Genomic DNA, 115343 nt, shown 5'->3' on the forward strand with positions numbered 1-115343 from the left:
GCATTTCCGTGGTCAACGCCCTGTCGACCCAGGTGCGGGTCCGGGTCAAGCGTGATGGCAACGAATACCAGATGACCTTCGCCGACGGCTTCAAGGCCACCGAGCTGGAAGTGGTCGGCACCGTGGGTAAGCGCAATACCGGTACCAGCGTGTATTTCGCGCCGGACCCGAAGTATTTCGACTCGCCGAAGTTCTCCGTCAGCCGCCTCAAGCATGTGCTCAAGGCCAAGGCGGTGCTCTGCCCGGGGTTGCTGGTCAGCTTCGAGGACAAGGCCACCGGCGAGAAGGTCGAGTGGCATTACGAAGATGGCCTGCGTTCCTATCTGGTGGACGCGGTCAGCGGCTTCGAACGCCTGCCGGACGAGCCGTTCTGCGGCAGCCTGGCCGGCAACAAGGAGGCGGTGGACTGGGCCCTGCTGTGGCTACCCGAAGGCGGCGACAGCGTCCAGGAAAGCTATGTCAACCTGATCCCCACGGCCCAGGGCGGCACCCACGTCAACGGCTTGCGCCAGGGCCTGCTCGATGCCATGCGCGAGTTCTGTGAATTCCGCAGCCTGTTGCCGCGTGGCGTGAAGCTGGCGCCGGAAGACGTCTGGGAACGGATCGCCTTTGTCCTGTCGATGAAGATGCAGGAGCCGCAGTTCTCCGGGCAGACCAAGGAACGCCTGTCGTCCCGCGAAGCCGCGGCGTTTGTCTCCGGGGTGGTCAAGGACGCCTTCAGCCTGTGGCTCAACGCCAACCCCGAGCTGGGCATGCAACTGGCCGAGCTGGCGATCAACAACGCCGGCCGCCGCCTGAAGGCCAGCAAGAAGGTCGAACGCAAGCGTATTACCCAGGGACCGGCCTTGCCGGGCAAGCTGGCCGACTGCGCCGGCCAGGACCCGATGCGCTCCGAACTGTTCCTGGTGGAGGGTGATTCCGCCGGCGGTTCGGCCAAGCAGGCGCGGGACAAGGAATTCCAGGCGATCCTGCCGTTGCGCGGCAAGATCCTCAATACCTGGGAAGTCGACGGCAGCGAAGTGCTCGCCAGCCAGGAAGTGCACAATATCGCCGTGGCCATCGGTGTCGATCCGGGTGCGGCGGACATGAGCCAGCTGCGCTACGGCAAGATCTGCATCCTCGCCGACGCCGACTCCGACGGCCTGCACATCGCCACCTTGCTCTGTGCCTTGTTCGTCCAGCATTTCCGGCCGCTGGTGGATGCCGGTCACGTCTACGTGGCGATGCCACCGCTGTACCGGATCGACCTCGGCAAGGAAATCTTCTATGCCCTGGATGAGGCCGAGCGCGACGGTATTCTCGATCGCCTGGTGGCCGAGAAGAAACGTGGCAAGCCGCAGGTCACCCGATTCAAGGGCCTGGGCGAAATGAACCCGCCGCAACTGCGCGAAACCACCATGGATCCGAACACCCGGCGCTTGGTGCAGTTGACCCTGGACGATTTCGAGGCGACCTCGGAAATGATGGACATGCTGCTGGCGAAAAAACGCGCCGGTGACCGCAAGAGCTGGCTGGAATCCAAGGGCGACCTGGCAGAGGTGCTGGCCTGATGCGCAGAGCCCTTGCGGCGCTGTTGCTGCTCGTCGCCTGGCCGGCGTTCGCCGATTCGAGCGCGGCCCCCGGGTTTCCCGAGCTGAAGTTGCTGTCCGAGCACCCGGTCGAAGGCATGCGCGGCGGCAACCTGTCCGGGCTGGCGCTGTGTGGCAAGACGTTGTGGACGGTCTCGGATCGCGACGACGATCTGCTCTACCGGCTGGATACCGCGAACCGGGTCTGGCAGGCCGAGGGCGTGCACCTGGAAGTGCCGCCGGTGCCGGACAGCGGCTTGCCCTGGGGCTTGCAGGTGCGCACCTGGGCGGCCTCGTTCGTCCGGGGTGGCGAGCTGGATTTCGAGGGGGTGAGCTGTGATGACGCGGGTAACCGCTATATCGTCAGCGAAGCCCACGCCGCGGTCCTCAAAGTACCCGCGAACGGCGCGCCGGAGTGGCTGAAGATCACCCCGAACCTGGTACGCCAGGCGCGGGGCAGTGGCATGTTGCTGCATTTCAATGCGATCTTCGAAGGCCTGGCCGTCAGCCCGGAAGGTGACCGTCTCTGGCTGGCTGCCGAGCGCGAGCGTCGGGGCCTGTTGCTGGTCAAGCGCCAGCAGACGGTGTGGGATTGCGAGGGCGCCTGCGTGCTGCTCAGCGAAGGGGCGCGCGAGATGCAGCCGCCGCAGTTTCCCAAGGCCAAGGCGGCCACCCGGGACTTTGCCGATCTGTCGCTGTTCGATGGCAAGCTGTTCACCCTGGAACGCAATGCCTACCGGATCTGTCGCCGCGATGCGCGCAGCGGGCAGGTCGAGCGCTGCTGGTCGTTTGCCGCCGAAGCGCTCACCGCCCCGCGTATCTATCCGCAGAACTACGGCCTGGCCGAAGCCCTGGTGGTCGACGCCGAGGGGGCATGGATCGGCCTGGATAACAACAACGGGGCCCGCGCCGATGGCGAGGCCCGGCCGATCGTCTGGCGTTTTGCCGCGCCGGAAGGTGGCTGGAGCGCCGGATCATGAGCCGGTGCTTGCCTGGCAAGCGCGCCGGCCTTGTGTCGAGTGCTTTGAACAAACCTGAATTCACCCAGCGTGGCGGCACTTTGCCGTTGCGCCAGACTACGAACTGATGAGGCCCGCATGAGCGATTCCCTTGATCTCAGCCTGGATGGCGTAGAACGCCGGTCATTGGCTGACTTCACCGAACAGGCCTACCTCAACTACTCCATGTACGTGATCATGGACCGTGCACTGCCGCATATCGGCGACGGCCTGAAACCGGTACAGCGGCGGATCGTCTACGCCATGAGTGAGCTGGGGCTGGACGCCGACGCCAAGCACAAGAAGTCCGCGCGGACCGTCGGTGACGTGCTCGGTAAATTCCACCCCCACGGCGATTCGGCCTGCTACGAAGCCATGGTGCTGATGGCGCAGCCGTTCAGCTATCGCTACACCCTGGTGGACGGCCAGGGCAACTGGGGTGCGCCGGATGATCCGAAGTCCTTCGCTGCCATGCGTTATACCGAGTCGCGGTTGTCGCGCTATTCCGAAGTGCTGCTCAGCGAACTGGGTCAGGGCACCGCGGACTGGGTGCCGAACTTCGACGGTACCCTCGACGAACCCGCCGTATTGCCGGCACGTTTGCCGAATATCCTCCTCAACGGCACCACCGGCATCGCCGTGGGCATGGCCACCGACGTGCCGCCGCACAACCTGCGGGAAGTGGCCAACGCCTGTGTGCACCTGCTGGATGAGCCCAAGGCCACGGTAGAGGATTTGTGCAAGTTCATTCCCGGCCCGGATTACCCCACCGAAGCGGAGATCATCACCCCGCAGGCCGACCTGCTGAAGATCTATGAAACCGGTCGTGGCTCGGTACGCATGCGCGCGGTCTATCGCATCGAAGACGGCGATATCGTGGTGCATGCCCTGCCGCATCAGGTCTCCGGGGCCAAGGTGCTGGAACAGATCGCCGCGCAGATGCAGGCCAAGAAGCTGCCGATGGTCGCCGACCTGCGGGACGAATCCGATCACGAGCATCCCTGCCGGATCGTGATCATCCCGCGCTCCAACCGCATCGACCTCGACGAGCTGATGCAGCATCTGTTCGCCACCACCGACCTGGAGTCCAGCTACCGGGTCAACATCAATATCATCGGCCTGGACGGCAAGCCGCAGTTGAAGAACCTGCGCACCTTGCTGGTGGAATGGCTGGAATTCCGGGTCAACACCGTCCGTCGCCGCCTGAAGTTCCGCCTGGACAAGGTCGAGAAGCGCCTGCACCTGTTGGACGGCTTGCTGATCGCCTACCTCAACCTGGATGAAGTGATCCATATCATCCGTACCGAGGAACACCCGCGGGCCAGGCTGATCGAGCGTTTCGCCCTCAGCGAGATCCAGGCGGACTACATCCTCGATACCCGCCTGCGTCAGTTGGCGCGGCTGGAAGAGATGAAGTTGCGCTCCGAGCAGGATGAACTGCTCAAGGAGCAGGCCAAGCTGCAAGCGCTGCTGGCCAGCGAGACCAAGCTGAAGAAACTGGTGCGTACCGAGCTGCTCGCCGATGCGCAAACCTATGGCGATGACCGTCGTTCGCCGATCGTTTCCCGTGCCGAGGCCAAGGCGCTGTCGGAAAACGAATTGATGCCCACCGAGCCGGTAACAGTCGTTTTGTCGGAAAAAGGTTGGGTTCGCTGTGCAAAAGGCCATGATATTGACGCCACTGGACTGTCTTACAAGGCCGGTGATGGCTTCAAGACCTCGGCAGCGGGGCGTTCCAACCAGTTTGCGGTGTTTGTCGACTCCACCGGGCGCAGTTATTCGGTGGCGGCCCACACGTTGCCGTCGGCGCGTGGCCAGGGCGAACCGCTGACCGGTCGCCTGACGCCGCCGCCGGGTGCGAGCTTCGAATGTGTGCTGTTGCCGGAAGACGAGGCCTTGTATGTCATCGCTTCCGATGCCGGGTATGGTTTCGTGGTCAAGGGTGAGGACCTGCAGGCCAAGAACAAGGCGGGCAAGACCCTGCTGAGTCTGCCCAACGGTTCCAAGGTGATGCCGCCCAAGCCGGTGACCGACCGCGAGCAGAACTGGCTGGCGGCGGTGACCACCGAGGGTCGCCTGCTGATCTTCAAGATCAGCGACCTGCCGCAACTGGGCAAGGGCAAGGGCAACAAGATCATCGGTATTCCCGGTGAGCGGGTCGCCAGCCGGGAAGAGTACGTCACCGACCTGGCGGTGATCCCGGATGGCGCGACGCTGGTGCTGCAGGCCGGCAAACGTACCTTGTCGCTCAAGGCCGATGACCTGGAGCACTACAAGGGCGAGCGTGGGCGGCGTGGCAATAAACTGCCGCGGGGCTTCCAGCGGGTCGATGCGTTATTGGTAGAAGCTGGCAATTAAGCCGGTTTAGAGCGTTTGTCCTAGCTTTTTAGCGCAGGATCGACGCTGCAACACTGGAGTCATGGCGCATATTCACGGATGATATGCGCCTCTTGGGTGCCCGCGTGGCGGAGTGCCCAAACGAATTTTCTGGATCAGACTGTGGCATGCCTTGTGGTGGCCACCTGGATGGGATGATGACTGTTCTGCGCCTTCCTCTTATGTTGCTGCTCACCGGTGTGCTCGGTTTGGCCGGCTGCAGCGTTCACCAACCGGTTTCTTTGTATCAATTGGACAGTGGCACGCCGGGCCAACCTCAACAAAGCGCGGGCATGTCCGTGGTCCTGGGACCTGTGTCCCTGGCCGATTACCTGCAACGCGAAACCCTGTTGCAACGCCAGCCGGATGGCAGCCTGACGGCGGCGACCGATGGCCGCTGGGCTGGCAGCCTGTCTTCGGACATCAATCAACTGCTGGTCCGGCAACTGGCCTGGCGCCTGGACAGCCAGCGCGTGGTGCTGTCGCCGGCGACTCCGGGCACGACGCCGGATGTGCAGGTATTGCTGTCGATCACCCGCCTGGACTCCGGTGCCAAGCAGCCGGCGATCCTGGACGCGCAATGGCGTTTGCTCGATCGTCGTGGGCAGGTGCGCGACAACCGTATCGTCCACCTCGAGCAGCAGCATGCCGGCACCTCGGCAGCGCAGGTCCAGGCTCAGGGCGAGCTGTTGCAGCGCCTGGCCGAACAGATGAGCGTGGCACTCAAGCCGCTGGCCAATCAGCCGCCATTGGTGGAAGTGCGCAAGCCGGCGGCGGCGCCGGCTCCGGTCAAACAGGCCGAGCCGGAGAAACCGAAGATTCCGATGGCTTCGCCGATCCGTACGGACATGGAAGTGTTTCGTTTCTGAGGCCTGTATTCGAGACAACAAAAAGCCCGCGTCGAAGCGGGCTTTTTGTTGTCCTGCATTGACCGGGGGCCGGTTACTTGCCGCTGTTCTCGTGCATCCGCGCCAGTTGCCGTTCGAGCATCGACGGGTAGGGTTCCATCAGGCGTTCCACGCAGCAGGCGCCTTCAGGGCTGGCAATCGGACGGATACGGGCGCGCTGGCGGATCAGCGCATCGTCGCTGATCTGTCGCTCCACCAGCAGCAGGTTGCGGCTGTGCTGCGACAGCGCCAGGGCATCCTGGGCGGTTTCGGTCAGCAGCAGGTCGATCTGGCTCATGCCGAACAGCTCGTCACCCAGGGTCAGGCCCAGTTGCAGTTGCAGGGTGATGCCGCTGTCGGCGACTTCGATCTGCAACTGGTGGCCCAGCGCCCTGAGCAATTCGCCGCAGCAGATGGCGTTGGTCAGGTAGTCGTCGCCACTGTCCTCGGTATGGAACAGCATCAGCGTGCTGCCGTCGTTCAAGGTGTGCAGTTCGCTCTGGTACAGCGAGGCGGCCTGGTCCAGGCAGTCGCGATACCGTTCCAGCAGTTCGGTCAGGCGGGCCCGGGGCAGGCGACGCAACTGATCCTGGGCGCCCAGCTGGACCGCGAGCACGGCACTGTGCTGGGGCTGCGCAGGCACCACCGGCGCTGGTCTTGGCGCCACGGCGGTGGCGCTGCGCGGGGTTTCCCGCAGGTCGGCGAACGGGTCTTCCTCGTCCAGGTCGAGATCGTCTTCGGCGGTGCTGACGATATGCCGCGGCGCCGGCTTGGGCGTCGGGACTGCCGCGCTTTCGTCGAAGCTGGGGTCACGCAGGTTGCGCACCTGGAAGCTCGGCTCGGCGGGCTCTTCCTCGTAGTCGGTCTCGTCGTAGTCGATTTCCGGCTCGGGCTCGGGTTCCGGCTTGACCGGGGCAAAGCGCGAATGCAACTGGCGGGCGAGGTCGCCGATTTCGTCCTGGCGCTGGGTGGCCGGGGTGTGCTCGTCCATGTCCCGCAACCAGACCCGCAGTTGCAGCAACGGCGTGGAGATATGCCGTCCCAGACGCAGGCTCAAGGCCAGGGCCAATGCCAGCAGGATCGCACTGAGAATGCCCATGCTTTGCAGGCTGATGGTCATCGGCTGCTGGAACTGGGCCATGTCCAGGCTGATCCGCAGGTTGCCGGCGGTCACGTCCTGGAAAGTGATCTTGGTCTGGTAGACCCCTTCGGTTTCCCCCAGCAGGCCGCTTTTCGGACGCTGGCCGGCCTCGGCGAGGATCCGGTTGTCGACGCTGTAGATCGCCGCGTGGGCCACCAACGGGTTTTTCGTCAGGTTGTTGAGCAGCACGTTGAGGCTGAGGATGTCGTTGGACACCAGCAACTCGGTCGCGGACGTGGCGGTCTGGGTGGTCAGGCTCTGGCCAAGGGCATCGGCCTGCTGATGCATGGCTTCCTTGAACTGCAATCCCATCACGCAGGCGTAGATGACCAGCGCCAGCGCGACGAGAATCACGTTGTGGCTGGCGATACGCAATGCAAGCGGTACACGGCGGTGACGCAATGCCCGGAAGATCAGCAGGAAGAAGTTATCGGTTTTGACTGGCGTGGGCCGGTTCACTGAGCGCGGCTCTTTTGTCCGTGAAGTTGACGCGCAGTATAGCGAGAGGCCCTAGACCGGCAAAGCGCTGGCGGTGCCGATGGTCACTGAAAGTGAGTAGAATGCGACTTTTTTAACGAACGGGGGTGCGCTTTGCGCGAAATCGTCCTGATTAACATCACCGGTGAGGACCGTCCGGGTCTCACCGCGGCCATTACCGGCGTGCTGGCACAAGGTGGTGTGAACATTCTCGACATCGGTCAGGCGGTTATCCACGACACCCTGTCGTTTGGCATCCTGGTTGAAATCCCGAGCACCGAGCAGGCCTCGTCGGTGCTCAAGGATATTCTGTTCACCGCCTACAAGCTCGACCAGCAGGTCCGCTTCACCCCGGTGTCGGAAGCCGATTACCAGCATTGGGTCGACGGCCAGGGCAAGAAGCGCCATATCGTCACCCTGCTGACCCGCAAGGTCACGGCCGAGCAGTTGCAGCGGGTGAGTTCGATCACCGCGCAGTACGGCCTGAACATCGATCATATCGACCGCCTGTCGGGGCGCATGCCGCTGGACACCCCGGTCGACCAGGGCAAGGGTTGCATCGAGTTCTCGGTCCGCGGCGAACCGGCCGATCCGCAGGCGCTGCGTGCCGAGTTCCTCAGCGTGGCCCAGGAACTGAACGTCGATATCGCCTTCCAGGAAGACTCGCTGTTCCGGCGCAATCGGCGCCTGGCGGTGTTCGACATGGACTCGACACTGATCGAGGCCGAAGTCATCGACGAACTGGCCAAGGCGGCTGGCGTCGGCGAGCAGGTGTCGGCGATCACCGAGCGGGCGATGGCCGGTGAACTGGACTTCCGCGCCAGCTTCAAGGAGCGCCTGGCGTTGCTCAAGGGGCTGGACGTCAGCGTGCTGGATTCGATCGGCGCCTCGCTGCGCCTGACCGAAGGGGCCGAGACCCTGTTCGCCGAGTTGAAGCGCCTGGGCTACAAGACCGCGATCCTGTCGGGCGGCTTTACCTATTTCGCCCGGCAGTTGCAGGCGAAGCTGGGCATCGACTACGTGTTTGCCAACGAACTGGAAGTGGTCGACGGCAAGTGCACCGGTGTCGCCATCGAGCCGATCGTCGACGCCCAGCGCAAGGCTGACCTGCTGCGCGAACTGGCCCACAAGGAAGGCTTGCGCCTGGAGCAGACCATCGCCGTCGGCGACGGCGCCAACGACCTGCCGATGCTGGCGATTGCCGGGTTGGGCGTGGCGTTCCGCGCCAAGCCGCTGGTCAGGCAGTCGGCCAAGCAGGCGATTTCCACCCTGGGACTGGATGGCGTCCTGTACCTGCTGGGGTTCCGCGATCGCGAAGGGCAGAACTGAGGAAGGGCACCGGCTTGCCGGCGATGAGCGTTTAGAGTCTTGTGGTGTCCGTCCGGACGCCATCGCTGGCAAGCCAGCTCCTATAAGGGGTTGGCTTGGCTCCTACAGGGTTTTCCATAGCGAGCCGAAATCTTCTTCGTGTCCCGCCGCGCCACCCGCGGCCGATTCGCTCTTGATCGCTACCGGCTGCTCGAACAACCGATATTCGAACTGATTGAAGCTGCCGGTGCTGGCCAGGCGTTTGTTCAGCCCGCCGCGGCGTTCGTCGCCATTGGTGTTGATCACCACCTTGTGGCCTTCCTGGAAGGGCAGGCGCGGTGCCAGCAGCGTGGCGGGCACCCCGATGGCGCTGATTTCCGGCAACAGCAGGGCGCGCAGGTACTGGCTGCTCTCTTCGCTGCCGCGCACCAGTTGCAGGCCGCAGGGCTGGGCATGGGGTGCGACCAGCTCGATGCCCATCTGCGTGCCGCCGCTGCGGACCTGGCGGATCCAGCGCACCACCGCGACGCTCCAGCCCTGGGCCGTCGAATCCTGGATGCCCACCAGTTCTCCCGCCTGCAACTGGCCGGGGACCTCCCTGGGCCACGCCAGGCAATAGCCGCCGGGACTGTGGTTGATGATCTGCAGGCCGAAGGTCGGGAAGTCCTCGGCGCTGTTGGCGGCCGCCTGGCTGACCTCGGCCTCCGTGGGGTGATACTGGATTTCCTCGTAGGGCAGCAGGGTATCGGCACTGCCGTGGCGCTCGGCGTCGAAGGCGAGCGTCCAGCTGTCCTTTTCCGCGCTGTTGGCCATTTGCGCGGTGAAATGCGCCGCGCGGCTGGCGACCGGGCGCTTGAGGATTTCGCTGAAGGAGCGTTGCCCGCCGAGGTAGTAGTGCAGGGCACTCATGCCGATACACAGCGTCAGTTCGCCTTGTCCCGGCGTGCGCTGGAAGGTCCGCTCGGCCGCTTCGCCCCAGGCCGCGCAAAGGTGTTGCAGGGTGTCCAGGCTGAAGCCGGAGGGCACCAGCAGGCGCGACTGGCCGCGCTGGTCGGCGGGCAGTTCGAGGTAATCCTTCATGGCCGCGACCAGCGGCAGGGTGTTGATGCCCATCAGCCCCGGCAATTGCTCGTCGAGGAACAGCGAGGTGTAGCGCGGTGGCGCATCGGCCGCGGGGGCGATGGCGAAGAGACTCGACGGCAGGCCGGCACTCTGCAGCGTGACCAGCGCGCTCCAGGGCTCGAGGACTTCCGCCAGGCGGGCGATATTGTTCTGGCGCATCTGGTTGCTGCGTGAACAGCCCAGCAGCAGCGCGACGATGTAGGTCTGCTCGATGGTCAGGGACTGGGTCTGGCTCGCCAGTTCATCCCGTACCGGGTTGCCCTGCACCTGATGGACGATGGCCAGCTGGTACAACTGGTGGACTTCGAACCACAGGCTTTCCGGCACGGGGCAATACAGCTGGCTGGCGCGGATCAGCGGACCGTTCAGGCAATGCAGGGCCCGCTGGATGCCGATGGTCATCAGGGCCGTGCGGTCCTTGCTGAAGCGCGAGGCGACGCGCATCGCGATCTGCTTGTAACCGATGGCCAGGTGATTCTGCAGGGCCTGGCAGAGGTTGGCGACCTTGCGCGGGCGCTCATCGAGGACGATGGACTGATTGAGGAAGTGCCGCTCCAGGTGCTTGCAGACGTAATACACCTCGGGGCGCATCAGTTCGAGCAACTGCAGGCGGTTTTCGCTGGGGGTGAGCAACTGGTTGAGTTCGCCCAGGCCCTGATACAGCAGGCGCGCGGTTTCTCCGAGATTGGCTTTCGGCAGTTCGGCGATCCAACGCTTCAGATCGCGCGGTGTTCCATCGCAGAAGGACAAGCTCAACTGCGTGGGCGTTGGCGCGCGCAACAACAGGTGAGGACTCGGATTACTCATGTAGCGGGCCAGCTCCAGCAAAGAAACAACAGGCGCCATCCATGGGCGGGGTGACAAAAAATTGATGGCAATATAATGCCACGACTCTAGCAGCTATACGGAAAGGGCGCAGCCCTGTCGGTCGGATCAGGCTGCGACTCTTTGTCCGGCGGGTGAAGTCTCAGGATAGCCCGCGACTCAGGCTTCCCGGGGCAGGCCCAAACCCTGGCCCATGGTCACCGGTGAACCGGCCACCAGGCCTTCAGCCCATTTTACCTGCTCGGGACCAAACAGCACGATGGCCGTGGAACCCAATTTGAAACGGCCCAACTCGGCGCCTTTTTCCAGGTGGATCGGCGCGCGGGCGGCTTCGTCGTAACGCACGCTCTTCAGCTCGCGCTTGGGCGGCGTCACCAGCCCGGCCCAGACGGTTTCGATCGAGGCGACGATCATCGCCCCGACCAGCACCACGGCCATCGGGCCGCGCTCGGTGTCGAACAGGCAGACCACGCGCTCGTTGCGGGCGAACAGCTCCGGGACGTTTTCGGCGGTGGTCTGGTTGACCGAGAAGATCCGCCCTGGCACGTAGACCATTTCCCGCAGGGTGCCGGCCAGCGGCATGTGCACCCGGTGGTAGTCCTTGGGCGACAGGTAGATCGTCGCGAAGTCACCGCCCATGAACGGCGCGGCGACCGCCGCATCTCCACCCAGCAGTTCGAGGACGCTGTAGCTGTGGCCCTTGGCCTGGAACACGCGGCCATGCTCGATAGGACCGAGCTGGCTGACGGCACCGTCGGCCGGGCAGAGGATTGCCCCCGGCGTCTGGTCCAGGGGGCGTGCGCCTTCTTTCAGGGCGCGGGTGAAGAAGGCATTGAAGTGCTCGTAGGCGGTCAGGTCTTCGACCAGCGCCTGGGACATGTCCACCTGGTAGCGCCTGGCGAACCAGGCGGTGAAGGCATTCTTGAACCAGCGCACGCGGCATTCGGCGATGCAGCCGGCCAGGCGCGACAGCAGGTGATGGGGCAGCAGGTACTGGCTGAGGATGAACAAACGCTTTTTCATCAAGGGTCCTTGGAAATCTCAAATCTCTACGGGGGTGTCGGGGTGGTTGCCCCATTCGCCCCAGGAGCCGGCATAACCTTTGACGCGCGGGTAACCGAGCGCCTTGGCCACCAGGTAGGTGAAGCCGGAGCGGTGATGGGTCTGGCAGTGGGTGATGACTTCTTTGTCCGGGGTGATGCCCAGGCTGTCGAGAATCTCCGGCATGTCCTTGCGGATCCGCAGGCTGCGGGCCTGGTCCATGCCGGCGGTCCATTCGAAATTCACGGCGCCGGGGATATGTCCGCCCTTGGCGGCGAGGACTTTTTCACCGGAGTACTCCAGCGGGCCACGGGCGTCCCAGATCGCCAGGTCGGCGGCGCCCAGGCGCGACTGCAGGTAGTCGCGGGTGGCGGTCGGTTCGTCGTGCAGCGTCAGGGCCACCGGGCCGCCGGCGGCCACCGGGGTCTCGGTGGACACCGGCAGGCTTTCGGCCAGCCATGACAGGAGGCCGCCGTCGAGGTAGTGGTAACGGCCGTGGCCGATGACATCCAGCAGCCAGATAAAGCGTCCGGCCCACCCGCCGCCTTCATCGTCATAGACCACGTAGACCGCATCCGGGTTGTGGCCCAGTTCGCCGAACAGCGCTTCGAGCGCGGCCTTCGGTGGCATCAATCCGGGCGCTGGCGGCTGGCCCAGCTGGGTGCGCTTGGGGTCGACGAAACGCGCGCCGGGAATATGCCCGGTGGCATAGCGGGCGCTGCTGGTCAGGTCCACCAGGATCAGCCCGGGCGTTTCGAGGCGCGGCAGCAGGTCGCTGGGCTCGATCACCAGCGGCAAGCCAGAGAAGTCAGGCATGTGAGGTCTCCTGGACGCAAAAGGGAGGATTGTAGCGCAAGCTTCAGGCGCTGCGGTTGGTAAAGGCTTGCAGCGCTTTCTCGATGCAGTGCGCGGTCTTGCCGAAGGCCTGCACGGTCATTTCCGAGAGCGGCCCGCCTTCCTGGTCGGCCATGATCAGCATGATCACCCGGCCATTGTTGCTCAACGAACGCAGCAGCAAGTGCTCGCCGGGGAACTGGGCCCGCAGGTTGCCGGGCAGGAGAGCGGAGAACTGGGCATTGTTGGCCGGCGTCAGGCGGATCTGCGCCGGCTGGCTCAGCAGGCGCTGCAAGACGGTGCTCTGGGCAACCTGGAAGATCAGGTTGGCGGCTTCCCTGGGCAGGCCGGCGATCTGGTTGACCCGCAATGCGCTATGGCTGCGGTCGGCCATCAGGATCATCACGCGGCGCATGCCGCAGGCCACCAGGGCGTCGCGAGCGACGGTGGTCAGGTGCATGGCATTGGTGAAGCGACCGGGCTCGGCCAGCAGCTGTGCGCAGTGTTTGCGCCAGGTGCCCAGCGCCTCGGCGGTGGGGGCCGGGGCCGGCAGCAGTCCGGCATGCACGCGGCGGACATGCCAGGGCCAGATCAGGGCTTCGGCCGGGTGCCAGAGGTCTTCCATCGAATGCTGGTTGGCACTCTGGGCCGCCTGCTGGTGGATCTGTTGCTGCAACTCATCCATCGGCTGTTGCAGGTAGAGGCTCGACAGCAGTTGCCAGCGCAGGCAGTGCGGGCTGTCCCAGGCCTGTTGCGCGGCCAGGGCCAGGCCGTTGGCCAGCAGCACGGTATTGGCGGGCTGGTTCAGCCAGCGGCGCAGAGCCGGATCGGCATCCAGCCGCTGTTGCTGGTGCAGCCGGTCATCGCTGTCGCGGGCGATATGCAGCACCCTGGCGAGGGTGCGCTGTTCGGTGAGCAGCAGTTGATAACCCTGGGTCACCCACACCGGCAGGCGCCAGACATCGGCCAGCCCCTGGCACAGCTCCAGCAGGCGGATGCCGAACAGTTCCCGTTCGACGGCGGCGGCCGGTTCGTGCTTGTGCAGCACCCGCAGCTCCCAGTTTTCGAGGAGCTTCGGATGGGTCAGTGCCAGAGGCCACAAGGGCGAGAGAAACAGCAGGCTGCCCCAGTGGATGTCCTGCCAGAGTCGCGCCAGGCGCGCGGCGAACAGGCCGTTGGCCTGCTGGCTGGCGTGCTGGCTGATCAACTGCAACTGTCGCAGGGCCACCGGGATTTCTTCCGGTGGTCGCGCCGGCAGGCGTTCGAGCAGTTCTTCGGTGCGCTTGAGGCCCAGGCGATTGATCGCCACCTCGAGGTTCTCGGCCGGCTCGGTCATGCTGCCGTGAGTGTGGTGGTTGGCTTCGCAGATCACGCTCAGCGCCAGCGCGGGGCTGTCCTGCATCAGCTCGGCGATATCGCGCAGCGAGCTGCGGTTGTCGCGGATGGCCCGGCAGACGCGGTCGTGACTGTCCTGGGGGACGGGTAAACGCACGCCTTGCAGCAGCTTGATCCAGCCCTGCAGCGTGTCGGGTTTCTGCGTGGAGACAGTCGTTTCGTTAGCCATATTCGAGCGCGGTCATCATCACTGTTAACAGGCCCGTAAAGGGCTGGGCAGGCGCTGCGCAATCGACCGGAGTTGCTGGCACATGGCCGGTTTTCTGGCTTTTCGCCTGAACTGGCTATAGTCTGGCGCAGATTCGCCGATAAGGAGAAGAAGAGATTTATTAACTTCCGAATATGACCTTGAACCCGACTCAGTAAGTGCTCTCTACCTATGGCTAAAATTATCGGCATCATCGTCGTATTCGCGAGCGTGCTCGGCGGGTACGTGCTTTCCCACGGCAAGATTGCCGCCCTGATCCAGCCCTTCGAGGTGATGATCATCGGTGGCGCGGCCTTCGGTGCGTTCCTGCAGGCCAACCCCGGCTACATGACCATGCACGTGGTCAAGAAATCCCTGGGCATGTTCAGTTCGCGCTTTACCCACACTTTCTATCTCGAGGTGCTGGGCCTGATCTACGAGATCCTCAACAAGAGCCGCCGCGAAGGCATGATGGCGATTGAAGGGGATATCGAAGACGCCGCCGCCAGCCCGATCTTCGCCAAGTACCCGGCCGTGCTCAAAGACGAGCGCATGACCGCCTACATCTGCGATTACCTGCGCATCATGTCCTCCGGCAACATGGCTCCCCATGAGCTGGAAGGCCTGTTCGACATGGAGCTGTTCTCCATGAAGGAAGAGCTGGAGCATCCGGCCCATGCGGTGACCGGCATCGCCGACGCCATGCCCGGCTTCGGTATCGTCGCGGCGGTACTGGGGATCGTGGTGACCATGGCTTCCCTGGGCGAAGGCGACCAGAAGTCCATCGGCCTGCACGTGGGGGCGGCCCTGGTAGGTACCTTCTTCGGTATTCTCGCCGCCTACGGTTTCTTCGGTCCCCTGGCGACTTCCCTGACCCACGACGCCAAGGAAGAGCTGAATATCTACGAAGCGATCAAGGCCTCCCTGGTGGCCTCGGCTTCGGGCATGCCGCCTTCGCTGGCGGTGGAGTTCGGGCGCAAGGTCCTGTATCCGAAGCACCGTCCCAGCTTCGCCGAGCTGGAACAAGCGGTTCGCGGTCGCTGAGTCATGGAAAACAATCAGCCGATCATTATCAAGCGCGTCAAGCGCTTTGCCGGCGGGCATCATGGTGGCGCCTGGAAAATCGCCTTCGCCGACTTCGCGACGGCGATGATGGCGTTCTTCCTGGTGCTGTGGTTGCTGTCTACGGCGACCCCGGAACAGAAGATCGCCATCGCCGGCTATTTCAAGGACCCGATCGGCTTCTCCGAGAGCGGCACGCCCTACATCATCGACCTGGGCGGTTCGCCGGTGCTGGCGCCGGACAAGACCCTCAATCCGGAAGTCAAATCCCAGCCGCAACCGGACAAGGTCACGGTCGACACCGACCAGGTCGAGAGCATGGCCGAACAGGTCGAGAAAGAGCGCCTGGAGTTGCTGCTGCAGGAGTTGCACAAGAAGGTCGACGAGAGCCCTGAGCTGCAGAAGTTCAAGGATCAGATCCAGTTCGAGATCACCCCGGACGGCCTGCGTATCCAGATCATGGACGCGGAAAACCGGCCGATGTTCGACTCCGGCAGTGCGCGCCTGAAGCCTTACTTCGAAGACATCCTGCTGGCCATGGCCGACACCATCAAGGCGGTGCCGAACAAGATCAGTATCAGCGGTCATACCGATGCCAAGCCGTACGCAGGCTCCGGTGACTTCGGTAACTGGGAACTGTCGGCCAACCGCGCCAACGCGGCCCGTCGGGCACTGGTGGCGGGGACCTATCCGGACACGCAAGTGGCGCGGGTGGTGGGTTATGCTTCGTCGTCGCTGTTCGACAAAGCCAACCCGTTCAACCCGGTCAACCGTCGCATCGATATCGTCGTGCTGACCAAGAAGGCGCAGAAGGCCATCGAGGGCGAACAGGGTGCCGATGACGACAAGCCCGCCCCGGTCCCGACTCCGGGCCAGGGCGCGCCGGGCGAAGTGCCGGCCGACCCGAATGCGTTGCCGGCGGACAAGCAGCCGCTGCCCGCCCATGAGGTGCGACAGCGCTTGAACATCTTCGAGGACGGTGTCTTGAAGATGGACGAACCGGGCAAGCCGAAGACCGGCTCATGAGCCGATAAACAACAAGGCCGCGATTATCGCGGCCTTGTTGTTTGGGTGGTGTTTCAGTCATTTGGGGCGACAGAGGTCAATAGCTGTCCTGCGGCAGGCTGGCGATGATCGAGCGGTAGCTGTTCATCCGCTGTTGCTGCACGCGGCCGTCTTCCAGGGCCTTGAGCAGCGCGCAGCCGGGCTCGCGATCATGCTTGCAGTCGCGGAAGCGGCAGGTGCCGATCAGGTCGTTGAACTCGATAAAACCCGCCTCGACGTCGGCACGGCTGACGTGTCCCAGGCCGAATTCGCGGATCCCCGGGGAGTCGATCAGTTCACCGCCGCCGGGGAAGTGGAACAGCCGCGCGGTGGTGGTGGTATGGGTGCCCTGACCGGACAGTTCGGAGAGCGGGCCGACGCGGGTGTCCACTTCGGGCAGCAGGCTGTTGACCAGCGAGGACTTGCCGACCCCGGACTGGCCGACAAACACGCTGATGCGCCCGTCCAGTTGTTGTTGCAACTGCTCCATGCCGTTGCCGTGATGGGCCGAGACTTCCAGCACCGGATAACCCAGCGTGCGATACACCGCCAGCAGTGCGTTCAGGGCCGGGGCATTCTGCTCGTCGATCAGGTCGAACTTGTTCAGCAGCAGCAACGGCCGGATGCCAGCATGCTCGGCCGCCACCAGGTAGCGGTCGATCAGGTTGGCATGGGGTTCGGGCAGCGGTGCGAAGACGATCACGATCATGTCGACGTTGGCGGCCACCGGCTTGAGCTGGCCACGGCTGTCCGGGCGCTTCAGTTCGGTGGTGCGCGGCAGTTGCGCGACGATCACGCCAATACCCTGGTTGCCGGCACGCCAGACCACCCGGTCGCCGGTCACCAGCGCCGGCAGGTTGGCCCGCAGATGGCAGCGGAATACCTGGCCCTTGAGCTCGCCTTCCAGTGCCTCGACTTCGACCTGCACGCCGAAGTGGGCGATCACCAGGCCCGTCTGCTCGGCGCCCAGGTCGCCGCCTTCCAGTGCCTCGACGGCCTGGGATTCGCGTTTGGCGGCGCGTGCGGCGCGTTCGCCCTGGATCTTTTCGATGCGCCAGTTCTGGCGGCGGTTGAGCTGGCGTTTGGCCATGGGTGTTCCGTGTCGTTGAATCGGCGGGGAGGGGCAAGCGGTCGCGAGTTTAGCACGCCCGGCAAGCGCGGCCTGCGCTAAACTGTGCGGCTACGCCGAGGAGCCAACCCATGCAAAACCCACAGAATCTGATCTGGATTGACCTGGAGATGACCGGCCTGAACCCGGACACCGACGTCATCATCGAAATGGCGACCATCGTCACCGACAGCAACCTCAACACCCTGGCCGAAGGCCCGGTGATCGCGATCCATCACAGCGATGAAGTGCTGGCCGGCATGGACGAGTGGAACACCCGTCAGCACGGCGGTTCGGGCCTGACCCAGCGCGTGCGCGAGAGCCGCATCAGCATGGCCGAGGCCGAGGCGCAGACCATCGCCTTCCTGGAACAGTGGGTGCCCAGGGGCAAGTCGCCGATCTGCGGCAACAGTATCTGCCAGGATCGCCGCTTTCTCGCCCGCCATATGAAGGCACTGGAAAACTATTTCCACTACCGCAACCTGGACGTGTCGACCCTCAAGGAACTGGCCGCGCGCTGGGCGCCGCACGTGCGTGACAGTTTCCAGAAGGGCAGCACGCACCTGGCGCTGGACGATATCCGTGAGTCGATCGCCGAGCTGCAGCACTACCGCAAGCATTTCATCAAGTTCTGATCCGCAGCGGTGCCTGCCGCGCTGCGCTCTTTTGGGGCGCGGCGCAAGTCAGTAGACTGCGGGCCTTCTCCTGCCCGGATCGCCATCATGCTGCTGATGCTCTACCTCGTCGCCATTACCGCTGAAGCCATGACCGGCGCATTGTCTGCCGGACGGCGTGGCATGGACTGGTTCGGCGTGGTGCTGATCGCCTGCGTCACCGCGCTTGGCGGCGGTTCGGTGCGCGACGTCCTGCTGGGGCATTACCCGCTGACCTGGGTCAAGCATCCGGAGTACCTGGTACTGACTTCGGTCGCGGCCCTGGTGACGGTGTTCATCGCGCCGCTGATGCGTCACTTGCGCTCGCTGTTCCTGGTGCTCGACGCCCTGGGCCTGGTGGCCTTCACCCTGATCGGGTGCATGACCGCCCTGGAAATGGGCCAGGGCATGATGGTGGCTTCGGTCAGCGGAGTGATCACCGGGGTGTTTGGCGGGGTGCTGCGGGATATCTTCTGCAACGATATTCCCCTGGTCTTTCGCCGCGAGCTCTATGCCAGCGTCTCGTTCGCCGCCGCCTGGTGTTTCCTCGGTTGTACTTATTGGCAACTGCCCAATGAACAGGCGATTCTGATCACGCTTTTTGGTGGCTTTCTGCTACGCCTGTTGGCAATTCGCTTTCACTGGGAAATGCCGAAGTTCGTCTATAACGACGAAGCCTAGTGGGCCTATATATCTATAGTTTGAAACCTTATTGTTGATCCGATCGGACAGGGTCCGATCAACAAATTGCGTTTTTCTTTTGAAAAGGACAACGAGTAGCCTTGTGACTCATAAGTAGTAATAAGGATATTACGATGTCTGAGTCTTTTCTGTCCGCTTGTCTCCCTCCGTGCCTGATCGGGCGGGATGGGGTTCTTGTATGAACAGACTGTTGTTCGATTATGGCTCGAATCGCTACGAAATATCGGGTGACGCATTGAGCCAGGATGACCTGGCGTACCTCGCTGAAACTCAACGTGTCCTGGAAAAATATAAAGTCTGTTTTCCCGAGCTGTATCTGCAAGGCAAGGAAATACATGCCACGCAAGGTGGCAAGAGCTATCTCCTGGGAACAATCCATACCCAGGGAGCGGATGAACAACGAATTATCTATCCCTGCTTTCGGGAAGAGTTCGTATTTGATTTTCTTCGCGATATGTCGTCCTTTTCTTTGTGGCGTGACCTGGATGGCGAGTTGGCGGCTTCTTACCCTCTGCTCAAGTCGGCGTTGATAAGGGAGGGGGTTGCCGAAGAGCATCGGATCAACTGGGTATTGACCCGGGACTTTATCGCGATGGTCACTCCGGCGGGCGAGAACTCCAGCGTTAAAAAACAAGAGCTGGATTTTTTGAACGGGCTGCTTTCTCTCCAGCAGGTCGGGGCCGCACAGGCGAAGATGCGACGCTTGCAAGGTGTGAACCTGGCGAATCCGCCGGCAACGGATAGCGCATCGGGTCCGGGAAGTCGTCGCAAGCGTGCCATTGAGCACACATTGAATCTGCTGGTGGGTGACGATGTTGCCGATGTCAGACTCTATCAGGTGGTCGCGGCGCAAAGTCCGGATTCCGCTGCCAGTATGCGTCTTGTTTCGAAGTACTACACACAATGGAAAGGGCGTATCAATACCCGGCAGGAATTTGCCAATTTCCTCCTGGCGATCAATCTCGGCTCAATGCCACCTTCGCTGTTTACCGGGTTCCATCAATTAGGCGCCTTGAGACAGCGACGCGTGACACAGGTCCTGCTCACGCTACCCAACGAAGGCTCTCCGGAGTGGCGGAGGATGCTGCTCAATATTCATGGCGAGTTCGATCAGTTCAGGCAGCGGGCGCTGGGTCGCATACTCAAGCCGGGGGGCCGCAGTTACCTCGAGTTGGGGGCCGACTATTCAATCAGCAATAACGACCTGGTCATAAAATATTCCGCGGCGGCGGCGCCAGGTGTCGAATTTGACGGAGTCGTCAATGTCATCGCCCACGGTCAGGATATAGAGCGACGCGTGTCCGGTTATCCGGAAAAGGTTGCGGGCTGGCTGCACGACAACCTGCTCGCCAATTATGGCGCGACAGGGTTCAGGAAATTGAAGGTGATCAATTTTCAGTCCTGCCATATTCCTGATGTGCTGGCGAAGCACATTACCTGTCTTTTCCTGGAAAGGTCGTCGGTGTTTTTTGAACCGGATCGAATTCCCAATTTACTGATCATCTCCAGTCCGCGATCGCCGCTGGTATTGACGTCGCAGCTGCTACTCGGTCGTGCCCTGTCGAGTCTGTGGCAGGAGCAGCACTTTGTTTTTCCCGGGCATGTGCTCAAGGCGTTCAGGCACCTGATCGATAACTCTTCGGGTATTCAGGTGGCGATCAGCGAGAATTTTCACTGGTCTTCTACCTTTACCGATCCGAACTATCTTTCATTCGCGGATTACCTGAGAAGCACACAGGTTTTACAGGCGGATCGACTGTTTACGGAAACGCCCGGTATTCCTTATGTCGATAAGACCACGTTCGACTCTATCAACCGCGTCACACGCGCGGTGCTCGATCTGCGCAGGTCGGGAGTGGAGCAGTGTGCCCAACTGATCGTTGATCGGTTTCCCGGGGCGGTCGGCGATGTCCAGAGGCTGGTGTCGGTTGCCTCCATCGCCGAAGGGCCGGATATGCTGCCAGTCGGCGAAGTCGATACCGTGCGCAAAGTGATAGGTTTTCTGGCGCAATTGAAGTCGGCAGCGGACCGTCGGGATTTTCTCGGCGGTTATCAGATTTACCATGCGACGAAAATAAAAATCCTGATTGATCCCTATGATCCCCATGGGCCTGCAAAGATCAGGCACTTCACCGACCTGATCTTCATATTGTGCGGTTCCAGGATGCCTGGCACCGAAGAGCGCTATGAGGCCGCCTATAAAAAGCTCTTTCTGCTGGAGAAGGAGGAGTATCGGGCGATGACCGGCATCGATATCGATTTCGCCGCCCGGCAGTTTTTCAAGAATTATCCGTATATACAGTTCGCTCCGAGCGAGTTTCATTCCTTTCAAGCACCCAGCCCTCAGCCGGACATGGTGACCGTGGACACCGGCCTGCTGCGGGGGCTGCAGGGCAGCGAACAGTTGGGGATGCCCACACGGGAACTGCGGCGATTGCTGGACGCCGGGGACGAAATAAATACCCTGTCGGCCATGGAGCGGCTGGAAAGCAGCCTGGACAAGAAGAAGCCATTTCTCAACGACTCGCGTTCGCTGAGAAGCCTGCAAGAGACCCGGGAAAATCTCGAGCGCGCCAGGACCCGTCTCGAGAAAAAGCAGTTGTCACCCATCGCCCTGAAAGCCACTGCGCGCTTGGCCGCCGGCTCCAGTCGCCTGCTCGGGGCATTCGGGGTCTTCGCGGACTTCCGCACCCAGCCCTTCCACCTCGACTTTTCCTCGGTCAGGTCGGGGCTGTTCAGCACCAGCGATTCGCTGGCGGTGGTCAAGGGGGTCTTCGATTTCAGCTCCGATATCGGCCCGGCACTGGCCTTGCGCCTGGCCTCCAGCGCGTCGCGGGCACTCTGGCAACCGCGGCTGGACCAGCTGTTCTTCAAGATGAACAAGGTGCTGCTGCCCCTCGATGTGCTGTTCACGGCGGTCAGCCTGTATCGCAACGTCGAAGGCGCACGGTTGGCCAGGAGCGTCGAGGAACAGGCGCTGTATATCACCATGACGGTGATCGATGGCGCCTCGTTCGGTCTGGGCCTGGCGGGCTTTATCCTGATCGGTGTGCCCGGGGTCGGGGTCGCGCTGATTCTGGTGGGGATGGCCCTGGCCGTGGTGAACATCCTGCTGAACGCCATTGTCAGCCTCTCGCAACTGGAGAACTATCGCTGGGATGAAAAGGTTGGCCTGTTCTTCGGCAACCTGTTCGGGGCTTCGGCACTGCACGGCATTCTCACCCAGCAGCAGATGCGCCAGGCGGCGGATCAACTGTTCACCGGGGTGAGCGAAGAGAGTATCGATCTGTTGCTGACGCCGATGATCAATGACGCCGACGACAGCGACCAGACCAATCCGCTCAAGGACATCGGTTCGATCAGCCAGGGTTCCAGCCTGCGCCAGCAGCCCAAGGGCTATACCTTGTCGCCGCTGGGGCTGACCCCGGACGACCTGCAGACCTGGACGGATGCGAAGGACCAGGACAAGACCGGGCAGGTCCACAAGGGCTGGTACCTGCGTCGCCGGGAGCGCCCGCGCAAGCTGATGGTGACGATGCCGTCCACGCCGAACACACGGCGGGAGCTGCTGGATTTCGGTGCGATCCCGACCATCCTGCTGTTCGGTGCCACGCCCCACCTGTTGCTGGAGGCCAATCCCTTTGGCTGGGCGGCGGGAGAGTCACCCCAGGAGCGGGCGCTGAACCGCTACCAGGTCAGGTTGCACCGTGCGACGCCCTACACCCTGCAGTTCAAGAAAAGCGTGCTGAGCTCAAAGGACTTCGACTCGAACTTCGGCAGTCGGACGGAACTGCTCGTTCCGCCGGGGGATTTCCCGACGCTGCCGCAAGTGAGCCTGGACCTGTCCGGGCAGGACCGCGAGACCCTGGCGGAGCTGGACTTGTCCCGCTCGTCGCTGGAGATCGTCAAGTTCAAGGGCAAGAGCACCTTCCGGCTCGACCTGGTCAGTGCCGATGACCAGGCCGCCTGCGCGCTGGAGCAGGTGGTGCGCACGGTTCAACTGCCGGCGCATATCTCGTTCAAGAGCGGCGAGACGCACCCGGTGATGGCGGTGGTGGGGGAAAGTTCGCGGATCACGCTGAGGCATTCGACGGGGCATTCCCTGCTGTTGCTGAAGCCGCAGGTGCGTCGTTGCGATATCGAGCTGCACGCCCCGGTCAGTGGGTTTGCAGTTTCCATCTAGATGCAAGCCTGACGTTATAAATAAAGTTCAAGCACTTTAAGGGAATATAAGTGATGAGTGACAGGAAAGTAATAAAGATCACCGGGCATGCGGCCGCGACGGATTCGGAACTGGAAAAAGTCGAGCTGATTCTGACGGACACTTCGCTGAGGTATCATGATCTCACTACCCAACTTGATCCACGGGTAACGCCGGTCAAGAAGCAGTCTTTCAACATCGAGGACCGTGATCGGGAAAAGTTGCAGATTTCCCTGGAGGGCAATTTTTTTGTCACTGAGCTCAAGGGCGGGGAGCTGGTTTTAAGAAAAAATATAGAAAGTTGCTTGAAGCTTGTTCTGCAGAATCAAACCATTACCTTGAACCCGAATCTTTATTACGGGAACCGGTTATATAACGTGATGGAAATGGACTTGCCGCAACTGCTTGTGCCAGGCAACAACCAGCCCGTCATGTTGGGCAGTGCCGCCAGTCGGCCCTATGACTCGACAGCGCTGCTATTCAATGCGGAAAGGGCCGCTGAGCTCGACCGCTATCCCGATGACACCCTCGTCAATTATGAAATCAGGCTGGCCCGGTATGACGGGCAACCGACAAACCCGACCGCGGGCTATCTGAGTTTCGCGGAGATAAAAAAGGCCCGATCAAGGGGCTTCGTTCTCCTGCCGAGTGTGCCGACGTCAGCCTTCGACTTGAGCTCGATCCGGTTTTCCTACCGTATCACGGCGCGTGGGGGCGCCCGGATAGATTCCCTGGAGGATGAAAAGAAGGACCTTTTGCAGGTCAGGGTCAGTGCTTCGAGTCATCAGCTTATCGACATGAAGGCGATCAACAAGGCGCACACCCTCGATTTTCTGGAGATGAAATGCCTGTTGAACGGCGAGGGCCTGTTCCGCTACCTGAATGTCGCCTTCCCTCGGTTCAGGGTCTTTTATGATTCGGGCAGCGAGGTGGCCTATAACAGCGTTCATCACCTCGATCTTTCGACGGCAGCCAAGAGGACAGAGCATGGGTTGCTGATCGATATGGCGTCGCTTGCCTCGGTCGATTTTATCGACAGGAGATCTTTTTTACGCATAAAGGGATTGGCGTATTTCGAGCAGGCGCCGCCAGAAGTCGCCAACTTTTCGTATGAGATGCTCGACTCGGATTACCGGGTGATCAACGAGGCGCATTACGTGGGGCGCTGCCACTTCAGAAAGGTTGTCGAGGACGCTGCTGCATCCCGCGTACTGCATCTGGAGACGCAAGGGAATCCCTATTATCTTGAGATGGATATCAAAGATCCATTAAAGGAAAGCCCCGCAAAACAGGGCTCCGCAGCTTGTTATTATCGAATCCATCTGGTTTCTCCTTTCCCGTCAGTCGCAATGGACCAGCTGTTTTTTTCCGAAGTCGATTTCTACTTCGACAGGAAACTGAGCTTTGCCGATATTGCCCGGGACCTGGATCTGCCCTATGAGGAATTGGATATAGCACCGGTGGTCCAGGGCGCAAAACTGCAGGACTTTCTTGAGGCGCATACGCTGGCCTATACGGCGATTCCGTTCTCCTTTGAACGGATGACGAAAGATGTGCTCATGCGGGCCGCCTTTCCCCAGGCCGTGGCGAAAAATGTCTCCGTCCACGGCTATTCCAGAACCGGAAGAAAGCTGTTCAGCACGCGCTGGCTGGAAAAAGACCGGGTAGAAGAAGCGCCTGCCTGGTGGCAGGGGGTGGAGATACTGGTGCTCTGTCTCTGGATGAAAAAGGATGCCCTGGCGCAAAGCCCTTCGCCCTATACCTACCGCGCGGAAAGAGAGTTTGACGGCGGCACTTATGACGCGCCGTATTTCCTGAGTGTCGAAGGGAAATTCAATCCGTATACCTACATTCCCTGCCTCAAAGGCAACCATGTCTATGAGCTCGATCCACTGTTCTCCAACACCCTGTATGTGGGGCAGGGACGCAGTCGGGTTCAGGGTCGGGGTTCAGCCAATACGATTTATCTGATGTGGGACTCTCATACCGTGTTTGATTTCGCCGCGGAGGAGGACTTTCAAAAGGGCCTGGCACCTTCGCGCCTGAAACTCATGGGCGTCGATCTGGAAAACGTGGTGATACAGGTGCCCGGGCCGGAGGAGGAACATTGGGGCAGTGTCGTCCTGGAGTGGGCGCTGTTGGTCGATCCGCAGAAGGAACTGGCCGCGACCCGCGATCCGGCCGTCCAGGGCTGGTTGAAAGGCAGTCAGGCAGCGCTCAAGGAAGGCTCGTTGACGCTGGTCAACTTCCTGAAGGAGCCGATTGGCGAGTTTCTGGAAATCGAGATCAAGGATCGCCTCTACACCCTGGAAGTGTCGCGAAACGATGGCAAGGTTCATTGGCGGCGGCAAGTCGATCTCGGTCGTGAAGCCCTGGGCGAGAAAACCGTGCTTCGTCGCTGGAGCGACAAGACCGAGTACGTGCTGCGCAACAGCATCCTGGGCAAACCCGACACGCCGCTGTATCCCAGCGATGACGGCCAGGACATCCTGATCGCCCGTGGCAACGTGGCCTATCTGCATGGCGGCAGGCATGAGACGCAACTGGTCGGCAATCTGCCGGAGAACTTCTTCTATCTCGATCAGGGTGGCGCCGACAGTGTGATCGCCAACGGCTATAGAAACACCATCGAGATATCCGGCGCCTCGGGTGGGGACAAGGTCCTTTTCCTGACGACGAAAAGGGCGGCGACCCATTTCATTTCCGCTTCCGGCGTCAGTTTCAGAACGGCCCGCATACAGGACGACGACCTGTTCTTTTTCCTGGAAGCCGAGACCCATCTGCTGACGATCTGCCTGAAGGGCATCGTCGCCTGGCCGCGCTCAGCGCAGAACCGGGTCAGCCTGTTGCTTGAGGAAGGGATCTTCAGCGCCGATCGGTTGATCGAGTCCCTGCGGCTGTCGGCGTTGAGTTATCGAGAAGAGGTTTACCGGGTGCAATCCGTGTTGCCGGAACCGGCCCTGCAACAAGGGTTTACCCAACTGGCTGACAGAGTGGTCGAGGATGAGCACGCGAAGGCGTATCTGAAAGATCAGATCAAACAGTATGACGTGGTCGAAAAGGAATAAGGAGAAGCCCTGATGTCTGCGCGAGCCAAGCTATTGGAGATGAATGAACATCGCTACAAAGTGGCGTGTCCTTTTTATGGAGAAAAGGACTATGCATTCACGTTCGAGTTTACCGCTGTCAACGCCGTCTGGCAGGCACATGATGCCGACTCCGCCAGTCTTGTTGCCAAGCCGAATATCTGGATGGGCGAAGAGCGAGAAGATCACTACACCGTTGCGCAACGGCCGGAAGCCGCCGATGAACGAGTGTTTGCCTATCGGCTCGGGCGCAGTTTCACCCTGGTCTGCCTGAACGAGCAGTTGTACCTGATGCTCAGGACCTGGGAGGAAGACCGGGAGGGAAAGGTGCTGGCGGCGAGTCGGCGTAATAAAAGCGCGGTGAAAGTCGCCACCCGGATGGTCTCGGGGAAAACCGAGCCGCTGATGTTCGCCCATGGGGATCCCTGCGTCATCAAGCTGGAAACCAGGGACGGGCTTTCGACGGTCAAGGTCTGGAATACCGGCAAAGCCGGGGAAGCGCCTTATATCCTGGGCGACTTCGGTGAGGCGTTCAGGGATTTTTTCGCCGGCTTCAGCGAGTTCCAGTTCAATACCATTCCGCTGGCCATCAAGAACGGCCGGCACTCGTTGCGCCTGGAGAGAGTGGCGGCCTGGGTGGGTAATGCCCGGCCGGAAGGCGAGGCCAATCTGCGCGATTACCTGGAAGAAAAAAAACCGCTGTTGAAGGGCTTCGGCTATCGGCAGCTCCCCCTGGAGCAACTGAGTGCCCATTACCCACTGCAGAAGAACCGCTGGGGAACCCTCGATAACAAGCTGTTCCACTCCGTGGAGAACGCCAACTTCTCCATCGAGGCGGCTCGGGGGCTGTGCTTTGATGCCTTCAGGAATTCATGCTCGGTGTCCCTGACACCTGCGGCGGATCGAGGCGTCTCCAGCGGTTTCATGCTGGACGTACGGCTGAAGGAGCCACGGTCACTTGAAATCCAGACGGTGGTCTCGTTGATCGACAGGTGGAATAAAGCGCAATCCGTTTTCTCGCGGCGCAGGCACGGGCTGGATTTTAAAAAGATCGTCGAGGACGTGGAGCGTTTTGATCCGGCTGAACCCTTTGTAGCGGGTGCTCATTACAACGATCGGACCCTCGCGCAATTCATCGGGACCAGCACGCTGGCGGGTAGTCTGCCGAATTTTATCGGACAGTTGGGTGTGTCCGATTTTTCTGTCGAGGCGCAGTTGAAGGCTACCATGCGTCAGCTTCAGCTCAAGCTGAACGAGGATAAACAGACGCTTTACACCCGCCGCACGGATATCGGTGCGCTCACCTGTAAAACCGCCGCGCCTGAGAGCAGCACCCGGTTCTCCCTGCAGATCCTGAGGCAAATGAAGGCAGGCCCGGCGAATGGAGAATTGGCTTACGAGGAGAAGATGGTCTTCAGCGACCCTCAGGGCAACGAGCGCGGATCAGTGGACCTGGAGGGTTTTCCCTGTTTCCTGCTGCTGTGCCTGAGTGACGATCGCAAGGCGTTCAATCTGTTCGTGGCGCGGGCCGACAGCGATCTTTCCGGCGGGTTGGAAGCCGCTCTGACGTATGCGATTTCGCCTGCCGGCGATCAGGCGGCGTCTCAAGAAGATCCAGCCATCGCTGAAGTCGTGCTCACCCTTGGCTTGGGAACAGGCGTGGGGAATGGCCCGATGCTCGCGATCAGGGATCTGAGTCTCTGGAGTAGCGCCTTGTGGCAACGGGAAGGTTTGCTGACGGCGGGGGAGAAGATTGACCGGGACTACAATGTCAAAACATTGGCCCATCTGGGTTTTTCAGGTTCGCTCGGCTCCCTGGTCGAACAATATGAAAAATCTTCGAAGTTCTAGGTGGGCTTATGCAAAGGTTATCGTTTGACTACAGCCTGCATCAATATGAAATATCAGGTGCCGGACCGGGCAAGGAAAGCCTGGCCCGTCTCGAATCCATCGAAAGGCTGTTGAAACATTACGCGGTGATTTTTCCCGAGCTTTATCTGGAGGACAACAGGATCAGCGCCGCGCAAGGCGGGCGGGTTTATACGCTTGGCGAACTATATACCGAGGGCGTCGGCGAGCAGCGAATCATATACCCCCGCTTTCGCGATCAATGGAGCTTTGAATTTTCTCGGGATATATCATCCTTTCTGCTGTGGCAGGCAATGGATAAGTCATTGCAGGGGAGTTATTCGCAGCTTGAGTCGGCATTTTCAAGTGCAAGAGGGGAAGGTGCGCGGGCCCTGGTTGATTTGGCATTGCTCAAGGATTTTCTCGCAATGGCCAGGGTCGAGGGGGATAACGTTGTAAAAAAACAGGAAGAGCTGAATTTCCTGAAGGGACTGATCGCCCTGTATTATCTGGGGGTTGTCCAGAAGCAGGTGCGGGTGTTTCGCGGGGTCAACCTGCCGGTGAGCCCGTCCAGGCCGGGTGGGCGGGTGAAGCGTGCCGTGGGAGGGACTCTCAATCTGCTTATTGGTGAAGATGTTGCAAGCGTCCTGTTGTATCACAACGCTACATCTTTTGAAGAAACCTACCCGTTGGCGATTATAAAGTTTTATTTCTATTACAAGAGTAGAGGCGGGCTGAAAGATGCGCAGGATCTGATCAGGTTCTCTATTTCGTTCAAGGAGTTTTTCAGACGGCTCTCCGGTCCGGCTTGGCAGATCAATGCGATCGAGTATCCCAGTATTGTCGATATTCTGAGTGCCGAAGGTGCAGTGCCCGAAGATGCCGAGGCCGCCCGTCGCTATATCGATAATATGGACAAGGAGTTCGTGCGTTTCAGAAAGAGCAACCTGGATCGGATCCTGATCCGTGAGCAGGAACTGGGTATTTACACCCTCAGTAGCTACCATAAGCTGCGATCGCGGGAAATCGATACGCTCCTGGGTCGCGGTCGGCCCAGGCCGATTGACGCGTTGCTCATCGATTACATCAGCCCTGGCGATACCGCGAGTCCTTTTGACGGCACCGTGCATATAGTGGGGCATGCGGATATTTTTGGCCTGGGTGGTGTTTCCAATCCTGAAAGGATAGCCAGTTGGATATACGATAATTTTTCCGGCGTGTTTGGAAAGAACTCCGCCAGGTTCAGGCAGATCCGCTGCATGAATTTCACCGCGTGCCATTTCCCCGAGGCCCTGGCGTCCTATGTGACGGTTCTTTTTATCGAGCGCTGCCTGGAGCAAGGGAATTTCAATGTCATCGGCGGCGACGGTATGGAGCGGCGCTGGATCCCCAATATAACCGTGATTTGCAGCCCTCATTCTTCCCTGGTCTATAGCTCGGGTCTGGGTCTGATTCCGTTTTCTTATATCGCCACTAACGACAATATGGCGCCATTGCCGGGCGTTGTGCTCAATGTCATGGATCGCATGCGCTCCCAGGGATTTTCTGCCTTTCTATCGAAGACGGGGAGCCTGGATTTTTCGGAGCCTGCCGTTCGGCGGTTTGTCCAGGAAACACGGGTGTTTTCCGTAGCCGGCATGGTTGGAGATGCGTTCCAGGTCAAAGTTGTATCGGAGGCCGGGTTCGAGGCGGTGAAACAGGAAAAAACAGCCGATTACAGGGTCTATGAGCGAGGTTTCGAGGAGGAGAGGCGCAGAAGAAAGGCTGAGGCGCTAGAGATTGCCAGAAGGCCGCTGCCAGGATTCGGAGGGTGGACGACGGAGCAGCATGTGGCCCGCGTCGAACAGTTGATTTATGGCGCTGCGTCCATCAGGCCAAAAGACCAGGCAGCGTTTTTGCGCGCCAATACATTTGAAACGATGCGGTTGTTGCACGATTATTATGCAGAAGTAAAAAACCGCTATGCCTCGCCGGCGCACGTTGGTGCGGACGAGAGCGAGGCTGAAGTCAATACCAGGATATACAAGCAGGCCCTGGAGGATCTGCGCAAGGAAAACAGAATCAAGTTCCTGATTGATCCGGTGGATCCTGGTTATCACTATAAACGGCAGTCGATACTCAAGCTGTTCCGCGAGCATTTGGGCATTGTGTATCGCGAATTTCAGGATTTTGCGTTTTATAGCCCGCACGATGGACCACTACTGGGCGTGCAGCCATATAACTATGGGTATGTCTCTTATTATGATCAGCAGTTGGCGGATATCCTGTTTGTCGTCACCAAGCAGGAATATCGGGAAATCACCGGCATCAAGGTCGATAACATCCAGTTGAATGCGGCACGCAGTGTGTCAGACGCTATTTTCAGGAGCGCTCAAAAACCGAAAAGAGGCTCGCCAGGAGACACCATCCTGCTGGGTGCCCCGCCGTTGTACCAGGGCTTTCTGGGCAGCGCACAGCTTGGCGTGTCAACACGAGAGTCGGGCGCCCTGCTCGAATCGGGCGAGGAAGCCAGGGTTCTTTCCGCCATCGAGCAACTGGAAAGCAGCCTGAAACGCAAGAAGCCGCTGTTGCAGGACGCGGGGGCCCTGGGAAAGCTGCAAGAAACCCAGGAAAACCTGGCCCGGACCAAAGCCGCAGTCGAGAAAAAGCAGCTGTCCCCTGTCGTCCTGAAGACCGCCGCGCGCATGGCCGCCGGCTCCAGTCGCCTGCTGGGGGCATTCGGGGTCTTCGCGGACTTCCGCACCCAGCCCTTCCACCTCGACTTTTCCTCGGTCAGGTCGGGGCTGTTCAGCACCAGCGATTCGCTGGCGGTGGTCAAGGGGGTCTTTGATTTCAGCTCCGATATCGGCCCGGCACTGGCCTTGCGCCTTGCCTCCAGCGCGTCGCGGGCACTCTGGCAACCACGGCTGGACCAGCTGTTCTTCAAGATGAACAAGGTGCTGCTGCCCCTCGATGTGCTGTTCACGGCGGTCAGCCTGTATCGCAATGTCGAGGGCGCGCGATTGGCCAGGAGCGTCGAGGAACAGGCGCTGTATATCACCATGACGGTGATCGATGGCGCCTCGTTCGGGCTGGGCCTGGCGGGGTTTATCCTGATCGGTGTGCCCGGGGTCGGCGTCGCCCTGATTCTGGTGGGGATGGCCCTGGCCGTGGTGAACATCCTGCTGAACGCCATCGTCAGCCTCTCGCAATTGGAGAACTATCGCTGGGATGAAAAGGTTGGCCTGTTCTTCGGCAACCTGTTCGGGGCTTCGGCACTGCACGGCATTCTCACCCAGCAGCAGATGCGCCAGGCGGCGGATCAACTGTTCACCGGGGTGAGCGAAGAGGGTATCGATCTGTTGCTGACGCCGATGATCAATGACGCCGACGACAGCGACCAGACCAATCCGCTCAAGGACATCGGTTCGATCAGCCAGGGTTCCAGCCTGCGCCAGCAGCCCAAGGGCTATACCTTGTCGCCGCTGGGGCTGACCCCGGACGACCTGCAGACCTGGACGGATGCGAAGGACCAGGACAAGACCGGGCAGGTCCACAAGGGCTGGTACCTGCGTCGCCGGGAGCGCCCGCGCAAGCTGATGGTGACGATGCCGTCCACGCCGAACACACGGCGGGAGCTGCTGGATTTCGGTGCGATCCCGACCATCCTGCTGTTCGGTGCCACGCCCCACCTGTTGCTGGAGGCCAATCCCTTTGGCTGGGCGGCGGGAGAGTCACCCCAGGAGCGGGCGCTGAACCGCTACCAGGTCAGGTTGCACCGTGCGACGCCCTACACCCTGCAGTTCAAGAAAAGCGTGCTGAGCTCAAAGGACTTCGACTCGAACTTTGGCAGCCGGACGGAACTGCTCGTTCCGCCAGGGGATTTGCCGACGCTGCCGCAAGTGAGCCTGGACCTGTCCGGGCAGGACCGCGAGACCTTGGCGGAGCTGGACTTGTCCCGCTCGTCGCTGGAGATCGTCAAGTTCAAGGGCAAAAGCACCTTCCGGCTCGACCTGGTCAGTGTCGATGACCAGGCCACCTGCGCGCTGGAGCGGGTGGTGCGCACGGTTCAACTGCCAGAGTACATCTCGTTCAAGAGTGGCGAGACGCACCCGGTGATGGCGGTGGTGGGAGAAGGTTCGCGGATCACGCTGAGGCATTCGACGGGGCATTCCCTGCTGTTGCTGAAGCCGCAGGTGCGTCGTTGCGATATCGAGCTGCAGGCCCCGGTCAGTGGGTTTGCGCTGTCTGCTTGAACCCTACGGTCAGGGGGCGTTGCGCCCGGCATGTTGATGCAGTGCCCACTGCACGTGTTCCCTGACCAGCTCCGACGGATAGTCCAGGCGGGCATTGAGGGCTTCCAGTACCACAATCGTCGAGGGCGCGTTGCCCAGGCCGACCGCCAGGTTGCGTAGCCAGCGCTCGTAGCCGGCCCGGCGCAGCGGCGAGCCTTCGGTGTTTTTCAGAAAGGTCTCTTCATCCCACAGGAACAGTTCGGCCAGCCCGGCATTGTCCAGGCTGTGCCGGGGCTTGAAGTCTCTTTCGTCGGAGGCGCGGGCAAAACGGTTCCACGGGCAGACGATCTGGCAATCGTCGCAGCCGAACACCCGGTTGCCGATCAGGGGGCGCAAGTCTTCCGGGATCGCGGTTTTCAGCTCGATGGTCAGGTACGAGATACAGCGTCGCGCATCCAGCACATAGGGGCCGACAAACGCCGCCGTCGGGCAGATATCCATGCACGCCGTGCAACGTCCGCAATGCTCGGTGGCATGGGGGGCGTCCACCGGTAGCGGCAGGTCGACGAACAGCTCGCCGAGGAAGAAATAGCTGCCGGCCTTGCGATTGAGCACCAGGGTGTTCTTGCCGATCCAGCCGAGCCCGGCCTGTTCGGCAATGGCCTTTTCCAGCACCGGGGCGCTGTCGACGAAGGCGCGGTAGCCGAACGGGCCGATGACCTGCTGGATGCGCTCGGCCAGTTGTTGCAGGCGCTTGCGGATCAGCTTGTGGTAATCGCGGCCCAGGGCATAACGCGAGACATAGGCCTTTTCCGGCTCTCCCAGGCGCTGGGCCATCTGCGTGTCGCCGGGCAGGTAGTCCATGCGCAACGACACCACGCGCAATGTCCCGGGCACCAGTTCGTCGGGGTGCGAGCGCTTGCTGCCGTGCGCGCCCATGTAGTCCATGTCGCCGTGGTAGCCGGCATCCAGCCAGCGTTGCAGGTGCTGCTCATGCTCGCCCAGCTCGACGCCCGCGATACCGACTTGCTGAAAGCCCAGCTCACGGCCCCATTCCTTGATGGATTGGGCGAGGGCGGGAAGGTCGACGCTATTTACAGGCATGAGACAGGAGAAACCTAGGCTTTGGTGCGTATAATTCTGCCAGACATCAGAGCCGAACGACGCATGCCGCAGACCAAACCGCCTTTTCCCGATATTCAGTCACTGACCCTCGCCACTTTGCCGAGCCTTCCCGCACGTCAACCGGACGCCCACAAGGGCCAGTTCGGCCACGTGTTGCTGATCGGTGGCGACCGGCGTTTCGGCGGGGCGATCCTGCTCAGCGCCGAAACGGCCCTGCGCGGTGGCGCGGGCCTGGTCTCCCTGGCGACGCGGCCGGAACACGTGGCCGCTGCCCTGGCGCGCCTGCCGGAAGTGATGGTGGTCGGCGTCGAGTCGGCCAATCAGTTGATGGACGTGCTGGAGCAGGCCACGGTCCTGGTGGTCGGCCCGGGCCTCGGGCAGTTCGCCTGGAGCCGCAGTCTGTTGTCGCTGGCCGCGAACGCCGCGGTGGCGCAGGTCTGGGACGCCGACGCGTTGAATCTGCTGGCGAGCGGCGAGACGCGGCTGCCGGCCGATTGCGTGATCACCCCGCATCCGGGCGAGGCCGCGCGCCTGCTGGGCATGTCGACAGCGCAGGTGCAGGCCGATCGTGTCGCCGCGGCACGGGCCCTGGCCGCGAAGTACCAGGCGGTGTGCGTGCTCAAGGGCGCTGGCAGCCTGATTGCCGCGCCGGATGGGCGGCTGTCGCGCTGTGAGCGCGGTCATCCGGCCATGGCCACCGCCGGGCTGGGCGATGTCCTCGCCGGCCTGATCGGTGCCTTGCGCGCCCAGGGCCTGGCGGCATTCGAGGCGGCTTGCCTGGCGGTCTGGCTGCATGCCGGCGCCGGCGAGCTGCAAGGCAGAAAGGGCCGTGGGCTGGCGGCCAGTGACCTGATTCCAGCCATCCGTCAGTTGCTGGAGGAGCAATCGCCGTGTCTGAACTAACCCTGCAATTGCCTGACGAAGAAAGCATGGTGGCGTTTGGCCGGAAAATCGCCGAAGTGACCGCCGGTGTCGGGGTGATTTTCCTCGAAGGCGACCTGGGCGCCGGCAAGACCACGCTGTCGCGCGGCATCATTCGCGGGCTGGGGCATGCCGGGGCAGTGAAAAGTCCGACTTTTACGCTGGTCGAGCCGTACGAATTCGCTGAAGTTCGTGCCTACCATTTCGATCTTTACCGCTTGGTCGATCCCGAAGAGCTCGAATACCTGGGGATTCGCGACTATTTCGACGGCGATGCCCTTTGTCTGGTGGAGTGGCCCGACAAAGGTGCAGGCTTTTTGCCAAAGCCCGACCTGACCATTACCATTAGCCCGCATAATGGCGGACGTTCGTTGTGTCTGTTGTTCCAGGGGGCGCGAGGCGAGGCCTGGTGTGCCGCACTGGCATTGGAATTCAAATAAATGATGGGGTTTGGTATGCGCATTCGCGCGCTGGTTGCTGTCGTAGGACTGTTACTTACGGCACTGGCCGTCGACGCCGTAGCGGCGACACAGGTCAAGAGTGTTCGACTGTGGCGAGCCCCGGATAACACACGACTGGTGTTCGACCTGTCTGGCACCGTCCAGCACAGTGTCTTTACGCTGACCGCACCCGATCGCCTGGTGATCGACATCAATGGCGCGACCCTGGCCGGCCCGCTGAACGTGCCGACGGCCAATACGCCGATCACCAGCGTCCGCGCCGCCCAGCGCACGCCGACCGACCTGCGGGTGGTGGTCGACCTGAAAAAGGCCGTGACCCCGAAAAGCTTCACCCTGGCGCCGAACGCCCAGTACGGCAATCGCCTGGTGGTCGACCTGTTCGACAACCCGGCCGATGCCGCGCCGACGCCGACGCCCGCGTCCAATCCGGCGCCCAGCGTGGCGACGCTGCCGGCGGTGCCGGTGACACCGACGGAGCCGGCCATCAAGCTGCCGCCGGCCCCGGCCGGCAAGCGCGACATCATCGTGGTGATCGACGCCGGTCATGGCGGCGAAGACCCGGGTGCGTCCGGCTCCCGTGGCCAGCACGAGAAGGACGTGGTGCTGTCGATCGCCCGTGAACTGCAACGCCAGGTCAATGGCCAGAAGGGCTATCGCGCCGAGCTGACCCGTACCGGCGACTACTTCATTCCCCTGCGCGGACGTACCGAGATCGCCCGCAAGAAAGGCGCCGACCTGTTCGTCTCGATCCACGCGGACGCCGCACCATCCGCCGCGGCGTTCGGCGCCTCGGTATTCGCCCTGTCCGATCGTGGCGCGACGTCCGAGACCGCGCGCTGGCTGGCGGACAGTGAAAACCGTTCCGACCTGATCGGCGGTGCCGGCAACGTCAGCCTCGACGACAAGGACAAGATGCTCGCCGGCGTCCTGCTCGACCTGTCCATGACCGCCTCGCTGACCTCCAGCCTGAACGTCGGCCAGAAGGTCCTGAGCAACATCGGCCGGGTGACGCCGCTGCACAAGCAGCGTGTGGAGCAGGCCGGGTTCATGGTGCTGAAGTCGCCGGATATCCCGTCGATCCTGGTCGAGACAGGCTTTATCTCTAACTCCAACGAGGCCTCCAAGCTGGCCTCCGCGAACCATCAGCAGGCCCTGGCGCGTTCCATCAGTGCCGGTATCCGCCAGTTCTTCCAGCAGAACCCGCCACCGGGGACCTACATTGCCTGGCTGCGCGATTCCGGCAAGATTGCCCAGGGCCCGCGCGACCACCGCGTGGCGCCGGGCGAGACCCTGGCCATGCTCGCCGTGCGCTACCAGGTCTCGGCGGCGACCTTGCGCAGTGCCAACAACCTGAGCAGCGACGAGTTGAAGGTGGGACAGAACCTGACCATTCCTGGTGCTGAACTGGCGGCCAAACAATGAGCGATGCAATCCTGAACGAACGAGCCCGTATCGAGCTGCTCAGCCCGCGTCTGGCGAACCAGATCGCCGCCGGCGAGGTAGTCGAGCGCCCGGCCTCGGTGATCAAGGAGTTGCTGGAAAACAGCCTGGACTCCGGTGCCAGGCGTATCGATGTGGACGTCGAGCAGGCCGGGGTCAAGCTGTTGCGGGTGCGCGACGATGGCAGCGGCATTTCCGCCGATGACCTGCCGCTGGCCCTGGCGCGCCATGCCACCAGCAAGATTCGCGACCTGGAAGACCTTGAGCGGGTGATGAGCCTCGGTTTCCGGGGCGAGGCCCTGGCGTCCATCAGTTCCGTGGCGCGCCTGACCCTGACCTCGCGGACCCGCGACGCCGATCAGGCCTGGCAGGTGGAAACCGAAGGCCGCGACATGGATGCCCGGGTGCAGCCGGCGGCCCATCCGGTGGGCACCTCGGTGGAAGTGCGCGACCTGTTTTTCAATACGCCGGCGCGCCGCAAGTTCCTCAAGGCCGAGAAGACCGAGTTCGATCACCTGCAGGAAGTGATCAAGCGCCTGGCCCTGGCCCGCTTCGATGTGGCCTTTCACCTGCGCCATAACGGCAAGAGCATTCTCAGCCTGCATGAGGCCCATGACGACGCGGCCCGCGCCCGGCGTGTGGCGGCGGTCTGCGGTTCGGGTTTCCTCGAGCAGGCGCTGCCGATCGAGGTCGAGCGCAATGGTCTGCACCTGTGGGGCTGGGTCGGCCTGCCGACTTTCTCCCGCAGCCAGGCGGACCTGCAGTATTTCTATGTGAACGGCCGCGCGGTCCGCGACAAGCTGGTGGCCCATGCGGTGCGCCAGGCTTATCGCGACGTGCTGTTCAACGGCCGGCATCCGACCTTCGTGCTGTTTTTCGAGGTCGATCCTTCGGTGGTCGACGTCAACGTGCACCCGACCAAGCACGAGGTACGCTTCCGTGACGGGCGCATGGTCCACGATTTCCTCTATGGCACCCTGCACCGCGCCCTTGGCGACGTGCGTCCGGAAGACCAGTTGGCCGCGCCGGCCGCGGTGACCGGCATCGTTCGCCCGAGCGGGCTCGAAGCGGGCGAGTTCGGTCCCCAGGGCGAGATGCGCTTGGCCGCCAACCTGCTCGAACAGCCCCAGGCGCAGCCTTCGCCGTCGTTTGCCGCGACTGCCGGCTCGGGTTCCGGCGCCGGCTATCAGTATCAATACCGTCCGCAATCGACGCAGATGCCGCCAGCGGCAGAAGCGCAAAGCGCCTACCGCGAGTTCTTCGCGCCGTTGCCCGAGGCTGGCGTACCGAGCCTGCCCGAAGGCCAGGGCGACATTCCGCCGCTGGGTTATGCGCTGGCGCAGCTCAAGGGCATCTACATCCTCTCCGAGAACGCCCAGGGGCTGGTGCTGGTGGATATGCACGCCGCCCACGAACGGATCATGTATGAGCGCCTGAAGATCGCCATGGCCAGCGAGGGTCTGAGCGGCCAGCCGCTGCTGGTGCCCGAGTCCCTGGCCGTCAGCCAGCGCGAGGCCGACTGCGCCGAGGAGCATGTCGCCTGGTTCCAGCGCCTGGGCTTCGAATTGCAGCGCCTGGGTCCGGAAACCCTGGCCATCCGACAGATTCCGGCCCTGCTCAAGCAGGCTGAAGCCAACCGGCTGGTGCAGGATGTCCTGGCGGACCTGATGGAGTACGGCACCAGTGACCGTATCCAGGCGCACCTGAACGAATTGCTCGGCACCATGGCCTGCCACGGTGCGATTCGCGCCAACCGGCGCCTGGCCCTGCCGGAAATGAACGGCCTGCTGCGGGACATGGAAAACACCGAGCGCAGTGGCCAGTGCAACCACGGTCGTCCGACCTGGACCCAACTGGGCCTGGACGACCTGGACAAACTTTTCCTGCGCGGTCGCTGATGACGGGTTCCCGACTTTTGAAACAGACGGCATTACCCCCGGCGATTTTCCTCATGGGCCCGACGGCGGCCGGCAAGACCGACCTGGCCATCGAGCTGACCAGGGTCCTGCCCTGCGAGCTGATCAGCGTCGACTCTGCCCTGGTTTACCGGGACATGGACATCGGTACCGCCAAGCCTTCGAAAGAGCTGTTGGCACAGTTTCCGCATCGGTTGATCGATATTCTCGATCCCGCGCAGAGCTATTCGGCCGCGCAATTCCGCGCCGATGCGCTGGCGGCCATGGCCGAGATCACCGCACGGGGAAAAATTCCCCTGCTGGTCGGTGGTACGATGCTCTATTACAAGGCTTTGCTCGACGGCCTGGCGGAGATGCCGGCGGCTGATCCGCAGGTTCGCGCGGAAATTGAAGAAGAGGCTGCGCGCCTTGGCTGGCAAGCCCTGCACGACCAGTTGGCAAGTATCGATCCGGAATCGGCGGCGCGTATTCATCCCAATGACCCGCAGCGATTGAGCCGGGCGCTGGAAGTCTATCGGGTCAGCGGGTCGAGCATGACGGCCCATCGACAGCGACAATCTGCGCAAAGTATTGACGCAGCCGCTTCGGGACGGCCGCAATTACCCTATACTGTGGCGAACCTGGCCATTGCTCCGGCGAACCGCCAGGTCCTGCATGACCGAATTGCACAAAGATTCACACAAATGTTGGAACAGGGATTCATTGACGAGGTCGTAGCCCTGCGTAGGAGAGGTGACTTGCATGTCGGGTTGCCGTCTATACGTGCTGTAGGCTACAGACAAGTCTGGGATCATCTGGATGGCAAGCTGACGTCAGCCGAAATGCAGGAGCGGGGCATCATCGCCACGCGCCAATTGGCGAAGCGCCAGTTCACCTGGTTACGCGGCTGGGCTGATTTACACTGGCTGGACAGCCTGGATTGCGACAATCTGCCACGCGCCTTGAAATACCTTGGGACGATCTCCATATTGGGCTGAGTCCCTGCAATTGCCGTCTATCCTTGGGGGAGTGGCGGCATAAGCCACCTGTTTATTCATTTTTTATTATTGATCCTTAAAGGAGTGCGGCACATGTCAAAAGGGCATTCGCTACAAGACCCTTACTTGAATACCTTGCGTAAAGAGAAGGTTGGGGTTTCCATCTATCTGGTCAACGGGATCAAACTGCAAGGCACGATCGAATCCTTCGACCAGTTCGTGATCCTGCTGAAGAACACCGTCAGCCAGATGGTCTACAAGCACGCTATCTCGACAGTGGTACCGGTTCGTGCAATTCGTCTGCCTAGCGCAACCGAATCCGAACAGGGTGACGCTGAGCCAGGTAACGCCTGATAGGAGTCTCCTTTGTTCTTTGAGCGCCACGGTGGTGGTGAGCGGGCGATTCTCGTTCACTTGGAAGGTCAGGACCCTGAGGCGCGCGAAGATCCGCAGGAGTTTCAGGAGTTGGCACTATCGGCAGGTGCCGAGACCGTCGCGTTTTTCAACGTGCCGCGTCATCGGCCAACCGCCAAGTATCTGATTGGCACTGGCAAGGTCGAGGAACTTCGCGACCTGGTCAAGGCCGAGCAGGTCGAAATCGTGATTTTCAATCACATCCTCACGCCCAGTCAGGAACGTAACCTCGAACGTGTCTTCGAGTGTCGCGTGCTTGATCGCACGGGCCTTATTCTCGATATTTTCGCCCAGCGCGCACGTACCCATGAAGGCAAGCTCCAGGTCGAACTGGCCCAGCTTGAGCACATGAGCACGCGTCTGGTACGCGGCTGGACTCACCTTGAGCGCCAGGGCGGCGGCATCGGCATGCGCGGCCCGGGTGAAACCCAGCTGGAAACCGACCGGCGCCTGTTGCGGGTACGCCTGCGGCAGATCAAGGGCCGGCTGGAAAAGGTCCGCAGTCAGCGCGAGCAATCCCGTCGCGGGCGCAAGCGCGCCGATATCCCCACCGTGTCACTGGTGGGCTACACCAACGCCGGCAAGTCGACCCTGTTCAATGCGGTCACCGAGTCCGACGTGTATGCCGCCGACCAGTTGTTCGCCACCCTCGACCCGACCTTGCGCCGTCTCGACCTGGATGACCTCGGGCCGATCGTGCTGGCCGACACCGTGGGTTTTATCCGGCACTTGCCGCACAAGCTGGTCGAGGCTTTCCGGGCTACGCTCGAAGAGTCGAGCAACTCCGACCTGCTGCTCCATGTGATCGATGCCGCGGAGCCGGACCGGATGCTGCAGATCGAGCAGGTGATGGTGGTGCTGGGCGAGATCGGGGCCCAGGACTTGCCGATCCTCGAGGTGTATAACAAACTCGATCTGCTTGAGGGCGTCGAGCCGCAGATCCAGCGCGACGAGGACGGCAAGCCGCAGCGGGTCTGGCTTTCAGCCCGGGACGGAGTCGGCCTGGAGTTGCTCGGGCAGGCGATCGCCGAGTTGCTGGGCAACGATTTGTTCGTCGGCACCTTGCGCTTGCCACAGCGTTTTGCTCGACTGCGTGCACAGTTTTTCGAGTTGGGTGCGGTTCAGAAAGAAGAGCATGACGAAGAAGGCACCTGTCTGCTGTCGGTTCGTTTGCCCAGGGCCGAACTCAATCGAGTGGTCTCGCGCGAAGGGATGAAGCCGCCGGAGTTCATCGAACAACACACTTTGCAATAAAAGCCTGACAAAGCGGTTGTGCCGCTGTAGCAGGCATTCTGTAGCATTGGTCGGCGCGCCGTGGGTGCGTCTTTGCTTTATCAGATGGAGAGCGCTATGGCTTGGAATGAGCCGGGTGGCAACTCGAACAATCAGGATCCTTGGGGTGGCAAGCGTCGTAACAACGGCGACCGCAAGGGGCCACCGGATCTCGACGAGGCCTTCCGCAAGCTGCAGGAAAGCCTTAACGGGTTGTTCGGTGGCGGAAAGAAACGCAGTGACGACGGTGGTGGATCGAGCGGCAAGGGCGGTGGTTTCGGCCTGCTGGGCATCGGTCTCGTCGTGCTGGCGGCTGTCTGGCTGTACAGCGCGGTCTATGTCGTGGACGAGCAGGAGCAGGCCGTGGTGCTGCGCTTCGGCAAGTACTACGAGACTGTCGGCCCGGGCCTGAATATCTATTTCCCGCCGATCGACAAGAAGTACATGGAAAACGTCACGCGTGAGCGTGCCTACACCAAGCAGGGGCAGATGCTGACCGAAGACGAGAACATCGTCGAAGTGCCGCTGACCGTGCAGTACAAGATCACCAACCTGCAGGACTTCGTGCTGAACGTCGACCAGCCGGAAATCAGCCTGCAACAGGCCACCGACAGTGCCCTGCGCCACGTGGTGGGTTCCACCGCGATGGACCAGGTACTGACCGAAGGTCGTGAGCTGATGGCCAGCGAAATCAAGGAGCGCCTGCAGCGGTTCCTCGATACCTATCGTACCGGCATCACCGTGACCCAGGTGAACGTGCAGAGCGCCGCGGCGCCCCGTGAAGTCCAGGAAGCGTTCGATGACGTGATCCGTGCCCGTGAAGACGAGCAGCGGTCGCGCAACCAGGCCGAGGGTTATGCCAACGGCGTGGTACCGGAAGCCCGTGGTCAGGCCCAGCGTATCCTCGAGGATGCCAACGGCTACCGTGACGAAGTGATCTCCCGCGCCAAGGGTGAGGCAGACCGCTTTACCAAGTTGGTCGCCGAGTACCGCAAGGCACCTGAAGTCACCCGCCAGCGTCTGTACCTGGACACCATGCAGGAAGTCTTCAGCAACACCAGCAAGGTGCTCGTGACCGGCAACAAGAACGGCCAGAGCAACCTGCTCTACCTGCCGTTGGACAAGATGATCCAGAACAGTTCGGGCGGTAATTCGCCAGTAACCGGTTCGGCCGCAGCCTCCGGCAACACGGATGTCGTGCCGCATATCACTGACCTGCCGCAAACGCGCACAAGGGAGAGCCGCTGATGAGCAATAAATCGCTGATCGCCCTGATCGTTGGCGTCGTCGTGGTCCTGGCCGGCTGGAACTGCTTCTACATCGTGTCGCAGACCGAGCGGGCCGTACTGCTGCAATTCGGTCGCGTGGTCCAGGCGGATGTCCAGCCCGGTCTCCACGTGAAGGTTCCCTACGTCAACCAGGTGCGCAAGTTCGACGCCCGCCTGATGACCCTGGATGCCCCGACCCAGCGCTTCCTGACGCTGGAAAAGAAAGCCGTGATGGTCGATGCCTACGCCAAGTGGCGGGTCAAGGATGCCGAGCGTTTCTACACCGCGACTTCCGGTCTCAAGCAGATCGCTGACGAACGCCTCTCGCGCCGCCTGGAATCGGGCCTGCGTGACCAGTTCGGCAAGCGCACCCTGCATGAAGTGGTGTCCGGTGAACGTGATGCGCTGATGGCGGATATCACCTCCTCGCTGAACAAGATGGCCGAGAAAGAGCTGGGGATCGAAGTGATCGATGTCCGGGTCAAGGCCATCGACCTGCCGAAGGAAGTGAACCGCAGCGTGTTCGAGCGCATGAGCACCGAGCGTGAGCGTGAGGCTCGCGAGCACCGCGCCAAGGGTAACGAGCTGGCCGAAGGCATTCGTGCCGACGCCGATCGTCAGCGCCGCGTGCTGCTGGCTGAAGCCTATCGCCAGTCCGAAGAGGCTCGCGGTGACGGTGATGCCCAGGCCGCTGCCATCTATTCCAAGGCCTACGGCCAGGACCAGGAGTTCTATGCGTTCTATCGCAGCCTGCGCGCCTACCGCGAAAGCTTTGCGAACAAGAGCGACGTGCTGGTTCTGGACCCGAGCAGTGACTTCTTCCATTACCTGGAAAAAGCCAAGCCCTGATCTACAGCGCATCAACACACCCGCCCGGCGGCTAAAACGCCTGGCGGGGTGATCCTTTCGGAAAACGTGTGTATGATGCGGCAGCCGGGAAATTCCCGGCTTTTTTGCGTCTGCATGGTTGATTAGCCGGCAGGCTGGCAAAACCGAGTTGATCGACTCGACAGGTTTTTCGAGGAAAGTGGTAGGCGAAGCCGGTTTTCGGCTGTTCGTCGCGTCGTTCTTGCGCGCGCGTTAACCATTTTCTGCTTCACTCAAGGCTCGCCTGTGGGCTTGCCGCCCGGATCATAGGGGAAAGGCGTAATGGCAACGGTAGACCGCTGGCTCCTGCCAGATGGCATCGAAGAAGTACTTCCGCCTGAAGCGGCGCGCATCGAAGTGGCGCGCCGCCAGGTGTTGGATCTGTTCCAGAGCTGGGGCTATGAGTTCGTTGTCACCCCGCATATCGAGTACCTGGAGTCCTTGCTGACCGGTGCGGGCCAGGACCTGGACCTGCGTACCTTCAAGGTGATCGACCCGCAGTCGGGCCGGCAGATGGGTTTCCGTGCCGATATCACGCCGCAGGTGGCGCGTATCGACGCCCATACCCTGCGTCGCGAAGGTCCGAGCCGCCTGTGCTACGCCGGCAGCGTACTGCATGCGCAGCCGCGGGCCCTGTCGTCCTCGCGCAGCCCGATCCAGTTGGGCGCCGAGCTGTACGGCGATGCCAGTCCGAGCAGTGACGTCGAAGTCATCAGCCTGATGCTGGCGATGCTGCAACTGGCCGACGTACCGGATGTCCACATGGATCTCGGGCATGTCGGTATCTATCGTGGCCTGGCCCGTGCGGCCGGGCTGTCCGGCGAAGTGGAACAACAGTTGTTCGATGCCCTGCAGCGCAAGGCCATCGACGAAGTGATCGACCTGACCGAAGGCCTGCCGGCCGAGCTCGCGGCGATGCTGCGCGCGCTGGTCGACCTGTGTGGCGGTCGTGAAGTGCTGGCGGCCGCGCGCGTGCGCCTGGCGGGGGCTCCGGCACCGGTCACGGCGGCGCTGGACGACCTGCTGGCGATTGCCGAGCGGCTGTCGGTGCGTTTCCCCGACCTTCCGTTGTACTTCGACCTGGGTGAGTTGCGCGGCTACCACTACCACACCGGTGTGGTGTTCGCGGTGTTTGTCCCGGGTGTCGGCCAGGCCATCGCCCAGGGCGGTCGTTACGACGATATCGGCGCGGACTTCGGTCGCGCGCGCCCGGCGACGGGTTTTTCCACCGATTTGAAAACCCTGGTGACCCTGGGGCGTGCTGAGATCGAGCTACCGTCTGGCGGTATCTGGATGCCTGACAGCGCGGATGCGGCACTCTGGCAGCAAGTCTGCCGGTTGCGCAGTGAGGGTCAGCGTGTCGTCCAGGCCTTGCCTGGGCAGCCATTGGCCGCCGCCCGTGAAGCGGACTGCGACCGGCAATTGATTCTGCAGAACGGGCTTTGGCAAGTATTGCCGCTGGCTTCTTGAGTTTTCCCGCCGGCGGCTGCCGGCACCAAGTTTGCGCGAATGAGGACAAGTGTTATGGGTAAGAATGTCGTAGTCCTGGGCACCCAGTGGGGTGATGAGGGCAAAGGCAAGATCGTTGATCTGCTGACCGAACATGCTGCCGCCGTAGTGCGCTACCAGGGTGGTCACAACGCGGGTCACACCCTGGTGATCGACGGCGAGAAAACCGTCTTGCACCTGATCCCCTCGGGCGTGCTGCGCGAAGGCGTGCAGTGCCTGATCGGCAATGGCGTGGTGGTTGCACCGGATGCCCTGCTGCGGGAAATCACCAAGCTGGAAGAGAAAGGCGTACCGGTGCGCGAGCGCCTGCGTATCAGCCCGTCCTGCCCGCTGATCCTGTCCTATCACGTGGCGCTGGACCAGGCCCGCGAGAAGGCCCGTGGCGAGCTGAAGATCGGTACCACCGGTCGTGGCATCGGCCCGGCGTACGAAGACAAGGTGGCCCGTCGCGGCCTGCGTATCGGTGATCTGTTCCACCGCGAGCGTTTTGCCGCGAAGCTGGGCGAGTTGCTGGACTACCACAACTTCGTGCTGGTCAATTACTACAAAGAGCCGGCCATCGACTTCCAGAAGACACTCGACGAGTGCATGGAATACGCCGAGCTGCTCAAACCGATGATGCTCGACGTCACCGCCGAACTGCACAACCTGCGTCGTGCCGGCAAGGACATCATGTTCGAAGGCGCCCAGGGTTCGCTGCTGGACATCGACCACGGTACCTACCCGTACGTCACCAGCTCCAACACCACCGCGGGCGGTATCGCCACCGGTTCGGGCGTTGGTCCGATGTACCTGGACTACATCCTGGGCATCACCAAGGCCTACACCACGCGCGTCGGTTCGGGCCCGTTCCCGACCGAACTGTTCGATGACGTCGGCGCCTTTCTGGCCAAGCGTGGCCACGAGTTCGGTGCGACCACCGGTCGTGCCCGTCGTTGCGGCTGGTTCGATGCGGTCATCCTGCGTCGCGCCATCGACGTCAACAGCATCTCGGGCCTGTGCCTGACCAAGCTGGACGTACTGGACGGTCTTGAAACCATCAATATCTGCGTGGGTTACAAGAACGAGAACGGTGCGGTCATCGACGCGCCGACCGATGCCGACAGCTATATCGGCCTGGAGCCGGTGTACGAGCAGATGCCAGGCTGGAGCGAGTCGACCCTGGGTGCCAAGACCCTGGAAGAGTTGCCGGCGGCTGCCCGTGCCTACATCAAGCGCATCGAAGAGCTGGTCGGCGCGCCGATCGACATTATTTCGACAGGTCCGGATCGCAACGAAACCATCGTTCTGCGTCATCCTTTCGCCTGATAAGCCGTTGATGTAGATCACAAAGGGTCCCTTGTGGGACCCTTTGTCGTTTATGTCTGTTGTGCGGCACGGCCCTTGCTGTGATTATCTTCTAAAAAGTGTGCCATCAAATTAATGGCGCCAAAGTGGAGGAGTCTCCAGTGTCGGCCGTTCTCTCACTGTTACAAAGCCGTTTACTGCGGCCTGTGTTCGTTACGCTCGGTATCGCCCTTTTGGTGCAAGTGCTGGTAGCGGTCGCCCTGACCCGAAGCACCGTCACTGCCCTCGAGGCCGATCTTGGCAGTCGCCTGGGTGTCGATAGCCAGAAACTCTCCGGCGAGCTGGAGCAGGCTGGCAAGGAAGTGACGTCGAGCCTCGACAATCTTTCTTCCAGCACGCGTCAGCGCCTGACCAGCGGTTTGTCCTCGCGATTGAAGGATGAGCAGGTTCAACTGCGCGCCACGCTGGAGAAGGATCTGCAGGATTCCGCCAACGATATGGCGCAATTGCTCGCCTCCGTCGCTCCCCGGGCGATGTGGGACAGCGACGTGCCGACCCTGTCCGAATTCGCCCGCCGCGCCCAGCGCAATCCGAACGTGTTGTTCGTGGTCTACGACGACGCCAATGGCGAGCACCTGACCCGCTACCTGAACCGGGAAAACCCGATCAACAAGGCCCTGCTGGAAAAGGGCCAGGGCGAGCGGGCGCTGGACAAGGTGCTGAACGCGGCGAAAAACGACCCGTCGGTCTACTACCTCGAGGCGTCGATCAATCCCAATGGCGTGGAAATCGGCAAGGTCCTGATGGGGGTCTCGACGGCCTCGGTCGAAACCGACCTGAAAGCCCTGGACCAGCGTTTCTCGGCCCTGATTGCCAGCAGCGACAAGCTGGTGGGCGACAGCCTGCAGGGGGCCGCGGCCGACAGTTCGACGGCCATGCGCGCGCGCCTGCAGTCGGCACAGTCGACGGCTGCGCAAATGCAGGTGAACACCACCGGTACGGTGCAGGATGCGGCGCAGACCCTGCGCTGGCGCATCGGCCTGGGCCTGGCGCTGGTCGGCCTCGGCGTGTTGCTGTTGCTGGCGGTGGTGCTGGGGCGGCGAGTGGTGAGCAAACTGCATCTGTTGATCGCGGCGCTCAATGACCTGGCGGCGGGCGAGGGCGACCTGACCAAGCGGGTCCAGCTCAACAGCAATGATGAAATCGGCGACATGGCCTCGGCGGTCAATCGTTTTGTCGACAAGCTGCAGCCTATCGTCCGTGAGGCGGGGGATGTGGCCCAGCGTACCGGTGTCGAGATCGGAGCCATGAGTCTGCGCAACGCCGGTGCCGACAAGGCGGCCGAGTTGCAGCGCGATGAAGTGGAGCAGAGCCTGCGGGCGCTGGAGCGCATGGCGGATGAGGCGCAGTCGGAGAGCCAGGCGATGCAGGCGGCCCTCAAGCAGGTGATCGATATTCGCCAGGCCACTGATGAAAATACCCGGACCTCGGCCCAGGTCGGCGGTCTGATCGAGGCCCTGGCGGTGCAGGTCGATACCGGTTCCAAGGTGATCGAGCGGCTGGCCCAGCAGAGCGAGCAGATCGAAGTGGTGCTGACGGTGATCCACGGGATTGCCGAACAGACCAACCTGCTGGCGTTGAATGCGGCCATCGAGGCGGCGCGGGCGGGTGAAACCGGTCGTGGGTTTGCCGTGGTGGCGGATGAGGTGCGGGCGCTGGCTAGCAAGACCCAGAGCTCCACCGGAGATATCCAGGCGCATATCGGCGCCTTGCAGCAGGGGGCCCGCGAGGCCGTGGCGGCCATCGGCCAGGCCGGGCGGCAGGCGAACGAAGGGTTGGCGGTGCTGCGCAACAGCGTGAAGTTGCAGCAGACGGTTCAGGCCTCGGTGGAGCAGGTGCATGCGGCCATCGGCCTGGCGACCCAGGCGGCGGCGCAGCAGGCCGAAGGCGCGCATGCGGTGCGTGGACGGGTCGAGGTGATTCATGCCCAGGCCGAGCGCGCGGCACAGGCGGTGGTGGAAACCACGGCCAGCGGCAAGGTGCTCGACAGCCTGGCGGCGCAGCTCAAGGCGAGTCTGGGGCAGTTCCGGGCCTGATCGGGCGGAGTGGTGGGGGCGTCCCGTTATTCGGATTCTGTAGGGGTCGACTTGCCGGCGATGGCGTCGGCAAGATCGAGGCAAGACTTGCCGGCCTTATCGCCTGCAAGCCGGCTCCCGCAGGGACTGGTGTGTTCAAGGATTGCGGAAGTCAGAAACGCAAAAACCCGCTTTCGCGGGTTTCTGGAGGACTCCAGAATCTCTGAAGTCTTGAATTGGTGCCCAGAAGAAGACTCGAACTTCCACGACCTTGCGGTCACCAGCACCTGAAGCTGGCGTGTCTACCAATTTCACCATCTGGGCAGCATCTTCAGCGTTGCCGCTGTTGATGTGGCGAACTATACGGAGGCTGTTTTGATCTGTAAACCCCTGTTTTGCTTTTAATAAATCAAATATCGGGCGCAAGGGGGAGGGTGTCTTGATGGGAGCCGGCTTGCCGGTGATGACGTCTGCAGGATCGATGGATGACTTGCTGGTCTCATCGCCGGCAAGCCGGCTCCCACAGGGGAATTGGCGTGTTCAAGAATTGCGGAAGCCAGAAACGCAAAAACCCGCTTTCGCGGGTTTCTGGAGGACTCCAGAATCTCTGAAGTCTTGAATTGGTGCCCAGAAGAAGACTCGAACTTCCACGACCTTGCGGTCACCAGCACCTGAAGCTGGCGTGTCTACCAATTTCACCATCTGGGCAGCATCGACAACGTCTCCGTCGTCGATGGCGCGCACTATACGGAGGCTCTCTTGTACTGTAAACCCCTGTGATCGAAAAAGTGAAAAAAATATCGCGAATGGTCTGTAGCGGCGCCTGAAGCCGCCGACAAAAGGGTTTTCGGGTGTCATCCGTGCCTGAAATTTCCCGTTTCAATACGCGTATGCCAAACTAACCCGCATATAGACAAGGTGAAATTTATCTAATGGCCGATTGGCAGTCCCTCGATCCCGAGGCCGCTCGTGAAGCGGAAAAATACGAAAACCCTATTCCTAGCCGTGAGCTGATCCTGGCGCACCTTTCCGAGCGCGGGTCGCCGGCGAGTCGCGAGCAGTTGGTGGAAGAGTTTGGTCTGACCACCGAAGACCAGCTGGAGGCCCTGCGCCGCCGCCTTCGCGCCATGGAGCGCGATGCCCAGCTGATTTACACCCGCCGCGGCACCTACGCGCCGGTGGACAAGCTTGACCTGATCCTCGGCCGCATCGCCGGCCATCGTGACGGTTTCGGCTTCCTGATCCCGGACGACGGCAGCGACGACCTGTTCATGAGCCCGGCGCAGATGCGCCTGGTGTTCGATGGCGACCGTGCCCTGGCACGGGTTTCCGGCCTGGACCGGCGTGGCCGGCGCGAAGGTGTGATCGTCGAAGTGGTGTCCCGTGCCCACGAGACCATCGTCGGCCGTTACTTCGAGGAAGGCGGTATCGGTTTTGTCGTGGCCGACAATCCGAAGATCCAGCAGGAAGTGCTGGTCACGCCGGGCCGCAATGCCGATGCCCGCGTCGGGCAGTTCGTCGAAGTGAAGATCACCCATTGGCCGACACCGCGCTTCCAGCCCCAGGGCGACGTGGTCGAAGTCGTGGGCAACTACATGGCGCCGGGCATGGAAATCGATGTTGCCCTGCGCACCTACGATATTCCCCATGTCTGGCCTGAGGCCGTGCTCAAGGAGGCCAGCAAGCTCAAGCCGGTCGTCGAGGAGAAGGACAAGGAGAAACGCGTCGACCTGCGCCATCTGCCGTTCGTCACCATCGACGGCGAAGATGCCCGCGACTTCGACGACGCGGTCTACTGCGAAGCGATCCCGGGCAAGCTGCGGCTGTTCTCCGGTGGCTGGAAGCTGTACGTGGCGATTGCCGACGTTTCCAGCTATGTGAAGATCGGCTCGGCACTGGATGCCGAAGCCCAGGTGCGTGGCAACTCGGTGTATTTCCCGGAGCGCGTGGTACCGATGCTGCCGGAAGAGTTGTCCAACGGCCTGTGCTCGCTGAATCCGCATGTCGATCGCCTGGCCATGGTCTGTGAAATGACCATGTCGAAAAAGGGCGAGATGACCGACTACGTGTTCTACGAAGCGGTGATCCACTCCCATGCCCGTCTGACCTACAACAAGGTCAGCTCGATCCTGGAGCAGCCGAAGACCACCGAGGCGAAGAAGCTGCGTGGCGAGTACTCGGAAGTGATCCCGGACCTCAAGCAGCTGTACGCCTTGTACAAGGTGCTGCTGGCGGCTCGTCATACCCGTGGCGCGATCGATTTCGAAACCCAGGAAACCCGGATCATCTTCGGCTCCGAGCGCAAGATCGCCGAAATCCGTCCGACCACTCGCAACGACGCCCACAAGCTGATCGAGGAATGCATGCTGGCGGCCAACGTGGCCACCGCCGAATTCCTCAAGAAGCACGAAATTCCGGCCCTGTACCGGGTGCACGACGGTCCGCCGCCAGAGCGCCTGGAGAAACTGCGGGCGTTCCTCGGTGAGTTGGGCCTGTCCCTGCACAAGGGCAAGGAGGGGCCGTCGCCGAAGGATTACCAGGCTTTGCTGGCCAGCATCCAGAGCCGTCCGGACTTCCATCTGATCCAGACCGTGATGCTGCGTTCCCTGAGCCAGGCGGTGTACAGCGCCGACAACCAGGGCCACTTCGGCCTGAATTACGAGGCCTATACCCACTTCACCTCGCCGATCCGCCGTTACCCGGACCTGCTGACGCACCGTGCGATCCGCAGCGTCATCCACTCGAAGCAGGACACCCCGCACGTACGGCGCGCTGGTGCGATGACGATCCCGAAGGCGCGGATCTATCCGTACGACGAGGCGATCCTCGAGCAATTGGGCGAACAGTGCTCGATGAGCGAGCGGCGTGCCGACGAAGCCACCCGCGACGTGGTGAACTGGCTCAAGTGCGAGTTCATGAAGGATCGCGTGGGCGAGTCGTTCCCGGGCGTGGTCACCGCGGTGACCGGTTTCGGCCTGTTCGTCGAACTGACCGATATCTACGTCGAGGGCCTGGTGCACGTCACCGCCTTGCCGGGTGACTACTACCACTTCGACCCTGTGCATCACCGCCTGGCGGGCGAGCGCACCGGACGCAGCTTCCGCCTCGGCGACACGGTGGAAGTGAAGGTCATGCGCGTCGACCTCGACGAGCGCAAGATCGACTTCGAGATGGCCGAGAAGACCCTCAGCGCACCGATTGGTCGCAAGAAGCGTGGTGCTGAAGGCAGTGCGCCGGCGGCCGTTGAAAAAGCCGCCGAGCCGGTCAAGACCGGGCGTCGCACCACTGCCGAGAAGAAGTCGAGCGAGGCCTACCGTCCAAGCGATGCCGCCGCGAAAAACGCTGAAGTGCGCAAGAGCCGCGAAATGAAGCAGGCGCTGCTGGCCGAGGCGAAAAACGGTGGCAAGGCCAAGGCCGATGGCAAGCCGGGTCGCGGCGCGGCCCCGGAAAAGCCGAGCAAGCATCGTAAAGGTCCGCCCAAGGCGGGCACCGGTCCCGCGAAAAGCGGCGGGGCGCGCAAACCCAAGGCCAAGTCATGAGTCAGTTGGAAAAAATCTACGGCGTGCATGCCGTGGAGGCGTTGTTGCGTCATCACCCCAAGCGGGTCAAGCAGATCTGGCTGGCTGAAGGCCGCAGCGATCCGCGGGTCCAGGGCCTGTTGCAACTGGCCGGCGAAAACAAGGTCTCCGTCGGCCAGGCCGAGCGTCGTGAAATGGATGCCTGGGTCGAAGGCGTGCACCAGGGTGTGGTGGCGGAAGTCAGTCCCAGCCAGGTCTGGGGCGAAGCCATGCTCGACGAGCTGCTCGATCGCACCGAGGGCGCACCGCTGATCCTGGTGCTCGATGGCGTGACCGACCCGCACAACCTCGGTGCCTGCCTGCGTACCGCCGATGCGGCGGGTGCGCTGGCGGTGGTGGTGCCGAAGGACAAGTCCGCGACCCTGACGCCTGCCGTGCGCAAGGTCGCCTGTGGCGCCGCGGAAGTGATTCCGCTGGTGGCCGTGACCAACCTGGCGCGTACCCTGGAAAAGCTCCAGCAGCGCGGCCTGTGGGTGGTTGGTACCGCCGGCGAAGCCGAGCAGGAGCTGTACCAGCAGGACCTGACCGGCCCGACGATCCTGATCATGGGCGCCGAAGGCAAGGGCATGCGTCGCCTGACCCGCGAGCACTGCGACTACTTGGTGAAACTGCCGATGGCCGGCAGCGTCAGCAGCCTGAACGTCTCCGTGGCCACCGGTGTGTGCCTGTTCGAAGCGCTGCGCCAGCGCAGCGTCAAGGCTTCCAGCAAAAAAGCCTGACGACCGCAAAACCCTTGTGGGAGCTGGCTTGCCAGCGATGATGGCCGCACAGTCACCGCAGGGCTTGCCGGCCTCATCGCCGGCAAGCCGGCTCCCACAGTGATCGCATTCACCTCGGTTGTGATGCAAGGGGCAAGTCGGCGGTGCTTGTTGCGCCGGGCTGTTCAAATAATCACCAATTGTCTTGCGCCCCTCGCCCCCCTTCTCTACAATTGCGCCCCTTGCCGTGATGGCTGGCGCATTTGTGCCTACTCGAAGGCAAGACACACCAGTGTCATTCACTCCTTGTCTGACCGCTTTTGAGCGGCAGGCTACAACCCGTAAGGAGCATTCATGCGTCATTACGAAATTATCTTTTTGGTCCACCCGGATCAAAGCGAGCAAGTCGGCGGCATGGTTGAGCGTTACACCAAGCTGATCGAAGAAGACGGCGGCAAAATCCACCGTCTGGAAGATTGGGGCCGTCGTCAACTGGCCTACGCAATCAACAATGTTCACAAGGCTCACTACGTGATGCTGAACGTTGAGTGCACCGGCAAGGCCCTGGCCGAGCTGGAAGACAACTTCCGCTACAACGATGCTGTGATCCGTAACCTGGTCATCCGTCGCGAAGAAGCCGTCACCGGCCAATCCGAGATGCTCAAGGCTGAAGAAAACCGCAGTGAGCGCCGTGAGCGTCGCGACCGTCCTGAGCACTCCGACGCCGAAGGCGTTGATGGTGATGACAGCGACAACAGCGATAACGCTGACGAGTAATCCACGGACCTTTTGAGGAGCCAATTACATGGCACGTTTCTTCCGTCGTCGTAAATTCTGCCGCTTCACCGCTGAAGACGTGAAAGAGATCGATTACAAAGATCTCAACACCCTGAAAGCCTACGTATCCGAAACCGGCAAAATCGTTCCAAGCCGTATCACCGGTACCAAAGCTCGTTATCAGCGTCAGCTGGCCACCGCTATCAAGCGTGCCCGCTTCCTGGCCCTGCTGGCCTACACCGACAGCCACGGCCGCTGAGACTGGGCAGTCGACAAGTAGTAAGGGATTGAATGCATGCGCGCCTTAGCTGACTTCATCATGCGGGGACGCGTGCAGGCCACGCTGGTTGTGGCCGGATCTGCGGCATTGCCGCTGTTGTTCTGGTTGAGTGCCGCCGCCGGATGCCTCGTGCTCCTGCGGCGTGGTTCGGACGCCTTGAGCGTCCTGGGTATCGGGTTGCTGTCGGTGTTGTTGAGCTGGCATTTCCTGAAAGACCCGACGGCCCTTCTGGTGCTGTTCGGGGCTTGCAGCCTGGCGCTGGTTCTGCGCGCCGGGCATACCTGGAACCGCGTGCTGCTGTGCAGCATGGCCGTGGGGTTGTTGTGTGCGGTGAGCCTGGGAACGCTGTTCAGTTCCTTCATCGAGTCACTGGCGCAGACGTTCGAACACGTCCTGCCGCTGGCGATGGGTGAGGTCTACGAGAAACTCTCGGCAGACCAGAAGGCGTTTCTCACTGCCCTGACCGTTCCGCTGATGATCATTTCGACAGCGATTTCGTTGCAGGTCTTTAGCGTGCTGTGCCTGATTCTTGGGCGCTATTGGCAGGCGTTGTTGTATAACCCCGGTGGTTTCGGTCGCGAGTTTCGCGCCATCCGACTGCCGAAGAACGTGGCGCTGTCGCTGCTGGCCGTCATGTGTGTGGCTCCGTTTTTCGGGCTGCATGCACTGATCCTGTTGCCGTTGTGCGGCGTACCGCTGGTCTTCGCCGGTCTGGCCCTGATTCACGGGCTGGTGGCGCAGAAGCGACTGGCCGGTTTCTGGCTGGTGGGGATATACGTGACGTTGTTGCCTTTCATGCACTTGCTCGGTCCGTTGCTCGTGGTTCTGGCCATTGTCGACAGCCTGATTGATTTTCGCGGTCGTCTCGCGTCGAAAGACGCCGATAACGCGAACGGTGAAGGTTAAAAGTTAAGAGGATTTCCACATGCAACTGATCCTTCTGGAAAAAATCGCCAACCTGGGCAACCTGGGCGATAAGGTAAACGTTAAGGCTGGTTACGGCCGTAACTACCTGCTGCCTTTCGGCAAAGCCACCGCTGCGACCGCTGCCAACCTGGCTGCGTTCGAAGAGCGTCGTGCCGAGCTGGAAAAAGCCGCAGCAGACAAGAAAGCTTCGGCTGAATCGCGCGCCGCCCAACTGGCTGAGCTGGAAGTGACCATCACTGCCACCGCCGGTGACGAAGGCAAGCTGTTCGGTTCGATCGGCACCCACGACATCGCCGATGCCCTGACCGCCTCCGGCGTTGAAGTGGCAAAAAGCGAAGTGCGTCTGCCGAACGGCACCATCCGCAACGTTGGCGAATTCGACGTGGCCGTGCACCTGCACGCCGAAGTCGAAGCAACCGTACGCGTTGTTGTGGTGGCTGCTTAAGCAGCACTCGATCGTCTGGCGGCTTGTCCGCCAGGCGGTTAACATCGGGCACGACTCTGTTCATTCAGGTCGTGCCCTTTGTTTTTCTGCACTCACCATCTGATTTCAAGTGGCCATGAACGATATCTCCGCTCCCGAGCAATATGATCTGCAAACCGCTGCCCTGAAGGTGCCGCCGCATTCCATCGAGGCCGAACAGGCCGTGCTCGGTGGCCTGATGCTGGACAACAACGCCTGGGAACGCGTGCTTGACCAGGTTTCGGACGGCGATTTCTATCGACATGACCACCGCCTGATTTTCCGTGCGATCGCCCGACTGGCCGATCAGAACATGCCGATCGACGTGGTGACCCTGGCCGAGCAATTGGACAAGGAAGGCCAGACCTCGCAGGTCGGCGGCCTGGGCTACCTCGGCGAGCTGGCGAAAAACACCCCGTCGGTCGCCAACATCAAGGCCTACGCCGCGATCGTGCGTGAGCGGGCGACCCTGCGCCAGTTGATCGGTATCAGCACCGAGATCGCCGACAGCGCCTTCAACCCCGAAGGCCGCACCGCCGCCGAGATCCTCGACGAGGCCGAGCGGCAGATCTTTCAGATCGCCGAAGCGCGGCCGAAGACCGGCGGCCCGGTGAGCGTCAACGACCTGCTGACCAAGGCCATTGACCGCATCGACACGTTGTTCAACACCGACAACGCCATCACCGGCCTGTCCACCGGCTACACCGACCTCGACGAGAAGACCAGCGGCCTGCAACCGGCCGACCTGATCATCGTCGCCGGCCGTCCTTCGATGGGCAAGACCACCTTCGCCATGAATCTTGTGGAAAACGCAGTGCTGCGCAGCGACAAGGCGGTGCTGGTGTACTCCCTCGAGATGCCAGGCGAATCGCTGATCATGCGTATGCTGTCCTCGCTGGGTCGGATCGACCAGACCAAGGTCCGTGCCGGTCGCCTGGAAGACGACGACTGGCCGCGCCTGACCTCGGCGGTCAACCTGCTCAACGACCGCAAGCTGTTCATCGACGATACCGCCGGTATCAGCCCGTCGGAAATGCGCGCGCGGACCCGGCGCCTGGTGCGCGAGCACGGCGATATCGCCCTGATCATGATCGACTACCTGCAGCTGATGCAGATCCCCGGCTCCAGCGGCGACAACCGGACCAACGAGATTTCCGAGATTTCCCGGTCCCTCAAGGCCCTGGCCAAGGAATTCAATTGCCCGGTGGTGGCCCTGTCCCAGCTCAACCGCTCCCTGGAGCAACGGCCGAACAAGCGCCCGGTGAACTCCGACTTGCGTGAATCCGGAGCGATCGAGCAGGACGCCGACGTGATCATGTTCGTGTACCGCGACGAGGTCTACCACCCGGAAACCGAGCACAAGGGCATCGCCGAGATCATCATCGGCAAGCAGCGGAACGGTCCGATCGGCTTTATCCGCCTGGCCTTTATCGGCAAGTACACGCGCTTCGAGAACCTGGCGCCGGGCAGCTACAACTTCGACGATGACGAGTAAGGGCGTTATCCCCTTGGCGTTCTAGTGGCTGGGCCATTCCGCCTCCAGTGTCTGGATCTGCTCCCAGGTGTAGCCGTGATTCACGCGTAGCTCGCGGAAGCCGTAGATGACCCGGCTGGTGAACAGGGCCGTGACGAAATAGCGGTTTTTCTCGAGGCTGCCGTCACGGCTCCTGACGTCGACCGCGAAGGCGACCGACTCCACGTTGTAGCCGTCGTAGGCCTGTCGAACGGGCACCGCGTTGCTGTATTCGTAGATCGTATTGATCCTCGACAGGATATTGTCGCCTGACAGGCAGGGTGCGGCCGGTTCTGGCCTGCCCTTGCGAAAGCTGATCAGTTCCGCCGTGGCGTCCAGCCGGACCCTGGCGGCGAAGGGATCGCGACGATGGTGGCTGACGATCAGCGGAGTCAGCATGCCGCCGTAGACCCCGAGTATTTCGCCTCGCCCGAGGTAGCGCCTGGCAGACACCAGAAACCTGCCGACCAGATGTTCTTCCTGCGGGGAGCGCATGTCATCGTGTTCAAACCGTGTGATCTCCAGTTTGTCTTCGTAGAGGCGAGCGACCTTTTCATGACCCTGGGATTGCAGGTAAGGGACGATCTGCTCCGCGCGTGCCCTGGACTGGCGGCTCCCCTCGGCCTCGCTGTAGTGGATGGCGACAACGGTCAGGGGCTCTCCCTCCAGGTCGCGCAAGGGATAACGACCGTTGTCGACGCGGTCGTAGGTGAGGGCGGAGTTCAAATGGGATCGGTAGGACTTGCGGGTGCGCATGCGCTGTCGTTCATCGGCGGTGAAATACTTGTCGTCAGTGGCCTCGGCCGGGGCGCCGGATTCCGTCTGGACCTGCAAGGTGCCGGTTCCTGAAGGCACGGAGGGGCCGGCATCTCGATACACGGCCCATTGACCGTCAGCCTGGTGTTGGAGCAACGGCTGATAAAAGCTGTAGGGATTGCGCGCGTTCAACAGTCGCCAGCCCTCGGCAACCTGCCTGACCGGGTAGTAGCGGCTGCCATCGCGGATGTAGTGCGGGTGGGCATGGGCGGCGACGGGCTTGTGGTTGAGATTCCAGTAGATGCCGTCGCGCAGCTCCAGGCCGGACAGGGTTGTCCCGCGCACGGCGAAACTCTCCGGCAGGCGGGTGGTAGTACCTGTCCCGTGCGCCTCTGGCGCAGGGCGCGGGCCACGCAGGGCCGGCTCCTGGCTGCGTAATCTCGAGGCTCGCGCGAAGATGGCCTGTTTCAGGTCCGGCGCCGCCTGCCTTTCATCCAGGCTGATGCCGTGTGTGCTGTTCAGGGTCAGCTGCGTCAGTTTCGGCATCGCCAGCCAGGCGCCGGTATACAGATCATGGGGGCCGGACAGCGTCTTGCCCTGGCGGTCCTGCAGTTGGTAGAAAGCTTCGGTTTTCTTCAGGCGCCTGCAGGTCAGGCTGTCGTGTTCGCCGATGGCCTCCAGGGCGGTCGCGGTGTCGATGTCGGGGTCCCACAGTTCAAGACGAATATCCTGCGGCCAGGCTTCCAGGGTTTCCAGCAGGGAAAAGGCTAGCCGGTCACTTTGCTGGGCGTGCGGCCAAGCCGGATAGAGACCTTCGAATACCCGGGCGATGCGCACCTGCTCCAGGGCCCGGTCGATCTCCCTTTGCAGCGCCGGCGCTGTTTCAGGATTGGCTTGCTTCTGTAGTCCCAACGAGAAGATGGCGTCGACCCGATGACTTTTCGGCAGTTCGGCGTATTCCTCGTGTAGCTGTCGTTGCACCGGGGTGTCGGCTTGCTCTGTCTCGTCGTACAGATGCTCGAACAGCGCCAAGCTGTTGTGTTTCGCCTGGGCCTGCAGGTTCAGCGCCAACTGGTTCGCTTGATCGAGGTGGGAAATATTGCTCTCCGGCAACGTATCGATTTCTTTCTGGTCGAGCGCCTCGAGTACCACGTCGAGCAGCTTTCCAGTCGTCCAGCGCTGTTCGGAAATGTTCACCATGTTCATCCCCGCGCCATATTGGATGGCCGTCTGTGAGCCGCTGCTCAGGACTCCCAGCGCTTTGTCCATGGGCCAGCCGGGCAGCCGGGTCAGCAGATAGCACTGGATCCGCGGTGACAATTGCGAGATCACGGTCCCCCTGGCCCGGTCGAGATCGAAGTCGCCGATTTCCTGAAAGATCCACAGGCGCTTGAGGCAGTCGAGCAGCAGGGGCGGGGTGCGACGGCTGTATTGATGAATCTGGCGCAGCGTGTCCAGGCGGGTGCCGCTGAGGGTCAACGCCGCGTCCGCCAGGGCTTCGGACAGCCTGGCGGCGTGTGGTCCCAGGCGGGCGATCAGTTGCTGTTTCGACCAGCTCGGGACTTTCTCGTGGATCGTCCGCCAGGCGCCGAGGCAGTTGTGCTGCAGGGGCGGCGGATAAACCCCCGGATAACCGGTCAGCACGATATGCCAGCGGTCGGTGTCTTCACCGTGCTCGACCTTGTAGTACTGCCGGTCCAGTTTCAGGACGCTGGTCCTGGCCCATGAGTACAAACCCAGCGCGTTCGCCTGCCAATGTTCGTCAGGCGGCTTGATCGCCGACTGATAGGGCGTCAGGTCGGGCCGCCAGAGGCGGGTGCGGCCCTGGAACCGCACGGGGATCAACTCGGGCAGTCCTTCTGTCGCCGTGGTTGTCCGGCCGTTCGCCGGCGCCTCGAGGACATTCAGCAAATGGACCAGGCCGGCGTTCACCTGGGACGGGCTCCAGATAAACAGGTCCTGATAGATCGCCGCCGTGAGCTGGCTGCCTGGCGGTGCCAGCAGGGTCTGGTGGAACCGGGGAATGAGGTTCTTCAGGCTGGACAGCAGGTCCTGGCGCGCGGTCTGGAATTCCTCCAGCAATTGTTCGCGCGCCAGTGCATCGGCGCGCGTGGCGGGGATCGCCAGTCTGCCGGCGTCGTTGCCAAGGCGTTGCAGACGCTGCCCGTGGATGTCTTCGAACAGCTCGCCTGTAAGCTCTGAAAGACTGATGAGGCTCGTCCGTTCGGCTTGCGAGCGGCCCTCGGCGGCTTTGCCGATCCTGGTGTTCAGCAGGCGGCCCTGGTGGTCGATGGGCATGAGTCGGCCCAGCAGTTGCCAAAAGTCCGTGGTCAGCATCTGTTCCAGGTAATCCTCCTGAAAGGCGACGAGCGACGGATACTCCCTGAGCTCGGCCTCGGGGTGCTCCGGAAAGTAGATGGCGCAAGGTCCGCTGGGGTTGTCCGGGTCGGACGCGAAATGAATGACGCCGGGCAGCGTGAGATCGAGAAATTTCACCCGATGGAACAGTGGCAGTTTTCCGGCTCTTTGCTTGACGGGCAGCAGGAAATGTTTCAATCGGTCGTGGCACTTGGACGTGATGTCCTGCTTCATGAGGGCCATCTGCAACACCACCTCGAAACGGCTCTGTTCATGGCGCACGAAGTGCTCGCGCTTGCTGGCGAAGATCATCAGTTCGTCGGCAGGGCGATCGAGATCGAGTATTTCCCCGAGATGATCGATATAGGCGCGGCCAAGATCGAGCGTGCGGCAACGGCGGGCAAACACTTCAGGCCTGAGGCCGCTTTCGAGGCCCGCGGCCTTGCCCGAGCAATAGATGGCCGAGCCGCTTTCGAAAGCGCTGGCGTGGGTTTCCCACTCCTCGAAGTTGTACAGCGCCGCTTCCAGCAGCGAGTATTCGGGGCTGGTGTCGTAGATGGGGATCAGGCCCAGGAGATTGTATTTTTTCCGGCGGATGACCAGGGTGGCGGCCTGCATGTCTCTGAGCTCGGGAGCACGACTCCTTATCTCGAGCTCCAGAATAGGCTCGGCGAAGATCTCGATACTCTTGAGTTGGCTCAGGATATTGGCCACCAGGAGCCTGGAGGCCGCATTTTTCAGCAGGGCCGAGCGCAGTTCGGCGCGCTGTGCGGCTGTCGAGTCGGTCATCCAGTCCGGCAGGCGGGACTTGATGAAACTGTAATGGGGCAATGTGCGATGTGGGTTTGTTGCTGGCTTCGTGTGCATGGCGGGGCTCATTGTCGGCTTGACGGGGGGCAGGATTTGCGTGGCACCTGCCTTCAGGTTTCCAGGCTCGTCTCGGGTTCGGCGAACGTGGTGCGGACTCCCGCCTCGGTGTAGCCGTAGTTCCAGCGCAGTTCTTCATCGACGGGAATGGCCCGGGTGGTGAAGAAGGCGCTGAGCAGGAAGGGCTCCAGGCGACCGTCCGCGACCTCGACATCGACGGGAAACGTTGCCCCCTCGACGTTGTAGCCGCTGCTGGCCTGGCGGACCGGCAGGCGCCCCTCGTATTCGAAAATGGAGTTGATCCGCGAAATGATGTTGTCCCCCGTCAGCACCAGCCGATCCCATTTCGGCCTGCCGCCGGGAGCGTCGGGCAGGATGTCGATCACGAACGGATCCTTGCGGGCATTGCTGACGTGAAACGGGATGAAGTTGCCGCCGTATACGCCGAGGGCCTCCCCGGCCTTCAACGGCCTTCTGGCGACGACCATGGCCTGGCCGATCATGCTCGTTTCCTGGGGGAACTTGGCGTCCTGTGCGGTGAACGTGCGCAGCAGCAGTTTCTCCTCGTAGAGCCGGGCGACCTCTTCGTGGCTCTGCCATTTCAGGTACGGCAGGATGTCCTTGGCCTGGTAACGCAATCCCGAATCGGTGACGTCGCTGGTGCTCTGGATTTTCCTGATGCGCAGCGGCTTGCCCTGCAGGTCGCGCAACGGATAGCGGCCGTTGTTCACCCGGTCGTAGTCGCCCATCCGGTTGGGCTGGCGCTGATAGGACTTGATGAGTTTCATGCGCTCCAGGTCTTCGCGGGTGAAGGGCTCGGGCTTGATGTACTCCTGCGCCGAGACCATGCTCGATTCACTTTCCACCAGCTCGATCTTGCTCTGCACCGGACCTGGCGCGCCGCCTTTCAAGCCCATGTCCGTGTTGATTTCCCAGCGTCCGGCCGTTCGCCGCAGCACCGGGCGATAAAAGCGGAAAGGGTTGCGGGCATCGATCAGTTTCCAGCCGGGATCTGACGGCTCGACCTGGTAGTACCGTTCTCCCTCCCGGATGTAGTGGCGGGAAAAGCCCCCCGGTACAGCTCATCACCGATGTGCTCGAGATCGCCCGGTGGGGTTTCCAGCGCGAAGTGAATATCCAGGGCGCGGCCGGGCCGGCGGGGCCGCGAGGGCATCGCGGCAGGAATCTGCCGTACGACCGGAGGGGAGGCGCTCAACTGCCTGATCTTGTCGATCAACGCTCGCTTGAGGGCGCTGGTTCGGTTCGGGCCGCTGAAGCCCAGGTTCTCGAACTCGGTGTCGGGCAGGGCTTGTCCGATGGCCGAGTAGAGGTCGCTCGGGGCGAAGACCTGCAGGCTGCCGGTATCGTAGACCCGATAGCGCGAGCCTTCACGAAGCAGGCGCCTGATGCTCGTGGCGTTGGCGCTCCCGGCGGTGGCGGCAGGCGGTTCGGCCAGTGTCGCCGAGTACAGTTCCAGGCGAACGTCGCCCGACCAGCCCGGCAGTGCCTCAAGGGTCTGGAACGCCAGCCGGTCCGAATCCGGATTGAACGTCGTGTGCAGATAAAGGCCTTCATGGAGCCGGGCGGCATCCACGTTCTGCATCGACAGCTCGGCTTCGTCCTTCAGATAGGGCAGCAGGCTTTTCTGCTCCAGGATCTGCCGGGCTTCGGCGGGGCTGATGGACTTCGCCATGGCTTGCACATAGCTTTTGGGCAGGTCCGGAAAGTCCTGTCGGATCTGTTCGGGCAGCGGGCCTTGCACCTGTTCGCTCTGCTGATAACGATCTTCGAAGCGTTCCGCGGCGCTGGGTTCGACGGTCGCCGAAGGGGGCGTGCCGTCATTGATCGGCGGGCTTTCCAGTTGTCGCTGGTGCTGGATCTGCCGGTCGAGCTGGAAGCGTTTCAAGGTGTCGAGCAATTGCGCCGGCGGCGACTGGCTGTCGCGATGAAGTTCAAGCAGCAGCTTCGAATCGCTGGCGCTGGCGTGCAGAATCGGCGCCAGGTCTTCGGGGCGGGTGCTCGCTGCGACCGGTCCCAGTCGCTTGAGCCGTTTCAGGTCGCTCCACTCCCGCGGGTTTTCATGCAGGGCACGCCAGGCCCCGCTGCCGTTATGGCGCAAGGGCGGCGCATACGCCCACGGGTCGTCGGGGTGCTGGATGGACCACTCGGGCGGGGAGCCCCCATGGCTGACCTCATAGAGCTGATCGTCCAGTGACAGGTAATGCCGGCCCTGGTAGTCGTACAGGCCCTGTTCATCGGGAAGCAGCGCCTGCGGCAGTTCAAGGGATTGTCGGTAGGGGGCCAGGTCCGGTTTCCACAGGCCGGAGCGGTGGGGTGCAAACTTGACACGCAGCAGCGAGCCGACGAAGCGGCCGGCCTTGGCGGCACCCGCGGTGGCGCCCATGAGCACGATCTGTTCGGTGACATCCATGAGGTAGTTGAGCGCCTCCACCTTTTCGCCGCGCCGCCAGGCATCGAACCCCAGATAGACCTCATGGATCAGCTGTATCCCCGTGGACACCAGCAGGACCTCGCCGATCACGGGGATGAACGAGGCCGCGAGGACCAGGGCGCTCAGGCCGGCCTTTTCGTAGGCTTGCAGCAGCTGTCGGCGGGCCTGGGCGTCGGTCTGCGCCGTGGGCACGACGACCTCGCGGCCATGGCGTTCGATCTGTTGCCTGCGCAGGTCGCGCAGGCCCTTGAACACGTTGCCATCGATGGGGTGCAGTACAAGCAAGACTGACCCGTGCTCCGCAACAAGACCGGGTTTGGGATGCCACTTTTGCCACATGGCCTGCCTGATCGTCTGGCTGAGCAGCGCTCCCTGGTGACTGGCCGGGAGGAAACGTGAAAAGAAAGAGCGGTAGGCGGGTGACAGCAGCCTGCGGCTCAACTCGTTTTCGAAATCCCGCAGGGAGCCGTAGCGCGCCAGGGGGCTGATCGGGTCCTGCGGTATGTAGACCAGGCATGGACGGGTGTCGTCGCTGGTGTCCAGGCCGATGACCAGCACCTCGCTGGCGACCATGCCGAGAAGTTCGAGCCGCGAGCAGGGCTGGGTGCCATAACGGACGACATAACGATCATTGAGTACGTCGAGGAGTACCCGGTAGCTGGCCGGCGTGATTTCCTGCTTGAGCATGGCCAGGTGTATCGCGCTGGCGAAGGCGTCCTTGCCGCTCTGGAGCAGAGGGTCCCGGGCACGGCTGGCGAGGTCGTCGCCATCGACCGGGGCGGCGGCATCGAGGACGGATCGCAGGTGGGCCTGGTAGAGGCGACCGAAGTCGAGCCGGCGACAGACCAGGGCGAACTCCTCGGGTCTGATCGGGGTCTTGCTATCGAGGGCGCCTGGCACCCGGTAGATCCCCGAGCCCGCGCCGAAGGCGTCGGCGCTGGTCAGCGATTCGTCGAAGTTGTGCAGGGCCGCCGATAGCAGGGTTTGTTCGCTGGTACTGCCCTGGACCGAAACCAGGCCGAAAAAATAGTCGTTCTTGCGCACATGGACGAAGGTCGCCTGCTCGACATCCAGGGTCAGTCGGAAATTGACGGCGATGGCTTCTTCCAGCAGCGGCTTGACGAACTGCGCCGGCGTTTGCAGCTTTGCCATCATCTGCTCGACGTCATGGCGGGAATTGCAACTGGCTATCATGCTCTGGCGCAACGCGTCGCGTTGTTCGCCAGGCGCATCGAGCAGCCAGGCGGGCAGATGCTCCTTGATTACGTCGAAATGCGGCTGCTCGTTGGAGAGCGGGGTGGGGGATGGAGTCATGACGGTGGCCTTGCCGGATTCTTGAAGCGCCAGCTAACGACAAGGCGGCGGTGCGGCGGCACTAGATAGTTGTCGGCCCGCCCCTGGGGAAGGGGCGCGGGTAAAACCGACGGTTATAGTCGGACTTGATCAAAATTTGTGCTATATTCCGCCCCCGCGAATTTTCATCTCGATACTTCCCATCTCGACATCGGTCATCGCCATGCAAGCAGCCAAGCCGTTATTTGACTATCCCAAGTACTGGGCCGAATGTTTCGGGCCAGCGCCCTTCCTGCCCATGAGCCGGGAAGAGATGGATCAGCTTGGCTGGGATTCCTGCGACATCATCATCGTCACCGGTGACGCCTACGTTGACCATCCGTCCTTCGGCATGGCGATCATCGGTCGGCTGCTGGAGTCCCAGGGCTTCCGCGTCGGGATCATTGCCCAGCCGAACTGGCAGTCCAAGGACGACTTCATGAAGCTCGGCGAGCCGAACCTGTTCTTCGGGGTCGCGGCCGGCAACATGGACTCGATGATCAACCGCTACACCGCCGACAAGAAAATCCGCTCCGACGACGCCTACACGCCGGGCGGCATGGCCGGCAAGCGTCCGGATCGCGCCAGCCTGGTCTACAGCCAGCGCTGCAAGGAAGCCTACAAGCATGTGCCGATCGTGCTCGGCGGCATCGAGGCCTCGCTGCGCCGGATCGCCCACTACGACTACTGGCAGGACCGCGTGCGCAACTCGATCCTGATCGACGCCAGCGCCGACATCCTGCTCTACGGCAACGCCGAGCGGGCGATTGTCGAGGTCGCCCAGCGCCTGTCGTACGGCCACAAGATCGAAGACATCACCGATGTGCGCGGCACTGCGTTCATTCGCCGGGACACGCCGCAAGGCTGGTACGAAGTCGACTCCACGCGCATCGACCGGCCGGGCAAGATCGACAAGATCATCAACCCGTACGTCAACACCCAGGACACCCAGGCCTGCGCCATCGAGCAGGAGAAAGGGCCGGTTGAAGACCCGCAGGAAGCCAAGGTCGTGCAGATCCTGGCCAGCCCGCGCATGACCCGCGACAAGACCGTGATCCGCCTGCCGTCGGTGGAAAAGGTCCGCAATGACGCGGTGCTCTACGCCCACGCCAACCGCGTGCTGCACCTGGAAACCAACCCGGGCAACGCCCGCGCGCTGGTGCAGAAGCATGGCGAGGTGGATGTCTGGTTCAACCCGCCACCCATCCCGATGACCACCGAAGAGATGGACTACGTGTTCGGCATGCCGTACCAGCGCGTCCCGCACCCGGCGTATGGCAAGGAAAAGATCCCGGCCTACGACATGATCCGTTTCTCGGTGAACATCATGCGTGGCTGCTTTGGCGGCTGCACCTTCTGCTCGATCACCGAGCACGAGGGACGGATCATCCAGAACCGCTCCGAAGAGTCGATCATTCGCGAGATCGAAGAGATCCGCGACAAGGTGCCGGGCTTTACCGGGGTGATTTCCGACCTCGGCGGCCCGACCGCGAACATGTACCGCATCGCCTGCAAGAGCCCGGAAATCGAATCCGCGTGCCGCAAGCCATCGTGCGTGTTCCCCGGCATCTGCCCGAACCTGAATACCGACCACTCTTCGCTGATCCAGCTCTATCGCAGTGCCCGCGCGTTGCCGGGCGTGAAGAAGATCCTGATCGCCTCCGGCCTGCGCTACGACCTGGCGGTCGAGTCGCCGGAATACGTGAAGGAACTGGTGACCCACCACGTCGGCGGCTACCTGAAGATCGCCCCGGAACACACCGAGGAAGGTCCGCTCAACCAGATGATGAAGCCGGGCATCGGCAGCTATGACAAGTTCAAGCGGATGTTCGAGAAGTACTCCAAGGAAGCCGGGAAAGAGCAGTACCTGATTCCGTACTTCATCGCCGCGCATCCTGGCACCACCGACGAAGACATGATGAACCTGGCCCTGTGGCTCAAGGGCAACGGTTTCCGCGCCGACCAGGTGCAGGCCTTCTACCCGTCGCCGATGGCCAGCGCCACGGCCATGTACCATTCGGGCAAGAACCCGCTGCGCAAGGTCACCTACAAGAGTGACTCGGTGACCATCGTCAAGAGCGAGGAGCAGCGCCGGTTGCACAAGGCGTTCCTGCGCTACCACGACCCGAAGGGCTGGCCGATGCTGCGTGAAGCCTTGCTGCGCATGGGCCGTGGCGACCTGATCGGGCCGGGCAAGAACCAGCTGATCCCGTTGCACCAGCCGGCGACCGACAGCTACCAGAGCGCCCGCCGGAAGAACTCGACGCCGGCCGGTAGCCACAAGGTGGCGAAGGAAACCACGACCAAAATCCTCACCCAGCACACCGGCCTGCCGCCGCGTGCCAGCGACGGTGGCAACGCCTGGGACAAGCGCGAGCAGGCCAAGGCCGCCGCGTTCGCCCGCAACAAACAGGCGGCCAAGGAGCGCGCCGATGCCGCCAAGGGCAAAGGCAAGAAGCCGCCCCGCAAGCCGGTGGTCCCACGCTGAAACCAGGCGCTGCCGGGTGGGGGCAGCCCCGCCTCAGGCAACCCGATCAAACAGCTGTTGTGCCGTACGCCCATCGAAGGCTTCGCGCCAGATGGGTGTATGGGGCAACCCCTGCTGTTGCTGGCGAATCTGGCTTTCCACGCCCAGCCTGCTTTGTGCCAGGGTTTTCAGGTGCCCGCCCTTGAGTTCGAAATTGCGCGGCGGGGTATCCTTGCGCGCGTAGTGGAAATGCGCATGCCAGAGTTCCTTCCGGTTGGCCTTGTCGCGTATCGAATAGACATCCAGGTAGTTTTTCCTGGCACCTTTGCCGCGCTCGACCCGGTCCTGGATCTTTCTGACCTCTATCTGATCGTTGTCGATCAGATAGAGCAGGCGCTGCACGCTGAGTACGTTCGGGTCCTTGTATAGCCTCAGCCTGATGTTCTCGCCTTCGTTGCGCAGGTTCTGGCCGGCTTGCCTGAGGCGAGCGGCCAAGGCCGGCGCCTGCGGGGCCTCGGCGGCCGACAGGGCGGCGATGTCCGTGGCGTGCTGGTCCAGTCGCTCGGCCCTGGCGTCAAGGTATTCGACGATGTTGCTCGGGTTCTGCCTGGCCTGTTCATCTCGTTGGGCCTTGGCCAGATAGGTTTCCACTTGCCCCAGGAGCTGATTGGCGTCGCTGAGCCGGGTGGCTGGCAATTTGCTGGGCTGTTCGACGGGGGCCGCGGGGGCTTCGCTGAGAGTCCCTTGCCATTGGCCGTTGACCTGGCGATAGGACCGGAAGGGGAGGCCCGGCTTGTTCTCTTCGATGATATCGACCAGGGTTTCGCCATCGTCGGTGATGCGTTCCTGGCCGAGCTTGAGGTGATCCTGGCCGCCCCGCCTGACTTTGATCAGGCGCTTTCGCGGGGGCGGGAAATGGCTGGTCGATGGCTGGGCGGGGAGAAAGTCCAGGTCGATGGCGTCGAGGTCGGTGGACAGGGCTTCATTGCTGTGGGCCTGTGCATAGCGTTGTTCCAGCTCGCCGACGATGGCGTCGTTGAACTCGCCGATGAGGTCGATGATCGCCTTTTGATGGGCGGTCTCCGTGGCGGCGGTGGGGTAGTCGCGCATCGCTTCGAAGTTTTCCCGTATCCCCGAGGTCTGTTCCAGCAGGTTATCGAGTACGGCGATCTGCTTGTCCTCGGGGATCAGCCTGATCTGGTCCAGGGTCACGAAGACTTCCCTGAACCGCGTCATTTCCTGGGTCGCCTCGAAGTGGTAAGTGGGCGGTGCGCTCAGATTCACCGGGTCGCCGACCGAATACAGATTGCTCAGGGCGATCAGCTTGCCCATGTCGATGGCCCGGATCGTGGTGGGCGTCCCCAGGATCAACTGCTCGATCCTTTGCTCGGTCTGCCCGCCTGGCGCCAGCTCGCGCAGGCTGGCAATCGCGACCTGCCGTTGTTCCAGGATGGGCGTTCGCTTGGTGAGGCTTGCCAGCATCTTTCTGTTGAAGTCCCGGAACTCTCGCAGGTGAGTCAATGGGTTCGGCAGGACCGGGCCGGCCTGGGAGATGAAGTTGTCGTCCTCGGCGAGGAACAGCCTGGAGTAGAACTCCACCTGGCTGGAGCGCATATCGTGCAGTTCTCTGCGGTAGATATCGGTCGCCTGTTTCCGGGTCCAGAGTTCCTTGTGGGTTTCGTAGCGTTTGATGTGTTGCTCAAGCAGATTGAGGTGGGTGCGCAGGTAAACCTCATTGGCGATCCTGGCAATCCTGCGGGCGTTGTCGTCAGCCGCCCGGATGACGGCGTCGCGCATTGCCGGCATTCGCTCCTGGGAGGCTTGCAGCGCGCGATGATGGGTTGCCAGTTCGTGGACAAGTTGGTCGTCCTGCAGCTTGATCGTTTCCAGCCGGCTTAGCCTGCGTGGCATGCCGCCGGCCCCGCCCACGATAATCCCGACCCATTGGCCGTCCGCGCGACGAGTGATCGGCTCGCTTCTGCCGGGGCGCGTCGCGACATAGCTATTCTCGGGGTCCGCCGCCACCGGGTCGCCGGGTCTGACGATGCGGTAGACCTTGCGCGTCGGCGTCGAGGCCTCTCGATCATCCATGACCTGATAGGCGCCGCCGTCGATGCTCACAAAGCGCTTGCCGCCAAAGTTGTACAGCGATTGCTCGTCGTCGGCGATGGGCAGGTGCTTGTCCTGACGAAAATGCGCCAGTCGGCCAGGGGTGAGCAGGTACTGGTCGGGAACCGGAAGCAGCTCCTTGAGATCCTCGCGATGCTCCTGGGCGAGTCGCAGCAGATCGTCGACCAGGCGCTGCGGCTCGTCGAGTCGATAGCCCAGGGCATCGCGCTGGGCATCATTGAGTGAGCGCAGCACGCTGCCGGCGAGGTTGTGTTCGGCCGAGGGCCCGTAGATCAGGCCGCCGGTGGCATCGATGCCCATGTAGCGCTCGTCGTTTCTGAACAACCTGAGGGTGGTCGTGGCGTCCTCCAGCCCGTAGCTGCGCGAGGGCAGGGTCGAGATGATCGGTCGGCCACTGCTGTCGATTCCCGGGTCGATGCGGATCTTCAGGTTGCCGGGCCAGCGTGGCAGGCTGCACAACAGCCGGCAGAACAGGGCCTCGCTGTCTTCGCCAAGGCCGCGCTCGGCCCTGTCCGCCCAACCGGCCAGCGCACTGATGATTCGGCTCTGCTGTTGTGACGCCTGAACCGCCGCCAGCACCGCGGGCTCGATCCGGCTATCCAGGGCAATGGCCTGGAGCGATGAGTATTTGTCCACCAGGTCTATGGCCGCCGCCTGGCTCAATCCCGGAAAGCGTTCCCGCAGGACGCCGACGGCGGGCTTGAGAGGCTTGCCGGGTTGGCTGACGGGAGCAAAGGCATAGGCCGGGTCGCTCGGCTTGAGTTGTGAGCGCGTCGGGGTGTCGAGCAGGGCCAGGTACAGGGCGTGCTGGTGATCCCTGATATCCCGGGCGAGCGCCTGGCGTAGCTGGGTCAGGCGCTGTTCGAAACTCTGCTCGATCACGCCCGCCGTCTCGCTCGCCCAACGGCGCTGGTTGAGGTGTTCGTAGGCCTTCAGGGTGGTTTCCAGCAGTGCCCCCGTTTCGGCCGACTTCGGCTCATACGCGGGTCGGTAGCGCCCTGGTTGGACTTCGCTCAGCATGATCGTCGGTTTCGGCCTGGCATCCGCGCGTGGCAAGTCGGCGTAGCGGCTGGACGTGCCCGGCTCGCGGCTCTCGATCTCCAGGGGCGCCTGCAGTTGCCGGGCGAGCAGGGCGGGCAAGGCCTTGTCGGCATAGGGCGCCAGTTTGGCGTCGGGGCTGTCGAGGGCGTCTCGCAGCTGATCCAGGGCCTTGCGCACCTGCAACTCGGCAATGGCCTGATTGGCTTCCCAGGGGGCCGTTTCATCGCCCCGCCAGATTTTTTCCAGTTTCGACCGGGAAAGGTCCGACCATGCCAGCAACCGGATCAGTTCCTGCTCATTGAGGGAGGGTAGATCGCGGCGCAGCATTTTCTGCAGCAACTGGGTGTCGGAGAGTGCGCTGATATCGACCGGCGCCAGTTTCCACGAGCGGGTAACAGGATCGAACACCATGGCGGGCCTGTAGCGGCCGGCATCCGGGTGTAACAGGTGATAACGCCCGGTGTCCTTGTCCAGCATGACCTCGCCGACCCGGGTCTCGGTGTCGAGCTTGATCTGGACATAGAGCTTGCCGTCTTTTCTGATCAGGCCCTGGGCATCAACCGCCAGCCCCTCGACGCTGCTCTGGGCGAGCGGCGTGTAGGGGCGCAGGTCACTCAGCCAGAGGGCATTGCCGGTCGCCTGTGTCACCGTGCGGGGCCTGCCCATGGACTCGATCAGTGCGCGGGTGCGGCGGGCCGAAAGGCGTGCGCCGATCGCCTGGATTCGAGCCGTGATGACCAGCTCCGCCACATCGGTGACGGCCTGCACGAATTCCATTTTTCTGCCGCTGGCCAATTCGGTGCTGGCCACCAGGCTCTGGTAGGCCAGGGTGCCGAGGCTGGCGCTGATCATCAGAGGGTTGAGGCCCAGCACTCCGCCAGGCAAGGGCAGCAGGAGCAGTTCCATTGTCTCGCTGGCCATCCATTGAAGGGTGTTGATCAGCGTCTGCCAGTCGAGGCTGCGGCGGGTGGTGGCGAGATTGCTGATGTCGGCGATCAGTCTCAGGGATTGGGTCCGGGTCAGCGTGTCCAGCACCGAACTGCTTTGCTCGCGTTCCGCCTGCGGGGTCATGACCAGATTGATGCGTCGGGCCGGTGCTTCGGTATCGCCAAACGCCTTGTACAACCAGCGGGCGGGGGTGGTCAGTTCGTTTTCATCGACGCTCGGGACCTTGAGCTTGCCGTAGAAGTCGGCCTGGTTCATCAGCGACATGGTGCGTGTGAGCCAGGTGATCTGGCCCGTGCCCGCATCCTCGCGTATCTGATCGCGCAGATCCTTGAGCGCCAGCGCGGACGTCAGGTGGTAGCGCAGGGCGCCGCCCGGCCGGTCCGGGAAATAACTGAATACGCCTTGAGAGGCTCCGCGCTCGAAACGCATCAGGCAGAAGGGCAGCGGCAGCCATTGCAGATCGCCGAAATTGGGCAGGTAGTCGCGACCAAAATCAAGGCTGTAGAACTGTGCGCTCATGAGCTGTTTATCGGCCACGGCCTGCATGAATTTTTCCGCCGAGGGCTGATCGGTGCCGGGCAGTGTCTGCTGGCGCAAGGCTTCCAGGACCGCGAGTTCCAGGCTGGCCTTCTGAAGGGCGCTCAGTGCGTCGTTGATCTGGCCGATCATTTGTTCATGCAGTTCGCGTCTCAGGCGCGATCCCAGGTCCAGGGCGCGAACGACCGAGATAAAGCGATCCACGCTCAGGGATACTCTCTGCGCGGGATCTTCGCAGACGACACTGATGCTGCTGTGCCTCTGGAAGTCGAAGCCCGAAGGAAACGAGGCCGTGGCGCCGGTGAAAGAAAAGTTCTCCCTGGCGGCCTGCCACAGGGATATGGAGATGATCTCCTCTACCGGGGCGCTTGGGTCCAGGGCTCTGCGATGCCTGGTTTTCCGATACTGCTCGATGATTCTGTAGATGAGCTCGATCGGGTCCTTGGCGTCGGTACGCGGGGGGACTTTCAGCGTTTTGGTATTCAGCCGGGATTTTTCCGCATCGATGTACTGGCCGGTTTCCTCATGAAGTGCCGTGCGCAGATCGTGCCTGGCGTTGCGTTCGAAACGGGCCTTGAACCCTTGTAGCGATTCGGCCAGCTTTTGCTTGAGCCGTGGTTCTTCCCGGCACAGCGCCAGGTAGCGTTTCTGTTCCTCGGCGCTCAGTGGCGCGAGGAAAGAGGTCAATTGGTGTTCGATGGTGTCCAGCGCATCGTAGTCGGACCAGGTGTCACTGGACATCAGATAGTCGCCAGGTGAGTCGACTACAGGGAAGGGGGCGATTGCGGTCATGGAGACACTCTCTTCAGTGGCGTTGCCTGCGTCAGTCAGGGGCAGAAACAGTCGGAGTGTCATCTAAGGGCCGAACGGCCTTGCCAAGGTGTTAGATATCTACCGTGCAGAGATTTCGCTCTCGTCCGCAGGCGGGTCGAGCGACCTGCCGGTGGGTGCCAGGCGCCCCGGCGAAAGCTGCGGGCTGGCCGGATACTGGCATTTTGGTTTCTATCGGAGACCAGGTTCGTTTGCTAAGGTGCGGCGAATTTCCCCCGCGCTCGATTCAAGGATGAACACTGCATGAGCAACCCGCTCCCTGGCATTGGCATGGACTCCAGCCCCTCGCAGTTCCTCGCGCGCAAACGCATCGAAAGCCAGATCAACCTGCCCCAGCTGTTTGCCGCGATCGATGCCGACCCCGGCATCGTCGGGGCTGGCGTGGTCTATATCGACGCCGACTTCAACGTGGTCACCCTGCGTGAATTCCAGCCGATCTGCAGCATCAAGCCCAAGCGCATCATCCTGCGCGAGGCGCAGAAGTACATCGCGCCGGTGCAGTTCGCCCAGCAGGTGCAGGACAATCCCCGCGAGTCGCGCCTGGTCGGCGAGGCGATCAATACCAGCCTGTCGTGCGCCGGCGCGGTGATCGGTTGGGTGGTGGTGCTCAGCGGCTCGGTGGCCGTGCCGTTCTCGGCCGGCGCCAGTTCGGTGCTGGTCGCCATTGGCTACACCGCGGCGGTCGCGAGTACCGCGCAATGCGTCGTCGGCGGTTACCGGACAGTCAACGAAGCGGTCAATCCCGCCCGCAATGACTACCTCGATGGCGAGGCCTGGTACCAGTACACCTCCATCGCCCTGGATGCGGCTTCCCTGGTCGGAGTCGGCGCCTCGTCGCTGACCACCCTCAAGCTGGTGCGCATGACCAAGGCCACCACCGGCAAGACAATCCGCGAAGTGCTACGGGGCCTGAACCGCCAGGAGCGCTCGAAGCTGACCAAGGAGCTGTTGAGCATCAACGATCCGCGGCTGACGCCGAAAATGCTCAAGCTCAAGCAACTGGCCGGCGAACTGCCCAAGCGCTTCACGCCTACCCAGATCAAGCATGCCACCGTGACCCAGATCAAGGACTCCCTGGGGGCGGCGATCGGCCTGACCGGCAGTGCCTTGTCCGGCAATGTGAAAACCATTGCCGTGGGGCTCTACGAGGAGATCGAGGAGTAATGGAAGAGTTGAGCCTGCCGCGTTTCCTGGCGCAGTATTTCCCCACCTTCATCGGCGGGATTTTTGCCGCGCTGGTCGCTATCAGCTGTGGCGTGCCCCTGGTGGGCGACCACTTTTTTCCCGATGCCTCCTTGGACGGCCAGGCGACCGGCATGTTCGTCGCGGTCATGGTCCTGGCCCTGGTGGTGGTGCACTGCAACTTCCTGATCGTGCGCGGCCGTCCGCAATGGGTTTGGGGCTGGTCCTGGTCTTTGCACTGTGCTTTCTGAGCGTGCTGCCGACCATCACCTCGCATCCCCATCGGTTCATCTACGCCTTGGCCGTCCTGGCCCCGCTGGTTGGCCTGCTGTTGCTCAACAGTCGGCGCCACCGCGAAATGCGCCACCGGCTCGTCGCTATCCGCCACCAGCGCGAAGCCCTGCGCAAGGCCCTCAAGGCGCGGCGCAAGTCACGCCAGGGCTGATGTCCGGGCGTTCGCCCCGTTTCTGTGCGACTCTCTGCACTACGCCCTCAAGCTGGCGCCATTCTGGTGCTGTGCTTAGCTGAGCGAGCACGACTCACGCCGAAAGCGCAGGACTTGCCCGGGTGGCATAAGTCTTGCGCGCACAGGTATAAGCCCAGGCTCGCAGGAGGCACGCCGTGTCGATCCATGTCGCATTGCACCATGTCACGCATTACCGCTATGAGCGCGCCGTCGAGCTCGGCCCGCAGATCGTTCGCCTGCGTCCGGCGCCCCATAGCCGCACGCGGATTCTTTCCTATGCGCTGAAGGTTGCGCCCGAGCAGCATTTCATCAATTGGCAGCAGGACCCCCAGGGCAACTACCTGGCGCGGCTGGTGTTCCCGGAAAAGACCGACGAATTGCGCATCGAGGTCGACCTGGTCGCCGAGATGGCGGTGTTCAACCCGTTCGACTTTTTCCTCGAGCCCTACGCCGAGAAGATCCCGTTTGCCTACGCGGCCGATGAAAAGCACGAGCTGATGCCCTACCTGGAGAAGCTGCCGCTGACGCCCAGGTTCAAGGCCTATCTCGACGGCATCGACCTGACGCCCAAGCCCAGCGTGGATTTCCTGGTGGCCCTCAATCAGCGCCTGAGCGAGGACATCGGCTACCTGATCCGCATGGAGCCCGGCGTACAGACGCCCGAATACACCCTGGAAGCGGCGTCCGGCTCCTGCCGCGACTCGGCCTGGCTGCTGGTGCAACTGCTGCGTCACCTGGGCCTGGCGGCACGGTTTGTCTCCGGCTACCTGATCCAGTTGACCGCCGATGTGAAGGCCCTGGACGGTCCGTCCGGGACCGAGGTCGACTTCACCGACCTGCACGCCTGGTGCGAAGTCTATCTGCCGGGTGCCGGCTGGATCGGCCTGGACGCCACCTCCGGGCTGTTTGCCGGCGAAGGGCATATCCCGTTGGCCTGCAGCCCCGATCCGTCGTCAGCGGCGCCCATCAGCGGCCTGGTGGAGCCCTGCGAGTCGCAGTTCAGCCATGAAATGTCGGTGGAGCGGATCTGGGAGGCGCCCCGCGTCACCAAGCCCTACACCGAGGAGCAATGGTTGGCGATCCAGGCCCTGGGTCGACAGATCGACACCGACCTGCTCGAAGGCGATGTGCGCCTGACCATGGGCGGCGAGCCGACCTTTGTCTCCATCGACGATCCCGATGGCTCCGAGTGGAACACCGCGGCCCTGGGGCCGGACAAGCGCCGGCTGTCCGCGCAACTGTTCCAGCGCCTGCGCAAGCGTTATGCCCCGCAAGGCCTGGTGCACTTCGGCCAGGGCAAGTGGTACCCGGGCGAGCAACTGCCGCGCTGGTCGCTGAACTGCTACTGGCGCCGCGACGGTGTGCCGATCTGGCACAACAGTGCGTTGATCGCCGATGAGCAGGAGGACTATGGCGCCGATGGCGAACTGGCCGGGCGTTTTCTCGCCAGCGTCGCCGAACGCCTGAAACTGCCGGGCCGTTTTGTCTTCCCGGCCTACGAGGACAATTTCTACTACCTCTGGCGCGAGGGGCAGTTGCCGATCAACGTCAGCGCCGAGGATCCGCGGCTGAGCGACGAACTGGAGCGCGCGCGCCTGCGCAAGGTGTTCTCCCAGAGCCTGGACAAGGTGATCGGCCAGGTCCTGCCGCTGGCGCGCACCGCCGCCAATGACCGCTGGCAGAGCGGACGCTGGTACCTGCGCGACAGCCATTGCCGGCTGGTGCCGGGCGACTCGCCGCTGGGCTACCGCCTGCCGCTGGCCTCCCAGCCCTGGGTGACGGCGGCGGAATACCCGTTCGTGCATCCGCTCGACCCGAACCAGGACCTGCCCGAGTTGCCCGGCACCGAAGCCCTCAAGGCCCACGGCGAGCCGGCACCGGTCGACGAACGCGTGCCGCAGATCGATCAGTCGGCGAACTGGCTGACCCGCACCGCCTTGTGCGCCGAAGCGCGGGAAGGCCGCCTGTACCTGTTCATGCCGCCCCTGGAGCGGATCGAGGACTATCTGGAACTGGTCGGCGCCATCGAGGCCACCGCCGGGGAACTGCATTGCCCGGTGTTGCTGGAAGGCTATGAGCCGCCCGCCGACGGTCGCCTGGCGAACTTCCGGGTGACGCCGGATCCGGGCGTGATCGAAGTCAATGTGCAGCCGTCCGCGAGCTGGGACGAACTGGTCGAACGCACCGAGTTCCTCTACGAGGAGGCGCGCCAGACCCGCCTGACCACCGAGAAATTCATGATCGACGGGCGCCACACCGGTACCGGTGGCGGCAACCACTTTGTCCTCGGCGGCGCGACCCCGGCGGATTCGCCATTCCTGCGGCGCCCCGACCTGCTGCGCAGCCTGATCAGCTACTGGCATAACCACCCGTCGCTGTCCTACCTGTTTTCCGGACTGTTCATCGGCCCGACTTCCCAGGCGCCGCGGGTGGACGAGGCGCGCAACGATTCGCTGTACGAGCTGGAAATCGCCTTCGCGCAGATACCCGCGCCGGGCGAAGAGTGCCCGCCCTGGCTGGTGGACCGATTGTTGCGCAACCTGCTGATCGATGTGACCGGCAACACCCACCGTGCCGAGTTCTGCATCGACAAGCTCTACTCGCCGGACGGCGCCACCGGGCGTCTCGGCCTGCTGGAATTGCGCGCCTTTGAAATGCCGCCCCATGCGCGCATGAGCCTGACCCAGCAACTGCTGCTGCGGGCGCTGGTGGCGCGCTTCTGGCGCGAGCCCTATGCACCGCCGAAGCTGGCGCGCTGGGGCACCGAGCTGCATGACCGCTTCCTGCTGCCGCACTTTATCGAGCAGGATTTCGCCGATGTGATCGTCGACCTCAACGCCGCCGGGTATCCCCTGCGCGCGGAATGGTTTGCCGCGCACCTGGAGTTCCGCTTTCCGAAAGTCGGCGACTACGCGGTCAATGGCATCGAGCTGGAAGTGCGCCAGGCCCTCGAACCCTGGCATGTCCTGGGCGAGGAGGGCGCGGTCGGCGGGACGGTGCGTTATGTCGATTCGTCCCTGGAGCGCCTGCAGGTCAAGCTCAACGGCTTGCCGCCGCAACGTTACCTGCTGACCTGCAACGGTATCCCGGTGCCGTTGCAGCCGACGGGGCGGGTCGGCGAGTTCGTCGCTGGCGTGCGTTATCGCGCCTGGCAACCGGCCAACTGCCTGCAACCGACCATCCCGGTGCACGCCCCGCTGGTGTTCGACCTGCTGGACACCTGGATGCAACGCTCCCTCGGCGGTTGCCAGTACCACGTCGCCCATCCGGGCGGGCGCAACTACGAGACGCTGCCGGTGAACGCCAACGAGGCGGAGAGCCGCCGCATGGCGCGCTTCTTCCGCCTTGGCCACAGCCCGGGCGTGCTGGCGATCCCGCTGTTGAAGATCAACGATGAACTGCCGATGACGTTGGACCTGCGACACACATAAGCCTGACAGGGCGCACGGAGTTTTCGCATATCCGTGCGTCACATGTCTGCGTTAACCTGACTTCCCTTGCCGTCTGCCGAGCTTTCCATGCCCGACCTGCTTGACCGCTACCCGCTGACACCGGGTACCTATCACGAACTGCTGGACGACAGTGGCGCGGTCCGTGCGCACTGGCGGCCGCTGTTCGACCAACTGCAGCGCAGTACGCCGACACAACTGGCCCAGCGCCAGGCCCTGCTGGCCCGGCAGATCCAGGAAAACGGCGTGACCTACAACGTCTATGCCGACCCCAAGGGTGCCGACCGGCCCTGGGAGCTCGACCTGCTCCCGCATATCATCCCGGCCGACGAATGGCAGCAGGTGGCCGCCGGCATCGCCCAGCGCGCGCGGCTGCTTAACGCCGTGCTGGCGGACCTGTACGGCCCGCAGACGCTGATCCGCGACGGCCTGCTGCCGGCCGAGCTGGTGTTCGGCCATAACAATTTCCTCTGGCCCTGCCAGGGGATCCGGCCGCCGGACGGCACCTTCCTGCACCTGTTCGCGGTGGACCTGGCGCGCACTCCCGATGGCCGTTGGTGGGTCACGGCAGACCGTACCCAGGCACCTTCCGGGGCCGGCTATGCCCTGGAAAACCGGACCATCGTATCGCGGGCGTTTCCCGACCTGTACCGCGACCTGCGGGTGCATCACCTGGCCGGGTTCTTCCGCACGCTGCAGGAAACCCTGGTGCGCCAGGCACCGAGCGACGCCGAAGCGCCGCTGGTGGTGCTGCTGACCCCGGGACGCTTCAACGAGAGTTACTTCGAACATCTCTACCTGGCCCGCCAGTTGGGTTATCCACTGGTGGAAGGCGGCGACCTCACCGTGCGCGACGCCACGGTCTACCTGAAGACCCTGAGCGGCCTGCAGCGGGTCCACGCGATCATGCGCCGGCTGGACGACGACTTCTGCGACCCCCTGGAACTGCGCACCGACTCGGCCCTGGGCGTGCCCGGCCTGCTGGAGGCGGTGCGCCAGGGCCGGGTGCTGGTGGCCAACGCCCTGGGCAGCGGCGTGCTGGAGTCGCCCGGACTCCTGGGTTTCCTGCCAAAGATCAACCAGCATCTGTTTGGTGAAGAGCTGCTCCTGCCGTCCATCGCCACCTGGTGGTGCGGTGAGGCCCCGGTACTGGCCCAGGCCCTGGAAAAACTCCCCGAGCTGCTGATCAAGCCGGCCTTTCCGTCCCAGAGTTTCGTGCCGGTGTTCGGCCGCGATCTCGACGATACCCAGCGCCAGGCCCTGGCCGAGCGGATGCGGGCGCGGCCCTACGCCTATGTCGCCCAGGAACTGGCGCAGTTGTCCCATGCGCCGATCTGGCAGGAACAGGACGGCAGCCTGCAACCGCGGGCCATCGGCATGCGGGTCTATGCGGTCGCCAGTGCCGACGGCTATCGGGTGTTGCCCGGCGGCCTGACCCGGGTCGCGGCGGAAGCCGATGCCGAAGTGGTGTCGATGCAGCGCGGCGGTGCGAGCAAGGACACCTGGGTCCTCAGCGAACGCATGCCGAGCGGTGAACAATGGCGCGCCCAGCGTTCCTTGGGGGTGCACGACCTGGTGCGGCGCGATCCCTACCTGCCGTCGCGGGTGGTGGAAAACCTGTTCTGGTTCGGTCGCTACTGCGAACGCTGCGACGACAGCGCGCGGCTGCTGCGGATCATGCTCGCGCGGTATGTCGATGGCGACGACCCGCGAGCCCTGCAGGCGGCGGTCGACCTGGGCGAAAGCCTGATGCTGCTGCCGGACGAAGGCGAGCTGCCGGAGCGCCTGCAGGCTGCCTTGCTCGGTGACGACTGGCATTTCAGCCTGCGGGCCAACCTGCAGCGCTTGCAGTGGGCGGCGTCCCAGGTTCGCGGCAAGCTGTCGCGGGAAAACTGGCAGGCCCTGGTGGAGCTGCAACGCGAGGCCCTGAGCCTGGAAACCGAAGCTCCGGATTTCGGTGAGCTGCTGGACTTCCTCAACCGGCTGGTGATGTCCCTGGCGGCGTTGTCCGGCTTTGCCCTGGACGACATGACCCGCGACGAAGGCTGGCGCTTCCTGATGATCGGGCGGCGCATCGAGCGCCTGCAGTTTCTCAGCAGCAGCCTGGCGGCGTTCCTGCGCGGGATCGCGGTGTTCGACCAGGCCGGCCTGGAGTGGCTGCTGGAACTGGGCAACAGCAGTATCACCTACCGTTCCCGCTACCTGGCGGTGCCGCAGTTGATCCCGGTGCTCGACCTGTTGCTGCTCGACGAGCAGAACCCCCATGCGGTGTTGTTCCAGCTGAAACTGGTGAGCCGCACCTTGCGTCGCCTGAACGATGACTTCGGGGTGCCGCGCGAGCTGGGCCTGAACCAGCTGGTGGAGCGTCTGGCGCGGTTCGACCTGGGCAACCTGGAGAGCGCGCTGTTCGGCGACACCGGCGTGCGCGAGGTGCTCGACGGTCTCGCCGGGCTGTTGCAGGAGGTCGCCGATGCCAGCGGCCAGGTCTCCGATCGCCTGGCCTTGCGGCATTTCGCCCATGTCGATGATATCAGCCAGCAGACGGTGTCCGTGTGATGAGTGCCCAGTACCAGATCTTCCACGACACCCACTATCACTACGACAGCCCGGTGTCCCTCGCCCAGCAGCTGGCGCACTTGTGGCCGCGCGCCTGCGACTGGCAGCGCTGCAGTGCGCGGACGTTGCAGATCAGCCCCGAGCCGACCACCCGCCGCGATGAGCTGGATGTCTTCGGCAACCCGCTGACCCGCCTGGCATTCGAGCGGCCCCACGATGAATTGCTGGTCAACGCCTGCCTGACGGTGGAAGTGCTGGCGCGGCCGGCACTGGACTTCAACCAGTCGCCGGCCTGGGAAGAGACGCGCGGTGCCCTGACCTACAGCAGCCAGCCGGTGACGGCCGAGTTGCTGGAGGCCTGCCGCTATCGCTTCGAGTCACCCTATGTGCACCTGAAGAAAAGCTTCGTCGAGTTCTCCGAGAGCTGCTTTGCTCCGGGACGCCCGTTGCTGGTGGGCGTACAGGCCCTGATGGAGAAGATTTTCCACGAGTTCACCTTCGATGCCGAGGCGACCCAGGTCGCCACGCCGCTGGTGGAGGTGCTGGAGCGCCGGCGCGGGGTCTGCCAGGACTTCGCCCACCTGATGCTTGCCTGCCTGCGCTCGCGCGGGTTGGCGGCGCGCTACATCAGTGGCTACCTGCTGACCCAGCCGCCGCCCGGCCAGCCCCGTCTGATCGGCGCCGATGCGTCCCATGCCTGGGTGTCGGTGTTCTGTCCGGTGCTGGGTTGGGTGGATTTCGATCCGACCAACAATGTGCAGCCGGCACTGGAACACATCACCCTGGCCTGGGGCCGGGATTTCTCCGATGTGTCGCCGTTGCGGGGGGTGATTCTGGGGGGCGGCAGCCATGACCCGGAAGTCCGGGTGACGGTGATGCCGGTGGGCGAGGCAGGGCTCTGATTGATCGTTCCCACGCTCCGCGTGGGAACGCCTCGCTGGACGCTTCGCGTCCGCTCTGTGGGTGAGGCGCAGCGTGGGAGCGGTCGCAATCGCTAAAAGCTTCGCGGGCAAGCCCGCTCCCACACAAGCCCCATCCACTCAAGCCCGCTCTCACACAGGCCCGTTTCCACACCTGCCGGCTTCTGGACTAGTTCTGCCCTGCCAGTGTCCGGTGTGATCAGGCGTCCGGCGCCTGCTCTTTTTCTTCGGTGTCTTGCGCGGTGTCGCTGTCTGCTTCAGGGGTCAGCAGGGCTTCGGCCTCGGCTTTCTTGCGTTGCAGCTTTTCCTCTTTCTTCTGTTCCTTGGCCAAGTCTCGTTGACGTTTGGCGAAGGAGTAATTGGGTTTGGCCATGGGCGATCCTCTGGGGTCGAAGGTGAGGTTGAGCGGCGCGTATTGTGCCTGTGTTCGTCACGCAGTACACGTGGCAATGGCACGGGCGGACACGGGCGCCAGCGCGCTCTGCCTCCAGAGTAAAGGCTGGCCGACCAGGCTCCAAGCTTTAACGCTCGCGGACCGGCGTTTCACAGGTGCCGCAGGCACCACAGGCGTAGGCGGCGAGCAAACTGTACAGCAGGCTGTTGAGAGGCATGGCAGACGCTCCGGTGGATGACGATGGGCTAATGTTAAGCCGCGCCGGTTCGTCTGGCTGGTTGATTGTATCCATCGAGGCGATAGCTTAGGATTGTATACAATCTCTTGATTCAGATCATGGGAACCCGGCCTGGTTTCAGGCAGTCTTCCCATTTGATCCCTTGATTTTCATACCCTGCCTTGGAGATTCACCATGTTCGCCAAAGTTGTTGCGGTATCCTTGCTGACCCTCGCCAGTGGTCAGTTGCTTGCCGCCGAGTGCAAGACCACCGTCGATTCCACCGACCAGATGTCCTTCAATACCAAGGCCATTGAAATCGACAAGAGCTGCAAGACCTTCACCGTCGAACTGACCCACAGCGGCAGCCTGCCAAAGAATGTCATGGGCCATAACTGGGTATTGAGCAAGGAAGCCGATATGCAGCCGATCGCCTCTGACGGCATGGCGGCGGGGATCGACAAGAACTACCTGAAGGACGGCGACGCCCGTGTCATCGCCCATACCAAGATCATCGGTGCCGGCGAGAAAGACTCGGTGACCTTTGATGTGTCGAAGCTGGCCGCGGGTGAGAAGTACGGCTTCTTCTGCTCGTTCCCGGGCCATATCTCGATGATGAAAGGCACCGTCACCCTCAAGTAACGGCCTTTGTCGCACCTGATCCCGCGCCACGCGGGGTCAGGACTGATCGCCCATCCTCAACTCCAGCCGAATCTTCCTCCCCTCCAGCTCCTGGCGGCTGAATACCCCGCCCAGCTGCTTGCGCTTGTAGTCATTGCCAAGCATCTGCCACTGCTCGTCGACACTGTAGCAACTCAGGGTTTTCTGCGGCTCGACGCCGGCCGGTGTGTCCTGCTCCTGCCAGTGGCAGAGACCGCGATAGTGTTTTTCCCCCGACGCCGGAAATCCCGACACGCCCGCCCGCAGATCGTCGCGCAGGGTGATGGCGCCGCTGTTGCTGATGCTGCGCTGGTGGTTGTCCTGGCCGTAGAACGCCTCGGTCTCGAAGCTCACCTCGCTCAGGGAGAGCTGGCAGTCGGGCAGTTCATAGCCGGTGGGTATGTCGAAGTCGAAGTCGCGGCGGGTGTCGCCCGCAGGGGTATCGAAGTGCAGGGTCGGATGCTGGTAGGGGCAACCCGCCTGCTGGCGATCGGGCGTATAGCGGGCACTGGCGCGCAATGCCGTCTGGCCGGGCATGGCGCCGGTCAGGGTGAAGTGTTCCTTGCTGGGACGACCGTTCGCCGTGGTGCCTGACTGACTGGTGGCGGTGGCGATCCAGCACAGTGCGCCGATCAGTCCGAACAGCGGAATGATCCACGGGCGCTGGAAGAGGGGCGTGGCTCGGATATGAGGGGCTTTGTGCGGGAACAACATCGGCGGCAGTCCTGACCAACAAGGGTTGGCGCAGACTGCCGAGGTGTTTCCGGCGTCTCAAGAGGTGCCGAATAAAACAGAAATTTCCTACGATAAACAGGCCATTGCTTCAGGCCTTCGAGGCCGTCATCTTGAAAATGCCCTGGGCGTTGCTGCTGTCGAAGTTCAGGTCGAGCCGGTCGGTTTCCGGATCGATCCGGCGCTGGATGAATTCGACGAAGGAGCCCGGCACCGAATGCTCGCGATACTGGCCCTGGGCATCGATCAGCCCGCGGCTGACCGTGCAGGCACGGTAGGCGGTCTGCATCACACGGCCGGAAGCGGAGACTTCGATGCTGTCCTTCATCGGTCGCTGGCGTTGGCGCTGCTGGGCGACCGTGGCCTCAAGATCGGCGACGCGGTCGGTGAGGTGGTTGAAGCTGTTGCCCTCGGTGGCGATCCAGGCCATTTCCGCGCTTTCGCCGAGCAGGACCCGGTAGTCCGCCTCGTGCACCGCGCCGTGTTGCCGGCCAAAGGCCTGGTACAACGCCGGCAACAGGACCAGGGCTTCGCCCAGTTGGCAATGGCGGGTCAGGCGCAGGCGCTTGAGAATGCTCAGGTGCTCGGCCTGCAGCGGGTCGCGGCTGGAAGCGACCACGCGCCCGACGGCGTCCTGGAAGGCCTCGCTGAAGCGTCCCGGGTGCAGTTCGGAGACGAAGAACTGGGCGATATCCTCCGGCAGGTCCATCTGGCGATAACCCCAGCCGGTCATGCCCAGCTTGGTCAGCGGGTAGGTGCGGACATCGGTGAAGCCCAGGGGCTCCAGCAGTCGCGAGAAGGCCAGGCGTCCGCGCGGCAACTCGCCGTTTTCGGGCCAGTCGACGGTACGGATGGCGCCATGGTCGAACACCACCTTGCGGCCGTCCCCGGCCTGTTCTTCCACATAGCGGCGGCCATCGGGCACGGCTTCCACCAGCTTGTGGAACAGGCACAGGTTCAGGGCTTCGGCCAGCCAGACCCGATGCAGGGCGTCGTCGTCGAAGGAGAAGTCATGCAGCGCCGCCGGCACGTCGACGTGTTGTTCCAGCCACTGGGCGGCGGGTTGGCCGAGCACGGAAGCGACAAGGGAGAACAGGCCTTCGAAGGAGGACATGGGGCAGGACTCTGGCGGCAAAAATGAGTCCCTATGAAAGCCCTCGGACGGCAACCGGGCAAGCGAAAAAAAATGCTGGGTTCATTCCGTTTTGTCGGGTTGTGGTGTCTGGAAGGGATTTGTTCCTCGGGCTGGCGCTTTCGCGGGCAAGCCCGGCTCCCACAGTGATCGCGTCGGAGCTGGATTCCCGGTCCGAACGCAACCTGTGGGCGAACCGCTTGCCCGCGAAGGGCATCTCGCGCTTTGATCGTTCCCACGCTCTGCGTGGGAATGCAGCCCTCGACGCTCCGCGTCGTCGCAGCAAGGCTGGATGCGGAGCGTCCGGTGAGGCGTTCCCACGCAGAGCGTGGGAACGATCGGTTCTGCGAGAACTTACGGCGCGAAAGGCATCTCGCGCTTGTGGTGGGTCTTTTCGTAGGTCCGGCAGATGATATCGAAGGCTTCCTGGCGCACCGCTTCGCCGTGCAGGAAGGCGTCGATCTCGGCATAGGTCACGCCATGGGACGCTTCGTCCGGCTTGCCCGGCGCGAGGTCTTCGAGGTCGGCGGTCGGAACCTTCTCCACCAGCGACTCGGGGGCGCCGAAGCTGCGGGCAATTGCCCGGACCTGGTTCTTCACCAGGCCGCTGAGGGGCGCCAGGTCGCAGGCGCCGTCGCCGAACTTGGTGAAGAAGCCCATCACCGCTTCCGCCGCGTGGTCGGTACCGATCACCAGGCCATTGGCGGCGCCGGCGATGGTGTATTGCGCGACCATGCGCATGCGCGCCTTGGTGTTGCCCAGAACGAAGTCCCGCGAAACCGCCGCCTTGCCTTCAAAGGCCGCGACTTCGCCGGCCAGCGACTTCACTGCCGGACCGATATTCACGGTATGGCGCTCGTCGGGGTCGATGAAGTTCACCGAGGCGGTGGCGTCGTGTTCGTCGAACTGGGTTTCATAGGGCAGGCGCACCGCGATAAAGCGGTACTGCGCGTCGCCGGTGCTTTCGCGCAGTTCACGCATGGCGCGCTGGGCCAGCAGGCCGGCGGTCAGCGAATCGACGCCACCGCTGATGCCCAGCACCAGGGTCTTGAGGCCCGAGTTGCGCAAGCAGTTCTGGATAAAGGCGACGCGCCTTGCCACCTCGGCCTCGAGGGCGGCCTGGTTGGCGAACGGCGGCTGGACCTTGAGCTGTTCAGCAATCTGGCGCTGTACGGCTTGCATGATTCACTCCTCACGTAATATTCAATCGAAAACGGATCAGTCGGTCACCTGGAACACGTGCCGCAGGTAGGCGACGAAGTTCGGGTCCTTGCACTGGGCCTTGCCCGGCTCGTCGGAAATCTTCGCCACCGGCTGACCGTTGCAGGCGGTCATTTTAAGCACGATGCTCATCGGTTCCACCCCGGGAATGTCACAGGTGAGGTTGGTGCCGATGCCGAAGCTGACATTGATCCGACCGCGCAGGGCCCGGAATATCTCCAGGGCCTTGGGCAGGCTGAGGCTGTCGGAGAACACCAGGGTCTTGCTCATCGGGTCGATGCCCAGCTGGTGATAACGGGCTATGCATTTTTCGCCCCAATGCACGGGGTCGCCGGAGTCATGGCGCAAGCCGTCGAACAGCTTGGCGAAATACAGGTCGAAATCCCGCAGGAAAGCGTCCGTGGTGATGCAGTCGGTCAGGGCGATACCCAGCAGGCCGCGGTACTCGCGGACCCAGCAATCGAGTGCGGCGATCTGGCTGTCGATCAGCCGGGGGCCGAGTTGCTGGTGGGCCATGATCCATTCGTGGGCCATGGTGCCCAGGGGCTTCATGTCGAACTCGCGGGCCAGGTGCACGTTGCTGGTGCCGACGAAGCGCCCCGGGAAGTCATGCTTGAGCACGCTGACCACTTCCTCCTGGACCCGGTAGGAGAAACGCCGGCGGGTGCCGAAGTCGGCGACCTGCAGCTCGGCGAGCTCGTCGGGGCTGGCATTGGCGTTCAGCCAGTCGAACTTGCGATACAGCTGCTCGCGGGCCTGGCTCAGCAGGGTTTCCTGATAGCGGTAGCGGTTGCGCACTTCACTGACGATCGCCAGCAAAGGCACCTCGAACAGGATCACATGCAGCCACGGGCCGCGCAGGCGGATGAACAGCTCGCCGTTTTCGATCCCTGTGTGCACATAGCGCAGGTTGAAGCGGAACAGGCCGAGGAAGCGCAGAAAGTCCGGCTTGAGGAAGCTGATGCGTTCCAGGAAGCTCAACTGGTCGGCACTCAGGCTCAACTCGGCCAGGCGCTCGATCTGGTAGCGGATTTCCGCCAGGTACGGACGCAGGTCCTCGCTGTTGCGGCAGCGGAAATCCCATTCGACTTCGACGTTGGGGTAGTTGTGCAGCACCGCCTGCATCATGGTCAGCTTGTAGAAGTCGGTGTCGAGCAGGTTCTGCACAATGCGATCGCCGAAGGCCTTATCGCTCATAACGGGTATCTCCATGCCGGTCGCGCGTCATGGCAGCGTCCTGGCAGTACTTGAATGAAGACCGCTAGTGGCGCATATCCGCGGGCGGTTTTACCAGCGATTTTTGTTGGCTGCCCCGGCCTTTTCGTCGGAGTGCCGCCCGGACCGGGCCCGCTCCCACAGTCGATCGCATACCCCCAGCAGGAGTGGGCAAGCCCATTCCTGCAGTCGATCGCATATCCCTTGCAAGAGCGGGCAAGCTCATTCCTGCAGTCGATCGCATATCCCTTGTGGGAGCGGGCTTGCCCGCGAAGCGGTCCTCAAGATTGCATGGGACTGTCGATCTGCTCCAGCATCCAGCGCACGAAATCGCGCACCTTCGGTACTTCCGCCGAATGCTCCGGATAGGCCAGGTAATAGGCGTCGTGGCTGGGCATCGCGTGCTGCCAGGGAATGACCAGCTTGCCGTCGGCCAGTTCCTCTTCCACCAGGAACCGTGGCAGCAGGGCCACGCCACAGCCGACCTGCGCCGCGCGAATGCACATGTAGAAGGTTTCGAAGCGCGGCCCGTGGTAGCTGTGTTCGGTCTGGTACCCCTGGCTTTCGAACCAGTCATGCCAGGCCTGGGGGCGCGAGGCATTCTGCAGCAGGACCAGGTCGCTCAATTGCGTCGGATCGGCGAACGGCTTGTCCGGCAGGCTGGAGGGCGCGCAGACCGGCACCAGTTCCTCGCTGAACAGCTTCACGCACTCGGTGCCCGGGCGCGAGCCCTGGCCGAAATAGAACGCCAGGTCGCTGCGGCCTTGCAGCAGATCGTCGGCTTCCTGCTCGTTGCACAGGTCCAGGTGGATATGCGGGTGACGCAGGCGCCAGCCCTTGAGCCTCGGCACCAGCCAGCGGGCGCCGAAAGTCGACGGCGTGGAGACCCGCAGGACTTCGGTTTCACCGCCGTAGGAGCGCAGGTAATGCGTCGACATTTCCACCTGGGTCAGGATTTTTCGGACTTCCACCAGGTACAGGTCGCCCGCCGGCGTCAGTTGCAGGCGCCGCCGCACCCGACGGAACAGCAGGTGCTGGAGCAATTCCTCGAGCTGCGCGACCTGTTTGCTGACGGCGCTCTGGGTCAGGTTCAGCTCTTCTGCCGCGCGGGTGAAGCTCAGGTGGCGGGTGACGGCCTCGAAACATTGCAGGGCCGTGATCGAGGGCAGGTGTCTTTTATTCAGCATGAACGGGCCTTTTCTTCTGTTTCTTGCGCTGCATGAATAAACGGAATGATATCTCGCCTAAAGGTCGTTTGTTGGCAAGTCTCAAGGCCGCTACAACTAGAGGTCTGAAACGCCGTGTTTTTCCGGCTGAAGATTTCCGATTCCCGTTTGAAGGAGTGACCCCATGGTTGCCGCATTGCTCGATCGTCTTGGCGTGAACCCGGCGCTGTACCAACAGGGCAGGCAGCCCGTGCATTCGCCCATCGACGGCAGTCGCATCGCCTCCGTGAGCTGGGAAGGCCCGGCGGAAGTGGAACAGCAGGTCAGCCGTGCCGAGCGCGCTTTCGACGCCTGGCGCAAGGTACCGGCCCCGCGTCGTGGCGAGCTGGTGCGCCAATTCGGCGAGGTGTTGCGTGAATACAAGGCCGACCTGGGCGAGCTGGTGTCCTGGGAAGCCGGCAAGATCACCCAGGAAGGCCTGGGTGAAGTGCAGGAAATGATCGATATCTGCGATTTCGCGGTCGGTCTGTCGCGCCAGCTCTACGGCTTGACCATCGCTTCCGAGCGTCCGGGCCACCACATGCGTGAGTCCTGGCACCCGCTGGGCGTGGTCGGCGTCATCAGCGCCTTCAACTTCCCGGTCGCGGTCTGGGCCTGGAACACCACGCTGGCGCTGGTCTGCGGCAACTCGGTGATCTGGAAGCCGTCGGAGAAGACCCCGCTGACCGCTCTGGCCTGTCAGGCGCTGTTCGAGCGGGTGCTGAAGAATTTCCACGATGCTCCCGAGTACCTGAGCCAGGTGATCATCGGTGGTCGCGATGCCGGTGCCGCGCTGGTCGATGACCCGCGTGTGGCGTTGATCAGTGCCACCGGCAGCACGCGGATGGGCCGCGAAGTGGCGCCGAAAGTGGCCGCGCGCTTTGCCCGCAGCATTCTCGAACTGGGCGGCAACAACGCGATGATCCTCGGCCCGAGCGCCGACCTGGACATGGCGGTACGCGCGATCCTGTTCAGCGCCGTCGGTACTGCCGGCCAGCGTTGCACCACCCTGCGGCGGTTGATCGCCCATGAATCGGTCAAGGCGGAGATCGTCACCCGTCTGAAGGCGGCCTATTCCAAGGTGCGCATCGGCCATCCGCTGGAAGGCAACCTGGTCGGTCCGCTGATCGACAAGCAAAGCTTCGAGAACATGCAGGACGCCCTGGAACAGGCCCTGAGCGAGGGTGGGCGGGTGTTCGGTGGCGAGCGCCAGTTGCAGGACAAATTCCCCAATGCCTACTACGTGTCGCCGGCCATCGTCGAAATGCCGGAGCAGAGTGAAGTGGTCTGCAGCGAGACCTTCGCGCCGATCCTGTACGTGGTCGGCTACAGCGACTTCGCCGAGGCCCTGCGGCTGAACAATGCAGTGCCCCAGGGCCTGTCGTCGTGCATCTTCACCACCGATGTGCGCGAGGCCGAGCAGTTCATGTCGGCAGTGGGCAGCGATTGCGGTATCGCCAACGTCAATATCGGCCCGAGCGGGGCGGAGATCGGCGGCGCGTTCGGCGGCGAGAAGGAAACCGGTGGCGGCCGTGAGTCCGGTTCCGATGCGTGGCGCGGGTACATGCGTCGCCAGACCAATACCGTGAACTACTCGCTGGAACTGCCTTTGGCCCAGGGCATCACCTTCGACTGAGGCCCTGCGAGCGCAGTGCTCGTCCGCACTGCCCGGATGGGTGCGGACACTGCAGGAGCCGGCATGCTGGCGATGGCGTCTTCAGGGGCGCCAGCAGTTTCGCCGGCAAGCCCGCTGCTACAGGGGGGCGTATCAAGTCCAGGAGTTTGTTGGGTTTCATTTTCGGAGTCTGGCAATGCCGTTACGCGAAGAGTGTCTATGGGAAAAACTGACGCCGCAGCGACCTGAGGCGGCGCGCTTCAAGGGTGAGCTGAGCGTCGATGTCTGTGTGATCGGTGCCGGTATCACCGGCCTGTCCGCCGCGATCCATCTGCTGGAACAAGGCAAGCGTGTCTGCGTGCTCGAAGCCTATCGCACCGGCCATGGCGGTTCCGGGCGCAATGTCGGGCTGGTCAATGCCGGGATGTGGATCCCGCCGGACGAGATCGAGGCCGGTTTCGGCGAAGCGGTGGGCAGCCAGCTCAATCGCATGCTCGGTGCCGCCCCGGCCCTGGTGTTCAGCCTGGTCGACAAATATGCCATCGATTGCCAGTTGCGCCGCGAAGGCACCTTGCACATGGCCCACAATGCCCGTGGCGAGGCCGACCTGCGCAGCCGCGAAGAACAATGGAAGCGTCGTGGGGCGCCGGTGGAACTGTTGACCGGCAGCGCCTGCGAAACCGCCACCGGGACCAGGAAGATCGCCGCCGCCTTGCTCGATCGGCGCGCCGGCACCCTCAACCCCATGGCCTACACCTCGGGCCTGGCCAGGGCGGCTGCCGGGCTCGGTGGTCAACTGTTCGATCATTCTCCGGTCACCCGCCTGGAGCGCCAGGGCCAGCGCTGGTCGGTGCAGACGGCCGATGGCGCGGTCAGCGCGGAGCAGGTGGTCATGGCCTCCAACGCCTACACCGAGGGCGAATGGACCGAGCTGCGGCGCAATTTCTTTCCCGGTTACTACTATCAGGTCGCGTCCAGCCCGCTGACCGAAGACGCCGCGCGGCAGATCCTGCCGGGCGGGCAGGGCTCCTGGGACACCCGCCAGGTGCTCAGCAGCATCCGTCGCGATGCCGACGGTCGGCTGCTGCTGGGCAGCCTCGGCAACGGTAATCAGAAACCCGCGTGGTTCCTGCGCGCCTGGGCCGATCGGGTGCAGCAGCACTACTTCCCCTACCTGAAAAAGGTCGATTGGGAGTGCACCTGGACCGGCTGCATCGCCTTTACCCCCGATCACCTGATGCGCCTGTTCGAGCCGGCGCCCGGTTTAGTGGCAGTCACCGGCTACAACGGTCGCGGCGTTACCACCGGAACGGTGGTCGGCAAGGCATTCGCCGATTACCTGTGTAACGGAAATCCTCAGGCCCTGCCGATTCCCTTCGCGCCGATGCGTCCGGTCCCGGCGGTGGGGCTGCGCAGTTGTCTGTACGAGGCCGGATTCTCGCTGTATCACGCGGGCCAGTGCCTGCGCATAGTGATTTGATACAACAAAAGCGCCAATACGGACGGCGCTTTTACCCAATGCAGCTAGCCTGTAATGGTGCGCGATGTAGCAGTCGCGCACTGTGAGTGTGCACTTCGGTGACGCACGTTGTTACAGGGCGGTTGCACGCCTTTCGGTGCGGTGGTTGCAGTAGTGGCACCTTTAGGTTGCACCTTTTGAAAAAATGGGTTTCACCTTCCGCGGTTTAGACGGTTGCACGCCCAGTTAAAAAGGGCCCGAAACAGTCCATAAAACAATAAGACAGCGACTTTTTGCAGAACAAAAAACCTATGGCACGCCCCTTGCTCTGAGCATTCAGTGAAGTCGCAGTGCCAACTAAAAAAACCTTGGAGCACCACCTCATGTCCCAGACGTTTTACAAGAAAGGCTTTGTAGCCCTCGCAGTGGCTGCTGCGTTGGGTGTTTCTGCGTTTGCTCAGGCTGATATCAAGATTGGCGTGGCAGGTCCCATGACCGGTGCCAACGCCGCCTTTGGCGAGCAGTACATGAAAGGTGCACAAGCGGCGGCCGATGCGGTCAACGCGGCGGGCGGTGTCAACGGCGAGAAGATCGTCCTGGTCAAAGGCGACGACGCCTGCGAACCGAAACAGGCGGTAACGGTCGCCAAGGACCTGGCCAACCAGAAAGTGGCCGGCGTCGTCGGGCACTTCTGCTCGTCCTCGACCATCCCGGCGTCGGAAATCTACGACGAGGCGGGCATCATCGCGATCACCCCCGGCTCCACCAACCCGCAGGTGACCGAGCGCGGCCTGAGCGCCATGTTCCGTATGTGCGGACGTGACGACCAGCAGGGCATCGTCGCCGGCGACTACATCGTCGACGTGCTCAAGGGCAAGAAAGTCGCGGTCATCCACGACAAGGACACCTACGGCCAGGGCCTGGCGGATGCCACCAAGGCGCAGCTTGAAAAACGTGGCGTGAAGCCGGTGCTTTATGAAGGCCTGACCCGTGGCGAGAAGGACTTCAGCGCCCTGGTCACCAAGATCCGCGCGGCCGGTGCCGACGTGGTCTATTTCGGCGGCCTGCACCCGGAAGCCGGCCCGCTGGTCAAGCAACTGCGCACCGAAGGCCTGAAGGACGTCAAGTTCATGTCTGACGACGGTGTCGTGACCGACGAACTGGTGACCACCGCTGGTGGCCCGCAATACGTCGATGGCGTGTACATGACCTTCGGCGCCGACCCGCGCCTGCTGCCGGACAGCAAGGCGGTCGTGGAGCAGTTCCGCAAGGCCGGCACCGAGCCTGAAGGCTACACCCTGTACGCCTATGCTTCGATCCAGACACTGGCCGCCGGCTTCAACGGCGCCAAGTCGAACAAGGGCGAAGATGCGGCCAAATGGCTGAAATCGCACCCGGTCAAGACCGTGATGGGCGAGAAGACCTGGGACGCCAAGGGCGACCTGAAAGTCTCCGACTACGTGGTTTATCAGTGGGACAACACCGGCAAATACCATCAGCTGGAAAAACAGAAGTGACATGAAGACCTGATCCGGCCGGCGCCCGCGGGGGCCGGCCGGTCGTCATGCGTGTTCGTGCAGTACCTGTCTTTTCTCGTAGAACTGCACATGGCTGTGCTGCGGCGGTGGTTGAACCCCGGTCCGTCGCGGTGCGCCTGCGTGCAGTCTCTCCAAATGCGTGAGATTGCGTTATGGATGGTATTTTCCTGCAGCAACTGGTCAACGGCCTGACCCTCGGGTCGGTCTATGGCCTGATCGCCATCGGCTACACAATGGTCTATGGCATCATCGGCATGATCAACTTCGCCCACGGCGAGGTTTACATGATTTCCGCTTACCTCGCGGCAATCAGTCTGGCTCTGCTGGCTTACTTCGGTATTGAATCCTTCCCGCTCCTGATGCTCGGTACCCTGATCTTCACCATCGTCGTCACCGGCGTCTATGGCTGGACCATCGAACGCATCGCCTACAAACCGCTACGCAACTCCACCCGCCTGGCCCCGCTGATCAGCGCCATCGGTATTTCGCTGATCCTGCAGAACTACGCACAGATCGCCCAGGGTCCGAAACAGCAAGGGGTTCCGACCCTGCTCACCGGCGCCTGGCGCATCGAGGTCGGTACCGGCTTCGTCCAGCTGACCTACACCAAGGTCTTTATCCTGATCGCCGCGTTCCTCGGCATGGGCCTGCTGACCTATGTCATCAAGTACACCAAGCTCGGTCGCATGTGCCGCGCGACCCAGCAAGACCGCAAGATGGCCTCGATCCTCGGGATCAACACCGACCGGGTGATCTCCTATGTGTTCGTCATCGGCGCGGCCATGGCGGCCCTGGCCGGCGTGCTGATCACCATGAACTACGGCACCTTCGACTTCTATGCCGGCTTCGTCATCGGGATCAAGGCGTTTACCGCCGCGGTGCTCGGCGGCATCGGCTCGTTGCCGGGCGCGATGCTGGGCGGGGTGATCCTCGGGATTTCCGAGTCGCTGTTCTCCGGCCTGGTCAACTCGGACTACAAGGACGTCTTCAGCTTCTCGCTGCTGGTCCTGGTCCTGGTCTTTCGGCCGCAAGGCCTGCTCGGCCGTCCTCTTGTGTCGAAGGTGTAAGCAATGTCCTCAGCCACTAAAAAATCGCTCGATATCAAAAAAAGCCTGGTGGATGCCATTCTTGCCGGCCTGATTGCCCTGATCGTCTTCGGTCCCATCGTCGGGATCGTCCTGGAGGGCTACAGCTTCAACCTGGAACCGACCCGCGTTGCCTGGCTGGTGGCAATCGTCATGCTCGGCCGCTTTGCCCTCAGCCTGTTCCTGCAGACGTCGAAGGGCCTGCGCATTCTCGACGGTTTCGAGAGCAGCGGCTCGGGCGTGCACGTGCTGGCGCCGGACTACAAGTCGCGCCTGCGCTGGATCATCCCGCTGATGATCGCGATTGCGGTGATCTTCCCGTTCTTTTCCAACTCCTACCTGCTGGGGGTGGTGATCCTCGGCCTGATCTACGTGCTGCTCGGGCTCGGCCTGAACATCGTGGTCGGCCTGGCGGGCCTGCTCGACCTGGGTTATGTGGCCTTCTACGCCATCGGTGCCTATGGCCTGGCACTGGGTTATCAATACCTGGGGCTGGGGTTCTGGACCGTGCTGCCGCTGGCCGCGATCGCCGCCGCGATGGCCGGCTGCATCCTCGGTTTCCCGGTATTGCGCCTGCATGGTGACTACCTGGCCATCGTGACCCTGGGCTTCGGCGAGATCATCCGCCTGATCCTCAACAACTGGCTGTCGTTGACCGGTGGCCCCAACGGCATGCCGGCGCCGCTGCCGACCTTCTTCGGCCTGGAGTTCGGCAAGCGGGCCAAGGAGGGCGGGATTCCGTTCCACGAGTTCTTCGGGATTGCCTACAACCCGGACGTGAAGTTCTACTTCATCTACGCCGTGCTGTTCCTGGTGGTGCTGGCGGTGCTCTACATCAAGCACCGCCTGACCCGCATGCCGGTCGGTCGCGCCTGGGAAGCCCTGCGTGAAGACGAAATCGCCTGCCGCGCCATGGGCCTGAACCATGTGCTGGTGAAACTCTCGGCGTTCACCCTCGGTGCTTCGACGGCAGGTCTGGCGGGGGTGTTCTTCGCCACCTACCAGGGCTTCGTCAACCCGACCTCGTTCACCTTCTTCGAATCGGCGCTGATCCTCGCCATCGTGGTGCTCGGCGGCATGGGCTCGACCATCGGCGTGGTGATCGCGGCGTTTGTCCTGACCGTCGCCCCGGAGTTGCTGCGCAGTTTCGCCGAATACCGCGTGCTGCTGTTCGGCGTCTTGATGGTGTTGATGATGATCTGGCGCCCCCGTGGCCTGATCCGCATCAGCCGGACCGGTGTCACCCCGCGTAAAGGCGCTTTGCACGAGGGAGCCGCGCAATGAACGATGAAATCATTCTGTCGGTCGAGAAGCTGATGATGCACTTCGGTGGGATCAAGGCCCTCAGCGACGTCAGCCTGCAAGTCAAACGCAACTCGATCTTCGCCCTGATCGGCCCCAACGGGGCCGGCAAGACCACCGTGTTCAACTGCCTGACCGGGTTCTACAAGGCCTCCGGCGGTCGCATCGAGCTCAATACCCGTGGCGAGGTGACCAATGTCATCAAGTTGCTCGGCGAGTCTTTCCGCGTCAGCGACTTCGTGTCGCCGAAGACCTTCGCCAGCCGGCTCTACTACAAGATGTTCGGCGGTACCCACCTGGTCAACCGGGCGGGACTGGCGCGGACCTTCCAGAACATCCGTCTGTTCAAGGAAATGTCGGTGCTGGAAAACCTGCTGGTGGCCCAGCACATGTGGGTCAATCGCAACATGCTGGCCGGCATCCTCAACACCAGGGGCTATCGCCAGGCCGAGAGCGACGCGCTGGACACGGCGTTCTACTGGCTGGAAGTGGTCGACCTGGTGGACTGCGCCAACCGCCTGGCCGGTGAGCTTTCCTATGGCCAGCAGCGTCGCCTGGAAATCGCCCGGGCCATGTGCACGCGGCCGCAGATCATCTGCCTCGACGAGCCGGCGGCCGGCCTCAACCCTCAGGAAACCGAAGCGCTGAGCGCGATGATCCGGCTGCTGCGCGACGAGCACGATCTGACCGTGGTGCTGATCGAACACGACATGGGCATGGTAATGAGCATTTCCGACCACATCGTGGTGCTGGACCACGGCAACGTGATCGCCCAGGGCGGGCCCGAGGCGATCCGCAACGACCCGAAAGTGATCGCGGCCTACCTGGGTGCGGACGAAGAGGAGCTGGTATGAGTCAACCTATCCTCGAACTCAAGGACCTGGACGTGTTCTACGGTCCGATCCAGGCCCTGAAAAAAGTCTCGCTGCATATCGACGAAGGCGAAACCGTGAGCCTGATTGGTTCCAACGGCGCGGGCAAGTCGACGCTGCTGATGTCGATCTTCGGCCAGCCCCGGGCGGCGAGTGGGCAGATCCTCTACCGTGGCGTCGATATCACCCACAAGTCCTCCCACTACATTGCTTCCAACGGCATTGCCCAGTCGCCGGAAGGCCGGCGGGTGTTCCCCGACATGACGGTGGAAGAGAACCTGCTGATGGGCACCATCCCGATTGGCGACCAGTTCGCCGCCGAGGATATGCAGCGCATGTTCGAGCTGTTCCCCCGGCTCAAGGAGCGGCGCAACCAGCGGGCCATGACCATGTCCGGTGGCGAGCAGCAGATGCTCGCCATTGCCCGGGCCCTGATGAGCCGGCCCAAGCTGTTGCTGCTGGATGAACCGAGCCTGGGCCTGGCGCCGATCGTGGTGAAGCAGATCTTCGCCACCCTGCGGGAACTGGCGGCCTCGGGCATGACCATCTTCCTCGTGGAGCAGAATGCCAACCACGCGCTCAAGCTGTCGGACCGGGCCTATGTGATGGTCAACGGACAGATCCGCCTCAGTGGCACCGGCAAGGAACTGCTGGTCAACGAGGAGGTGCGCAACGCTTATCTGGGCGGGCATTAAGCCTTTACCGGAGAGGTAACAGCAGGGCACGGTCACTGTAGGAGCTGGCTTGCCAGCGATGAGGCCCGCAAGCCTTGCGGCGCCCAAAAGGACGCCATCGCCAGCAAGCCGGCTCCTACAGTTTCGTGTCGTACACAAAATAGGTGGGCGACGACATACCTGTGGGAGCTGGCTTGCCAGCGATGAGGCCCGTAAGTCCTGCGGCGCCCAAAAGGACGCCATCGCCGGCAAGCCGGCTCCTGCAGGTTATGTGCAACCTTGAAGCGCCCCGCGATCCTCGGATCCGGGGCGTTTTTCATATCCACAGCGGCGCCGCGAAATTGTGGACAACAAAATTGGAAACTTCGTAAAACGCGACATAAAGCCGCTGCAAACAGTTGTTTTGTCACAGTTTTGACTTGTCCCCGTTTGCTGTGGAGGTGGCTGTGGGTAACGTGGGAGTACCTCGCTACAGGCCTTTGAAATCGTGGCTTGTAGCCTGTTGTATGTTTTTTGATCAGTGGTTTTTGCGCAAGTCTCCGAGGTATTTGTCAACAGATTTGTTGCTGTGCAACCCGTGCCGGAAAGGAGTTGTCCAGCCTGTGGATAACTCTGTGGGCAAACTCTGGAAAGACCGCCGCGAGCAGCGTAGTTACTGGCCTGGAGCCACCCCTTTGAAATGGGCTGGATGAGCTGTTCCGGCGACCGCTGCATACGGGGTCGTCCGGGGTCAAGCAAAAAACTTTTGAAACAGGGCCGCAAGCCTTGTGGATAGGGGGCTCGACGCCTTTCGACTTGCCCCCAGAGACTGTGGACGGGACTGTGGATAAGGTGCGCACATCAGGCGCCAGGGCCCGGCCCGCCTGTCTTGGCGGTGATTGATCGTTTTTTGTACAGTGACGCCGGGGAGAGCGTGGCGAACGGGTAGAGTTGCTGGCCTCACTCAGGCCGGGCATGCTGGGCAACGACCGACTTTATTTCTGGCTGTAACCAGGCCGAGCAAGGAGAACATGATGACATCCACGCTGTTTATCACGGGCGCCACTTCGGGTTTTGGCGAGGCTTGTGCCCGCCGTTTTGCCGAGGCCGGTTGGAAACTGGTGCTGACCGGGCGTCGCGAAGAGCGCCTCAACGCCCTCTGCGCCGAGCTGTCCAGGCAGACCGAAGTCCATGGCCTGGTGCTCGACGTGCGTGACCGCAAGGCCATGGAAACCGCCATCGCCAACCTGCCGCCGAGTTTCAGCACCCTGCGCGGGCTGATCAACAACGCCGGCCTGGCCCTGGGCGTGGACCCGGCGCCCAAGTGCGACCTGGACGACTGGGACACCATGGTCGATACCAACATCAAGGGCCTGATGTACAGCACCCGCCTGCTGCTGCCGCGGCTGATCGCCCATGGCCGTGGCGCCGGGATCATCAACCTGGGTTCGATTGCCGGCAACTACCCGTACCCGGGCAGCCATGTGTATGGCGCGAGCAAGGCATTCGTCAAACAGTTCTCCCTGAACCTGCGTTGCGACCTGCAGGGCACGGGCGTGCGGGTGACCAATATCGAGCCGGGGCTGTGTGAGAGCGAGTTCTCGCTGGTGCGCTTCGCCGGTGACCAGGCGCGGTATGACGCGACCTACGCCGGCGCCGAGCCGATCCAGCCGCAGGATATCGCCGACACCATCTTCTGGGTGCTCAACACCCCGGCCCACGTCAATATCAACAGCCTGGAACTGATGCCGGTGAGCCAGACCTGGGCCGGGTTCGCCATCGAGCGCAACAAGGGCTGAATGACAAAGTCTGTAGGAGCCGGCTTGCTGGCGATGGCGTCCGCACGGGCGGCGAATGGCTTGATGGCCTCATCGCTGGCAAGCCAGCTCCCACAAGTCTTCGGCTGTAGCCGATATCCGGTGTTAACCCGGACCCTGTAGGAGCCGGCTTGCCGGCGATGGCGTCCGCACGGGCGGCGAATGGCTTGATGGCCTCATCGCTGGCAAGCCAGCTCCCACAAGTCTTCGGCTGTAGCCGAATCCGGTGTTAACCCGGACCCTGTAGGAGCCGGCTTGCCGGCGATGGCGTCCGTACGGGCGGCGAATGGCTTGATGGCCTCATCGCTGGCAAGCCAGCTCCCACAAGTCTTCGGCTGCACCCGATATCCGGTGTTAACCCGGACCCTGTAGGAGCCGGCTTGCCGGCGATGGCGTCCGCACGGGCGGCGAATGGCTTGATGGCCTCATCGCTGGCAAGCCAGCTCCCACAAGTCTTCGGGTGTAGCCGATATCCGGTGTTAACCCGGACCCTGTAGGAGCCGGCTTGCTGGCGATGGCGTCCACAAGGGCGGCGAATGGCTTGATGGCCTCATCGCTGGCAAGCCAGCTCCCACAAGTCTTCGGCTGTAGCCGATATCCGGTGTTAACCCGGACCCTGTAGGAGCCGGTCAGCGCAGATAGTCGGCCAGGCCGTACAGGCAGGTCGCCAGATGGTAAGGCGTGGTCGATGGCATGTCCTCGCGGCTGACCACGCCTGTCGCGTCCAGGCATTCGTGCCAGCCGCCCGGATGCATGAAGTGCTGCTGCAAGGCGGTCAACTGACGCTGCAGGCGGGCCGAGTTATCCACACGCAGGGTCAACGCCCGCAGGTATTCGGCCTGGGCCCAGATCCGCCGGGTGCCATCGCGCACGGTGCCATCGAGCGCGAGCATGCCGCTGACCGCACCGCTGTGCGGATCGACCCCCGACTGCTCGGCGAACGCGAACGCGCGATCCAGCGAGCCATGCAGCGGCGTGTCGCGAAGCAGGGGAGACGACTCCAGCAGGAACAGCCATTCGAATTGATGGCCGGGTTCGAACCAGTTATCCACAGCCCCCAGCGGTTTCTCCAGCATCACGCCGTGCTGGCGGTCGATAAAACGTTGCTGCATGCCGGCGGCCAGGGCCAGCAGCGCGCTTTGCGTCGCTGCATCCTCGCGTACCGACAGGGTCGCCAGAAAGGCTTCGGCCAGGTGCATCAACGGGTTCTGCAACGGCCCGCTGCCCAGGGGCGACCAGTCGCGATCCAGGCTGGCCTCATACAGGCCGTCGCCATTGGCGAAGCGCACGGCGATCACTTCCAGGACGGCGTTGAGCACCGACTCCACCAGCGGTTCGCGGACCTTGTCCCAGTAATGGGCGCAGGCGAAGAGGATGAACGCGTGGGTGTAGAGGTCCTTGCGCGTATCCAGCGGCTTGCCTTGCGGATCGATGCTGTAGAACCAGCCGCCATGCTCGGCGTCGTGGAAATGCCGTTGCAGCGAACGGAACAACGCCGCGGCGCGACCGGCGGCGTCGGGGAAGGCGCTGTCGCCGATCAGGCTGGAGAACAGATACAGCTGGCGGGCACAGGCCATCGCGCGATAGCGCTGCGGGGGCAGCGGGCGATGGCCGGCGTCCAGCGCTTCATAGGGCAATGCCAGTTCGGCATTCCACCCCGGGCCTTGCCACAGGGGCACGATCACCTGACGAAAGTGCCGTTGCAGCGCGGCGAACAGGGCGGTCAATTCAGGCTGGGAGGCAGAGCTGGAAACATCGGGCATCGGCTGGCGTCGTCAGGGCAAGGGCGTTTGCGCGACATGGTAACAGGCAGGCCAGCCTGGACACTATGATTCTCAGCCCGCGAGCAACCAGACCCCGGTCGCCGCCGAAGCCGCGCCGGCCAGTCGTACCAGCGGTGCCGCGGCTTGCGGCAATACCCGTACCACGACATAACCCAGCGCATGCAGGGCGGCTGTCGCCATCACGAAACCGGCGGCGTAGGCCCAGGGGCTCGACATCTCCGGCAATTCCAGGCCATGGGCGACGCCATGGAACAGGGCGAACACGGCCGTTGCACCGATGGCCAGGCTCAACGGTGGTCGTACCGCCAGCGCCACGGCCAGGCCCAGGGCCAGTACCGAGGCGGCGATGCCGCTTTCCAGCGCCGGCAACTGCAGGCCTTCGAAGCCGAGCACGCCGCCGATCAGCATGGTGCCGACAAAGGTACACGGCAGCGCCCAGCGCGCCGCACCCCGTTGTTGCGCGGCCCAGAGACCGACTGCCAGCATGGCCAGCAAATGGTCGATGCCGCCGATCGGGTGTTCCACCCCGGCGAGCAGGCCGCTGTCCCCGTGTCCGGGGTGGGCAAAGGCCAGGGCCGGAGTGAGCAGCAGGGCAACGGCGCCGAAAAGCTTCTTGAGTGTCATGTACGGATTCCTCGTTGTTGATGGATCAGGCGGCGGTCAGCAGGCCCTGACGTTCGATAAAGGCCACGATGGCATCCAGGCCGAGCCCGGTTTTCTGGTTGCTGAACACGAACGGCTTGTCGCCGCGCATCCGCCGGGTGTCGCCATCCATCATTTCCAGGGAGGCGCCCACCAGCGGTGCGAGGTCGATCTTGTTGATCACCAGCAGGTCGGACTTGCAGATTCCCGGCCCGCCCTTGCGCGGCAGCTTGTCGCCGGCCGAGACATCGATCACATAGATCGTCAGGTCAGAGAGTTCCGGGCTGAAGGTCGCCGACAGGTTGTCGCCGCCGGATTCCACCAGGATCAGGTCCAGGCCCGGGAAGCGCCGGTTCAACTGGTCCACGGCCTCGAGGTTGATCGAGGCATCCTCGCGGATCGCCGTGTGCGGGCAGCCACCGGTCTCCACGCCGATGATCCGCTCGGGCGCCAGGGCTTCGTTGCGCACCAGGAAGTCGGCGTCCTCGCGGGTATAGATGTCGTTGGTGACCACCGCCAGGTTGTAGCGGTCGCGCAGGGCCAGGCACAGGGCCAGGGTCAGGGCGGTCTTGCCGGAGCCGACGGGGCCACCGATACCGACACGCAAGGGTTGTGCGTTCATTTTTCTCTCCTAGGAACGAAACAGGCGGCTGTACTGGCGCTCATGGGCCATGCACGCCAGGGACAGGCCGAAGGCGGCGCTGCCGATTTGTCGCGGATCTTGTGCCGTGGCCGATTGCTGCGCCTGCTGCAGCAGCGGCAGCAGTTCGCTGGTCAGGCGCTGGGCGGCCTGCTGGCCCAGGGGCAGGGTTTTCATCAGCACCGCCAGCTGGTTTTCCAGCCAGCTCCACAGCCAGGCGGCCAGGGCATCCTGGGGACTGATCCGCCAGGCCCGGGCGGCCAGGGCCCAGCCGAGGGCCAGGTGCGGTTCGGCTTGCCCGGCGAGAAAGGCGCGGGCGGCGTCATCGAGTTCCGGCAGGCCATTGAGCAACTGTTGCAGGGAATAGCCCATTTGCCGGCTCTCCTGATACAGCTCTCGGGTTTCACGACTGGCGCGGTGTTCTTCGCCCAGTTGCCGCAGCGTGGCCCAGTCGGCGGCGGCTGCCGCGTTGCAATGGGCGAGCAGCAGCGGCGCTTCGAAACGGGCGAGGTTGAGCAGCAACTGGTCGCTGATCCAGCGCCGGGCGCTGGCCGGATCCGTGACCCGGGCCTGCTCCACGGCCATTTCCAGCCCTTGGGAGTAGCTGTAGCCGCCAATCGGTAATTGCGGGCTGGCCAGGCGCAGCAGCGCCCAGGCCGGATTCATGTGCGGACACCAAACTGGTGCAGGCGCGGCGGGTAGTTGAAGTCCTCGTCGCCATGTCGGGAGTGGTGATGGCCGCCGCCATAGGCGCCGTGTTCCGGCTGGAACGGGGCTTCGAGGGTTTCGGTCCGGGCGCCGAGCTGTTCGAGCATGGCCTTGAGCACATAGTCGTCGAGCAGGCGCAGCCAGCCATCGCCGACTTGCAGGGCGACATGGCGGTTACCCAGGTGATAGGCCGCGCGGGTCAGTTCGAAGGCATTGCTGCAGGTGACATGCAGCAGTTGTTCGGGCCGGGCGCAGACCCGCACGATACGGCCGTCCTGGGCTTCCAGGCATTCGCCGTCGTACAGGGGGGGCTGACCGCGTTCGAGGAACAGTCCGACATCTTCACCCTCGGCGCTGAAACAGCGCAGGCGGCTTTTGCTGCGGGCTTCGAAGTTCAGGTGCAACTCGGCGGCCCAGGTGGGCTGAGGTTCGATTCTTCTATGAATCACCAGCATCGGGAGGCTTCCAGCAGTGAGCAATGCTTGAGCTAGAGCAAGGGGCTTGCCAATCGGGCGAAACGTAGGAAAGCCCTGTCAGAAAGCACGGAGCGCCTGAAAAGGGAGCGTAGCGGTGTTTCTGAATGTTTCAAGATGGTGCGCGATGGGATTTTTGGCGCTATTCCGGTGCGTCTTTCGCTCTGGGGCCTCTTCGCGGGCAAGCCCGCTCCCACAGGTTCGCTCCCCCGGGCTACGTTACTCGGTGCTGCCCAGGCCCTGCCAGTGTTTCAAGCCGATAAAGATGAAGCGCAGTTGCTGGGTGATCTTGGCTTGCGGCGTCAGGTGCTCGGGCAGCGGTTCGAGGGGCGGGTCGATGATTTCCGGCAAGGTGGCGAACACGCTCTTGACGATCAGGTCGGCCATGACCGCCAGGCCGGCGGCGTCCAGGTGCTGCAGCTTGGGCATGAAGGTCAGGTCGGCGGCCAGGTCCGAACTGATATGTTCGCGCAGGATGCCGATGGCCTGGCGCACGCGCAATGATCCGCCGTACTGCTCGCGGGCGAGAAACAGGAACTGCGAGCGGTTCATCGCCACGACATCGAGGAAGATCCTCACCGAGGCATCGATGATGCCGCCCATGACGAACTCGTTGTGCCGGACCAGTCGGATGGTTTCCCGGAAGGTCTGGCCGACTTCGCTGACCAGCGCCAGGCCGAGTTGGTCCATATCGTCGAAATGCCGATAGAAGCCGGTCGGCACGATGCCGGCGGTTTTTGCCACTTCCCGCAGGCTGAGGCTGCCAAACCCACGCCCACCCTCCATCAGATGGCGCGCGGCGTCCATCAGGGCATGGCGGGTCTGTTGTTTCTGTTCGGCACGGGGCAGCATCGGGAGGGGCGTTTTTCTGGAGGACAAGAGCGGGGCACTCTAGCAAATCAGCTTTGCCGGCGTCGAACGCGGCGATGCAACTGGCGGGTGATGCGATGAACCGGTGCTACAGAAATGTCAAAGCCCGATCCAGGGGACCGGGCTTTGTTCCAGGCCAGCATGGCCTTAGCTCAAGGACTGGTGACGTTCGGCCAGGCGATCGGCACCGCCTTCGGTGATCAGGCCTTTGTCTTTCAGGCGATCGTTGCCACCTTCAGCCAGGGTCTGGCCTTGTGGAGTGCGGTCGCTACCATCGGCAGCCAGGGTCTGGCCTTGTGGGGTGCGGTCGCTACCATCGGCAGCCAGGGTCTGACCTTGTGGGGTGCGGTCGCTACCATCGGCAGCCAGGGTCTGGCCTTGTGGAGTGCGGTCGCTACCATCGGCAGCCAGGGTCTGGCCTTGTGGGGTACGGTCGCTACCATCGGCAGCCAGGGTCTGACCTTGTGGGGTGCGCTCGGTACCGTCGGAAGCCAGGGAGCGGATTTGTGGGGCACGGTCAGAGGTATCGTCGGCGGCAGCCTGGGTCTGGCCTTGTGGCGTGCGATCCGAACCATCCGCGGCCAGGGTGTTCAGCGACTGGCTGACAGTGGCGTGGCTGGCTTGTGCCTGAGGTGCGGCTTGTTCGCGGGCTGGCAAGGCATAGGCGTTGGCAGCAAGGACGGCAAGGGTGAGGCTGAGCAGTAATTGGCGTTTCATGATCGGTTGCTCCGTAGGAGGGCGAGAAAGTGGGTACGAAGCTAATGCTACTCTTGCAAAGTCGATATAAAAGTTCATAAAGACAATGGTAATAATCAACGGAATTGATTGTTCTACCCAAACCCCTCTAGGTCGGTGCTTTCCGGGCGTTACCGGTGCTCCGTATTGGGTATTTTCTACCCATGCTTGCGCCATGGCAGGGCGTCGGTGGAACAAAAAACTGTCTGATTGGTCAGCTCCGGCGGCCGTGGATTTGTCGATCAATGGTCTTTTTCATTAAACCTTGGCGGGTGTTTGTCAGTCGTAAAGGTATTCCGCGTCGCTTTTTGGACGTTCAGTTGTCATCAGGAGCCCCCGTGCAATGACGCGCACTCGAAAAATCCTCGCCTGGACCAGCGCCAGCCTTGTCCTGCTGCTGGCGGTGCTGGTGGCGATCATCGCGTTCTTCGATTGGAACCGGGTCAAGCCACCGATCAATGCCAAAGTCTCCGAGATCCTCCATCGGCCGTTCGCCATCAATGGCGACCTGGCGGTGCGCTGGCAGCGTGAGCCCGACGAGGGCGGCTGGCGGGCCTGGGTGCCCTGGCCCCATGTGATTGCCGAAGACCTCACGCTGGGCAATCCGGACTGGTCGAAGACCCCGCAGATGGTCGAGCTCAAGCGCGTCGAGTTGCGGCTGTCGCCGTTGCCGCTGCTGGCGCAACGGGTGGTGATCCCGCGGATCGACCTGACCGAGCCGAATGCGAGCCTCGAACGCCTGGCCGATGGTCGCGCCAACTGGACGTTCCAGTTCGACCCCAAGGACCCGAACGAGCAGCCATCCAGCTGGGTGGTGGATATCGGTGCCATCGGCTTCGACAAGGGCCATGTGACCCTGGATGACAAAAGCCTGAACACCCGGCTCGACCTGCTGATCGATCCGCTGGGCAAGCCCGTTCCGTTCAGCGATATCGTCGGTGACAGCGCGGCGAAGAAGGCCCGGGAAAAGGGCGTCGCACCGCAGGACTACGCGTTCGCGCTGAAGGTCAAGGGCCAGTACCACGGCCAGAATCTCGCCGGTACCGGCAAGGTCGGCGGCCTGCTGGCGTTGCAGGACGCGACCAGGCCCTTCCCGGTGCAGGCCGATGTGAAAATCGCCGACACCCGTATCGCCGTCGCCGGTACCCTGACCGACCCGCGCAACCTTGGCGCCCTGGACCTGCGCCTGACGCTGGCCGGGAGCAGCCTGGGCAACCTCTACCCGCTGACCGGGGTGACCCTGCCCGACTCGCCGGCCTATGAAACCGACGGCCATCTGATTGCGCGGCTGCATGAGCCGGGCGGGGCGACCTTCACCTACGAGAAGTTCAACGGCAAGATCGGCACCAGCGACATCCACGGTGACCTGGCCTATGTCGCCAGCCAGCCGCGGCCCAAGCTCAGCGGCGTGCTGGTGTCGAACCAACTGCTGATGACCGACCTGGCGCCGCTGATCGGCGCCGATTCAAATGCCAAGCAGAAGGCCCGTGGTGGCGAGAGCAAGCAGCCCGCGGACAAGGTCCTGCCGGTGGAAGAGTTCCGCACCGAGCGCTGGCGCGATATGGATGCCGATGTGGAGTTCACCGGCAAGCGTATCGTCCACAGCGCGGAGTTGCCCTTCACCGATCTCTATACCCACCTGGTGCTCACCGACGGCGAACTGAGCCTCGAGCCCCTGCGTTTCGGCGTGGCGGGCGGCAAGCTCGATGCGCAGATCCGCCTCAATGGTCGTACGGCGCCGATGCAGGGGCGGGCCCGGTTGACCGCGCGCAACTTCAAGCTCAAGCAACTGTTCCCGACCTTCGAGCCGATGAAGACCAGCTTCGGCGAGCTCAATGGCGATGCCGACATCAGCGGCACCGGCAACTCGGTGGCCAAGCTGCTGGGCACGTCCAATGGCGACCTGAAGATGCTGGTCAACGACGGTGCGATCAGTCGTGGCCTGATGGAGATCGCCGGGCTCAATGTCGGCAACTACGTGGTCGGCAAGATCTTTGGCGACAAGGAAGTGAAGATCAACTGTGCGGCCGCGGACCTGGGGATCAAGAGCGGTCTGGCGACTACCCGGCTGTTTGTCTTCGATACCGAGAACGCGATCATCTATATCGATGGCACGGCGAATTTCGCCAATGAGCAACTGGACCTGAAGATCAGTCCCGAATCCAAGGGCTTCCGCCTGTTGTCCCTGCGTTCGCCCCTGTATGTGCGTGGCAAGTTCATCAAACCCGATGCCGGTGTGCAAGCGGTGCCGCTGTTGCTGCGGGGCGCGGGCATGGTTGCCCTGGGCGTGATCGCCGGCCCGGCGGCGGGATTGCTGGCGCTGGTGGCGCCCAGTGGCGACGTGCCGAATCAGTGCGCGCCGTTGCTGGAGCAGATGAAGTCGGGCAAGGCGCCCAAGACCGTCCGCAATTGAAGACCGGCCTCGGCCTGCTAGGCGTTGCGCGGTCGGATTGTGGTGTGGGAGAGGTGTGGGAGAGGTGTGGGAGCGGGCCATATAGGAACGGGCCATGTGAGAGTGGGCCTGTGGGAGCGGGCTTAAGGTAGGAGCGGGCTTGTGTGGGAGCGGGCTTGCCCGCGAATCTTGAGAGCGCCGCGGTGTATCAGGTACACCGCGATATCTTCTTCGCGGGCAAGCCCGCTCCCACAGTGCCCCCTGCTTCCACAAGGGGCAGATGTTTCCGTGATTCAGAGGTCTTTCAGGATATCCGCCATATCATCGGCATGTTCTTCTTCCTGGGCGAGGATGTCCTCGAAGATCCGCCGCGTGGTCGGGTCCTGGTCGCCGATGAACTGGATGATCTCGCGGTAACTGTCCACGGCGATGCGTTCGGCCACCAGGTCTTCATAGACCATTTCCTTGAGGGTCTTGCCGGCCACGTACTGGGCATGGGAGTGCTGGGACAGCAGGTCCGGATTGAATTCCGGTTCGCCACCCAGTTGCACGATGCGTTCGGCCAGGCGGTCGGCATGGGCCATTTCCTGGTTGGCATGCTCGAGGAACTCGTCGGCGGCGACGCTGGCCTTGAGACCGGTGGCCATGAAGTAGTGACGTTTGTAGCGCAGGGTGCAGACCAGCTCGGTGGCCAGCGATTCGTTGAGCAGCCGCAGGATCTCGTCGCGGTCTGCGCTGTAGCCTTCGGTGACGGCACCGTTTTCGACGTTCTTGCGGGCGCGTTCACGAAGGGTGGTTACATCGGACAAATGCATGTCGCTCATCTCGATCTCCTGACTAATCCGGTTAGGCGCCTCGCTCTGCTGGCGAGATCGCTACCTGGTTGTGAGTCTCGGGCGACGGGAAAAGTTTTATCCGATTGTCTCTTCGACCGCGAGGGGGCGGATCGGCCGGTGTCCGGACGCCCGCGCCTCTTGCGCCAACCACTGGAAAAACGCCCGCACCGGCGGATGCCGTTCGCGTCCGGGCACGCAGAGGGCGCTGTAGCCGGCACCGTCGACGCTGATGTCCGGGCGATAAGCCTGCAGCAGGCCACTGGCGACGCTTTCCGAGACCAGGATCGAACTGGCCAGCACCAGGCCCTGTCCGCCGATCGCCGCCTGCAATGCGTAATGCTCCTCATCGTATTCGCGAATGACCGGTTGTCCCTGCATCCAGCTTTCCCCCGCCAGGTCGCACCAGGCTTCCCAGCCCCTGGCGTAGAGCTTGGAGTTGTGCCAGTGGACGCTGATCAGGGTCGGCTGGTGTTGTGCCGCCAGGGCCACCTGGGCCGGTGAGCCGTAGACCGTGAAGCATTCGTCGAACAGGCATTGGCCGTACAGGTTCGGCCAGTCGTCGAGGCTGTAGCGGATCACCATGTCGATGCTGGCGTCCTGGTGCAGGTCGTGGACTTCGCAGTGGGTGTCGAGGCGCAGGCTGATGTTCGGATGACTTGCATAGAAACGTCCCAGGCGCGGCACCAGCCAGAGGGCGGCAAAGGCCGGGGTGGTGGAAATCGTCAGGCTGGTGCCGCTGCGTTGCGGGCGCAGGGTATCGACGCTCTGGGCGACCTCCAGCAGCGCGCCATGCAGGCTGCGGAACAGTCGCTCGCCCGCGTCGGTCAGGCGCACCTGGCGTGGCAGGCGTTCGAACAGCGGTACGCCGAGCCAGCCTTCCAGCGACCGGATCTGATGGGACACGGCGGTCGGCGTCACGGTCAGTTCTTCGGCGGCCGCCTTGAAGCTGCGCAGGCGCGCGGCGGATTCGAAGGCGCGCAGCGCGGTGAGTGGCAGGCTGGCGAACATGCTCGGCTCCATGGATGAATTGAACTCATCCTGAATGACTATTGCTCATTTGTTCCGATGAGGCGTTGCCTCTAGCTTTTGCGGCAGGAGGCAGGTTCATTCTGAGCTGGCCAGCAGTGTTCGGTAAAGGGGAAACAGATGAGCAGGATTCTTGTTGTCGAAGCCAGTCCACGGGGTGAGCGTTCCCAGTCGCGGCGTCTGGCCGAGGTGTTTCTGGGGGCCTATGGCGAGGCGCATCCCCAGGCCCGCCTGACGCGCCGGGAGACCGGGCGTGCGTTGATTGCTCCGGTCAACGAAGCGTTTATCGCCGCGGCGTTTTATCCACGGCCCGCCGAGCGCCCGCAGGCGATGCAGGCGGACCTGGCGTTCAGCGATGAACTGGTGGGCGAGCTGCTGCTCAACGACCTGCTGGTGATTGCCACGCCGATGCACAACTTCAGTATTCCCAGCGGGCTCAAGGCCTGGCTGGACCAGATCGTGCGGGTCGGGCTGACCTTCGACTTCAGCCTCGACAATGGTGTCGCCCAGTATCACCCGCGGGTGCAGGGCAAGAAGGCGTTGATCATCAGCAGCCGTGGCGGGCACGGCATGGGGCCGGGCGGACCGCTGGAGGCGATGAACCACGCCGAGCCGTTGCTGCGTACGGTGCTGGGCTTTATCGGAATCGAGGAGGTCACGGTTGTCGCCGTCGAGGGCGAGGAGTCCGGCGGGGCATCGTTCCAGGCCGCCCTGGCCGACGCCGAACGGCGCCTGCTGGACCTGGCGCGGACGCTCTGAGGGATGGCCATGCCCTGGATCCATCTGCTGATCGCGGCGGCCTTCGAAGTCACCTTTGCGCTGGGCATGAAGTACGCCGAGGGTTTCACCCGCCTCTGGCCCTCGCTCGCCACCGTGATCGCGGCGGTGGGCGGGATCTACTTCCTGACCCTGTCGCTGCGGGTGCTGCCGGTCAGCATCGCCTATCCGATCTGGACCGCCATCGGTTCATTGGGCACGGTATTGCTCGGGTTCCTGCTGCTGGGGGAAAGCCTGACGGCGGTCAAGCTGGTGTCGGTCGGACTGATCGTGGTCGGCGTGGTGGGGTTGAAATAAGCGTCGTGTCGCCGTGTTGTCATCTTCAGTACCGATGCTTTTGCACCTGGCCGGTGCATTGCGGCTAGGCTCTATTTCTTCCCGTCATGGATGGTCGTCGATGTCGCAAGAACTCGCCACGCGTTATCCGCTGGTGCTGGTGCCGGGCATGCTCGGATTTGTCCGGCTGCTGCTGTTTCCCTACTGGTACGGTATCGCCGAGGCGTTGCGCCAGGGCGGGGCGACGGTATTCCCGGTGCAGGTGTCGCCGCTGCACGCCAATGAAGTGCGTGGCGAGCAGTTGCTGCAGCGCATCGAGCAGATCCGCCGCGAAACCGGGGCCGACAAGGTCAACCTGATCGGTCACAGCCAGGGGGCGTTGACGGCACGTTATGCGGCGGCCAGGCGTCCGGAGTGGGTGGCTTCGGTGACCTCGGTGGCCGGGCCCAACCATGGTTCGGAGCTGGCCGACCACTTCCAGCGGCACTACCCGCCGACCAGCGTGCGCGGGCGCCTGCTGACCTTCGTGCTCTGTGTCGTCGCGCGGATCATGGGCTGGCTGGAAACCGGCTATCGCGGGCCGGGCCTGCCGATGGACCTGGCCGCCTCCCATCAGTCGCTGACCAGCGAAGGCGTGGCCCTGTTCAACCGGCAGTACCCGCAAGGGTTACCGGACAGTTGGGGCGGGCAGGGGCCCGAGCTGGTCGACGGCGTGCGCTATTACTCCTGGTCCGGCACCTTGCAGCCGGGCATCACCGATCGCGGGCGCAATCTGTTCGACGGCACGAATCGCAGTTGCCGCCTGTTCGCCAGGACCTTTATCCGCGAAGCCGGGCAGTGCGATGGCATGGTCGGGCGCTACAGCTCGCACCTGGGGACGGTGATCGGCGACGACTATCCCCTGGACCACTTCGATATCGTCAACCAGTCAATGGGCCTGGTGGGCAAGGGGGCCGCGCCGATCCGCCTGTTTGTCGAGCATGCCCGGCGCCTGAGGGCGGCGGGGCTTTAGCGCCCCGCCAGACACTCAGCGGGCCTTGCCCAGTGGTGTGGTCCAGCGCTCGGAGAGGATCACCCCGCCCAGGGTCAGCGCCCCGCCCAACAGGTGGAACAGCGCCAGTTGTTCGTGCAGTACCGCGGCGGCGATGAGGGCGGTGAGGATCGGCAGCAGGTTGAAAAACAGCACCGTGCGGCTCGGTCCCAGCTTGCCCACCGCGCTCATCCACATCAGTGGCGCGAGCATCGACGCCAACAGGCAGGCGTACAGCACCAGGCCAGCGTTCTGCAGGTTCGGCCCGACCTTGGGCGAGAGCCAGAACAGCGGGAACAGCACCACCACCGCCACCAGGATCTGCAGGTACAGCAGTTGCAACGGTGGCAGGCGCAATTGCCACTTCTTCAGCAGCGTGCTGTAGATCGCATAGGCCAGGGTCGCGATCAGCATCATCGCATCGCCCAGGTTGACGCCGTGGGTCAGCAATGAGCCGAGGTTGCCGGCCGAGACCACCACCAGCACGCCGGCGAAGGACAGCACCGCGCCGGTCAGCGCGCCGGCGGTCAGGCGCTGGCCGAGGCTGATGATCGCCAGGGCCAGGGACATCAGTGGCATCAGCGAGAGGATGATGCCCATGTTGGTCGCCGTGGTCAGGGTCGCGGCGTAGTAGGCCAGGCTCTGGTAGACCGCCATGCCGAGCACGCCGAGGACGACGATCTTGCCCAGGTGCGCGCGGATCGCCCCCCAGTTGGCGATGACCGGACGGAGCATGAAGGGGGTGAACAGCAGCGCGGCGAGCAGCCAGCGATAGAAACCGATCTCGGCGGGGAAGATCGAGCCGACGGCCATCTTGTTGACGACGGTGTTGCCGGCCCAGATGAAAATGGCGAGCAGGGGAAACGCGTATTGCATGGGGTGACGACCAGAGCAGTAGTGAGCGGGAATTATCCATCTGTCCGGATCAAAGCCTATACTTCGATCCGGTCAATCAGCGTCGGAATCCGGACAGCATGCGCAAGATCCCCATCGAGATCCCCCGTTTCCCCGATCTGCCGGCGCCGGTGTACTTTCGTTATGCCGAATTCGGCCCCGGCAGCCATGCCGAGTCCCATCGGCATTCCTGGGGTTCGCTCGACTACGTGTCCCATGGCGTCATCCACTACGAAGTGGCCGGCCAGCGCTTCATGTCGCCGTCGCGCTACGCCCTGTGGATTCCCCCCAACACCGAGCACAGCGCCTACAACGCCCACGCGATCGTCTACCGTTCGGTCTACCTCGCCGAGGAGCACTGCCACGGGATGCCCGAGGTGGCGAGCACCCTGGCGATCAGCGATATCCTCAAGGCGATTCTCAGCGATTTCGCCCGCCGCGACGTGAAGATCCCCAGCGATCCGGCCGATGTGCGGCTGGCCCAGGTGCTGGTGGACCAGTTGCACCTGGCCAAGGTCCACAGCTGCTACCTGCCGTATTCCGATGAGCCGGGGTTGCTCTCGGTGCTCGAAGGCTTGCAGGACGATCCGGCGGACAACCGCTCGCTGGGGCAATGGGCGGCGAGCCTGCATGTCAGCGAGAGGACCCTGGCGCGCCTGTTTGTCCGGGAGCTGGGCGTGAGTTTCGGCGAATGGCGCCAGCGCCTGCGCTTTGTCTGGTCGATCCAGGCCCTGGAAGGGCCGCGCAGCGTGCAGGAGATCGCGTTCGACATGGGCTACAGCACCGCCTCGGCCTTTATCGCCATGTTCCAGCGCCAGGCCGGTTGTTCGCCGGAGCAGTATCGCCGGCAGTCGCGCTCACTCTAGGGCGCCTGCGGCTGGAGGTGTAACAGTGTTTGTCTACACTCCTTCAGAGGCCGTGCCCATCGGCGCGGTAACAAGGAGAAAACTCCATGAAGATGCTGCGTATTCCTTTGTTGATGGTAGGCCTGCTGCTGTGTTCCCAGGGCTTTGCCGCCACCGCCGCGCAACAGGCCCAGCAGGACAAGATGAAGTCCTGCAACGCCGACGCCACCACCAAGGCGCTCAAGGGCGATGAACGCAAGGCCTTCATGAGCAACTGCCTGAAAGCCGCCAAGCCCGCCACCCAGCAGGACAAGATGAAGACCTGCAATGCCGATGCGACCACCAAGGCGCTCAAGGGCGACGAACGCAAGGCCTTCATGAGCACCTGCCTGAAGAACAAGTAGCCCTGCCCGGCAAGGCCTCCCCCGTGGCGGTGGGAGGCCTTGCCGTATTCCTGGTCGGTTTGCGAAATCCCCGCACTTCAGGCTGTCCCTTTGGTTATGATTCGGCGCGATAGTGGCGTTTTGTTATTGTGCGCCGCGGATGAGACGATACCCCTCCCTGGGGGCGTCCATTGGTCACCATAGGGATGTGCCGTGAAGAGAATCGTCTTGCTGCTCCTGGTCCTGACCCAATGCGCTTGCAGTGGCGCCCAGCTCCAGCGTTGGAGACCGGATTTTCGCCTGCCCCCCCGGCCTGAAGACCAGCCGTTGGTGGTGGACGCCGAGCATGCGAAAGTCATCCTGCAGGTGGCCGGGGATACCTTCAACCCGGTGCAGTTCTCGGCGAAGCGCGGCAGCGATGCGCAACAGAGCCCGGAAGAGCTGGGGACTCTGGTCAAACCCTCGAAGTGGGGATGGCTTCGTACCAGGCGCGAACTGCAGGTCGACCCCGACCAGCGGTTCAAGGTACTTGGCTATTCGCAGTTTAATGGCCGCAAACCGGCACCGGGCTATATCAGCGAGTACACGACGGAGCACACGTTCAATTATTCGAGCAACAAGTGGGAGCAGAAACAGGTCGCCAATCCGACAGTGCCTACCTCCTACAGCTGCGGAACCCTTGGCAGCAGCTTTGTGCCGCAGAAGCAGAAGGTCTATCTGGTGGAGTTCAGCTTTATCCATGACGGCGATGCGTGCCGGCAGCAGGTTTATGACGTCACCCGGGCTGGTCAGCGCATCCCTGTCACGTTGCTCGATGACTTTCCCGCTTCGTTTGCCGAGGCGTCCAAGTCCCCCTAGTCCTGCCGGTGGAACGCTGGCAGACTGCCTATCCTTTAGCTGCATTTTGTTTTGAGGCTGTATGTCAGCGTTTTCCCAGCGTTACGTAGTCTTGGCCAGTTTGATCATCGTCTTCGGTGGGTTGCTGCTGGTATTGCCGTTGAAGTTGCTGCCGAGCCTGCTGGCCGGCCTGCTGGTGTTCGAGCTGGTCAATATGCTCACGCCCAAGCTCGAGCACCTGATTGCCGGGCGGCGCGCGCGCTGGCTGGCGGTGGCCTTGCTGGGCACGTTGATCGTCAGTGTGCTGAGCCTGATCTTTGCCGGCGCCATCAGCTTCCTGTTGCATGAGGCGGAAAACCCCGGGGCCTCCCTCGGCAAGTTCATGGTCGTGGTGGACAAGGCCCGCGGACAGTTGCCGCCGGTGATCGACGCCTACCTGCCGGCCAGCGCCGCGGAGTTCCAGGTGGCTATCGGCGAGTGGTTGAGCAAGCACCTGAGCGAATTGCAACTGGTGGGCAAGGACGCGGCGCATATGTTCGTGACCCTGCTGATCGGCATGGTGCTGGGGGCGATCGTGGCCTTGCAGCACGTCTCGGATGTCAGCCAGCGCAAGCCCCTGGCGGCGGCCTTGTTCGATCGCCTGCGCCTGCTGGTCCAGGCGTTTCGCAATATCGTCTTCGCCCAGATCAAGATTTCGGCGCTCAATACCGCCTTCACCGCGATCTTCCTGGCGGTGATCCTGCCGCTCTGCGGGATCAAGCTACCGCTGACCAAGACCCTGATCGTGCTGACCTTCCTGCTCGGGCTGCTACCGGTGATCGGCAACCTGATGTCCAACACCCTGATCACCATCGTCGGCCTGTCGCTGTCGATCTGGGTCGCGGCGGCGGCCCTGGGCTACCTGATGTTTATCCACAAGCTGGAGTACTTCCTCAACGCGCGGATCGTCGGCGGGCAGATCAGTGCCAAGTCGTGGGAGTTGCTCATGGCAATGCTGGTGTTCGAGGCCGCATTCGGCTTGCCGGGGGTGGTGGCGGGACCGATCTACTATGCGTATCTCAAGAGCGAGCTGAGGCTGGCGGAGCTGGTCTGAGTCCAACCCCGGGCGTGGTTCGAACCTTGTGGGAGTGGGCCTTGAGACTTGGAGCGCCGCTGATGGCCCCTTCGCTGGCAAGCCAGCTCCCACAGGTTCGGGGCGCCGCTGATGGCCTCTTCGCTGGCAAGCCAGCTCCTACAGGTTTGGGGCGCCGCTGATGGCCCCTTCGCTGGCAAGCCAGCTCCTACAGGTCTGGGGGCGCTGCTGATTGTGGTGTGCGACACAGGGCGCTGTGGGAGCCTGCCAGCTCCCGTGATTTTCAGCCGTAGCGCTTGCGCGCATCGATCGCCAGGCCGCTGCCGATGCTGCCGAAGATATTCCCCTCCACATGCCGCGCGTTCGGCAGCATGGCCGAGACGCTTTGGCGCAGCGCCGGAATCCCGCTCGAACCGCCGGTGAAGAACACCGTGTCGACCTGTTCGACGCTCACGCCGGCATCATCGAGCAAGCGGGTGACGCTGTTGCGAATACGCTCCAGCAGGTTGTCGATGGCCGCTTCGAACAGCGCCCGGCTCAACTCCACGCTCAGTCCCGGCTCGATGCGATCCAGCGGTACATGGCGGCTTTCGGCGTGGGTCAGCTGGATCTTGGTTTCTTCCACTTCCATCGCCAGCCAGTGCCCGGCGCGCTGTTCGATCAGCTTGAACAGGCGGTCGATGCCACCGGTGTCCTCGATGTCGTAGCGCATGCTGCCCAGGGCCAGCTGGGACTTCTGCGAGTACACCGAGTTGATGGTGTGCCAGGTCGCCAGGTTCATGTGGTGGCTGGTGGGCATGTAGGCGCCGCTTTTCATCCGGCTGCCGTAGCCGAACAGCGGCATCACGCCCTGCAGGCTCAGTTGCTTGTCGAAGTCGGTCCCGCCGACATGCACGCCGCCGGTGGCGAGGATATCGTCGTGGCGGTTATCCAGGCCACGGCGCTCCGGCGACAGGCGCACCAGCGAGAAGTCGGACGTACCGCCGCCGATGTCGACGATCAGGACCAGCTCTTCGCGCTCGATGGTCGACTCGTAGTCGAAGGCCGCCGCAATCGGTTCGTACTGGAAGGACACGTCCTTGAAGCCGATCTTCTTCGCCACTTCCACCAGGGTGTCTTCGGCTTCCTGGTCGGCGACCGGGTCCTCGTCGACGAAAAACACCGGGCGGCCCAGTACCACCTGGTCGAACTCACGACCGGCGGTGGCTTCCAGGCGGCTTTTCAGCTGGCCGATAAACAGCCCGAGCAGGTCCTTGAACGGCAGGGCGGTGCCCAGCACGCTGGTGTCATGCTTGATCAGTTTGGACCCCAGCAGGCTCTTGAGCGAGCGCATCAGCCGGCCTTCGTAACCTTCCAGGTACTCGTGCAGCGCCAGGCGGCCGTAGACCGGGCGACGTTCCTCGATATTGAAAAAGACCACCGAAGGCAGGGTGATCTTGTCGTCCTCCAGCGCGATGAGCGTTTCCATGCCGGGGCGCAGCCAGCCGACCGTGGAGTTGGACGTGCCGAAGTCGATACCGCAGGCACGGGCTGGAGATGCGCTTTTCATGTCTTTCGAGTTCCGGTTAAAAAACGGCCGCGCAGTGTATGTCAGTCGGGCGCGGAATCGAAGGCCGACTATCCGCTAAATCGTGCCTTGTCGACTTGAAAGGCGGGCCATCACCCCCAAACTTGCAGTCATTGGTTCGACTTGTGTAACGGCGATGACAAGAAATCGCCGGCACGGCCGATAAACTTTTGCCGCACCGCCCAGTCACAGCCTTGAGATCGGTCAATCCTCGTTGCGCCGAAAAGCGCATGCTGTGGGCTGTCGGACGGTGCGATATCGATAACGCAGGGTGATCCTTAGATGGACTTCAAAGACTATTA

At 62.8% G+C, this 115343-nt stretch carries 85 protein-coding genes, 2 tRNA genes and 1 pseudogene (2 of these 88 running past the window's edge); 58 read left to right on the top strand and 30 right to left on the bottom strand.

Going from position 1 to position 115343, the window contains the following annotated elements; genetic code table 11:
- The 5 genes and pseudogenes from parE to KI243_RS02605 form a co-directional block, all read left to right on the top strand.
- Positions 1–1550, top strand: the 3' portion of a protein-coding gene (parE, locus tag KI243_RS02590) for a DNA topoisomerase IV subunit B (RefSeq protein WP_103033103.1). It extends 355 nt beyond the left edge of the window; the window shows 1550 of its 1905 coding nt (coding positions 356–1905); its start codon lies off the left edge, out of view; it ends in the stop codon at positions 1548–1550.
- A complete protein-coding gene (locus tag KI243_RS02595; RefSeq protein WP_212810415.1) occupies positions 1550–2548 on the top strand; it encodes an esterase-like activity of phytase family protein in 999 nt (332 codons plus the stop codon). The genes parE and KI243_RS02595 overlap by 1 nt, the downstream gene beginning before the upstream one ends.
- A gap of 14 nt (positions 2549–2562) precedes the next feature.
- A pseudogene (locus KI243_RS32795) lies at positions 2563–2655 on the top strand (TIGR02281 family clan AA aspartic protease); the annotation flags it as partial.
- Between the two features lie 10 nt (positions 2656–2665).
- A complete protein-coding gene (gene parC, locus KI243_RS02600) occupies positions 2666–4924 on the top strand; it encodes a DNA topoisomerase IV subunit A (RefSeq protein WP_212810416.1) in 2259 nt (752 codons plus the stop codon).
- 200 nt (positions 4925–5124) lie between these two features.
- Positions 5125–5811 carry a PqiC family protein gene (locus tag KI243_RS02605; protein WP_017125090.1) on the top strand — a complete coding sequence of 229 codons (687 nt, stop codon included), beginning with the start codon at positions 5125–5127 and terminating at the stop codon, positions 5809–5811.
- A 73-nt stretch (positions 5812–5884) separates the two neighbouring features.
- Here the strand turns inward: KI243_RS02605 and KI243_RS02610 are convergent, their stop codons facing one another.
- Complete coding sequence (locus KI243_RS02610; RefSeq protein WP_177083388.1) at positions 5885–7429, bottom strand: AhpA/YtjB family protein; 1545 nt, start codon at positions 7427–7429, stop codon at positions 5885–5887.
- Between the two features lie 132 nt (positions 7430–7561).
- Between KI243_RS02610 and serB the strand changes: the two genes are divergently transcribed.
- Positions 7562–8776, top strand: coding sequence for a phosphoserine phosphatase SerB (gene serB / locus KI243_RS02615; protein WP_017125088.1), 1215 nt, complete (start codon positions 7562–7564; stop codon positions 8774–8776).
- A gap of 102 nt (positions 8777–8878) precedes the next feature.
- On the opposite strand, the gene KI243_RS02620 is transcribed toward serB, so the two are convergent.
- The 4 genes from KI243_RS02620 to KI243_RS02635 form a co-directional block, all read right to left on the bottom strand.
- Positions 8879–10684, bottom strand: a complete 1806-nt coding sequence (locus tag KI243_RS02620; protein WP_212810417.1) for a molecular chaperone — start codon at positions 10682–10684, stop codon at positions 8879–8881.
- 177 nt (positions 10685–10861) lie between these two features.
- Positions 10862–11725: an archaetidylserine decarboxylase gene (gene asd / locus KI243_RS02625; RefSeq protein ID WP_177083385.1), complete on the bottom strand. Its 864-nt coding sequence runs from the start codon at positions 11723–11725 to the stop codon at positions 10862–10864.
- Between the two features lie 18 nt (positions 11726–11743).
- Positions 11744–12559, bottom strand: coding sequence for a rhodanese-like domain-containing protein (locus KI243_RS02630; RefSeq protein WP_212810418.1), 816 nt, complete (start codon positions 12557–12559; stop codon positions 11744–11746).
- A gap of 43 nt (positions 12560–12602) precedes the next feature.
- The gene (locus tag KI243_RS02635; RefSeq protein WP_212810419.1) at positions 12603–14141 is read right to left on the bottom strand and encodes an HDOD domain-containing protein; all 1539 of its coding nucleotides are present in this window, start codon (positions 14139–14141) and stop codon (positions 12603–12605) included.
- Positions 14142–14351: 210 nt separating this feature from the next.
- Here KI243_RS02635 and motA point away from each other — a divergent pair, with 210 nt between their 5' ends.
- Positions 14352–15203, top strand: a complete 852-nt coding sequence (gene motA / locus KI243_RS02640) for a flagellar motor stator protein MotA (RefSeq protein ID WP_017125084.1) — start codon at positions 14352–14354, stop codon at positions 15201–15203.
- Between the two features lie 3 nt (positions 15204–15206).
- A complete protein-coding gene (gene motB / locus KI243_RS02645) occupies positions 15207–16247 on the top strand; it encodes a flagellar motor protein MotB (protein WP_017125083.1) in 1041 nt (346 codons plus the stop codon).
- Positions 16248–16323: 76 nt separating this feature from the next.
- On the opposite strand, the gene rsgA is transcribed toward motB, so the two are convergent.
- Entirely contained in the window at positions 16324–17355 is a 1032-nt protein-coding gene (rsgA, locus tag KI243_RS02650; protein WP_017125082.1) for a small ribosomal subunit biogenesis GTPase RsgA, read from the bottom strand.
- A 110-nt stretch (positions 17356–17465) separates the two neighbouring features.
- On the opposite strand from rsgA, the gene orn reads away from it, so the two are divergent.
- The 6 genes from orn (at position 17466) to KI243_RS02680 (ending at position 32098) form a co-directional block, all read left to right on the top strand.
- Positions 17466–18008 (top strand): oligoribonuclease, encoded by a 543-nt coding sequence (gene orn / locus KI243_RS02655; protein ID WP_212810420.1) that lies wholly within the window; start codon positions 17466–17468, stop codon positions 18006–18008.
- Between the two features lie 84 nt (positions 18009–18092).
- A complete protein-coding gene (locus KI243_RS02660) occupies positions 18093–18707 on the top strand; it encodes a trimeric intracellular cation channel family protein (protein ID WP_177083818.1) in 615 nt (204 codons plus the stop codon).
- A 169-nt stretch (positions 18708–18876) separates the two neighbouring features.
- Positions 18877–22911 carry a hypothetical protein gene (locus tag KI243_RS02665; protein WP_244861806.1) on the top strand — a complete coding sequence of 1345 codons (4035 nt, stop codon included), beginning with the start codon at positions 18877–18879 and terminating at the stop codon, positions 22909–22911.
- Positions 22912–22964: 53 nt separating this feature from the next.
- Entirely contained in the window at positions 22965–25997 is a 3033-nt protein-coding gene (locus KI243_RS02670; RefSeq protein WP_212810421.1) for a hypothetical protein, read from the top strand.
- A gap of 12 nt (positions 25998–26009) precedes the next feature.
- Positions 26010–27866, top strand: a complete 1857-nt coding sequence (locus KI243_RS02675; RefSeq protein ID WP_212810422.1) for a hypothetical protein — start codon at positions 26010–26012, stop codon at positions 27864–27866.
- 8 nt (positions 27867–27874) lie between these two features.
- The gene (locus KI243_RS02680) at positions 27875–32098 is read left to right on the top strand and encodes a hypothetical protein (RefSeq protein ID WP_244861807.1); all 4224 of its coding nucleotides are present in this window, start codon (positions 27875–27877) and stop codon (positions 32096–32098) included.
- Between the two features lie 9 nt (positions 32099–32107).
- Here KI243_RS02680 and queG read toward each other — a convergent pair whose 3' ends face one another.
- A complete protein-coding gene (gene queG, locus KI243_RS02685) occupies positions 32108–33181 on the bottom strand; it encodes a tRNA epoxyqueuosine(34) reductase QueG (protein ID WP_212810423.1) in 1074 nt (357 codons plus the stop codon).
- 63 nt (positions 33182–33244) lie between these two features.
- On the opposite strand from queG, the gene KI243_RS02690 reads away from it, so the two are divergent.
- The 12 genes from KI243_RS02690 (at position 33245) to KI243_RS02745 (ending at position 47630) form a co-directional block, all read left to right on the top strand.
- Complete coding sequence (locus KI243_RS02690; protein ID WP_212810424.1) at positions 33245–34105, top strand: NAD(P)H-hydrate dehydratase; 861 nt, start codon at positions 33245–33247, stop codon at positions 34103–34105.
- Positions 34093–34563 (top strand): tRNA (adenosine(37)-N6)-threonylcarbamoyltransferase complex ATPase subunit type 1 TsaE, encoded by a 471-nt coding sequence (gene tsaE / locus KI243_RS02695; RefSeq protein ID WP_177118268.1) that lies wholly within the window; start codon positions 34093–34095, stop codon positions 34561–34563. The genes KI243_RS02690 and tsaE overlap by 13 nt, the downstream gene beginning before the upstream one ends.
- 3 nt (positions 34564–34566) lie before the next feature.
- The gene (locus tag KI243_RS02700; protein WP_209436720.1) at positions 34567–36006 is read left to right on the top strand and encodes an N-acetylmuramoyl-L-alanine amidase; all 1440 of its coding nucleotides are present in this window, start codon (positions 34567–34569) and stop codon (positions 36004–36006) included.
- A gap of 11 nt (positions 36007–36017) precedes the next feature.
- Positions 36018–37922 (top strand): DNA mismatch repair endonuclease MutL, encoded by a 1905-nt coding sequence (mutL, locus tag KI243_RS02705; protein WP_177083813.1) that lies wholly within the window; start codon positions 36018–36020, stop codon positions 37920–37922.
- Positions 37922–38917, top strand: coding sequence for a tRNA (adenosine(37)-N6)-dimethylallyltransferase MiaA (gene miaA / locus KI243_RS02710; protein ID WP_017125071.1), 996 nt, complete (start codon positions 37922–37924; stop codon positions 38915–38917). The genes mutL and miaA overlap by 1 nt, the downstream gene beginning before the upstream one ends.
- Positions 38918–39010: 93 nt before the next feature.
- Positions 39011–39271 carry an RNA chaperone Hfq gene (gene hfq / locus KI243_RS02715; RefSeq protein WP_017125070.1) on the top strand — a complete coding sequence of 87 codons (261 nt, stop codon included), beginning with the start codon at positions 39011–39013 and terminating at the stop codon, positions 39269–39271.
- A gap of 12 nt (positions 39272–39283) precedes the next feature.
- Positions 39284–40585, top strand: a complete 1302-nt coding sequence (gene hflX / locus KI243_RS02720) for a ribosome rescue GTPase HflX (RefSeq protein ID WP_017125069.1) — start codon at positions 39284–39286, stop codon at positions 40583–40585.
- Positions 40586–40681: 96 nt separating this feature from the next.
- The gene (gene hflK, locus KI243_RS02725) at positions 40682–41851 is read left to right on the top strand and encodes an FtsH protease activity modulator HflK (RefSeq protein ID WP_017125068.1); all 1170 of its coding nucleotides are present in this window, start codon (positions 40682–40684) and stop codon (positions 41849–41851) included.
- Positions 41851–42720: a protease modulator HflC gene (gene hflC, locus KI243_RS02730; protein ID WP_017125067.1), complete on the top strand. Its 870-nt coding sequence runs from the start codon at positions 41851–41853 to the stop codon at positions 42718–42720. The genes hflK and hflC overlap by 1 nt, the downstream gene beginning before the upstream one ends.
- Before the next feature lie 300 nt (positions 42721–43020).
- Positions 43021–44208, top strand: a complete 1188-nt coding sequence (locus KI243_RS02735) for an ATP phosphoribosyltransferase regulatory subunit (protein WP_017125066.1) — start codon at positions 43021–43023, stop codon at positions 44206–44208.
- A gap of 54 nt (positions 44209–44262) precedes the next feature.
- Positions 44263–45555 carry an adenylosuccinate synthase gene (locus tag KI243_RS02740; protein WP_017125065.1) on the top strand — a complete coding sequence of 431 codons (1293 nt, stop codon included), beginning with the start codon at positions 44263–44265 and terminating at the stop codon, positions 45553–45555.
- A gap of 140 nt (positions 45556–45695) precedes the next feature.
- The gene (locus tag KI243_RS02745) at positions 45696–47630 is read left to right on the top strand and encodes a methyl-accepting chemotaxis protein (protein ID WP_177083357.1); all 1935 of its coding nucleotides are present in this window, start codon (positions 45696–45698) and stop codon (positions 47628–47630) included.
- Between the two features lie 216 nt (positions 47631–47846).
- Here the strand turns inward: KI243_RS02745 and KI243_RS02750 are convergent.
- Positions 47847–47933: transfer RNA gene (locus KI243_RS02750), tRNA-Leu, on the bottom strand.
- 297 nt (positions 47934–48230) lie between these two features.
- Positions 48231–48317, bottom strand: a tRNA-Leu gene (locus tag KI243_RS02755).
- 224 nt (positions 48318–48541) lie between these two features.
- On the opposite strand from KI243_RS02755, the gene rnr reads away from it, so the two are divergent.
- The 7 genes from rnr to dnaB all read left to right on the top strand — a co-directional run bounded on the left by rnr (position 48542) and on the right by dnaB (position 55827).
- The gene (rnr, locus tag KI243_RS02760) at positions 48542–51148 is read left to right on the top strand and encodes a ribonuclease R (RefSeq protein ID WP_017125063.1); all 2607 of its coding nucleotides are present in this window, start codon (positions 48542–48544) and stop codon (positions 51146–51148) included.
- Positions 51145–51906, top strand: coding sequence for a 23S rRNA (guanosine(2251)-2'-O)-methyltransferase RlmB (gene rlmB / locus KI243_RS02765; RefSeq protein WP_103033099.1), 762 nt, complete (start codon positions 51145–51147; stop codon positions 51904–51906). The genes rnr and rlmB overlap by 4 nt, the downstream gene beginning before the upstream one ends.
- Positions 51907–52239: 333 nt before the next feature.
- Positions 52240–52662, top strand: coding sequence for a 30S ribosomal protein S6 (gene rpsF, locus KI243_RS02770; RefSeq protein ID WP_008035342.1), 423 nt, complete (start codon positions 52240–52242; stop codon positions 52660–52662).
- A gap of 28 nt (positions 52663–52690) precedes the next feature.
- The gene (gene rpsR, locus KI243_RS02775) at positions 52691–52921 is read left to right on the top strand and encodes a 30S ribosomal protein S18 (RefSeq protein ID WP_002551829.1); all 231 of its coding nucleotides are present in this window, start codon (positions 52691–52693) and stop codon (positions 52919–52921) included.
- 36 nt (positions 52922–52957) lie between these two features.
- Positions 52958–53848, top strand: a complete 891-nt coding sequence (locus KI243_RS02780) for a hypothetical protein (protein WP_017125060.1) — start codon at positions 52958–52960, stop codon at positions 53846–53848.
- A gap of 19 nt (positions 53849–53867) precedes the next feature.
- Positions 53868–54314: a 50S ribosomal protein L9 gene (gene rplI, locus KI243_RS02785; protein ID WP_017125059.1), complete on the top strand. Its 447-nt coding sequence runs from the start codon at positions 53868–53870 to the stop codon at positions 54312–54314.
- Positions 54315–54429: 115 nt separating this feature from the next.
- A complete protein-coding gene (gene dnaB / locus KI243_RS02790) occupies positions 54430–55827 on the top strand; it encodes a replicative DNA helicase (RefSeq protein ID WP_017125058.1) in 1398 nt (465 codons plus the stop codon).
- 21 nt (positions 55828–55848) lie between these two features.
- Here dnaB and KI243_RS02795 read toward each other — a convergent pair whose 3' ends face one another.
- From KI243_RS02795 to KI243_RS02805, 3 genes are all read right to left on the bottom strand, one after another.
- Positions 55849–59826, bottom strand: coding sequence for a DUF6543 domain-containing protein (locus KI243_RS02795; protein ID WP_212810425.1), 3978 nt, complete (start codon positions 59824–59826; stop codon positions 55849–55851).
- 53 nt (positions 59827–59879) lie between these two features.
- The gene (locus KI243_RS02800) at positions 59880–60743 is read right to left on the bottom strand and encodes a hypothetical protein (protein ID WP_212810426.1); all 864 of its coding nucleotides are present in this window, start codon (positions 60741–60743) and stop codon (positions 59880–59882) included.
- Positions 60744–60820: 77 nt separating this feature from the next.
- The gene (locus KI243_RS02805; RefSeq protein ID WP_212810427.1) at positions 60821–63592 is read right to left on the bottom strand and encodes a DUF6543 domain-containing protein; all 2772 of its coding nucleotides are present in this window, start codon (positions 63590–63592) and stop codon (positions 60821–60823) included.
- 202 nt (positions 63593–63794) lie between these two features.
- On the opposite strand from KI243_RS02805, the gene KI243_RS02810 reads away from it, so the two are divergent.
- Positions 63795–66098 carry a YgiQ family radical SAM protein gene (locus KI243_RS02810; protein WP_103032799.1) on the top strand — a complete coding sequence of 768 codons (2304 nt, stop codon included), beginning with the start codon at positions 63795–63797 and terminating at the stop codon, positions 66096–66098.
- Positions 66099–66131: 33 nt separating this feature from the next.
- On the opposite strand, the gene KI243_RS02815 is transcribed toward KI243_RS02810, so the two are convergent.
- Positions 66132–71525 (bottom strand): hypothetical protein, encoded by a 5394-nt coding sequence (locus KI243_RS02815; RefSeq protein ID WP_212810428.1) that lies wholly within the window; start codon positions 71523–71525, stop codon positions 66132–66134.
- A 282-nt stretch (positions 71526–71807) separates the two neighbouring features.
- On the opposite strand from KI243_RS02815, the gene KI243_RS02820 reads away from it, so the two are divergent.
- From KI243_RS02820 to KI243_RS02840, 6 genes are all read left to right on the top strand, one after another.
- Positions 71808–72728 carry a hypothetical protein gene (locus KI243_RS02820; protein ID WP_017125054.1) on the top strand — a complete coding sequence of 307 codons (921 nt, stop codon included), beginning with the start codon at positions 71808–71810 and terminating at the stop codon, positions 72726–72728.
- On the top strand, positions 72728–72997 hold the full coding sequence (locus KI243_RS32800) for a hypothetical protein (RefSeq protein WP_244861808.1): 270 nt from the start codon (positions 72728–72730) through the stop codon (positions 72995–72997). Before KI243_RS02820 ends, KI243_RS32800 begins: the two co-directional genes overlap by 1 nt.
- A 2-nt stretch (positions 72998–72999) precedes the next feature.
- Entirely contained in the window at positions 73000–73191 is a 192-nt protein-coding gene (locus KI243_RS32805; protein ID WP_244861809.1) for a hypothetical protein, read from the top strand.
- Positions 73192–73367: 176 nt separating this feature from the next.
- The gene (locus KI243_RS02830) at positions 73368–76643 is read left to right on the top strand and encodes a transglutaminase family protein (protein WP_212810429.1); all 3276 of its coding nucleotides are present in this window, start codon (positions 73368–73370) and stop codon (positions 76641–76643) included.
- An 87-nt stretch (positions 76644–76730) separates the two neighbouring features.
- Positions 76731–79217, top strand: coding sequence for a circularly permuted type 2 ATP-grasp protein (locus tag KI243_RS02835; RefSeq protein ID WP_177083340.1), 2487 nt, complete (start codon positions 76731–76733; stop codon positions 79215–79217).
- A complete protein-coding gene (locus KI243_RS02840; RefSeq protein ID WP_177118105.1) occupies positions 79217–80119 on the top strand; it encodes a transglutaminase family protein in 903 nt (300 codons plus the stop codon). Before KI243_RS02835 ends, KI243_RS02840 begins: the two co-directional genes overlap by 1 nt.
- Before the next feature lie 217 nt (positions 80120–80336).
- On the opposite strand, the gene KI243_RS02845 is transcribed toward KI243_RS02840, so the two are convergent.
- Positions 80337–80510: a hypothetical protein gene (locus KI243_RS02845; RefSeq protein ID WP_017125049.1), complete on the bottom strand. Its 174-nt coding sequence runs from the start codon at positions 80508–80510 to the stop codon at positions 80337–80339.
- A 433-nt stretch (positions 80511–80943) separates the two neighbouring features.
- On the opposite strand from KI243_RS02845, the gene azu reads away from it, so the two are divergent.
- Positions 80944–81390, top strand: coding sequence for an azurin (gene azu, locus KI243_RS02850; protein ID WP_017125047.1), 447 nt, complete (start codon positions 80944–80946; stop codon positions 81388–81390).
- A 36-nt stretch (positions 81391–81426) separates the two neighbouring features.
- Here azu and KI243_RS02855 read toward each other — a convergent pair whose 3' ends face one another.
- The 5 genes from KI243_RS02855 to KI243_RS02875 form a co-directional block, all read right to left on the bottom strand.
- The gene (locus tag KI243_RS02855) at positions 81427–82122 is read right to left on the bottom strand and encodes a hypothetical protein (RefSeq protein WP_177083337.1); all 696 of its coding nucleotides are present in this window, start codon (positions 82120–82122) and stop codon (positions 81427–81429) included.
- Between the two features lie 109 nt (positions 82123–82231).
- Positions 82232–83254: a DUF1338 domain-containing protein gene (locus KI243_RS02860; protein ID WP_177083335.1), complete on the bottom strand. Its 1023-nt coding sequence runs from the start codon at positions 83252–83254 to the stop codon at positions 82232–82234.
- Positions 83255–83626: 372 nt separating this feature from the next.
- Complete coding sequence (gene nadE, locus KI243_RS02865; RefSeq protein WP_177108825.1) at positions 83627–84454, bottom strand: ammonia-dependent NAD(+) synthetase; 828 nt, start codon at positions 84452–84454, stop codon at positions 83627–83629.
- A gap of 36 nt (positions 84455–84490) precedes the next feature.
- Positions 84491–85690, bottom strand: coding sequence for a nicotinate phosphoribosyltransferase (gene pncB / locus KI243_RS02870; RefSeq protein WP_177083325.1), 1200 nt, complete (start codon positions 85688–85690; stop codon positions 84491–84493).
- 299 nt (positions 85691–85989) lie between these two features.
- On the bottom strand, positions 85990–86895 hold the full coding sequence (locus KI243_RS02875; RefSeq protein ID WP_212810430.1) for a LysR family transcriptional regulator: 906 nt from the start codon (positions 86893–86895) through the stop codon (positions 85990–85992).
- 163 nt (positions 86896–87058) lie between these two features.
- Here KI243_RS02875 and KI243_RS02880 point away from each other — a divergent pair, with 163 nt between their 5' ends.
- From KI243_RS02880 to KI243_RS02915, 8 genes are all read left to right on the top strand, one after another.
- Positions 87059–88549 carry an aldehyde dehydrogenase family protein gene (locus KI243_RS02880; RefSeq protein WP_212810431.1) on the top strand — a complete coding sequence of 497 codons (1491 nt, stop codon included), beginning with the start codon at positions 87059–87061 and terminating at the stop codon, positions 88547–88549.
- A 175-nt stretch (positions 88550–88724) separates the two neighbouring features.
- On the top strand, positions 88725–90008 hold the full coding sequence (locus KI243_RS02885) for an FAD-binding oxidoreductase (protein ID WP_212810432.1): 1284 nt from the start codon (positions 88725–88727) through the stop codon (positions 90006–90008).
- Positions 90009–90370: 362 nt separating this feature from the next.
- Entirely contained in the window at positions 90371–91504 is a 1134-nt protein-coding gene (locus KI243_RS02890; protein WP_042934891.1) for a branched-chain amino acid ABC transporter substrate-binding protein, read from the top strand.
- A 173-nt stretch (positions 91505–91677) separates the two neighbouring features.
- Positions 91678–92592 (top strand): branched-chain amino acid ABC transporter permease, encoded by a 915-nt coding sequence (locus tag KI243_RS02895; RefSeq protein WP_017125038.1) that lies wholly within the window; start codon positions 91678–91680, stop codon positions 92590–92592.
- Between the two features lie 3 nt (positions 92593–92595).
- Positions 92596–93894 carry a high-affinity branched-chain amino acid ABC transporter permease LivM gene (gene livM / locus KI243_RS02900; RefSeq protein ID WP_017125037.1) on the top strand — a complete coding sequence of 433 codons (1299 nt, stop codon included), beginning with the start codon at positions 92596–92598 and terminating at the stop codon, positions 93892–93894.
- Positions 93891–94766 (top strand): ATP-binding cassette domain-containing protein, encoded by an 876-nt coding sequence (locus tag KI243_RS02905; RefSeq protein WP_017125036.1) that lies wholly within the window; start codon positions 93891–93893, stop codon positions 94764–94766. The genes livM and KI243_RS02905 overlap by 4 nt, the downstream gene beginning before the upstream one ends.
- Positions 94763–95479 (top strand): ABC transporter ATP-binding protein, encoded by a 717-nt coding sequence (locus KI243_RS02910; protein ID WP_017125035.1) that lies wholly within the window; start codon positions 94763–94765, stop codon positions 95477–95479. The genes KI243_RS02905 and KI243_RS02910 overlap by 4 nt, the downstream gene beginning before the upstream one ends.
- 992 nt (positions 95480–96471) lie before the next feature.
- Positions 96472–97236: an SDR family oxidoreductase gene (locus KI243_RS02915; protein WP_177108821.1), complete on the top strand. Its 765-nt coding sequence runs from the start codon at positions 96472–96474 to the stop codon at positions 97234–97236.
- Between the two features lie 647 nt (positions 97237–97883).
- Here KI243_RS02915 and KI243_RS02920 read toward each other — a convergent pair.
- From KI243_RS02920 to KI243_RS02950, 7 genes are all read right to left on the bottom strand, one after another.
- On the bottom strand, positions 97884–99017 hold the full coding sequence (locus KI243_RS02920; protein WP_177083319.1) for an AGE family epimerase/isomerase: 1134 nt from the start codon (positions 99015–99017) through the stop codon (positions 97884–97886).
- A 72-nt stretch (positions 99018–99089) separates the two neighbouring features.
- Complete coding sequence (locus KI243_RS02925; protein ID WP_103033011.1) at positions 99090–99662, bottom strand: HupE/UreJ family protein; 573 nt, start codon at positions 99660–99662, stop codon at positions 99090–99092.
- A gap of 25 nt (positions 99663–99687) precedes the next feature.
- Entirely contained in the window at positions 99688–100302 is a 615-nt protein-coding gene (gene ureG, locus KI243_RS02930; RefSeq protein ID WP_017125686.1) for an urease accessory protein UreG, read from the bottom strand.
- 9 nt (positions 100303–100311) lie between these two features.
- On the bottom strand, positions 100312–100986 hold the full coding sequence (locus tag KI243_RS02935; protein ID WP_017125685.1) for an urease accessory UreF family protein: 675 nt from the start codon (positions 100984–100986) through the stop codon (positions 100312–100314).
- Complete coding sequence (ureE, locus tag KI243_RS02940) at positions 100983–101483, bottom strand: urease accessory protein UreE (RefSeq protein WP_017125684.1); 501 nt, start codon at positions 101481–101483, stop codon at positions 100983–100985. Before ureE ends, KI243_RS02935 begins: the two co-directional genes overlap by 4 nt.
- A gap of 237 nt (positions 101484–101720) precedes the next feature.
- Positions 101721–102353, bottom strand: a complete 633-nt coding sequence (locus tag KI243_RS02945) for a TetR family transcriptional regulator (protein ID WP_017125683.1) — start codon at positions 102351–102353, stop codon at positions 101721–101723.
- A 165-nt stretch (positions 102354–102518) separates the two neighbouring features.
- Positions 102519–103088: a hypothetical protein gene (locus KI243_RS02950; RefSeq protein ID WP_103033010.1), complete on the bottom strand. Its 570-nt coding sequence runs from the start codon at positions 103086–103088 to the stop codon at positions 102519–102521.
- 361 nt (positions 103089–103449) lie between these two features.
- On the opposite strand from KI243_RS02950, the gene KI243_RS02955 reads away from it, so the two are divergent.
- Positions 103450–105519 (top strand): AsmA family protein, encoded by a 2070-nt coding sequence (locus KI243_RS02955; RefSeq protein ID WP_212810433.1) that lies wholly within the window; start codon positions 103450–103452, stop codon positions 105517–105519.
- Between the two features lie 272 nt (positions 105520–105791).
- Here the strand turns inward: KI243_RS02955 and KI243_RS02960 are convergent, their stop codons facing one another.
- The gene (locus KI243_RS02960; protein ID WP_017125680.1) at positions 105792–106322 is read right to left on the bottom strand and encodes a ferritin-like domain-containing protein; all 531 of its coding nucleotides are present in this window, start codon (positions 106320–106322) and stop codon (positions 105792–105794) included.
- Positions 106323–106409: 87 nt separating this feature from the next.
- Complete coding sequence (locus KI243_RS02965) at positions 106410–107354, bottom strand: LysR substrate-binding domain-containing protein (RefSeq protein ID WP_178990790.1); 945 nt, start codon at positions 107352–107354, stop codon at positions 106410–106412.
- Positions 107355–107480: 126 nt separating this feature from the next.
- Between KI243_RS02965 and KI243_RS02970 the strand changes: the two genes are divergently transcribed.
- The 3 genes from KI243_RS02970 to KI243_RS02980 all read left to right on the top strand — a co-directional run bounded on the left by KI243_RS02970 (position 107481) and on the right by KI243_RS02980 (position 109425).
- Positions 107481–108119 (top strand): NAD(P)H-dependent oxidoreductase, encoded by a 639-nt coding sequence (locus KI243_RS02970; protein ID WP_017125678.1) that lies wholly within the window; start codon positions 107481–107483, stop codon positions 108117–108119.
- Between the two features lie 9 nt (positions 108120–108128).
- The gene (locus KI243_RS02975) at positions 108129–108434 is read left to right on the top strand and encodes a multidrug efflux SMR transporter (RefSeq protein WP_042935172.1); all 306 of its coding nucleotides are present in this window, start codon (positions 108129–108131) and stop codon (positions 108432–108434) included.
- Between the two features lie 100 nt (positions 108435–108534).
- A complete protein-coding gene (locus tag KI243_RS02980; protein ID WP_178990788.1) occupies positions 108535–109425 on the top strand; it encodes a triacylglycerol lipase in 891 nt (296 codons plus the stop codon).
- Between the two features lie 15 nt (positions 109426–109440).
- On the opposite strand, the gene KI243_RS02985 is transcribed toward KI243_RS02980, so the two are convergent.
- A complete protein-coding gene (locus KI243_RS02985; RefSeq protein WP_017125675.1) occupies positions 109441–110319 on the bottom strand; it encodes a DMT family transporter in 879 nt (292 codons plus the stop codon).
- A gap of 98 nt (positions 110320–110417) precedes the next feature.
- Here KI243_RS02985 and KI243_RS02990 point away from each other — a divergent pair, with 98 nt between their 5' ends.
- The 4 genes from KI243_RS02990 (at position 110418) to KI243_RS03005 (ending at position 113495) form a co-directional block, all read left to right on the top strand.
- Positions 110418–111203 (top strand): helix-turn-helix transcriptional regulator, encoded by a 786-nt coding sequence (locus KI243_RS02990; RefSeq protein ID WP_017125674.1) that lies wholly within the window; start codon positions 110418–110420, stop codon positions 111201–111203.
- A gap of 86 nt (positions 111204–111289) precedes the next feature.
- Complete coding sequence (locus KI243_RS02995) at positions 111290–111586, top strand: PsiF family protein (protein ID WP_017125673.1); 297 nt, start codon at positions 111290–111292, stop codon at positions 111584–111586.
- A 192-nt stretch (positions 111587–111778) separates the two neighbouring features.
- Positions 111779–112423 carry a hypothetical protein gene (locus KI243_RS03000; RefSeq protein WP_177118095.1) on the top strand — a complete coding sequence of 215 codons (645 nt, stop codon included), beginning with the start codon at positions 111779–111781 and terminating at the stop codon, positions 112421–112423.
- Between the two features lie 61 nt (positions 112424–112484).
- The gene (locus KI243_RS03005; RefSeq protein WP_017125671.1) at positions 112485–113495 is read left to right on the top strand and encodes a membrane protein; all 1011 of its coding nucleotides are present in this window, start codon (positions 112485–112487) and stop codon (positions 113493–113495) included.
- Between the two features lie 262 nt (positions 113496–113757).
- Here KI243_RS03005 and KI243_RS03010 read toward each other — a convergent pair whose 3' ends face one another.
- A complete protein-coding gene (locus KI243_RS03010; protein ID WP_177083307.1) occupies positions 113758–115023 on the bottom strand; it encodes an Hsp70 family protein in 1266 nt (421 codons plus the stop codon).
- A 300-nt stretch (positions 115024–115323) separates the two neighbouring features.
- On the opposite strand from KI243_RS03010, the gene KI243_RS03015 reads away from it, so the two are divergent.
- A protein-coding gene (locus KI243_RS03015) for a DnaJ C-terminal domain-containing protein (RefSeq protein WP_177083305.1) crosses the window boundary here: on the top strand, positions 115324–115343 show its 5' end (the start). It continues 934 nt past the right edge of the window; 20 of the gene's 954 nt are visible here — the first part of the coding sequence; the start codon lies at positions 115324–115326; its stop codon lies beyond the right edge, outside the window.

This window comes from Pseudomonas sp. Ost2, assembly GCF_018326065.1.
Lineage (GTDB): Bacteria > Pseudomonadota > Gammaproteobacteria > Pseudomonadales > Pseudomonadaceae > Aquipseudomonas > Aquipseudomonas gingeri.

Excerpts from the sequence above, each read along its gene's own strand:
- dnaB (WP_017125058.1), top strand. The coding sequence starts at position 54,430 with ATGAACGATATCTCCGCTCCCGAGCAATATGATCTGCAAACCGCTGCC.
- KI243_RS02670 (WP_212810421.1), top strand. The coding sequence starts at position 22,965 with ATGAGTGACAGGAAAGTAATAAAGATCACCGGGCATGCGGCCGCGACG.
- KI243_RS02635 (WP_212810419.1), bottom strand. The coding sequence starts at position 14,141 with ATGGCTAACGAAACGACTGTCTCCACGCAGAAACCCGACACGCTGCAG.
- KI243_RS02680 (WP_244861807.1), top strand. The coding sequence starts at position 27,875 with ATGCAAAGGTTATCGTTTGACTACAGCCTGCATCAATATGAAATATCA.
- KI243_RS02690 (WP_212810424.1), top strand. The coding sequence starts at position 33,245 with ATGCCGCAGACCAAACCGCCTTTTCCCGATATTCAGTCACTGACCCTC.
- KI243_RS02955 (WP_212810433.1), top strand. The coding sequence starts at position 103,450 with ATGACGCGCACTCGAAAAATCCTCGCCTGGACCAGCGCCAGCCTTGTC.
- KI243_RS02810 (WP_103032799.1), top strand. The coding sequence starts at position 63,795 with ATGCAAGCAGCCAAGCCGTTATTTGACTATCCCAAGTACTGGGCCGAA.
- queG (WP_212810423.1), bottom strand. The coding sequence starts at position 33,181 with ATGCCTGTAAATAGCGTCGACCTTCCCGCCCTCGCCCAATCCATCAAG.
- KI243_RS02815 (WP_212810428.1), bottom strand. The coding sequence starts at position 71,525 with ATGACCGCAATCGCCCCCTTCCCTGTAGTCGACTCACCTGGCGACTAT.
- KI243_RS02840 (WP_177118105.1), top strand. The coding sequence starts at position 79,217 with ATGAGTGCCCAGTACCAGATCTTCCACGACACCCACTATCACTACGAC.
- ureE (WP_017125684.1), bottom strand. The coding sequence starts at position 101,483 with ATGCTGGTGATTCATAGAAGAATCGAACCTCAGCCCACCTGGGCCGCC.
- KI243_RS02835 (WP_177083340.1), top strand. The coding sequence starts at position 76,731 with ATGCCCGACCTGCTTGACCGCTACCCGCTGACACCGGGTACCTATCAC.
- rplI (WP_017125059.1), top strand. The coding sequence starts at position 53,868 with ATGCAACTGATCCTTCTGGAAAAAATCGCCAACCTGGGCAACCTGGGC.
- KI243_RS02805 (WP_212810427.1), bottom strand. The coding sequence starts at position 63,592 with ATGACTCCATCCCCCACCCCGCTCTCCAACGAGCAGCCGCATTTCGAC.
- azu (WP_017125047.1), top strand. The coding sequence starts at position 80,944 with ATGTTCGCCAAAGTTGTTGCGGTATCCTTGCTGACCCTCGCCAGTGGT.
- KI243_RS02995 (WP_017125673.1), top strand. The coding sequence starts at position 111,290 with ATGAAGATGCTGCGTATTCCTTTGTTGATGGTAGGCCTGCTGCTGTGT.
- KI243_RS02605 (WP_017125090.1), top strand. The coding sequence starts at position 5,125 with ATGTTGCTGCTCACCGGTGTGCTCGGTTTGGCCGGCTGCAGCGTTCAC.
- KI243_RS02905 (WP_017125036.1), top strand. The coding sequence starts at position 93,891 with ATGAACGATGAAATCATTCTGTCGGTCGAGAAGCTGATGATGCACTTC.
- KI243_RS02910 (WP_017125035.1), top strand. The coding sequence starts at position 94,763 with ATGAGTCAACCTATCCTCGAACTCAAGGACCTGGACGTGTTCTACGGT.
- pncB (WP_177083325.1), bottom strand. The coding sequence starts at position 85,690 with ATGAGCGATAAGGCCTTCGGCGATCGCATTGTGCAGAACCTGCTCGAC.
- KI243_RS02735 (WP_017125066.1), top strand. The coding sequence starts at position 43,021 with ATGGCAACGGTAGACCGCTGGCTCCTGCCAGATGGCATCGAAGAAGTA.
- hflC (WP_017125067.1), top strand. The coding sequence starts at position 41,851 with ATGAGCAATAAATCGCTGATCGCCCTGATCGTTGGCGTCGTCGTGGTC.
- KI243_RS02980 (WP_178990788.1), top strand. The coding sequence starts at position 108,535 with ATGTCGCAAGAACTCGCCACGCGTTATCCGCTGGTGCTGGTGCCGGGC.
- KI243_RS02675 (WP_212810422.1), top strand. The coding sequence starts at position 26,010 with ATGTCTGCGCGAGCCAAGCTATTGGAGATGAATGAACATCGCTACAAA.
- KI243_RS02975 (WP_042935172.1), top strand. The coding sequence starts at position 108,129 with ATGCCCTGGATCCATCTGCTGATCGCGGCGGCCTTCGAAGTCACCTTT.
- KI243_RS02700 (WP_209436720.1), top strand. The coding sequence starts at position 34,567 with ATGGGGTTTGGTATGCGCATTCGCGCGCTGGTTGCTGTCGTAGGACTG.
- rpsR (WP_002551829.1), top strand. The coding sequence starts at position 52,691 with ATGGCACGTTTCTTCCGTCGTCGTAAATTCTGCCGCTTCACCGCTGAA.
- KI243_RS32800 (WP_244861808.1), top strand. The coding sequence starts at position 72,728 with ATGGAAGAGTTGAGCCTGCCGCGTTTCCTGGCGCAGTATTTCCCCACC.
- KI243_RS02795 (WP_212810425.1), bottom strand. The coding sequence starts at position 59,826 with ATGCACACGAAGCCAGCAACAAACCCACATCGCACATTGCCCCATTAC.
- ureG (WP_017125686.1), bottom strand. The coding sequence starts at position 100,302 with ATGAACGCACAACCCTTGCGTGTCGGTATCGGTGGCCCCGTCGGCTCC.
- KI243_RS02970 (WP_017125678.1), top strand. The coding sequence starts at position 107,481 with ATGAGCAGGATTCTTGTTGTCGAAGCCAGTCCACGGGGTGAGCGTTCC.
- KI243_RS02920 (WP_177083319.1), bottom strand. The coding sequence starts at position 99,017 with ATGCCCGATGTTTCCAGCTCTGCCTCCCAGCCTGAATTGACCGCCCTG.
- miaA (WP_017125071.1), top strand. The coding sequence starts at position 37,922 with ATGACGGGTTCCCGACTTTTGAAACAGACGGCATTACCCCCGGCGATT.
- KI243_RS02950 (WP_103033010.1), bottom strand. The coding sequence starts at position 103,088 with ATGAAACGCCAATTACTGCTCAGCCTCACCCTTGCCGTCCTTGCTGCC.
- KI243_RS02960 (WP_017125680.1), bottom strand. The coding sequence starts at position 106,322 with ATGAGCGACATGCATTTGTCCGATGTAACCACCCTTCGTGAACGCGCC.
- KI243_RS03005 (WP_017125671.1), top strand. The coding sequence starts at position 112,485 with ATGTCAGCGTTTTCCCAGCGTTACGTAGTCTTGGCCAGTTTGATCATC.
- KI243_RS02595 (WP_212810415.1), top strand. The coding sequence starts at position 1,550 with ATGCGCAGAGCCCTTGCGGCGCTGTTGCTGCTCGTCGCCTGGCCGGCG.
- KI243_RS02915 (WP_177108821.1), top strand. The coding sequence starts at position 96,472 with ATGACATCCACGCTGTTTATCACGGGCGCCACTTCGGGTTTTGGCGAG.
- KI243_RS02895 (WP_017125038.1), top strand. The coding sequence starts at position 91,678 with ATGGATGGTATTTTCCTGCAGCAACTGGTCAACGGCCTGACCCTCGGG.
- KI243_RS02985 (WP_017125675.1), bottom strand. The coding sequence starts at position 110,319 with ATGCAATACGCGTTTCCCCTGCTCGCCATTTTCATCTGGGCCGGCAAC.
- KI243_RS02860 (WP_177083335.1), bottom strand. The coding sequence starts at position 83,254 with ATGTCCTCCTTCGAAGGCCTGTTCTCCCTTGTCGCTTCCGTGCTCGGC.
- asd (WP_177083385.1), bottom strand. The coding sequence starts at position 11,725 with ATGAAAAAGCGTTTGTTCATCCTCAGCCAGTACCTGCTGCCCCATCAC.
- livM (WP_017125037.1), top strand. The coding sequence starts at position 92,596 with ATGTCCTCAGCCACTAAAAAATCGCTCGATATCAAAAAAAGCCTGGTG.
- KI243_RS02855 (WP_177083337.1), bottom strand. The coding sequence starts at position 82,122 with ATGTTGTTCCCGCACAAAGCCCCTCATATCCGAGCCACGCCCCTCTTC.
- hflK (WP_017125068.1), top strand. The coding sequence starts at position 40,682 with ATGGCTTGGAATGAGCCGGGTGGCAACTCGAACAATCAGGATCCTTGG.
- KI243_RS02620 (WP_212810417.1), bottom strand. The coding sequence starts at position 10,684 with ATGAGTAATCCGAGTCCTCACCTGTTGTTGCGCGCGCCAACGCCCACG.
- KI243_RS02820 (WP_017125054.1), top strand. The coding sequence starts at position 71,808 with ATGAGCAACCCGCTCCCTGGCATTGGCATGGACTCCAGCCCCTCGCAG.
- motA (WP_017125084.1), top strand. The coding sequence starts at position 14,352 with ATGGCTAAAATTATCGGCATCATCGTCGTATTCGCGAGCGTGCTCGGC.
- KI243_RS02990 (WP_017125674.1), top strand. The coding sequence starts at position 110,418 with ATGCGCAAGATCCCCATCGAGATCCCCCGTTTCCCCGATCTGCCGGCG.
- KI243_RS02800 (WP_212810426.1), bottom strand. The coding sequence starts at position 60,743 with ATGGGCTTGAAAGGCGGCGCGCCAGGTCCGGTGCAGAGCAAGATCGAG.
- KI243_RS02945 (WP_017125683.1), bottom strand. The coding sequence starts at position 102,353 with ATGCTGCCCCGTGCCGAACAGAAACAACAGACCCGCCATGCCCTGATG.
- motB (WP_017125083.1), top strand. The coding sequence starts at position 15,207 with ATGGAAAACAATCAGCCGATCATTATCAAGCGCGTCAAGCGCTTTGCC.
- KI243_RS02885 (WP_212810432.1), top strand. The coding sequence starts at position 88,725 with ATGCCGTTACGCGAAGAGTGTCTATGGGAAAAACTGACGCCGCAGCGA.
- KI243_RS02880 (WP_212810431.1), top strand. The coding sequence starts at position 87,059 with ATGGTTGCCGCATTGCTCGATCGTCTTGGCGTGAACCCGGCGCTGTAC.
- KI243_RS02925 (WP_103033011.1), bottom strand. The coding sequence starts at position 99,662 with ATGACACTCAAGAAGCTTTTCGGCGCCGTTGCCCTGCTGCTCACTCCG.
- KI243_RS02965 (WP_178990790.1), bottom strand. The coding sequence starts at position 107,354 with ATGGAGCCGAGCATGTTCGCCAGCCTGCCACTCACCGCGCTGCGCGCC.
- parC (WP_212810416.1), top strand. The coding sequence starts at position 2,666 with ATGAGCGATTCCCTTGATCTCAGCCTGGATGGCGTAGAACGCCGGTCA.
- KI243_RS02890 (WP_042934891.1), top strand. The coding sequence starts at position 90,371 with ATGTCCCAGACGTTTTACAAGAAAGGCTTTGTAGCCCTCGCAGTGGCT.
- rlmB (WP_103033099.1), top strand. The coding sequence starts at position 51,145 with ATGAGTCAGTTGGAAAAAATCTACGGCGTGCATGCCGTGGAGGCGTTG.
- nadE (WP_177108825.1), bottom strand. The coding sequence starts at position 84,454 with ATGCAAGCCGTACAGCGCCAGATTGCTGAACAGCTCAAGGTCCAGCCG.
- KI243_RS03010 (WP_177083307.1), bottom strand. The coding sequence starts at position 115,023 with ATGAAAAGCGCATCTCCAGCCCGTGCCTGCGGTATCGACTTCGGCACG.
- rsgA (WP_017125082.1), bottom strand. The coding sequence starts at position 17,355 with ATGGCCAAACGCCAGCTCAACCGCCGCCAGAACTGGCGCATCGAAAAG.
- rnr (WP_017125063.1), top strand. The coding sequence starts at position 48,542 with ATGGCCGATTGGCAGTCCCTCGATCCCGAGGCCGCTCGTGAAGCGGAA.
- KI243_RS02780 (WP_017125060.1), top strand. The coding sequence starts at position 52,958 with ATGCGCGCCTTAGCTGACTTCATCATGCGGGGACGCGTGCAGGCCACG.
- KI243_RS02935 (WP_017125685.1), bottom strand. The coding sequence starts at position 100,986 with ATGAATCCGGCCTGGGCGCTGCTGCGCCTGGCCAGCCCGCAATTACCG.
- hfq (WP_017125070.1), top strand. The coding sequence starts at position 39,011 with ATGTCAAAAGGGCATTCGCTACAAGACCCTTACTTGAATACCTTGCGT.
- KI243_RS02875 (WP_212810430.1), bottom strand. The coding sequence starts at position 86,895 with ATGCTGAATAAAAGACACCTGCCCTCGATCACGGCCCTGCAATGTTTC.
- rpsF (WP_008035342.1), top strand. The coding sequence starts at position 52,240 with ATGCGTCATTACGAAATTATCTTTTTGGTCCACCCGGATCAAAGCGAG.
- orn (WP_212810420.1), top strand. The coding sequence starts at position 17,466 with ATGCAAAACCCACAGAATCTGATCTGGATTGACCTGGAGATGACCGGC.
- KI243_RS02845 (WP_017125049.1), bottom strand. The coding sequence starts at position 80,510 with ATGGCCAAACCCAATTACTCCTTCGCCAAACGTCAACGAGACTTGGCC.
- KI243_RS02740 (WP_017125065.1), top strand. The coding sequence starts at position 44,263 with ATGGGTAAGAATGTCGTAGTCCTGGGCACCCAGTGGGGTGATGAGGGC.
- KI243_RS02630 (WP_212810418.1), bottom strand. The coding sequence starts at position 12,559 with ATGCCTGACTTCTCTGGCTTGCCGCTGGTGATCGAGCCCAGCGACCTG.